The sequence below is a fragment of the Streptomyces sp. NPDC025784 genome (assembly GCF_055558435.1).
The window spans coordinates 455436-570778 of the sequence record NZ_JBVHMN010000002.1; the positions used below are offsets into that span (position 1 = coordinate 455436).

General features: G+C 71.7%; 91 protein-coding genes, 1 tRNA gene, 2 pseudogenes and 2 riboswitches (2 of these 96 cut by a window edge). Of the genes and pseudogenes, 39 read left to right on the top strand and 55 right to left on the bottom strand.

Annotation, left to right across the window (positions count from 1 at the left end):
* The 6 genes from ACZ4IF_RS08075 to ACZ4IF_RS08100 all read left to right on the top strand — a co-directional run.
* Nucleotides 1-1279, top strand: the 3' portion of a protein-coding gene (locus ACZ4IF_RS08075) for a LamG-like jellyroll fold domain-containing protein (protein ID WP_467561116.1). It extends 563 nt beyond the left edge of the window; only the last 1279 of its 1842 coding nucleotides appear in the window; its start codon lies off the left edge, out of view; it ends in the stop codon at nt 1277-1279.
* A 28-nt stretch (nt 1280-1307) separates the two neighbouring features.
* Nucleotides 1308-2975, top strand: a complete 1668-nt coding sequence (locus ACZ4IF_RS08080; protein WP_467560638.1) for a histidinol-phosphatase — start codon at nt 1308-1310, stop codon at nt 2973-2975.
* Nucleotides 2975-3820, top strand: coding sequence for a hypothetical protein (locus ACZ4IF_RS08085; protein WP_467560640.1), 846 nt, complete (start codon nt 2975-2977; stop codon nt 3818-3820). The genes ACZ4IF_RS08080 and ACZ4IF_RS08085 overlap by 1 nt, the downstream gene beginning before the upstream one ends.
* Nucleotides 3821-3832: 12 nt before the next feature.
* A complete protein-coding gene (locus tag ACZ4IF_RS08090) occupies nt 3833-4600 on the top strand; it encodes an IclR family transcriptional regulator (protein WP_467560642.1) in 768 nt (255 codons plus the stop codon).
* A gap of 106 nt (nt 4601-4706) precedes the next feature.
* Entirely contained in the window at nt 4707-5948 is a 1242-nt protein-coding gene (locus ACZ4IF_RS08095; protein WP_467560644.1) for a sensor histidine kinase, read from the top strand.
* Nucleotides 5945-6616, top strand: coding sequence for a response regulator transcription factor (locus ACZ4IF_RS08100; RefSeq protein ID WP_359488294.1), 672 nt, complete (start codon nt 5945-5947; stop codon nt 6614-6616). The genes ACZ4IF_RS08095 and ACZ4IF_RS08100 overlap by 4 nt, the downstream gene beginning before the upstream one ends.
* A 65-nt stretch (nt 6617-6681) precedes the next feature.
* Here ACZ4IF_RS08100 and ACZ4IF_RS08105 read toward each other — a convergent pair whose 3' ends face one another.
* The gene (locus ACZ4IF_RS08105) at nt 6682-7479 is read right to left on the bottom strand and encodes a nitrilase-related carbon-nitrogen hydrolase (RefSeq protein WP_467560647.1); all 798 of its coding nucleotides are present in this window, start codon (nt 7477-7479) and stop codon (nt 6682-6684) included.
* 315 nt (nt 7480-7794) lie between these two features.
* Between ACZ4IF_RS08105 and ACZ4IF_RS08110 the strand changes: the two genes are divergently transcribed.
* Both ACZ4IF_RS08110 and ACZ4IF_RS08115 read left to right on the top strand, forming a co-directional pair.
* Nucleotides 7795-9234 (top strand): multicopper oxidase family protein, encoded by a 1440-nt coding sequence (locus tag ACZ4IF_RS08110; protein ID WP_467560649.1) that lies wholly within the window; start codon nt 7795-7797, stop codon nt 9232-9234.
* 176 nt (nt 9235-9410) lie between these two features.
* Nucleotides 9411-11579 carry an MMPL family transporter gene (locus ACZ4IF_RS08115; protein ID WP_467561118.1) on the top strand — a complete coding sequence of 723 codons (2169 nt, stop codon included), beginning with the start codon at nt 9411-9413 and terminating at the stop codon, nt 11577-11579.
* A 56-nt stretch (nt 11580-11635) separates the two neighbouring features.
* On the opposite strand, the gene ACZ4IF_RS08120 is transcribed toward ACZ4IF_RS08115, so the two are convergent.
* Together ACZ4IF_RS08120 and ACZ4IF_RS08125 are read right to left on the bottom strand one after the other, a co-directional pair.
* Complete coding sequence (locus tag ACZ4IF_RS08120; RefSeq protein ID WP_467560651.1) at nt 11636-12676, bottom strand: hypothetical protein; 1041 nt, start codon at nt 12674-12676, stop codon at nt 11636-11638.
* Between the two features lie 105 nt (nt 12677-12781).
* Nucleotides 12782-15460, bottom strand: coding sequence for an FAD/NAD(P)-binding protein (locus tag ACZ4IF_RS08125; protein WP_467560653.1), 2679 nt, complete (start codon nt 15458-15460; stop codon nt 12782-12784).
* A 427-nt stretch (nt 15461-15887) separates the two neighbouring features.
* Here ACZ4IF_RS08125 and ACZ4IF_RS08130 point away from each other — a divergent pair, with 427 nt between their 5' ends.
* The gene (locus tag ACZ4IF_RS08130) at nt 15888-16115 is read left to right on the top strand and encodes a hypothetical protein (RefSeq protein ID WP_467560655.1); all 228 of its coding nucleotides are present in this window, start codon (nt 15888-15890) and stop codon (nt 16113-16115) included.
* 173 nt (nt 16116-16288) lie between these two features.
* Nucleotides 16289-17677: a glycoside hydrolase family 16 protein gene (locus ACZ4IF_RS08135; RefSeq protein ID WP_467560657.1), complete on the top strand. Its 1389-nt coding sequence runs from the start codon at nt 16289-16291 to the stop codon at nt 17675-17677.
* 118 nt (nt 17678-17795) lie between these two features.
* Here ACZ4IF_RS08135 and ACZ4IF_RS08140 read toward each other — a convergent pair whose 3' ends face one another.
* A complete protein-coding gene (locus ACZ4IF_RS08140) occupies nt 17796-18707 on the bottom strand; it encodes a helix-turn-helix domain-containing protein (RefSeq protein WP_467560658.1) in 912 nt (303 codons plus the stop codon).
* Nucleotides 18708-18863: 156 nt separating this feature from the next.
* On the opposite strand from ACZ4IF_RS08140, the gene tkt reads away from it, so the two are divergent.
* Genes tkt through ACZ4IF_RS08175 form a run of 7 tightly spaced genes read left to right on the top strand, consistent with a single transcriptional unit; the run spans nt 18864 to nt 27906 of the window.
* Nucleotides 18864-20963, top strand: a complete 2100-nt coding sequence (gene tkt / locus ACZ4IF_RS08145) for a transketolase (protein ID WP_467560660.1) — start codon at nt 18864-18866, stop codon at nt 20961-20963.
* 19 nt (nt 20964-20982) lie between these two features.
* Nucleotides 20983-22128, top strand: a complete 1146-nt coding sequence (gene tal / locus ACZ4IF_RS08150) for a transaldolase (protein ID WP_467560662.1) — start codon at nt 20983-20985, stop codon at nt 22126-22128.
* Nucleotides 22125-23828 carry a glucose-6-phosphate dehydrogenase gene (gene zwf, locus ACZ4IF_RS08155; protein WP_467560664.1) on the top strand — a complete coding sequence of 568 codons (1704 nt, stop codon included), beginning with the start codon at nt 22125-22127 and terminating at the stop codon, nt 23826-23828. Before tal ends, zwf begins: the two co-directional genes overlap by 4 nt.
* On the top strand, nt 23825-24760 hold the full coding sequence (gene opcA / locus ACZ4IF_RS08160) for a glucose-6-phosphate dehydrogenase assembly protein OpcA (protein WP_359488314.1): 936 nt from the start codon (nt 23825-23827) through the stop codon (nt 24758-24760). The genes zwf and opcA overlap by 4 nt, the downstream gene beginning before the upstream one ends.
* Nucleotides 24753-26402, top strand: coding sequence for a glucose-6-phosphate isomerase (gene pgi, locus ACZ4IF_RS08165; RefSeq protein WP_467560666.1), 1650 nt, complete (start codon nt 24753-24755; stop codon nt 26400-26402). The genes opcA and pgi overlap by 8 nt, the downstream gene beginning before the upstream one ends.
* 6 nt (nt 26403-26408) lie before the next feature.
* Nucleotides 26409-27287, top strand: coding sequence for a phosphogluconate dehydrogenase (NAD(+)-dependent, decarboxylating) (gene gnd / locus ACZ4IF_RS08170; protein ID WP_467560668.1), 879 nt, complete (start codon nt 26409-26411; stop codon nt 27285-27287).
* Between the two features lie 7 nt (nt 27288-27294).
* Nucleotides 27295-27906 carry a histidine phosphatase family protein gene (locus ACZ4IF_RS08175; RefSeq protein ID WP_467560670.1) on the top strand — a complete coding sequence of 204 codons (612 nt, stop codon included), beginning with the start codon at nt 27295-27297 and terminating at the stop codon, nt 27904-27906.
* Between the two features lie 97 nt (nt 27907-28003).
* Here the strand turns inward: ACZ4IF_RS08175 and ACZ4IF_RS08180 are convergent, their stop codons facing one another.
* A complete protein-coding gene (locus tag ACZ4IF_RS08180) occupies nt 28004-28966 on the bottom strand; it encodes a hypothetical protein (RefSeq protein ID WP_467560672.1) in 963 nt (320 codons plus the stop codon).
* 10 nt (nt 28967-28976) lie between these two features.
* Entirely contained in the window at nt 28977-30458 is a 1482-nt protein-coding gene (locus tag ACZ4IF_RS08185) for an APC family permease (protein ID WP_467560674.1), read from the bottom strand.
* 467 nt (nt 30459-30925) lie between these two features.
* Between ACZ4IF_RS08185 and ACZ4IF_RS08190 the strand changes: the two genes are divergently transcribed.
* A complete protein-coding gene (locus tag ACZ4IF_RS08190; protein WP_467560676.1) occupies nt 30926-33544 on the top strand; it encodes a glycoside hydrolase family 31 protein in 2619 nt (872 codons plus the stop codon).
* 50 nt (nt 33545-33594) lie between these two features.
* On the opposite strand, the gene ACZ4IF_RS08195 is transcribed toward ACZ4IF_RS08190, so the two are convergent.
* Both ACZ4IF_RS08195 and ACZ4IF_RS08200 read right to left on the bottom strand, forming a co-directional pair.
* Nucleotides 33595-35415: a bifunctional sugar phosphate isomerase/epimerase/4-hydroxyphenylpyruvate dioxygenase family protein gene (locus tag ACZ4IF_RS08195; RefSeq protein ID WP_467560678.1), complete on the bottom strand. Its 1821-nt coding sequence runs from the start codon at nt 35413-35415 to the stop codon at nt 33595-33597.
* Between the two features lie 113 nt (nt 35416-35528).
* Nucleotides 35529-36404 carry a shikimate dehydrogenase gene (locus tag ACZ4IF_RS08200; protein WP_467560680.1) on the bottom strand — a complete coding sequence of 292 codons (876 nt, stop codon included), beginning with the start codon at nt 36402-36404 and terminating at the stop codon, nt 35529-35531.
* 226 nt (nt 36405-36630) lie between these two features.
* Here ACZ4IF_RS08200 and ACZ4IF_RS08205 point away from each other — a divergent pair, with 226 nt between their 5' ends.
* Together ACZ4IF_RS08205 and ACZ4IF_RS08210 are read left to right on the top strand one after the other, a co-directional pair.
* Nucleotides 36631-37296 carry a TetR/AcrR family transcriptional regulator gene (locus ACZ4IF_RS08205; protein WP_095937744.1) on the top strand — a complete coding sequence of 222 codons (666 nt, stop codon included), beginning with the start codon at nt 36631-36633 and terminating at the stop codon, nt 37294-37296.
* A gap of 306 nt (nt 37297-37602) precedes the next feature.
* Nucleotides 37603-38898, top strand: coding sequence for an MFS transporter (locus ACZ4IF_RS08210; protein ID WP_467561120.1), 1296 nt, complete (start codon nt 37603-37605; stop codon nt 38896-38898).
* Nucleotides 38899-39306: 408 nt separating this feature from the next.
* Here the strand turns inward: ACZ4IF_RS08210 and ACZ4IF_RS08215 are convergent, their stop codons facing one another.
* Nucleotides 39307-39759 (bottom strand): PPOX class F420-dependent oxidoreductase, encoded by a 453-nt coding sequence (locus ACZ4IF_RS08215; RefSeq protein ID WP_467560683.1) that lies wholly within the window; start codon nt 39757-39759, stop codon nt 39307-39309.
* Nucleotides 39760-39927: 168 nt separating this feature from the next.
* Here ACZ4IF_RS08215 and ACZ4IF_RS08220 point away from each other — a divergent pair.
* From ACZ4IF_RS08220 to ACZ4IF_RS08230, 3 genes and pseudogenes are all read left to right on the top strand, one after another.
* Nucleotides 39928-40518: pseudogene (locus ACZ4IF_RS08220) on the top strand (TetR/AcrR family transcriptional regulator); the annotation flags it as partial.
* 113 nt (nt 40519-40631) lie between these two features.
* On the top strand, nt 40632-42050 hold the full coding sequence (locus tag ACZ4IF_RS08225) for an MFS transporter (RefSeq protein WP_467560685.1): 1419 nt from the start codon (nt 40632-40634) through the stop codon (nt 42048-42050).
* A gap of 30 nt (nt 42051-42080) precedes the next feature.
* Complete coding sequence (locus tag ACZ4IF_RS08230; RefSeq protein ID WP_467560687.1) at nt 42081-43307, top strand: serine hydrolase domain-containing protein; 1227 nt, start codon at nt 42081-42083, stop codon at nt 43305-43307.
* A gap of 45 nt (nt 43308-43352) precedes the next feature.
* Here ACZ4IF_RS08230 and ACZ4IF_RS08235 read toward each other — a convergent pair whose 3' ends face one another.
* Genes ACZ4IF_RS08235 through ribA form a run of 3 tightly spaced genes read right to left on the bottom strand, consistent with a single transcriptional unit; the run spans nt 43353 to nt 46203 of the window.
* On the bottom strand, nt 43353-44498 hold the full coding sequence (locus ACZ4IF_RS08235; protein WP_467560689.1) for an NAD(P)/FAD-dependent oxidoreductase: 1146 nt from the start codon (nt 44496-44498) through the stop codon (nt 43353-43355).
* Nucleotides 44495-45499, bottom strand: coding sequence for an ornithine cyclodeaminase family protein (locus ACZ4IF_RS08240; RefSeq protein ID WP_467560691.1), 1005 nt, complete (start codon nt 45497-45499; stop codon nt 44495-44497). Before ACZ4IF_RS08240 ends, ACZ4IF_RS08235 begins: the two co-directional genes overlap by 4 nt.
* On the bottom strand, nt 45496-46203 hold the full coding sequence (gene ribA, locus ACZ4IF_RS08245; RefSeq protein WP_359503475.1) for a GTP cyclohydrolase II: 708 nt from the start codon (nt 46201-46203) through the stop codon (nt 45496-45498). Before ribA ends, ACZ4IF_RS08240 begins: the two co-directional genes overlap by 4 nt.
* 39 nt (nt 46204-46242) lie before the next feature.
* Here ribA and ACZ4IF_RS08250 point away from each other — a divergent pair, with 39 nt between their 5' ends.
* Nucleotides 46243-47052, top strand: coding sequence for a creatininase family protein (locus ACZ4IF_RS08250; RefSeq protein ID WP_467560694.1), 810 nt, complete (start codon nt 46243-46245; stop codon nt 47050-47052).
* 164 nt (nt 47053-47216) lie between these two features.
* Here ACZ4IF_RS08250 and ACZ4IF_RS08255 read toward each other — a convergent pair.
* The 5 genes and pseudogenes from ACZ4IF_RS08255 to ACZ4IF_RS08275 form a co-directional block, all read right to left on the bottom strand.
* Nucleotides 47217-48275 (bottom strand): annotated as a pseudogene (locus tag ACZ4IF_RS08255) (lysylphosphatidylglycerol synthase transmembrane domain-containing protein); the annotation flags it as partial.
* Complete coding sequence (locus tag ACZ4IF_RS08260; RefSeq protein ID WP_467560696.1) at nt 48272-49213, bottom strand: methyltransferase domain-containing protein; 942 nt, start codon at nt 49211-49213, stop codon at nt 48272-48274. The pseudogene ACZ4IF_RS08255 and the gene ACZ4IF_RS08260, both read right to left, overlap by 4 nt.
* Nucleotides 49210-50433, bottom strand: coding sequence for a glycosyltransferase family 4 protein (locus ACZ4IF_RS08265; protein WP_467560698.1), 1224 nt, complete (start codon nt 50431-50433; stop codon nt 49210-49212). The genes ACZ4IF_RS08260 and ACZ4IF_RS08265 overlap by 4 nt, the downstream gene beginning before the upstream one ends.
* Entirely contained in the window at nt 50430-50828 is a 399-nt protein-coding gene (locus ACZ4IF_RS08270) for a 6-pyruvoyl trahydropterin synthase family protein (RefSeq protein WP_028805644.1), read from the bottom strand. The genes ACZ4IF_RS08265 and ACZ4IF_RS08270 overlap by 4 nt, the downstream gene beginning before the upstream one ends.
* Nucleotides 50829-50964: 136 nt before the next feature.
* On the bottom strand, nt 50965-51945 hold the full coding sequence (locus tag ACZ4IF_RS08275) for a zinc-dependent alcohol dehydrogenase (RefSeq protein WP_467560701.1): 981 nt from the start codon (nt 51943-51945) through the stop codon (nt 50965-50967).
* 106 nt (nt 51946-52051) lie between these two features.
* Here ACZ4IF_RS08275 and ACZ4IF_RS08280 point away from each other — a divergent pair, with 106 nt between their 5' ends.
* Entirely contained in the window at nt 52052-52903 is an 852-nt protein-coding gene (locus ACZ4IF_RS08280; protein ID WP_467560703.1) for a CDP-alcohol phosphatidyltransferase family protein, read from the top strand.
* Here ACZ4IF_RS08280 and ACZ4IF_RS08285 read toward each other — a convergent pair.
* The 9 genes from ACZ4IF_RS08285 to ACZ4IF_RS08325 all read right to left on the bottom strand — a co-directional run bounded on the left by ACZ4IF_RS08285 (nt 52860) and on the right by ACZ4IF_RS08325 (nt 60848).
* Nucleotides 52860-53315, bottom strand: coding sequence for a COG4315 family predicted lipoprotein (locus ACZ4IF_RS08285; RefSeq protein ID WP_359503484.1), 456 nt, complete (start codon nt 53313-53315; stop codon nt 52860-52862). The genes ACZ4IF_RS08280 and ACZ4IF_RS08285 overlap by 44 nt on opposite strands.
* 80 nt (nt 53316-53395) lie before the next feature.
* Nucleotides 53396-53887, bottom strand: coding sequence for a hypothetical protein (locus tag ACZ4IF_RS08290; RefSeq protein ID WP_467560705.1), 492 nt, complete (start codon nt 53885-53887; stop codon nt 53396-53398).
* A 165-nt stretch (nt 53888-54052) separates the two neighbouring features.
* On the bottom strand, nt 54053-54805 hold the full coding sequence (locus ACZ4IF_RS08295; RefSeq protein WP_467560707.1) for an alpha/beta hydrolase family protein: 753 nt from the start codon (nt 54803-54805) through the stop codon (nt 54053-54055).
* A 148-nt stretch (nt 54806-54953) separates the two neighbouring features.
* Entirely contained in the window at nt 54954-56330 is a 1377-nt protein-coding gene (locus ACZ4IF_RS08300) for an NtaA/DmoA family FMN-dependent monooxygenase (RefSeq protein WP_467560709.1), read from the bottom strand.
* A gap of 20 nt (nt 56331-56350) precedes the next feature.
* Nucleotides 56351-57547, bottom strand: a complete 1197-nt coding sequence (locus tag ACZ4IF_RS08305; protein WP_467561122.1) for an LLM class flavin-dependent oxidoreductase — start codon at nt 57545-57547, stop codon at nt 56351-56353.
* Between the two features lie 163 nt (nt 57548-57710).
* Entirely contained in the window at nt 57711-57878 is a 168-nt protein-coding gene (locus tag ACZ4IF_RS08310) for a putative leader peptide (protein WP_425589258.1), read from the bottom strand.
* A gap of 63 nt (nt 57879-57941) precedes the next feature.
* Nucleotides 57942-58961, bottom strand: a complete 1020-nt coding sequence (locus ACZ4IF_RS08315) for an ABC transporter substrate-binding protein (protein ID WP_467560711.1) — start codon at nt 58959-58961, stop codon at nt 57942-57944.
* 121 nt (nt 58962-59082) lie between these two features.
* The gene (locus tag ACZ4IF_RS08320; RefSeq protein WP_467560713.1) at nt 59083-59871 is read right to left on the bottom strand and encodes an amino acid ABC transporter ATP-binding protein; all 789 of its coding nucleotides are present in this window, start codon (nt 59869-59871) and stop codon (nt 59083-59085) included.
* Nucleotides 59868-60848 (bottom strand): amino acid ABC transporter permease, encoded by a 981-nt coding sequence (locus tag ACZ4IF_RS08325; protein WP_467560715.1) that lies wholly within the window; start codon nt 60846-60848, stop codon nt 59868-59870. The genes ACZ4IF_RS08320 and ACZ4IF_RS08325 overlap by 4 nt, the downstream gene beginning before the upstream one ends.
* 334 nt (nt 60849-61182) lie before the next feature.
* Nucleotides 61183-61291, bottom strand: a riboswitch (SAM riboswitch).
* A gap of 128 nt (nt 61292-61419) precedes the next feature.
* Nucleotides 61420-61565: riboswitch (SAM riboswitch) on the top strand.
* Nucleotides 61566-61601: 36 nt separating this feature from the next.
* On the opposite strand from ACZ4IF_RS08325, the gene ACZ4IF_RS08330 reads away from it, so the two are divergent.
* The 5 genes from ACZ4IF_RS08330 (at nt 61602) to ACZ4IF_RS08350 (ending at nt 65289) form a co-directional block, all read left to right on the top strand.
* A complete protein-coding gene (locus tag ACZ4IF_RS08330) occupies nt 61602-61667 on the top strand; it encodes a putative leader peptide (protein ID WP_323178258.1) in 66 nt (21 codons plus the stop codon).
* 276 nt (nt 61668-61943) lie between these two features.
* Nucleotides 61944-62642, top strand: a complete 699-nt coding sequence (locus ACZ4IF_RS08335) for a glutathione S-transferase C-terminal domain-containing protein (protein ID WP_467560717.1) — start codon at nt 61944-61946, stop codon at nt 62640-62642.
* Between the two features lie 132 nt (nt 62643-62774).
* Nucleotides 62775-63914 (top strand): ABC transporter ATP-binding protein, encoded by a 1140-nt coding sequence (locus tag ACZ4IF_RS08340; RefSeq protein WP_467560719.1) that lies wholly within the window; start codon nt 62775-62777, stop codon nt 63912-63914.
* Nucleotides 63911-64618 (top strand): ABC transporter permease, encoded by a 708-nt coding sequence (locus ACZ4IF_RS08345; RefSeq protein WP_028805648.1) that lies wholly within the window; start codon nt 63911-63913, stop codon nt 64616-64618. Before ACZ4IF_RS08340 ends, ACZ4IF_RS08345 begins: the two co-directional genes overlap by 4 nt.
* Nucleotides 64615-65289, top strand: a complete 675-nt coding sequence (locus ACZ4IF_RS08350; protein WP_467560722.1) for an ABC transporter permease — start codon at nt 64615-64617, stop codon at nt 65287-65289. The genes ACZ4IF_RS08345 and ACZ4IF_RS08350 overlap by 4 nt, the downstream gene beginning before the upstream one ends.
* Nucleotides 65290-65406: 117 nt before the next feature.
* Here ACZ4IF_RS08350 and ACZ4IF_RS08355 read toward each other — a convergent pair whose 3' ends face one another.
* The 4 genes from ACZ4IF_RS08355 to ACZ4IF_RS08370 are packed head-to-tail and all read right to left on the bottom strand — an operon-like array spanning nt 65407 to nt 69762.
* Nucleotides 65407-66018 (bottom strand): GTP-binding protein, encoded by a 612-nt coding sequence (locus ACZ4IF_RS08355; RefSeq protein ID WP_078629515.1) that lies wholly within the window; start codon nt 66016-66018, stop codon nt 65407-65409.
* On the bottom strand, nt 65969-66397 hold the full coding sequence (locus ACZ4IF_RS08360; RefSeq protein WP_345648853.1) for a DUF742 domain-containing protein: 429 nt from the start codon (nt 66395-66397) through the stop codon (nt 65969-65971). Before ACZ4IF_RS08360 ends, ACZ4IF_RS08355 begins: the two co-directional genes overlap by 50 nt.
* Before the next feature lie 60 nt (nt 66398-66457).
* Nucleotides 66458-66931 carry a roadblock/LC7 domain-containing protein gene (locus ACZ4IF_RS08365; protein ID WP_051371572.1) on the bottom strand — a complete coding sequence of 158 codons (474 nt, stop codon included), beginning with the start codon at nt 66929-66931 and terminating at the stop codon, nt 66458-66460.
* 2 nt (nt 66932-66933) lie between these two features.
* On the bottom strand, nt 66934-69762 hold the full coding sequence (locus tag ACZ4IF_RS08370; protein ID WP_467560725.1) for a sensor histidine kinase: 2829 nt from the start codon (nt 69760-69762) through the stop codon (nt 66934-66936).
* Nucleotides 69763-70105: 343 nt separating this feature from the next.
* Between ACZ4IF_RS08370 and ACZ4IF_RS08375 the strand changes: the two genes are divergently transcribed.
* Nucleotides 70106-71065, top strand: coding sequence for an ABC transporter substrate-binding protein (locus tag ACZ4IF_RS08375; RefSeq protein WP_359503809.1), 960 nt, complete (start codon nt 70106-70108; stop codon nt 71063-71065).
* Between the two features lie 156 nt (nt 71066-71221).
* Here ACZ4IF_RS08375 and ACZ4IF_RS08380 read toward each other — a convergent pair whose 3' ends face one another.
* Complete coding sequence (locus ACZ4IF_RS08380) at nt 71222-72673, bottom strand: MFS transporter (protein WP_467560727.1); 1452 nt, start codon at nt 72671-72673, stop codon at nt 71222-71224.
* A gap of 353 nt (nt 72674-73026) precedes the next feature.
* Here ACZ4IF_RS08380 and ACZ4IF_RS08385 point away from each other — a divergent pair, with 353 nt between their 5' ends.
* Nucleotides 73027-73605, top strand: coding sequence for a TetR/AcrR family transcriptional regulator (locus ACZ4IF_RS08385; RefSeq protein ID WP_467560729.1), 579 nt, complete (start codon nt 73027-73029; stop codon nt 73603-73605).
* A 3-nt stretch (nt 73606-73608) separates the two neighbouring features.
* Here ACZ4IF_RS08385 and ACZ4IF_RS08390 read toward each other — a convergent pair whose 3' ends face one another.
* Nucleotides 73609-74451, bottom strand: a complete 843-nt coding sequence (locus ACZ4IF_RS08390) for a DUF429 domain-containing protein (RefSeq protein ID WP_467560731.1) — start codon at nt 74449-74451, stop codon at nt 73609-73611.
* Between the two features lie 230 nt (nt 74452-74681).
* On the opposite strand from ACZ4IF_RS08390, the gene ACZ4IF_RS08395 reads away from it, so the two are divergent.
* The gene (locus tag ACZ4IF_RS08395; protein ID WP_467560733.1) at nt 74682-75896 is read left to right on the top strand and encodes a carbohydrate-binding protein; all 1215 of its coding nucleotides are present in this window, start codon (nt 74682-74684) and stop codon (nt 75894-75896) included.
* A gap of 160 nt (nt 75897-76056) precedes the next feature.
* On the opposite strand, the gene ACZ4IF_RS08400 is transcribed toward ACZ4IF_RS08395, so the two are convergent.
* Entirely contained in the window at nt 76057-77502 is a 1446-nt protein-coding gene (locus tag ACZ4IF_RS08400; protein ID WP_467560735.1) for a gamma-aminobutyraldehyde dehydrogenase, read from the bottom strand.
* A 363-nt stretch (nt 77503-77865) separates the two neighbouring features.
* On the opposite strand from ACZ4IF_RS08400, the gene ACZ4IF_RS08405 reads away from it, so the two are divergent.
* Nucleotides 77866-79071 carry a L,D-transpeptidase gene (locus ACZ4IF_RS08405; protein WP_467560737.1) on the top strand — a complete coding sequence of 402 codons (1206 nt, stop codon included), beginning with the start codon at nt 77866-77868 and terminating at the stop codon, nt 79069-79071.
* Between the two features lie 238 nt (nt 79072-79309).
* On the opposite strand, the gene ACZ4IF_RS08410 is transcribed toward ACZ4IF_RS08405, so the two are convergent.
* The 4 genes from ACZ4IF_RS08410 to sucC all read right to left on the bottom strand — a co-directional run bounded on the left by ACZ4IF_RS08410 (nt 79310) and on the right by sucC (nt 84096).
* Nucleotides 79310-79397: transfer RNA gene (locus ACZ4IF_RS08410), tRNA-Leu, on the bottom strand.
* A gap of 335 nt (nt 79398-79732) precedes the next feature.
* A complete protein-coding gene (locus ACZ4IF_RS08415; RefSeq protein WP_467560739.1) occupies nt 79733-81298 on the bottom strand; it encodes an aldehyde dehydrogenase family protein in 1566 nt (521 codons plus the stop codon).
* Nucleotides 81299-82012: 714 nt separating this feature from the next.
* Nucleotides 82013-82954, bottom strand: a complete 942-nt coding sequence (gene sucD, locus ACZ4IF_RS08420; RefSeq protein ID WP_467560741.1) for a succinate--CoA ligase subunit alpha — start codon at nt 82952-82954, stop codon at nt 82013-82015.
* A gap of 11 nt (nt 82955-82965) precedes the next feature.
* Nucleotides 82966-84096: an ADP-forming succinate--CoA ligase subunit beta gene (sucC, locus tag ACZ4IF_RS08425; protein WP_467560743.1), complete on the bottom strand. Its 1131-nt coding sequence runs from the start codon at nt 84094-84096 to the stop codon at nt 82966-82968.
* A 179-nt stretch (nt 84097-84275) separates the two neighbouring features.
* Between sucC and ACZ4IF_RS08430 the strand changes: the two genes are divergently transcribed.
* The 5 genes from ACZ4IF_RS08430 to ACZ4IF_RS08450 all read left to right on the top strand — a co-directional run bounded on the left by ACZ4IF_RS08430 (nt 84276) and on the right by ACZ4IF_RS08450 (nt 92278).
* The gene (locus tag ACZ4IF_RS08430; protein WP_467560745.1) at nt 84276-85970 is read left to right on the top strand and encodes a thiamine pyrophosphate-binding protein; all 1695 of its coding nucleotides are present in this window, start codon (nt 84276-84278) and stop codon (nt 85968-85970) included.
* A 12-nt stretch (nt 85971-85982) separates the two neighbouring features.
* The gene (gene frc / locus ACZ4IF_RS08435) at nt 85983-87212 is read left to right on the top strand and encodes a formyl-CoA transferase (RefSeq protein ID WP_345648900.1); all 1230 of its coding nucleotides are present in this window, start codon (nt 85983-85985) and stop codon (nt 87210-87212) included.
* A 3-nt stretch (nt 87213-87215) separates the two neighbouring features.
* Entirely contained in the window at nt 87216-89360 is a 2145-nt protein-coding gene (locus ACZ4IF_RS08440; RefSeq protein ID WP_467560747.1) for an acetate--CoA ligase family protein, read from the top strand.
* A gap of 124 nt (nt 89361-89484) precedes the next feature.
* Entirely contained in the window at nt 89485-90873 is a 1389-nt protein-coding gene (locus ACZ4IF_RS08445; RefSeq protein WP_467560749.1) for an OFA family MFS transporter, read from the top strand.
* A gap of 1 nt (nt 90874) precedes the next feature.
* The gene (locus tag ACZ4IF_RS08450; RefSeq protein ID WP_467560751.1) at nt 90875-92278 is read left to right on the top strand and encodes an OFA family MFS transporter; all 1404 of its coding nucleotides are present in this window, start codon (nt 90875-90877) and stop codon (nt 92276-92278) included.
* Nucleotides 92279-92432: 154 nt separating this feature from the next.
* Here the strand turns inward: ACZ4IF_RS08450 and ACZ4IF_RS08455 are convergent, their stop codons facing one another.
* The 18 genes from ACZ4IF_RS08455 to ACZ4IF_RS08540 form a co-directional block, all read right to left on the bottom strand.
* Complete coding sequence (locus ACZ4IF_RS08455; RefSeq protein WP_467560753.1) at nt 92433-93590, bottom strand: sugar phosphate isomerase/epimerase family protein; 1158 nt, start codon at nt 93588-93590, stop codon at nt 92433-92435.
* A gap of 193 nt (nt 93591-93783) precedes the next feature.
* Nucleotides 93784-95211, bottom strand: a complete 1428-nt coding sequence (locus ACZ4IF_RS08460) for a nucleotide pyrophosphatase/phosphodiesterase family protein (RefSeq protein ID WP_467560755.1) — start codon at nt 95209-95211, stop codon at nt 93784-93786.
* The gene (gene eboE, locus ACZ4IF_RS08465) at nt 95208-96377 is read right to left on the bottom strand and encodes a metabolite traffic protein EboE (protein ID WP_467560757.1); all 1170 of its coding nucleotides are present in this window, start codon (nt 96375-96377) and stop codon (nt 95208-95210) included. Before eboE ends, ACZ4IF_RS08460 begins: the two co-directional genes overlap by 4 nt.
* A gap of 3 nt (nt 96378-96380) precedes the next feature.
* Nucleotides 96381-97229, bottom strand: a complete 849-nt coding sequence (locus tag ACZ4IF_RS08470; protein WP_359503853.1) for a TatD family hydrolase — start codon at nt 97227-97229, stop codon at nt 96381-96383.
* On the bottom strand, nt 97229-97975 hold the full coding sequence (locus ACZ4IF_RS08475; protein WP_467560759.1) for an EboA domain-containing protein: 747 nt from the start codon (nt 97973-97975) through the stop codon (nt 97229-97231). The genes ACZ4IF_RS08470 and ACZ4IF_RS08475 overlap by 1 nt, the downstream gene beginning before the upstream one ends.
* Nucleotides 97972-98883, bottom strand: coding sequence for a sugar phosphate isomerase/epimerase family protein (locus ACZ4IF_RS08480; protein ID WP_467560761.1), 912 nt, complete (start codon nt 98881-98883; stop codon nt 97972-97974). The genes ACZ4IF_RS08475 and ACZ4IF_RS08480 overlap by 4 nt, the downstream gene beginning before the upstream one ends.
* The gene (locus tag ACZ4IF_RS08485; RefSeq protein ID WP_467560763.1) at nt 98880-100022 is read right to left on the bottom strand and encodes an SCO3242 family prenyltransferase; all 1143 of its coding nucleotides are present in this window, start codon (nt 100020-100022) and stop codon (nt 98880-98882) included. The genes ACZ4IF_RS08480 and ACZ4IF_RS08485 overlap by 4 nt, the downstream gene beginning before the upstream one ends.
* A gap of 668 nt (nt 100023-100690) precedes the next feature.
* Nucleotides 100691-101821, bottom strand: a complete 1131-nt coding sequence (locus ACZ4IF_RS08490) for an inositol-3-phosphate synthase (protein WP_467560765.1) — start codon at nt 101819-101821, stop codon at nt 100691-100693.
* Nucleotides 101822-101949: 128 nt separating this feature from the next.
* On the bottom strand, nt 101950-103308 hold the full coding sequence (locus ACZ4IF_RS08495; protein WP_467560767.1) for a ThuA domain-containing protein: 1359 nt from the start codon (nt 103306-103308) through the stop codon (nt 101950-101952).
* Between the two features lie 17 nt (nt 103309-103325).
* Nucleotides 103326-105833, bottom strand: coding sequence for a PQQ-dependent sugar dehydrogenase (locus ACZ4IF_RS08500; RefSeq protein WP_467560769.1), 2508 nt, complete (start codon nt 105831-105833; stop codon nt 103326-103328).
* Between the two features lie 403 nt (nt 105834-106236).
* Nucleotides 106237-107241, bottom strand: coding sequence for a sugar phosphate isomerase/epimerase family protein (locus tag ACZ4IF_RS08505; protein WP_467560771.1), 1005 nt, complete (start codon nt 107239-107241; stop codon nt 106237-106239).
* Between the two features lie 14 nt (nt 107242-107255).
* Complete coding sequence (locus tag ACZ4IF_RS08510; protein WP_467560773.1) at nt 107256-108473, bottom strand: Gfo/Idh/MocA family protein; 1218 nt, start codon at nt 108471-108473, stop codon at nt 107256-107258.
* 79 nt (nt 108474-108552) lie between these two features.
* Entirely contained in the window at nt 108553-109602 is a 1050-nt protein-coding gene (locus ACZ4IF_RS08515; RefSeq protein WP_467560775.1) for a substrate-binding domain-containing protein, read from the bottom strand.
* A gap of 20 nt (nt 109603-109622) precedes the next feature.
* Nucleotides 109623-110645, bottom strand: coding sequence for an ABC transporter permease (locus tag ACZ4IF_RS08520; protein ID WP_467560777.1), 1023 nt, complete (start codon nt 110643-110645; stop codon nt 109623-109625).
* Nucleotides 110642-112153: a sugar ABC transporter ATP-binding protein gene (locus ACZ4IF_RS08525; RefSeq protein WP_467560779.1), complete on the bottom strand. Its 1512-nt coding sequence runs from the start codon at nt 112151-112153 to the stop codon at nt 110642-110644. The genes ACZ4IF_RS08520 and ACZ4IF_RS08525 overlap by 4 nt, the downstream gene beginning before the upstream one ends.
* 146 nt (nt 112154-112299) lie before the next feature.
* A complete protein-coding gene (locus tag ACZ4IF_RS08530) occupies nt 112300-113481 on the bottom strand; it encodes an ROK family transcriptional regulator (protein ID WP_467560781.1) in 1182 nt (393 codons plus the stop codon).
* A 607-nt stretch (nt 113482-114088) separates the two neighbouring features.
* Nucleotides 114089-114763 (bottom strand): GntR family transcriptional regulator, encoded by a 675-nt coding sequence (locus ACZ4IF_RS08535; RefSeq protein ID WP_028801785.1) that lies wholly within the window; start codon nt 114761-114763, stop codon nt 114089-114091.
* 187 nt (nt 114764-114950) lie between these two features.
* On the bottom strand, nt 114951-115343 hold the final stretch of the coding sequence (locus ACZ4IF_RS08540) for a beta-ketoacyl-ACP synthase III (RefSeq protein ID WP_467560783.1). 546 nt of this gene lie beyond the right edge of the window; only the last 393 of its 939 coding nucleotides appear in the window; its start codon lies off the right edge, out of view; it ends in the stop codon at nt 114951-114953.

Here is a 115343-nt window from a genome sequence, read left to right on the forward strand (position 1 = left end):
CCGGCAGTGGCTGGTCCTCGCGCTGGACTGGCGGTTGTCGGCGAAGGGCTACACGTGGGCGAAGGACGTCATCACGGCGCACCCCAGGACGCCCGTCATCGTCACCACGCACGAGCTGGTCGTCGAGGACGACACCCTCTCCTCCTACGGGCAGCGCCTGTGGGACGAGCTGGTCAGTGATCACGACCAGATCTTCCTGACCCTCAACGGGCACTACTGGCCCGCCGCCCGCGCCACCCGCAAGAACGCGGCCGGCAACGACGTGCATCTACACCTGACGAACTATCAGAATCGCTACTACGGCGGCGCGGCGATGATCCGCCTCTACCGTTTCGACCTCGACCGGAACACCATCGACGTCGAGACGATCTCGCCGTGGATCCTGGGCCGGGCCGCCAAGGGCCTCAACGAGCTGGAGCGGCAGGAGATCGAACTCAGCGGCGACGCCGACCGGTTCTCCGTCGCCCTCGACTTCGAGGAACGCTTCTCGGGCTTCGCTCCGCTGCCCGCCCGGCCGTCGCGACCCGCCTCGCGGATGCTCGTCCGGGGCACGGTCGCCTACTGGCGCTTCGACGGACACGCCGACGGTACCGCGGCCGAGGGCACCGTCCGCGATCTGTCCGGGCAGGGAAACGACCTGACCGTGGTCAAGGTCGCCGATGGCGCACTCAGCTGGTCGTCGGCCCACCACCCGGACCAGCCGGGCCACGGCAGCCTCACCTTCCAGGGCGGCAAGCCTCCGCTGAAGGGGGCATATCTGCGGACGATCGACGGCGCCCCTCTCAACTCCGCGACATTCCCGCGCGGTTACACCATCGAGGCTTTCTATCAGCTGCCCGCCGGCTGGGACGCCTCACACAACGCCTGGGCCTCGCTGATCAGCCGCACCGGCACCGGCGGCGGCGCGGGCAGGACCGCGGACGACCCGGACGAGCCGCTCGCCACGCTCTCGCTGTCCGACGGGCCCGGCCCGCAGTGGGCGGTCCGGCCGCTCAACCAGCAGGGCATCATCACCAACTGGGGCGACGAGACGGCCCGGGAGCAGTGGTGGCACGTCGCCGTCGTCAACGACGGCTCCCACACCACGATGTACGTCCAGGGCTGCCCGGTCGCCCGCAATCCGCACGTCACCGCCATCGGGCTCACCTCCCTCGGGCTGCCGTGGCTGCTCGGCGGCTACGAATACGCGGGGAAGATCGACCAGATTCTGCACGGCCGGGTCGGCGACGTCAGGATCGTCGAGCGCGCCCTTCCCGTCACGTCGTTCATGAACCACTGAGCCGAGGACCCGAGGGACTCACACGATCATGACCGAGCAGCAACTGCCCGCCTGGGCCGATCCGTCCGTCTCCCCCTCCCGCCTGGACGCGCAGGGCGTGTCCCGGCGCGGCCTCCTGCGCCGTGCGGGCCTGTTCGGCGCCGCCTTCGCGGCCGGCCCGCTCGCGGCCCCCGCCGCGGCCGGCGCACAGCGGTACGGCGGCGACGACCCTCGTCTCGCCCACCTCGTCGGCGACCACCACGTGCACTCCGTCTACAGCCACGACGCGAAGTACACGTTCTCCCAGCTCGCCCGGGCCGGGGCGCGGTACGGCCTCGACTGGATGGTCTTCAACGAGCACTCCAACGTCGGCCACGCACAGTACGGGGCCCGGCTGGAGCACCGGGAGATCGTCGCGGCGCGCGCCGAGAACCCGCGCCAGCTGATCTTCCAGGGCCTGGAGTGGTACATCCCGGCCGCCGAGCACGCCACGGTGTTCTCGGCACCCGGCCCCCACGAGGTGGACCTGCTGACCCGGTTCGAGCTCGCCTACGACGGCAAGCTGCTCGGCTACACGGACGGGGCGGCCTCGCACCCGCAGACGGCGCGCAACGAGGCGCACGCCGTCGAGGCGGTCAAGTGGCTGGCCGAGCAGCGCCGCAGCGGTTACGTCGAGGACGTGCTCGTCCTCGCCAACCACCCGCTGCGCCTGGGCATCGACTCCCCGCACGAGATGCGCAACTGGCGCGACGCGGCCCCCGAGATCGTGATCGGCATGGAGGGAGCTCCCGGCGCCCAGGGCGGCGGCATACCGGGCTGGGTCGGCTCGGGACAGCAGCGCGGCGAGTACGTCAACAAGCCGTCCGTGAACTCTTTCCCCGGATACCCGGAGGACGCCTACGTCCTGTACGGCGGCTTCGACTGGATGACGGCGACCGTGGGCGGCATGTGGGACGCCATGCTCGCGGAGGGCAGGCTCTTCACCGTCACCAGCAACTCCGACGTGCACCGCGTCGTCTTCGACACCTGGAAGAACGGCGACTGGGCGCCGGGGCGCACCTTCGACAACACCGGGCGCCTGCCCGACCCGGTGAACACGGACACGCAGCAGCCGGGCGGTGACTTCTGGCCCGGCCAGTTCAGCCGTACGCACGTGGGCGTGACGCGGTACGGGTACCGCGCGGTGATGGCGGGGCTGCGGGCCGGCCGGGTCTGGGTCGACCACGGACACCTGCTGGACGGGCTCGACGTCCGGCTCAAGCGGGACTGCGACCACGGCCGGGGCGTCACGACGGGCGGGCGGCTGCGCGTGCGCAGGGGCGACAGGCTCACCCTGTCCGTCACGGTGACGTCGGCCTCGCGCCCCAACCCGCACGGGATCCTGCCCGAGTTGGCACACGTCGACGTGATCCGCGGTGCGGTGCGCGGACCCGCCGCCGACCGCGACGACTGGCGGGCGCCCGACACCCGGGTGGTGCGGACCCTCGACGTGACCGGCAGGAGGGGTACGTACACCCTGCGCGTCCCGCTGACCGCGGGCGAGGAGTCCTTCTACGTCCGGCTGCGCGGCAGCGACGGCAACCGCAACGGCGCCGGATACCTCGGTGCCTCGGTCGACCCGCACGGCCCGGTCCCGCACGTGCCCGGCGACGGTGACCCCTGGGCCGATACGTGGTTCTATGCCAACCCGGTGTTCGTCGATGTGGCAGGTGATTGATGAGACGTCAGCTTCTCGCACTGGCATCGCTGTCGGGCGTGGTGGCCGTCGTGGCGGGCACCACGCCCGCCGTGGCCGCCGAACCGCGCTGGACCGAGACCGGCACGGCGTACGTGGGGACGCTCGGCGCCGGGCAGGGGCCGGCGAGCCGCGCCGACGGCTCGCTGCTGCACCGCGGCCTCGCGTCGGTCCCGCTCACCCTGCGGATCAAGGGCTGGAACCATGTCGGCGACCCGGACATCGCCCAGGGCCATGTGTTCGACGCCTACCAGGGACCGGACACGGCGACGTCCAAGATGTTCGCCGTCACCACGCCGGCCGGGAAACGCTACGAGTACGTCCACCGGCTCGACCCGGGCGAGAAGCTCAACAACTCCTTCGCCACCGTGTCTCCCGACGGGCAGTGGCTGGTGTCGGGCGAGTGGGGCGACCAGAACCGCCTCCAGGTCTTCCCCGCGCCGCTGCTCAATCCGTCGACCCCGCGCACCGGCGGTGATCTGCCGCAAGTCCCGCAGATCACCCTCGACAAGCCGGTGCGCGACATCCAGGGCTGCGACTTCGTCAACTCCACACGGTTGCTGTGTGCTTCGGACGACGGCTCCCGCACGCTCTTCCCCGAGGACCGGCCGCTGCTCCAGGTGGATCTGGAGCACCCGCTGGACGGCGGGCCGGTCACCGGGCGGGTGCAGAGCCTGTTCGCCCTGCCGCAGCGCAGCCTGTGCACGGGGACGTTCGAGGCGGAGGGCGTCGACTACGACACCGCGCGCGGCACGCTGCGCGCCGAGGTCGTCCAGCCCGGCGCGTGCGTCGTCGCCACCACGGTCCACTCCTACGAGCTCAGGTAGCGGGCCCGCCTCATGTCCGCGCAGACCGCGCCCGGCCGTCTGCTCGCCGTGCTCGCCGCCTTCGACCACGAGCACACGGCACTGTCCCTCACGGCGATCGGCCGCCGGGCCGGACTGACCCTCACCACGGCCCACCGGCTGGTGGGCGCCCTCACGGACTGGGGCGCCCTGGAGCGTGACGAGCACGGCCTGTACCACGTGGGCCTGCGTCTGTGGGAGGTCGCCGCGCTCGCCCCGCGCGGCCTCGGCCTCCGGCAGACCGCGCTGCCGTACCTGGAGGACCTGTACGAAGCCACCCACGAGAACGTGCAGTTGGCGGTCCGCGACGGCTCCGAGGTCGTCTACATCGAGTGGATCTCGGGGCGCTCCGCGGTCGGGGTCCGCATCCAGGTCGGTGCGCGCTGGCCGCTGCACGCGACGGGCGTGGGGCTCGCCCTGCTCGCACATGGCGGGCCCGGTCTCCAGAAGGCGTACTGCGAGGGCCCGTTGGCCTCCTTCACCCCGTACACCGTGACGGATCCGGCGGTGCTCCGCCGTGAGCTGGCCGAAGTGCGCCGCACGGGCGTCGCGGTGAGCAGCCGGCAGGTCACGGACGACGCCCTGTCGGTGGCGGCCCCGGTGCGCGATGCGGGCGGCGCGGTCGTGGCGGCGGTGTCGGTCGTGGTGCCCGAAGCCGACGCGCAGGTGCCGGCGTTGGTCCCGGCGGTCCGGCTGGCCGCGCGCGGCATCTCCCGGGCGCTCGGCTGGCAGCCCGAGGCACGCCCGGACCCGAACCGCTGAGTGTGCCGCGTGGGTCGCCGGAGGCCCGGATATCCCTCTCGTCGGTGAGGACTTCGGCGTCGCGGGGTCGGAATACTGGGACGGTCCGTGCCCGGAGGAGCCGCGTATGCCCGCCCAGTCCTGGTTCGCCCCCGCCGTCTCCCGATGGCGGTCGGTCCGCTCGCGCCTGCGGACGACGCATCCGTACGTCGTCGACACCGCGCTCGCCGCGCTCGTGCTGTTCGCGGCCTCGCTCCAGTGGATGTTCCCCGACGAGGGCGACGACCGGCTCACCTGGCAGGGTTTCCTGCTGGCGGCCGGCACGGCGGCACCTCTGGTCTGGCGGCGCCGCGCTCCCTTCCTGTCCGCCTGCGCGGTGTCGGTGTGCACGCCCGCGATGGCGCTCTACCACGCGCCGCCGCCGAACGTCGCCTACGGCGGACTGGTGGTCCTCTACACGGTCGCCACGCTCTGCCCGCCCGCGCAGCGCCGCCTCACGCTGGTGACCTGGCTGGTCGGCGCCTCGCTCACGATGATGACCAAGGAGCACGCGCAGCCGTTCGAGTACGCGTTCCACCTCACGAGCTTCCTGAGCGCCTACGCGTTGGGCATCCTCACCCGCGTCCAACGCGCGTACACCGCCGAACTGGAGGACCGGGCCCGTCGTCTGGAACGGGAACGTGCCTCCGACACGGCGCGGGCGACGGCGCAGGAACGCGCCCGGATCGCCCGGGACATGCACGACATCCTGGCCCATGCGGTGAGCCTGATGGTCGTCCAGGCCGAGGCCGGTCCGGTGGTGGTGCGCAGCGATCCGGAGCGCGCCGAGGCCGCCTTCGACGCGATCGCGACAAGCGGACGGGACGCGATGACGCAGCTGCGGCGGATCCTCGGGGTCCTCAAGGAGGAACTGGTGGAGGGGACTTCGGCCCGGGTGCCGCAGCCCGGCACCGCGGCCCTCGCCGAACTGGTCCGTCAGGTCGCGGAGTCCACCGGGCTGCGTGTCGACCTGCGTACGACCGGCAGCCCCCGCCCACTGCATCCGGACACCGAGGTCGCCGCCTACCGCGTGGTGCAGGAGGCGCTCACGAACACCGTGAAGCATGCGTACGCTTCCACGGCGCGGGTCGAACTGGACTGGACGGAGGACGCGTTGACACTCACGGTGACGGACGACGGCCGGGGGCCGGTGCGTTCGCCGGGCGCACGAGGTCCGGCGGCCCCGGCCGGCGGTCACGGGCTGATCGGCATCAGGGAGCGGGCGGTGGCCTGCGGGGGCAGCGCCGACACCGGCGGCGGTCCCGACGGCGGCTTCCGTGTCGCCGTACGGCTGCCCGCCGCCGTCGACCGGCAGGCGGCCCTGGGGTGAGCATCCGCGTGGTGGTCGCCGACGACCAGGAACTGGTCCGCAGCGGCTTCAGCATGATCCTGGAGGCGCAGCGGGACATCGAGGTGGTGGCGGAGGCCGGGGACGGCGTCGAGGCGGTGGCCGCCGTGCGGCTGCACACGCCCGACGTGCTGCTCCTGGACATCCGTATGCCGCGCATGGACGGCCTGGAGGCGGCCCGGCTGGTGTGCGCCGAGTCCGGCTGCAAGGTCGTCATGCTGACCACCTTCGATCTCGACGAGTACGTGTACGAGGCCCTCTACGCGGGGGCGAGCGGCTTCCTGCTCAAGGACGTCCGGCGGGACGACCTCGTCCACGCGGTCCGTGTCGTGGCGGCGGGCGACTCGCTCCTCGCGCCCTCGGTGACGCGCCGTCTCGTCGCGGACATCATCCGGCGGCGCCGCGCCGAGGCCGCCCCCGAGCCGGCGCCGGCCCGGCTCGACGTGCTCACCGCCCGCGAGGAGGAGACCCTCCGGCTGCTGGCCCGCGGGCTGTCCAACGCGGAGATCGCGACGACGCTGTTCGTGAGCGAACACACCGTCAAGACCCATGTCAGCAACGTGCTGAGCAAGCTGGGGCTGCGGGACCGGGTACAGGCGGTGATCTGCGCGTACGAGACGGGCCTGGTGACGCCGGGCTCCGCCCCGTAGCGCCGCGCCGGCCCGGGCCGGGCCGGGCCCCGCACGGTGCCGTCGCGTGCGATGCCGGGCCCGGGTCACCGCTGTCGGGGTGCCTGGATCGCGAGGACGCGGTCGCGCAGGACGGGGAGTTCGGAGCGGATCCGGGCCACTTCGGCCATGTCGACGTCCACGGTCGCCGTCTCCTCCTCGGCGCGGGCCTCGCCGAGGACGGTCCCCCACGGGTCGACGACCACGCTGTGTCCGGCCTGCAGCATCCCGCCGTGGGTGCCGGCCGCGTCGCAGGCCAGCAGGAAGACCTGTTCCTCCAGGGCTCTCGTACGGGTGAGGAGCTGGAAGTGGTTCAGCCGCGCCGCGGGCCATGCGGCGGGCACCACGGCGAGTTCGGCGCCCGCGTCGAGCAGGCCCCGGAAGAGTTCGGGAAAGCGGAGGTCGTAACAGATGGCGAGGCCGACGACACCGAAGTCGGTGGGCACGGTGACGATGTCCCGGCCGCCGCCCATCAAGGTCGCCTCGCCGGTGTCGAAGCCGTACCGGTGGATCTTGCGGTAGCTGCCGCGCAGGTCGCCGGTCCGGTCGAAGAGGAGGGCGGTGTTGTACAGCGTGCCGTCCCGGTCCCGCTCGACGATCGTTCCGGCATGGAGCCAGCTCCCGGCCGCACGGGCGGCGGCGGACATGATCTCGGCGGTGGGGCCGTCGAGCCCCTCGGCGTCGCGCTGCCAGTCGTCGTAGGCCCAGGCTCCGGCGGTCCACAGTTCCGGCAGGACCACCAGGTCGTCGCCCGCCCGGCCGCGGACCAGGGAGGCCGCTCTGTGCCGGCGCTCGTCGGCCGTGTCGGACGCGTCCACGGACAGCTGGATCAGTGAGGCACGCATGACTGTCTCCTCCGGGACCGTTGTCGTACGGCCCGATGTCGCACGCCCCGAGAAACCTGTTCCCTTACGAGCCTAGGGAGCCCTGCACGCATCTGCGCCCCGTGCGCGGGTGCTCCCGGGCGGCCTCGTGTCGCCCCGGGCCCGAGGGAGGGCCGGGCGGGGCCTCGCTCATCAAGGTGACGCCCGCGCCACCTCTCGGGTCATGACCGTTTTCTCCCGGTTCGAGGGCATGATGGCAGCCCACGACCGCCCGCTTCCCGTAGCCGCAGCCCAGAGGGGTCCAGCTTGTCCGCACCCGCCCGTCGCCCCCGGACCGTGACCGGATCCGCACTTGTCGTGCTCGCCCTGGCGGCGGGCTGTACCGGGCACACCGGGACGAGCACCCACGGCCGTGCGAAGGCGTCGACCGTCCCGCTGGCGAGCCTGTCCCCGTCGCCGGCCCTGACCGCGCGGGCCACCGAGGACCTGCGCGACCCGCCCCAGATCGTGAGCAAGGACGGACTGCTCAGGACCAGCATCGTCGTCGAACGCAAGAAGGTCCGCCTGGCGGGCAACGATGTGTGGGCGCTGACGTACAACGGGCTGTACGCGCCGCCCACGCTGCGTCTGCGGCCCGGCGACCGCATGGAGGTGGCCTTCGAGAACAAGCTGGACCAGCAGACGAACCTGCACGTGCACGGGATGCACGTCTCGCCCGCCGGTCGCTCGGACAACGTCTTCCTCAAGATCGGGCCGGGGAAGAAGTTCACCTACGCGTACACCTTCCCCAAGAGCCTGGAACCGGGCACGTACTGGTACCACCCGCACCCGCACACGCTGTCCGCCGCGCAGACCGCCGGCGGCATGGCCGGCCTCGTCGTGGTCGACGGCCTCGACGACTACCTGCCCGCCGCGCTGCGCGGGATCACCGAACGCGTCGTCGCCCTCAAGGACTTCCAGCTGGTCGGCGACCGGATCAAGACCGCGCACCTGAAGATGGGCGCGCCCACCACCCGCACCGTCAACGGACAGCTGAACCCGCGGATCAGGATCAGGCCGGGCGAGACGCAGCTGTGGCGGCTCGCGAACGTCGGGGCCAACATCTTCTACAAGGTGGCGCTGCCCGGCACCAAGTTCCACGTCGTCGCCCAGGACGGCTACCCGGTGAACAAGGTGTACGCGGTCGATTCCCTGGTCATCCCCGCCGGTGCCCGCTACGACGTGCTCGTCCAGGGGCCGGCGGCCGGCACGTCGGAACTGCTGACCCTGCCCTACGACAGCGGAAAGGCCGGCAACCGGTTCCCCCGGGCGACGCTGGCCACGGTCCGCTCCGAGGGTGAACCGATGCGGCCCGCGGCCCTGCCCACGGACTTCGCCCCGGAGGACGACCTCGGCAAGGAGACCGTCGCGGCCCGTAAGACGATCACCTTCACGGAGAACAAGGCGGGCACGCTCTTCTACATCAACCACAAGCAGTTCGACCACAACCGCGTCGACTTCCGGGCCAAGCTCGGCACCGTCGAGGAGTGGACCGTCAAGAACGACAGCGACGAGGTCCACTCGTTCCACGTCCACACCAACGACTTCCAGGTGATGAGCATCGACGGCAAGCCGCAGATCAACTACGGCCTCCAGGACACCGTCGACGTCCCGCCCCGGGGAAACATGGTCGTCCGCATCCGGTTCCTCGACTATCCGGGCAAGACGGTCCTGCACTGTCACATCCTCAACCACGAGGACGCGGGGATGATGTCGGTGCTGCAGATCGAAAGGTGACCGCGCGCGGGCCGGCCGCCCCCTCCCGCGCTCCCTCCCCGGAGTGAGCCGGCGTCCCGTATCCGTCGTACGGGGGAGGCCCCGATACCGCTCCCCCCGGCGATCCGCCGACCCCTCCCCCGGCACGACGCTGAGTGGCGATGTCATTCACCGTACCGACCGCCGGGAGGCGTACCGTGCTCGCCACGATCTCCCGGGCGGCGACCCGCCGCCCACTCACCGTGATCCTCGTCTGGCTCCTCATGCTGCTGGTCGGCTTCGGCCTCGGCACGGGTGTCTTCGGCCGGCTCGTCGACTCGGTGCCCGATGTCCCGGGCACCGAGTCGGACCGGGCCGCCGCCTACCTCGACCGCGTCGACACCAGCGGTGAGTCGATCACCGCCGTCGTCTCCGGCACGGCGGTCTCCGACCCGGCGCTGCGCTCCCAGGTGGGCCGTGCCGTCGCCGACCTGCGCACGGTGACGGGGGTCGCCTCCGTGCCCGACCCCTACACCACCCGCGGTCTCACCGCCGGGGACGGCAGGGCCCTGGTCATCCCGGTGACGCTCAAGGGCGACATGGAGTTCAAGGACGAGAAGAAGGCCGTGGACACCGCGGCCGACCGCATCCGGCAGATCGACGCGCCCGAGGTCCACGTCAGCGGCGGCCCGCTGCTCGGGCAGCAGATGGGCGGGCGCGCCCAGGAGGACGTGCAGCGGGCCGAGTTGATCTCCCTGCCGGTCGTCCTGGCGCTGCTGCTCGTCGTCTTCGGCGGGCTGCGGGCCGCCGGGCTCCCCCTGCTGATCGCCGTCAGCGGGGTCGCGGGCGCGTTCCTGGCGCTGTTCCTCTTCAGCCAGGTCACCGACATCTCGGTGTACGCGATCCAGATCACCACCATGCTGGGTCTCGGACTCGCCGTGGACTACGCGCTGTTGATGGTGGTCCGGTTCCGCGAGGAACGACGGCACACCGACGACGTCATCGACGCGGTGCACCGCACGGTCGCGGGAGCGGGGCGGACCGTCCTGTTCTCCGGGCTCACGGTGGCCGTCAGCCTTTCCGGACTCCTGGTGTTCCCCAGCCCGTTCCTGCGCAGCATGGGGCTCGCCGTCGCCGCCGTGGTCGTCGTCGACATGCTCGCCGCGGTCACCCTGCTGCCCGCGCTCCTGGCGCGTTTCGGCGCACGCATCGCACCGGCCAGGAGCAAGGGCAGGGGCGAGGCAGCGGCCGGGAGCGGCGACGCGGCGGCCGCCCCGGAGGCTTCCCCGACGGGCGGCTCCGCCGAGGAGGGCCGCGTGTTCGCCCGCCTCGCCCGCTTCGCGTCCCGCCGCCCCCTCGCCGTACTGGCCGTCCTCGTCCCGGCCCTGCTCGTCGTGGCCCTTCCCGCGGCCGGGATGAGGATCGGTATCGGAGACGCCAGGCAACTGCCCGCCGACACCGAGGCGCGGCAGATGTACGACGCGCTGGAGGCGCACTTCCCGCCGGGCACCGGGGTCTCGCCGGTCACCGTCCTGGTGCGGCCCGGCGCGGGCCCGGACACGGTGCCCCGCATCCGCGCCCTGTCGGACACGAGCGACGCACGCGCCCTGCCGGACGGCTCCACCCTGGTGCACCTGCGGCCGGGCGGCAGCGTCGACGGCACGGCGGCGACCGACCTGGTCGAGCGCGTACGGGACGTGCGTGGGAACGAACCGGTCGAGGTCACGGGCGTCGCGGCCCGGCTCGTCGACTTCCGCTCGATGCTCGCGGAGCGGGCACCCTGGGCGGCGGCCACCGTGCTCCTCGGCATCTTCGCCCTGCTGTTCGCGTTCACCGGATCCGTGCTCATCCCGCTGCGGACGATCGTGACCACCCTGCTCAGCCTGGGTGCCGCACTCGGCGCGGTGGTCTGGGTCTTCCAGGACGGGCATCTGGCCGGGCTGCTGGGCGCCGACGGCCTGGGTTCGCTCAGTCTGACGGCCCCGCCGCTGATCATCGCGATCGCCTTCGGACTCGCCATGGACTACGAGCTGTTCATCCTGGCCCGGATGCGCGAGACCTGGCTGCGCACCGGCGACGAGCACGACGCCGTCGTGACCGGTCTGCGCCGCTCGGGCCGTGTGGTCAGCTGTGCCGCGCTGCTCCTGGCGATCGTCTTCGGAGCCTTCATGACCGGCGGTTTCTCGCCCATCCTGCAGATCGGTCTCGGGCTGACCCTGGCGGTCCTGATCGACGCGACCGTGGTCCGCATGCTCCTCGTACCGGCCACGATGGCGCTGCTCGGCAAGCGCGCCTGGTGGGCTCCGGCCGCGCTGCGGCGGGCGCACGACCGGTTCGGGGTGAGCGAGGAGGCACCGGCCCCGCGCCCCCAGTTGACGGGCGTCTGAGGACCATCCCCCGGGGGGCCCGTCCGGCCGTCTCCCCCCGAACGGCCGGACGGGCCCTAAGCGAAGCATTCCGTCCCCGCCGTCCTGCGGTGGGTGACGGAATGCTTCGTGAGATGTGCGCGGAACTCGTAGCAGCCGAGGGCCGTATGCATCGAATCCAGCGGCTTGACCGAGGCGTACACGATGACCTCGGCGGGCGAGCGCTCCACGCTGACGGGCACGGCGACCGGTGAGTCGTGCCAGAGCTCCTTCCCCTCGTCCGTCTGCTGCATCGCGAAGGCCCGTCTCAACTCGGCGTCCGGGAGCCTCCCGTCGGCGATCGCGTGGTCGAGCCGGCCGGCGATCGCGGCGGAGCTCGCGTCGAGCAGGGCCCGTTCTTCCTTCTCCGCCTGCTTCTCGCGTTCGCGCTCAAAGCGCCGGCAGTCGTCCATGGTCGACTGCTCGGAGGTCACGGTGTCCGCCTCCCGCCGCGCCCGGAACTCGTAGCAGACCTGTTCGTTCGCGCCCGCGTACAGCAGGACCAGGTCGGTCAGCTGACCGTCGGCCACCTTCTGATCCACGAGATGGACGCCGTACGTCTGCCAGACCTCCGCCGTCTGGACGGCCATGAAGCCGCCTCGGGCCAGGGCGGCGCGCAGTTCCACCACGACGTCCGCGGCGACCGCCGCGGGACTGCGCGGAGCCGGGGGCGACACCGGCTCCCGGCAGGCCGCGTACGGCAGTTCGTGCACGGAGACGGGCGGTGGCGCGGACGCCGGGACGACCTCGAAGCGGTAGCAGCCGCGCGTCGAGCCGGCGAACCAGCCGGACCCCTGCTGCGCGAACCTCGCGGTGACCGTCACCCGCCGGCCCCGCCGCCGGACCTCGGGCGCGTCCGCCCTGCCGTTGCCGGTGCCCAGCGTCCGGTCGATCTCGGTCCCGAGGAGGGCTCCGTCCCCCGCCGCCCGGGACAACCGGTCCCGGGACCGGTCCACGTTCTCCTCCATCGTGTGCCGGGCCCGGTCGTCGGCGCGTCCGGGCGCCGTACTGAGCCGCCACATCCCGAACAGCACCAGGACCAGCGCCGTCATCAGCACGGCCAGACAGCCTTTCAGCATGCATCCCCCGCGTTGCGCCATGCCCGCAGACTGCCCGGCCCGTGCTCGCCCGAGGGCCCTCGTGTCCGACACGTGATCGAACAGGGCCCGCCACGAGACGACCGCTCAGCCGGGCAGCGCGGCGAGCAGACGGCGATCGCGCGGCGCGGACCCGCGGTCGAGGCGGGCGTCCAGGAGCCGCCGGGCGGCGTCACAACGGCCCGCCGCGACAAGGGCGTACAGCAGGGTCTCCTCGACGACCTCGCGCTGCGCCGCGCTGCCGCCGACCTTGCGCAGCGCCGGCAGGAGCGCGTCGAGTCCGCGCACGGCCTCGGGGAACCGCTCCTCGACGAGGGCGGCGAAGGCCTCGCACAGCGGGACGACGACCTCGCGCTGCACCGGGTCGGCGCCTGCGGCGTGGTCGCGCAGCCGGTGCAGCGCGGCGAGGTCCCCGGCGGCTGCGAGGGCGACCGCCGCGTGCAGTGCGGTGAAGGCGGTCGCGGGCCGCTCCACGATCTCGCGGCCTACCGTGCCGAGGACGTCCTCGGCGGGCACCCGGCCCCGCCAGCTGTCGCTCAGCCGGGCCCGCCACAGCAGGGAACCCGAGTCGACCAGCGCCCGGATCCCGGTCACCCGGCCCGGCGCGAGCTGCGCGTACCAGCGTCTGCGGACGGCCGCGCCGTCGTCGAGGGCCAGTTCGTGCAGCGCGACGTGCCAGGAGAAGTGCGCCCGGTGGACGGCGCCCCGGCCCTGCCCGGACACCCAGGCGTCGAGCCAGTCACGGCCCGTCTCGTGGGCGCCGGACTCGTAGTGGACGTGGGCGAGCGCGTGCACGGCGTGCCCGGAGGCGGGTTCGGTGGCCAGCGCCCGGCGGGCCAGTTCGGCGGCCTCGTCGAAGCGGCCCTGTCCCTGGCGCAGGAAGGCGAGGAGGGAGGCGGGGAACCAGTGCCCGTCGTAGGCGGGCGCCGTCCGCTCGACCAGACGCAGCGCGTATCCGTCGTCGAGGTCGTGCAGGCCGGAGAAGGCGATGGTGGGCACGGCGGTGGACAGCGCGAGCGCGTCGGCGGGGTAGGCGTCGAGGTGTCCGAGCAGGGCGCCGGCGCCGTGGTCCGCGCCGTCGCCGTGGATGCGGCGTGTGACGACGTCGACGAAGGAGCGCTCGCGTTCGTCGGCCCGTTCGCCCGCGGACCGCTGGGCGTCGGCCAGTTCCCGCGGCACGTCGACGGCGGCACCGCACTCGTGGCCGAGCAGGGCGAGCGCCGCGTGCCCGAGCGCGAAGCCCGGGTCGAGGGCGACCGCGCGCTCGAAGGCGTCCTCGGCACCGGCCCTGACCCTGAGGACCCGGTCGAGTCCGGTGCGGTAGGCGGCTGCGGCTTCGGCGTGGGTGGACAGTGCGAGCCCGTGCGCGTCGACGGGCCGCCGGCGGGTGCCGCGGCGCGGCCCGGGGGCGGGGGCGAGGAGCTGCCCGGCCAGTGCGGCCGCCTGGGCGCGGATCTCCGGGACGGCGGTGGTCTCCCACAGCTCCCCGCGACGCGGGGCGCCGAGGGTGAACAGCGGTCGCGCGGCGTCGCCTTCGGCGTCGAGGAGACGGCCGTCGCGGGTCGCCACACCCATGCCGAGCGGGCCGGGGACCGCGGCGCCGGAGTCGAACAGCGAACGCCACAGGGGGTCTTCGGGGCGGGGGCCGGGTCCGGTGCAGTCGACGACCCAGCCGACCCGGATCCGCCGGCCGCCGGAGAGCGCGACCAGCACGTCGTCGTCCCGGACCACGGCGCCGGTGACCGCGCCGGAGTGGACGCGCAGCCGCCGCGCGGTACGGGCGCGGGCCACCGACTCGGCGGTCACGGGTGCCATCCGATGGCGGTGGGTGTTCCACAGCGCGCCCTCGCGTTCCAGGAACGCGGCACGCTCGTCGGGCGTCAGGCTGCGCCACAGCCGGGCGGTGTGCGGCCGCAGGCTGTCGAGGGCGGGACGCCAGTCGCCCCGGGTGCGCACGGCGCGGCCGATGTGGCGGTAGACGGTCCTGCGCAGCGCGGCCAGCGAGGGCGTGTCGAGGTCGTCCGGCGCGGGCATGGCCGCGGCGGGGCTGAGCGCGTGCGGCTGGGGCAGCAGGCCGTTGCGGGACGCGGCGTGCACGGTGCGGCCCGGCCGGTCCAGGCTCAGGGCGAGGTCGACGGCGGTGAGCCCGGTGCCGACGAGCAGGACGTCGGCGGAGTCGGCGAGCGGTCCGTCGAGGGCGCCCGGCGCCCAGGGCGACGCTACGAAGCGTGTGCTGCCGCGCAGTACGGGCGGGACCCGGTCGCCGCGCGCGGGCGCGGGCCCGGTGGCGAGCACGGCGCTGTCGGCCCGCAGCAGGCTCCCGTCGGCGAGGTGCAGGTCGACGGCGTCTCCGGGCGCGCCGGTGCAGGCGTCCGCCCGGGTCCGCAGCCGGCGCACGGCGACCGTGCCGTGGGCGCGGACGATCGCCCCGGCCAGGGTGTCGGCCAGGTAGGCGCCGTAGCGGTAGCGGGTGGCGAAGTCGGTTCCCCGGACGTCGGGTTCGCCGTGGCGGCACAGCCACCGGGTGAAGTGGCCGGGATCGTCGGGGTAGCAGCTCATGCCGCTCGCGGGCACGTTCAGGCGATGCCGCGGGTCGGGGGTCGCGTACGCGGTGCCCCTCCCCGCCTCCGGAGCCGGGTCGACCAGCACGAGGTCGACCGGCGACCGCCGACGGGCGGCCGTCTCGCACAGGTGCACGGCGGTCAGCGCGCCGGCGGCGCCCGCTCCGACGATGGCCACGGTGTGCCGCTTGCGGGCTGGGTTCACGGATACCTCCGGCGGGTTCTGCGGCGGGCTCGGTGTGCGGTTCTCCTTCTCCACCGTCCGGCCGGAAGGGTGTGGGGAGGGCTTCCGGGTCGGGGAACTCAGGGTGCCGGTCGGCTGCTCATACTGTGTTCACCTCCGGGGGTGGCTGGACAACCGGGGTTTCCGGCCGTCTGTTGCCGTGTCTTCACAGGAATCTCAGCCGGCGGCCCTCGGATTCAAAGAATCAACCCAGGTAAGGGGCGCAGGATGCACGCGTCGTGGCGGTGGTCGAAGAACCCTGGGAAGGCGTGGCGCGAGCGTCCCTCGGACATCGCACCGGCCCGGTCGGACGGCGTGGTCGCGGCGCGGGGTCCTGGCCGCGCCCGGTGCCGCCGAACGGGCCGCCGTCGAGCGGGCGATCACGGTCACGGCCGAGCCCGCGGTCGAGGTGGTCGGCCACTGGTTCGGCGACACCGGCCACGGATGCATCGGCCTGTACGACGCCAAGGACGCGGCCGACCGCTCCGTGCCGGGCCACGAGTTCCGCGCGAGTTCGATGCTCGGCGACGTGGTCGCGGTGCGGCACTCGGGCGAGCGGACGGTTGACCCGGCCAACGGCCTGAGCGGCTCGGATCTGTCGTGGACGGAGCGGAAGGCGGGCCGCGCCCTGGGCTGACGGGTCCGGCGAAGTGCCCCCTTCACCTCATGAACTCCCTTGCGCGGAAAGGAGTTTCTCGGCTTTACCTCTTGACGACCGGAGTGACAGAGAGCACATTGGCCGCGCACCTGATCTGAGAGCGCTCTCAAAAAACACTCGCACACCCCACTCCGTACCCGAAGAGGCCCCCCATGAGAGAAACGCCCGGCAGACCTCGCCCCCTCAGGCGCGTCCTCGTCGCCGTGTTCAGCACACTCGGTCTGGCGGCCGCCGCCGCCTCGGCCGCCACCCTCCCCGCGAACGCCTCCGCCCCCACTCCCCCCTCCGGCTGGTCCCAGGTCTTCCTCGACGACTTCAACGGCTCCGCCGGGACCGGCGTCAACACCGCTGCCTGGCAGTACGACACCGGCACCAGCTACCCGGGGGGCGCCGCCAACTGGGGCACCGGCGAGGTCGAGACCATGACCTCCAGCACCAGCAACGTCGCTCTCGACGGCAACGGCAATCTGCTGATCACGCCACGGCGCGACGCCTCCGGCAACTGGACCTCGGGCCGGATCGAGACCAACCGCACCGACTTCCAGCCGCCCGCCGGCGGCAAACTGCGCGTCGAGTCACGGATCCAGATGCCGAACGTGACCGGCGCGGCGGCCAAGGGCTACTGGCCCGCGTTCTGGATGCTGGGCGCGCCGTACCGCGGCAACTACCAGAACTGGCCGGGCGTCGGCGAGCTGGACATCATGGAGAACGTCCAGGGGCTCAACACCGAATGGGCGACGATGCACTGCGGCACCAACCCGGGCGGCCCGTGCAACGAGACGTCCGGGATCGGCGGCAACACCCCGTGCACCGGGACGACCTGCCAGGCGGGGTTCCACACCTACGCGATGGAGTGGGACAAGTCGACCAGCCCCGAGGAGATCAGGTTCTACCTCGACGGCGTCAACTTCCACACGGTGCGGGCGAACCAGGTCGACGCGACGACCTGGGCGAACGCCACCAACCACGGCTACTTCGTGATCCTGAACGTGGCCATGGGCGGCGGCTTCCCGGCGGCCTTCGGCGGCGGACCCGACAGCGGCACGGAGCCCGGCCACCCCATGGTCGTGGACTACGTCCAGGTGCTCCAGTCCAATGGGAGCGGTACCACACCTCCGCCGACCGGCAACCGTGACGCCTACGCGGCCATCCAGGCCGAGTCCTACGACAGCCAGTCGGGCACCATCACCGAGAGCACCACGGACACCGGGGGCGGGCAGAACATCGGCGCGCTGGCGAACGGCGACTGGGCCGTCTACAAGGGCGTCGACTTCGGCTCCTCCGCCGCGCACCAGTTCTACGGCCGGGTGTCGAGCGGCGCGGCCGGCGGGGTCAGCGGTCTGGTCGAGGTGCGCCTCGACAGCCGTACGAGCACACCGATCGGCAGCTTCGCGCTGGCCAACACGGGCGGCTGGCAGTCCTGGAGAACGGTGCCGGCGAACATCGGTGCCGTCACGGGCACCCACGACGTCTATCTGACCTTCACCAGCGGCCAGCCGGCCGACTTCGTGAACGTCAACTGGTTCGACTTCGGTCACTGACGCACGACGGTCGCCCGGTGACCGACGCACACGGGCATGGGCCGACCGACGCACCACGGGCATCCGTCACCGGCGGATGCCCGGCTCCGGGAGGGGCGGGCCGTGCGGCCCGCCCCTCTCAGCGCAGTTCGGCCCGGAAGGCCACCGGCGTCGTCCCGGTGTGCTGATGGAAGAACTTGGAGAAGTTGGCGGAGTCGGGGAAGCCCACGGCGACGCCGATGCGGCCGATGGGCATCTCCGTGTGCGCGAGGAGACGCTTGGCCTCCAGGATCACGCGCTTGTCGATGAACCCCTTGGGTGTCTCCCCGGTGGCGGCGCGCACCGCGCGGACGAGGGTGCGGCGCGAGTAACCGAGGGCGTCGGCGTACGCGCTGACGCTGTGCACGGTGGCGAACCTCTTCTCCACCGCGTCGCGGAAGCGGGTGAAGGTGGTGTCGGTCTGCTCGCGGGCCGCCTCGGCGGCGCTCGCGGCGAGATGGGCGAGACGCAGCAGGAACGCGGTGAGGGAGTGCCGGAGCACCGAGGTGTGCAGGCTGAGCGGCAGGGTGGTCGTGTCGACGTACTCGCGTTCCAGCTGGGCCAGCGCGTGCTCCAGGGCGGCCAACTGTGCGGCGTCGGGGTGCAGCAGCGGCGGCAGGTCGTAGCGGTAGAGGCCGGTGGCCTCGACGGTCGCCCGCGGCAGGAAGCCGGGCTGCATCGTCAGGACGGTGCCGCGGTAGCGGTCCGTCGAGGAGAAGCGGTGCACCTGGCCGGGCCGGATCCACAGGACGTCGCCCGCGGCGACCTCGTACTCGGCGAAGTCGACCATGTGCCGGACGGGGCCCGAGTCGAAGAGCATCACGACGTGGAAGTCGATGCGGTGCACGCGCTCCAGCGGCGCGTCCACGTGCCAGGTGCGCCCCGGCCCCATCGAGCCGATCTGCATCCCGACACCGGAAAGGCTCAGGTCGACCGGGAAGGGGAAGGTCTTGATCCCGTCCCGGGACCCGTCGGCGCCCCCGGCAGCGCCTTGGGTGGTTCTGTCTGGCATGTCCTTCTCGCGACTGCTCGGTGCGGCTCTGTGCGGCCCTGCGTGTCCCACTTTCACCGAAGGCTGACACACGGGCACCTTCCCCAGCAAAAGTCAGACTTTTAGGTTTGAACGCGTCCGAGCAGTTACGACGCTTCAATCGAGGACTTCTTGAAGATGAGCACGCAGCAGAGCACCCCGACACCTGACGGCTCCCCGGACGGTCCGGAGTGGACCGAGCTCGACCGGCGTGCCGTCGACACCGCACGTCTCCTGGCCGCCGACGCCGTCCAGCAGGTCGGGAACGGCCACCCGGGCACCGCCATGGCGCTCGCCCCGGCCGCGTACACGCTCTTTCAAAAGGTGATGCGACACGACCCCGCGGACCCCGAGTGGACCGGCCGTGACCGCTTCGTCCTCTCCCCTGGCCACACCTCGCTGACCCTGTACACCCAGCTCTTCCTCTCGGGCTACGAACTCGAACTGGACGACCTGAAGGCGTTCCGTACGCACGGTTCGAAGACCCCGGGGCACCCCGAGTACGGGCACACCGCCGGCGTGGAGACGACGACCGGACCGCTCGGCCAGGGTGTCGCGAACGCCGTGGGCATGGCGATGGCCGCCCGCTACGAGCGCGGCCTGTTCGACCCCGAGGCCCCCGCGGGCGAGTCCCCCTTCGACCACACCGTCTGGGCGATCGTCTCCGACGGCGACCTGGAGGAGGGCGTCTCCGCCGAGGCCTCCTCCCTCGCGGGCCACCAGAAGCTCGGCAACCTCGTCTTCGTCTACGACGACAACCACATCTCCATCGAGGGCGACACCGCGACCGCGTTCTCCGAGGACGTCCTGAAGCGGTACGAGGCCTACGGCTGGCACGTCCAGCGGATCGAGCCGTCCGCCGACGGCGACGTCGACGTACACGCGCTGTACACCGCGCTCAGGGCGGCGCAGGCCGAGACCGGGCGCCCCTCGATCATCGCGATGCGCACGATCATCGCCTGGCCCGCCCCGAACGCGCAGAACACCGAGGCCTCCCACGGCTCGGCACTCGGCGCCGAGGAGATCGCCGCCACCAAGCGGGTCCTGGGATTCGACCCGGAGCAGACCTTCCAGGTCGAGCCGGAGGTGCTGGCGCACGCCCGCACCGCGCTGGACCGGGGTGCCGAGGCGCACGCCGCCTGGGACAAGCGGATCGCCGAGTGGCGTACGGCCTCCCCGGAGCGCGCGAAGCTGTTCGACCGGATCGTGGCCGGCCAGCTCCCCGAGGGCTGGGAGGCACAGCTTCCCGTCTTCGAGGAGGGCACGTCCGTGGCGACCCGTGCCGCCTCCGGCAAGGTCCTCCAGGCGCTCGGCGCCGTCATCCCCGAGCTGTGGGGCGGCTCCGCCGACCTGGCCGGCTCGAACAACACGACCATCGACAGGACGTCGTCGTTCCTGCCGGCGGACAACCCGCTGCCGGAGGCCGACCCGTACGGCCGTACGGTCCACTTCGGCATCCGCGAGTTCTCCATGGCCGCGGAGATGAACGGCATCGCCCTGCACGGCAACACCCGCGTCTACGGCGGCACCTTCCTGGTCTTCTCCGACTACATGCGCAACGCCGTGCGCATGTCGGCCCTGATGCAGCTCCCGGTGACGTACGTGTGGACGCACGACTCCATCGGCCTCGGCGAGGACGGCCCCACCCACCAGCCGGTCGAACACCTCGCCTCGCTGCGCGCCATCCCGGGCCTGAACATCGTCCGTCCCGCGGACGCCAACGAGACCGCCGTGGCCTGGGCCGAGATCCTCAAGCGGCACTCCACGAACCCGGCGCCGCACGGCCTGGCGCTCACCCGTCAGGGTGTACCGACCTACCCCGTCAACCCGGACGCGGCACGGGGCGGTTACGTGCTCGCCGAGTCCTCCACCGGCACGCCCGACGTCGTCCTCGTCGCCACCGGCTCCGAGGTCGCGCCGGCCGTAGAGGCACGGAAGCTGCTGGAGGCCGAGGGGGTCGGCACCCGTGTCGTGTCGATGCCGTCGGTCGAGTGGTTCGAGGAGCAGCCCGCCGAGTACCGGGAGCAGGTCCTTCCGCCGTCGGTGAAGGCCCGCGTGGCGGTCGAGGCGGGCATCGGTCTGACCTGGTACCGGTACGTCGGTGACGCCGGACGCATCGTCTCGCTGGAGCACTTCGGTGCCTCCGCCGACGCCAGGACCCTGTTCACCGAGTTCGGCTTCACGGCCGAGAACGTCGCCGCCGCCGCGCGGGAATCCCTTGCCGCCCTCCGCGGTTGATCCGTTCGCACGAAGGAAGATGATCACTGTGACCGAAGCGACCGCGACCGCGGTAACCCTCGAGCGCCTCTCCGACGAAGGCGTCTCCATCTGGCTGGACGACCTCTCGCGCAAGCGCATCGCGTCCGGCAACCTCGCCGAACTCATCGCGTCCAGGCACGTGGTGGGCGTCACGACCAACCCGTCCATCTTCCAGGCCGCCATCGGCTCCGGAGAGGGATACGAGGAGCAGCTGGCCGACCTCGCCGAGCGCGGAGTCACGGTCGACGAGGCCGTCCGCATGATGACGACCGCCGACGTGCGCGCCGCGGCCGACATCCTGCGCCCGGTGTACGACGCGACCGGCGGCCGGGACGGCCGGGTCTCGATCGAGGTCGACCCCCGGCTGGCCCACCGCACCGCCGCGACGATCGCCGAGGCCAAGCAGCTCGCCTGGCTGGTCGACCGCCCGAACGTGATGATCAAGATCCCGGCGACGAAGGCGGGCCTCCCCGCCATCACCGAGGTCATCGGCCTCGGCATCAGCGTCAACGTCACGCTGATCTTCTCGCTGGAGCGCTACCGCGAGGTGACGGACGCCTACATCGCCGGCCTGGAGAAGGCCCGCGAGCGGGGTCTGGACCTGTCGGAGATCCACTCCGTCGCGTCCTTCTTCGTCTCCCGCGTCGACAGCGAGATCGACAAGCGGCTGGCGAAGGTCGGCACGGACGAGGCGCTCGCGCTCAAGGGCAGGGCGGCGCTCGCCAACGCGCGGCTCGCCTACGAGGCGTACGAGGAGGTCTTCGGCGGTGCCCGCTGGACCGCGCTCGCCCCGTCCGGCGCCCACAAGCAGCGCCCCCTGTGGGCCTCGACGGGCGTCAAGGACCCCGCGTACAAGGACACGCTGTACGTCGACGAGCTGGTGGCGCCGGGCACGGTCAACACCATGCCGGAGGCGACGCTGGACGCCACCGCCGCCCGCGGCGACATCCGCGGCGACACGGTGACCGGCGGCTACGCCCAGGCCCGGGCCGACCTCGCGGCCGTCGAGCGGCTCGGGATCTCGTACGACGAGGTCGTGGGGCAGCTGGAGGACGAGGGCGTCTCGAAGTTCGAGGCGGCCTGGGAGGACCTGCTCGAAGCGGTGACGGAGTCGCTGCGCGGCAAGGGAGTTGAAGGGGAATGACCAGGAGTCGACAGCGTGCCGAGGACACGACGGCGGCTGCGGCCGCCACGCCGGAGGGATCCGGTGACCAGACCGTGGAACCGGGCGACGTGACGACGGCACAGGGAGACCCGGCCGCCGCGGCCACGGACGACGCGACCCACCGGGACGTCGCCGAGGCGCTCGGTCTCGCGGGCTCCGACTGGGACAACCCGCTGCGCGACCCGCGCGACCGCCGTCTCCCGCGCATCGCGGGACCGTCCGGCCTGGTCATCTTCGGCGTCACCGGCGACCTGTCCCGCAAGAAGCTGATGCCGGCCGTCTACGACCTCGCCAACCGTGGGCTGCTGCCGCCGGGCTTCTCGCTCGTCGGCTTCGCCCGCCGCGAGTGGGCGGACCAGGACTTCGCCCAGGTCGTCCACGACTCGGTGCGCGAACACGCGCGCACCGAGTTCCGCGAGGAGGTCTGGCAGCAGCTCGCCGAGGGCATGCGGTTCATCCCGGGTGACTTCGACGACGACACCGCGTTCAAGCAACTGCGCGCGGCCGTGGACGAGTTGGACGCCTCGCGGGGCACCAGCGGCAACTACGCCTTCTACCTGTCCGTGCCGCCGAAGTTCTTCCCGAAGGTCGTCCAGCAGCTCAAGAAGCACGGGCTCGCGGACGCGCCGGAGGGCTCCTGGCGGCGCGCGGTCATCGAGAAGCCCTTCGGACACGACCTGGTGAGCGCGCGCGAGCTGAACAAGATCGTGCACGAGGTCTTCGACCCGGACCAGGTGTTCCGTATCGACCACTACCTCGGCAAGGAGACCGTCCAGAACATCCTGGCGCTCCGCTTCGCGAACCAGATGTACGAGCCGATCTGGAACCGGTCGTACGTCGACCACGTCCAGATCACGATGGCCGAGGACATCGGCATCGGCGGCCGGGCCGGCTACTACGACGGCATCGGCTCCGCCCGGGACGTCATCCAGAACCATCTGCTCCAGCTGATGGCGCTCACCGCCATGGAGGAGCCCGCCGCCTTCGACGCCGAGTCGCTGCTCACCGAGAAGCTCAAGGTCCTCAGGGCCGTGAAGCTGCCGGAGAACCTGGGCGAGCACACCGTGCGCGGCCAGTACGCGGCGAGCTGGCAGGGCGGCGAGAAGGTGCGCGGCTACCTCCAGGAGGACGGCATCGACTCCGCGTCGACGACCGACACCTATGCGGCCGTCAAGCTGGAGGTCGACAACCGCCGTTGGGCGGGCGTCCCCTTCTACCTGCGCACCGGCAAGCGTCTGGGCCGCCGGGTCACCGAGATCGCGGTCGTCTTCCAGCGCGCCCCGCACTCCCCCTTCGACTCCACCGCCACCGAGGAACTCGGCGCGAACGCGATCGTCATCCGGGTCCAGCCCGACGAGGGCATGACCGTGCGCTTCGGTTCCAAGGTGCCGGGTACGTCGATGGAGATCCGGGACGTCACCATGGACTTCGCGTACGGCGAGTCGTTCACCGAGTCCAGCCCGGAGGCGTACGAACGGCTGATCCTGGATGTCCTGCTCGGCGACGCCAATCTCTTCCCCCGTCACCAGGAGGTGGAAGAGTCCTGGAAGATCCTCGACCCGATCGAGGGGTACTGGGACGAGCACGGCAAGCCCGCGCAGTACCCCTCGGGAAGCTGGGGACCCGAGGAAGCCGACGAGATGCTCGCACGAGACGGACGGAGCTGGCGCAGGCCATGAAGATCGATCTGACCGACACCACGGCAAGCAAGATCAACAAGGCACTCGTGCAGGGACGCCGGGCCATCGGCACCCCCGCCGTGGGCATGGTCCTGACGATGGTCATCGTGACCGACGAAGAGAACGCCTACGACTCGATCAAGGCGGCCGAGGAGGCCTCGCGCGAGCACCCCTCGCGCACCCTGGTCGTCATCAAGCGCGTCGCCCGCACACCGCGCGACCGGACCAACTCCCGGCTGGACGCGGAGGTGCGCGTCGGCTCGGACGCGGGCACCGGGGAGACGGTCGTCCTGCGGACGTACGGCGAGGTGTCCGACCACGCCGACTCCGTGGTCCTGCCGCTGCTGCTGCCCGACGCGCCCGTCGTCGTCTGGTGGCCGGTGGACGCGCCCGAAGTCCCCGCCAAGGACCCGCTCGGCGCGCTCGCCCAGCGCCGGATCACCGACATGTACGCCGTCGAGACCCCGCTCCAGGCCCTGGAGGCCCGCGCCGCCTCGTACGCGCCCGGTGACACCGACCTCGCCTGGACCCGGCTGACGCCGTGGCGGTCCATGCTGGCCGCCGCGCTCGACCAGGCCCGTACCAAGGTGATCTCGGCGGCCGTCGAGAGCGAGGCGGAGAACCCGAGCGCCGAACTGCTGGCCCGCTGGCTGGAGGCGCGCCTCGACGTCCCCGTCGAACGCGTCGTCACCGCCGGGCCCGTGGTCACCGCCGTACGGCTGGGCACCGAGAACGGCGAGATCGTCATCGACCGCCCCGAGGGCCCGCTGGCCACGCTCACCCTGCCGGGACAGCCCTCGCGCACCCTCGCGCTGAAGGTCCGCTCCACCTCCCAGCTGATCGCGGAGGAGCTGCGCCGCCTCGACGCGGACGAGATGTACGCCGTCGCCCTGCGGGGCGAGGGCACCAAGGAGACCTCCCGTCATGTCTGACCACCCCAAGCTCACCCGGCGCCCCGAATGGGTGGCCCTGGAGGACCACCGCGCGGGCGCTCTGCTGCACCCGCGGCTGCGTGAGCTGTTCGCCGCCGACCCGGGTCGCGCGGAACGGTACGTCGTGCAGGTCGGCGATCTGCGCATCGACTACTCCAAGCACCTCATCACCGACGAGACCCTGGCCCTCCTCCAGGAACTCGCCACCGCGACGGACGTGTTCGGGCTGCGGGACGCCATGTTCCGGGGCGAGAAGATCAACGTCACGGAGGGGCGGGCGGTGCTGCACACCGCGCTGCGCGCCCCGCGGGACGCGGTCGTCGAGGTCGACGGTGAGAACGTGGTACCGGCCGTGCACGCGGTCCTGGACAAGATGGCCCACTTCGCCGACCGGGTCCGTTCGGGCGAATGGACCGGTCACACCGGCAAGCGCATCAAGAACGTGGTGAACATCGGCATCGGCGGCTCCGACCTGGGCCCCGCGATGGCCTACGAGGCGCTGCGCTCGTTCACCGACCGCGACCTCACCGTCCGTTTCGTGTCCAACGTCGACGGCGCCGACCTGCACGAGGCCACCCGCGACCTCGACCCGGCCGAGACGCTGTTCATCGTCGCCTCCAAGACCTTCACCACCATCGAGACCATCACCAACGCCACCTCGGCACGCTCGTGGCTGCTCGACGGACTCGGCGGCGACGAGAAGGCCGTCGCGAAGCACTTCGTGGCGTTGTCGACGAATGCGGGGAAGGTGTCGGAGTTCGGTATCGACACCGCCAACATGTTCGAGTTCTGGGACTGGGTCGGCGGACGGTACTCCTTCGACTCGGCGATCGGCCTGTCGCTGATGATCGCGATCGGCCCGGACCGGTTCCGCGAGATGCTCGACGGCTTCCACCTGGTCGACGAGCACTTCCGCACCGCTCCCGCCGAGGCCAACGCACCGCTGCTGCTGGGCCTGCTGGGCATCTGGTACGGCAACTTCCACGACGCCCAGTCGCACGCCGTGCTGCCGTACAGCCATTACCTGTCCAAGTTCACCGCGTATCTGCAGCAGCTGGACATGGAGTCCAACGGCAAGTCCGTGGACCGCGACGGCGATCCGGTGGAGTGGCAGACCGGCCCGGTCGTCTGGGGCACCCCCGGCACCAACGGCCAGCACGCCTACTACCAGCTCATCCACCAGGGCACCAAACTCATCCCCGCCGACTTCATCGGCTTCGCCGACCCCGTCGGCGAACTGGACGACGAACTCGCCGCCCAGCACGACCTGCTGATGGCGAACTTCTTCGCGCAGACCCAGGCGCTCGCCTTCGGCAAGACCCCCGACGAGGTCCGCGCCGAGGGCGTGCCCGAGGAACTGGTCCCGCACAAGACGTTCCGCGGCAACCACCCCACCACCACCATCCTCGCGCGCGAACTCACCCCCTCCGTCCTGGGCCAGCTGATCGCCCTCTACGAACACAAGGTGTTCGTCCAGGGCGCCGTCTGGAACATCGACTCCTTCGACCAGTGGGGCGTCGAACTCGGCAAGGTCCTCGCCAAGAAGATCGAACCCGCCCTGACCGAAGGCACCGACGTCCCCGGTCTCGACCCCTCCACCGCCGCCCTCGTGGCCGCGTACCGCACTCTCCGGAAGAAGTGAACTGACATGCAGCTCGGACTCATCGGCCTCGGCAAGATGGGCGGCAACATGCGCGAGCGGATACGCCGCGCGGGCCACACGGTCGTCGGATACGACCGCAACCCCGACCTGGCCGACGTGAGCAGCCTCGCGGAACTCGTCGGCAAGCTCGAAGGCCCGCGCGTGGTCTGGGTGATGGTGCCCGCCGGTGCGCCCACCCAGTCCGTCGTCGACGAACTCGGTGATCTCCTGGAGCCCGGCGACACCGTCGTCGACGGCGGCAACTCCCGCTGGACGGACGACGAGAAGCACGCCGAGCAGCTGGCCGCCAAGGGCATCGGCTTCGTCGACGCGGGTGTCTCCGGCGGTGTGTGGGGCCTGCAGAACGGCTACGCGCTGATGGTGGGCGGCGACGCCGAGCACATCGCGAAGGTGCAGCCGGTCTTCGACGCGCTCAAGCCCGAGGGCGACTTCGGCTTCGTGCACGCCGGCAAGGTCGGTGCGGGGCACTTCTCGAAGATGGTCCACAACGGCATCGAGTACGCCATGATGCAGGCCTACGCCGAGGGCTGGGAGCTGCTGGAGAAGGTCGACTCCGTCACGGACGTGCGCGAGGTCTTCCGCTCCTGGCAGGAGGGCACCGTCATCCGCTCCTGGCTGCTCGACCTCGCCGTCAACGCCCTGGACGACGACGAGCACCTGGACAAGCTGCGCGGCCACGCGGAGGACTCGGGCGAGGGCCGTTGGACGGTCGAGGCGGCCATCGACAACGCGGTGCCGCTGCCGGCGATCACCGCGTCGCTGTTCGCGCGCTTCGCGTCGCGGCAGGACGACTCCCCGCAGATGAAGATGATCGCGGCGCTGCGCAACCAGTTCGGCGGCCACGCCGTCGAGTCGGCGAAGTAGGACCGCCATGGGCGACCTCATACTGGTCCGCCATGGGGAGACCGAGTGGAGTCTGACGGGCCGGCACACCAGCTGGACCGATCTTCCGCTCACCCCGCACGGCGAGGAACAGGCCAAGTCCCTGGCACCGTTCTTCGCCGGGCGGTCCTTCGCCCATGTGCTGACCAGCCCCCTCGGCCGTGCCGTGCGCACGGCCGAACTCGCGGGCCTGACCGGGGCGGTGACCGACCCGGACCTGCACGAGTGGGACTACGGCGGCTACGAGGGCGTCACCACCCGTGAGATCCATGGGAGCCGGCCGGACTGGGTGCTGTGGACCGATGGGGTGACGCCGGGGCCGGACGGGCATCTTGGCGAGTCGCCGCGGGAGATCGCGGAGCGCGCCGACCGTGTGCTCACCCGGGTGGACGCGGCGCTCGCCGAGGGTCCGGGTGACGTGGTGCTGGTCGCGCACGCCCACTTCCTGCGGGTGCTGACGGCCCGTCGGCTGGGCCTGCCGGCGGAGTCCGGGCGGCTCTTCCAGCTCGCGACCGCGACCGTGAGCCGGCTCTCCACGGAGCACGGCACCCCGGTGATCGCCACCTGGAACCAGCCGGGGGCCTCGCCCGCCGCGCACTAGGTCCCGGACCGCCGTGGCTCCGACGGGGGCCGGCCCGCCCATCAGGGTGGGCCGGCCCCCGTCCGTGTGCCCGGTCCGTCCCGCGGTCCCCGGCCGGTCACGCCCGGCGCGACGGCCGCTCACGCCACCGCACGAACTCCCTCTCCGGGTCGCCGGTGCAGGACCACGGCGTACGGCTGGCGCGGCGCCCGATCAGCCCGAACAGCGCCTCCGCGATGTCCGCCTCACCGGCGTAACAGGCGGCATGCGTCAGATGGTTGAGGTCACGGACCTCCTCCGGGGCGACCGGTCCGTCCGGGCGTGCCGTGATCCAGCGCTCCCAGGTGCGGCGTACGTCGTTCACGGCGGCGTCGTGGTTCCAGTGCTGGCCGAGCCCCACGACGGCGTCGCGCTGCCCCTTCGCCCCGTCGAGGACGTAGCGGTACTCCTCGACGCGGGCGAACTGCACCAGGACGGGCAGGGCGCAGCCGGGCGGCGCCACACCGGCCGCGTCCCGCGCGAAGTCGTACATCAGGCCGTGGGTGCCGTGCCAGCGCGAGGAGTAGTAGTGGAGGATCTGCAGATGGCCCTCCATGCTGTACGGGTCGCGGGTGTGCAACTCGTCCCACCAGCGGCCCAGTTCACGGCGGCGCACACCGGCCGGGTAGAGGCGGGCGACCGAGATGAGGGAGATCCAGGGCGTGGGGTCGTCCGGGTACGCCTCGGCGGCCTGGAGGCAGGCGAGCACGGCCCGGTCGATGCGCTGCTGGTCGATGGGCACGCCGCGGCCCGCCGCGATGGCCACGTTGAAGGCCCTGGCCACGTCGGTCGCGGCCCGCAGCACCAGCGCGTCGGCGCTGCGTGGTTCCGCGGCAAGCCAGGACTCGACGGTCGAGTTGCCCGCGCAGGCCGGTGCGAGCAGCCGGACGCGGTGGCCGCGCACGGCCCAGTCGGGGCCGGTGGCCCGCAGGAGTTCCCGCAGTCCCTGCCACCGGCCGATCACGATGTCCTGGCGGGCGGAGGTGAGCGGGGCGTCCCCGGAATCGGGGTCGAAGTCGGGGGTGAAGCGGTCTCCCGCCATCGGGTCCCTCTCAGAAGTCGGTGGGGAGACCCTCGTGGACACGGGACCGTTCGTCCGCCGTGCCGGCGTAGCCGTCGGGGACGTACTCGGTCTCGACGACCTGGGTGGCGTCCAGCCTGGCGGGCCGGTAGTAGTCGCTGCCCTGCTTCCAGTACCAGAGCATGGGGACGAGTCCGACGGCGATGCCGCCGATGCCGATCGTGACGGACGCGCCGCTCAGCTCGCCGAGCGACTCGACGAAGATCCAGAACATGAAGAGGGCGCCGAGGAACGGCCACAGTCCGCCGAAGAGGAAGTTGGCCGGGGACTTCAGCAGCATCTTGCGGTAGGCGACGACGACCGCGATGCCGGCGAGTCCGTAGTAGACGGCGATCTGGAGGCCGATGGCGGCGATCGCGTCCGCGAGGATGTCGCCGACCGAGCCGAGGGCGTTGGAGGTCACGAACATCAGCAGGGCGACCGCGCCGACCACGACGATCGCGACCCACGGCGTGTTCCATGTGCGGTGGACGCGGCCCAGCGCGGTCGGCATGGTGCGGTCGCGGCCCATCGCGAACAGCGAGCGGGTGACCTGGATGAGCGTGGTCTCCAGGGTGGCGATGGTGGACAGCATGACGGCGACGATCAGGAGTTTCCCGCCCCAGCCGGGCCAGATCTCCTCACCGAGGGCTCCCAGTACGTTGGCGTCGTTCTCCTGGATCTGCCGGTCGGTGAGGATGACGTTCACCGCGATGGTGAACACCTCGAAGAGCAGGAAGACGACGCCGACGCCGATGAGACCGGCGAGCCCCGTCGTGCGGCGGCTGTCCCTGGTCTCCTCGCTGAGGTTGCTGGTGACGTCCCAGCCCCAGTAGTAGAAGGCGGCGATGAGCGCGCCGGAGGCGAAGCCGCCCAGCCCGTCGAAGTGGCCGAAGCCCAGCCAGGACCAGTCGAAGGAGCGGGCGGTGCCGCCGTGCAGCACCGCGCCGACGGCGAAGACGGCCAGGATCGCGAGCTCCACGCCGGACATGATCAGCTGGGCGCGGACGGTGAGGCGCGCGCCGCCGAGCACGACGAGCAGCATGATCAGGAACCATCCCGCGCCGACGGCGGTGGCCAGCGCCGTGTTGTCGGCGAGCCCCTCGTCGAACAGGGACAGGGTCATCGCGCCCGCGGGCAGCGAGCCCGCGACCATGAAGATGGTCGCCGAGATCACCAGGGCCCAGCCGCTGATGAAGCCGAGGAAGGGGTGGAGGGTGCGGCCGACCCAGGAGTAGCTGGCGCCCGCGTTGACGTCGATCCGGCCGAGATAGCTGAAGGCGAGCGCGATGCCCAGCATGGGTATCGCGCAGTACAGCAGCGCCGCGGGACTGGCCAGGCCGACCGCCCCGACGAGGACGGCGGTGGTGGCGGCCAGGGAGTACGCGGGGGCGCTGCCCGCCACCGCCATGACGACCGTGTCGAACGTGCCGAGGGCGTTGGCCTGGAGCCCTCTGCCCCTGTTGTTGCTCATGCTCGCGCTGCTTTCCGTCCTGCACGGCGCGCAGGCACGCCCGACAACGCCGTGTGAGAAGTGGGGGGTGTGAAGGTCGATGCCGTACAACCGCCGTCATCGGGCAGAGGGTCGCTCCGCGGGTGGTGTGATGATAGCGGTGGTCGTTCCGCTTTCCAGGTCAACTGGCCGGTAATTTAAGGGCGTCGGCGCCCTGACCTCGCGCCGCCCGGCGCCTTCGGCTCCCTCGTGCCCGGCGCGCGCGCTTTCGGATCACCCCTCGGACCACGAGACGATCCCGCACGGCACGCGAGGGAGGCCTCCGGGGCACACCCTCCCGCACGGGGCTCCTCACCGGCACTTCCCTCCGGATTCATTGACATGAACCTGACTGGACGGGCACCCTTCATGCTTGAACATGCACGATCCGACGCTGTTTCAAACACCTGCGAACACAACGCCGTTGGTTTTGAGTGGAGATGCGTACTGTGCGAAGACTCCGACACCGTTTCTGGGCCATGGCGGGGCTCGCCACCGCCCTGACCGTCACCCTGCTGGGCGCCCCGTCGGCGCCCGCACTCGCGGCGACCCCTGCGAACGCCGTCCTCGACGACACCCACCAGAGCGTCGACTGGCAGAGCCCCGTCTACGCCAAGGGCACCTCGGGCGGCACCGACAGCTGTCCGTCCGCCGCCGACGACCCGGACGGCACGGTGTGCGACCGGTTCGACCTGAAGGTCTCGGTGCCCGACGGGTACTGGGCCGACAACCCCGAGGGCGGCGTACCGGTCTCGATCGAATGGCAGCATCCCACCGACGACTTCGACCTGTACATCTACGACGACGCGGGCAAGCAGGTCGCCGACAGTGCCGGCACCGCCGACCCCGAGTCCACCGTGATCCCGGACGCGTCGGGCACCTACCACGTGCTCGTCGTGCCGTACGACGTGCACGACAACGTGTACACGGGGAAGGCGTACCTGCCGAGGACGACGGACGCCGGCGACCTCACGTCCTTCAGCGGCGGCGACGGAAGCTACACGGTCGAAGCCGGACAGCTGAAGGCACGCGCCGACTTCCTGTCCGGGGGCCGGCTGCGCCTGCAGGCCGACCCGTCCGGCACCCTCACCGACCCGGTGGGCACCGCGATCGTCCGCACCCCGCCCGCCCGGCAGCGGCACACCACGTCGTTCGACGCGGGCCCGTACTACGGCATCCGCTCCCCCGACGCGGTGCTGCGCGTCTACAAGAAGCCCTTGCGCTTCGGCCTCTACAAGGCCGACAACCGCACCCCGCTGTGGCAGGAGGACCGGCCTCTGCGCTGGTCCACCTCGGGCATGCGGCAGAGTCTGACGCGCGGCGCCGACGAGCAGTTCTTCGGCGGCGGCGAGCAGAACGGCAGTTTCTCGCACCGCGACCGCACGATGCACGTGGCGAACAGCTTCGACTGGAACGAGGGCGGTCACAACAACTCCCAGCCCTTCTACCTCTCCAGCGCCGGCTACGGCGTCTTCCGCAACACCTTCGCCCCGGGCGTCTACGACTTCGGCTCACCGGTGCGGACCGGACAGCAGGAACGCCGCCTGGACGCCTACTACTTCATCGGCGACGCCAAGCAGGTGATCGGCAAGTACACGGCGCTGGTGGGCAAGCCGTTCATGCCGCCGGTGTACGGCCTGGAACCGGGCGACTCCGACTGCTACCTGCACAACGCCAACCGCGGCGAGCGCCACACCCTCGACGCCCTGAAGATCGCCGACGGCTACACCTCCCACGACATGCCGCTCGGCTGGATGCTCGTCAACGACGGCTACGGCTGCGGCTACGAGAACCTCCAGGAGACGGCCGAGGGCCTCCAGAACCACCACGCCCAGCTCGGGCTGTGGACCCAGGACGGCATCGACAAGCTCGCCGACCAGGTGAAGGCCGGCCAGCGTGTCGCCAAACTGGACGTCGCCTGGGTCGGCAACGGCTACGGCTTCGCGCTCGACGCCTGCGACCGGGCCAAGGCAGGGATCGAGGAGAACAGCGACGCACGCGGCTTCGTGTGGCTGCCGGTGTCCTGGGCGGGTGCCCAGCGCTGCGGCGTCCTGTGGAGCGGCGACCAGAAGCTGTCCTGGGACTACATCCGCTGGCAGATCCCGACGTACGCCGGGGCCACCATGTCGGGCATCGCGTACAACACCGGCGACGTGGGCTCCATCTACCGCCACGACGCCAAGATGTACACCCGCGACCTCCAGTGGAAGGCGTTCCTGCCGGCCGTCATGACGATGGACGGCTGGGCCTCCGACATCACCACCGGCAAGCCCGCCGACCAGCAGCCCTGGCTGGACGGCGAGCCGTACACCTCCATCAACCGCAAGTACCTCCAGCTGAAGGAGCGCCTGCTCCCCTACATGTACACGCTGTCCGCCGAGGCCACGAAGACGGGTGTCGGAGCGGTGCGCCCGCTGTGGCTGGAGTACCCGGACGACCCCGCGGCCCTGGGTCCCGACGCCAAGTACGAGTTCCTCGTCGGCCGCGACTTCCTGGTCGCACCTGTCTACGAGGACTCCGAGACCCGTGACGGCATCCATCTGCCCGAAGGCACCTGGACCGACTACTGGACCGGCCGCACCTATCAGGGGCCGACGACGATCGACGGCTACCACGCTCCGCTCGACACCCTCCCGCTCTTCGTGCGCGGCGGCGCCGTCGTCCCCATGTGGCCCAAGGGAACGACGAGTTGGCAGACCCGTGACCGGCACGAGCTGGACTGGGACCTCTACCCGAAGGGCGACAGCAGCTACACGCTGTACGAGGACGACGGGGTGACGCGGCGCTTCGCCGAGGGCGCTTCGGCGACCCAGCACGTCACGGTCCACGCCACCGCCCGCACCACGGAGGTCGGCGTCGGTGCGGGCAAGGGGAGTTACGAGGGCAAGCCGTCCGCGCGCGCGTACCGCTTCACCGTGCACGGCGAGTCGGCGCCGCGGCAGGTCCTCCTCGACGGACGGCCGCTCGCGCGTGACGCCTGGTCGTACGACTCGGGCTCCGGGGTGACGACGATCCTCACCCCGGACCGGCCGCTGGACCGCGCGTTCTCACTGCGGCTCGTGCGGTGACGTCCCGCGGGTCGCGCACGCCCGGTACGGCGCGTGCGCGACCCGCGGGCTCAGCGTCCCGGGCGCATCGCATGCTGCGCGGCGAGGCGTACCGGGGCGTTCTGCGCTCCGTATCCCCGGTATCCGCCGTCGCGCTGGACCAGTTCGAAGAAGACGCGGCCGACGGTCTCGGTGTAGCAGTGCCGGAACTCGCCCGCCTCGTCACGGTCGTACAGGATGCCGAGCTCACGGTAGGTGTCCAGCTCACCGTCGCGGAATTCGAAGCGTGCGGCCAGGTCGTCGTAGTAGTTCGCCGGCACTGGCAGCAGCCGGCCGCCGGCCGCCCGGAAGCGGCGGGCGGCGCCGACCACGTCGCCCGTGGCGAGGGCGATGTGCTGGGTGCGGGCCGCGTCGCCCGAGGGGGCCGGACCGACACCCAGCGCGATGCGGACGCTGCCGTCGCCGCTGGTGACGGCCCTGCTGCGGTGCAGGCCGTAGGGGTCGGCGACGTCGACGCTCTCCTGAGCGCTCAGCCCGAGCACGCTGCGGTGGAAGAGGGCGGCCTCGTCGAACTGGTGCCAGGGCTGGGTGAGGGCGAGATGGTCGATCCGGGTCACGCGGCCGTCGCCGGGCATGTCGCCGACGGGCTCGAAGTCGCTCGTCCAGCCGAGCGGTTCGGGAGCGTCTCCCTCCTCCAGAGGCGCCCGCGACCCGGACGTGCCGCAGAAGAAGAGTTCGGTGCCGTCCGGTGCGGCCACCGCGTCGAGCGGCGCGTCCTGGAGCGCGCGGCGCCGCGGCAGGACGGGGGCGAGCAGGGACTCGGCGCGGCGGGCCGCGCCCGCCGGATCCGGCGACTCCAGGCCGACGGCGGCGAGCACCGTGCCGTCGCGCCTGGCCGCGGGGCCCGTGTTGACGAGGACACGGGCCTCGCCCTGCTGCCAGAGGTCCACCGGCTTGCTGCGGTGACGGGCCGTGCGGGCGAAGCCGAGGGCGCCGAGGATCCCCGTGACCGGCGCGGCGTCGGGGGTGACCAGTTCGGCGAAGGCCACCCCCGTGGGCACCACGGGGGCGGGCGGCCTGGCGAGCCCGGTCGCCTCCTGGAGGACGAGCAGGGAACGCCGGGCGTCCACGGCGGTCTCCCCCGCCTCGGCCTGGCGGAACACGTCGTTGAAGACTTCGAGGGAGAGCGGCCCCCGGTACCCGGTGGCGATCACGTGCCGCAGGAGACCGGCGAGGTCGAACCCGCCCTGGCCGGGGAAGCACCGGTAGTGGCGGCTCCACTGGAGGACGTCCATGGCCATCAGCGGGGCGTCGGCCAGTTGCAGGAAGAAGATCTTCTCGCCGGGGATGTCGGCGATGCCCTTGGGGTCGCCGCCGCGGGCGAGGATGTGGAAGCTGTCCAGGCAGGTGCCGAGCGCGGGGTGGCCGGCCGCCCGCACGATGCTCCAGGCGTGGTCGTACGTGTTCACATGACGTCCCCAGGCCAGTGCCTCGTACGCGACGCGGATACCGAAGTCCTGTGCCAGACCGGCGAGTTCGCCGAGCTGCTCGGCGGCGAGGTCGTCGTCGTCCACGGCGAGCGGTGAGACGCTGGAGCACACCAGGACCGTGTCGGCGCCGAGGCGGCGCATGAGCTCGAACTTGTGCCGCGCCCGGCGCAGATTGCGGGCGAACTCCTCGGGGGGCACGGCCTCGATGTCGCGCATCGGCTGGTACAGGTCGACGGAGAGTCCGAGGTCGGCGGTACGGGCCCGGATCTCCTCGGGTGAGAGAGGGCTCGCGAGCAGGTCGTTCTCGAAGATCTCGACACCGTCGAAGCCGGCCCGGGCCGCGGCCGTGAGTTTCTCCGTCAGGGGTCCGCTGAGCGAGACGGTGGCGATGGACGTGCGCACGGGATGCTCCTTCGACGCTGCTTCGGGACGGTGGGCGGGCCGGGGGCCGCGGCGGTGTGCCGGCCTCGCGACCCCGCCGGGGTGGCCACCTCGGCCGGACGGGGCGGCCGGTGTCAGTGCCGGGCGGGCTCCGCGCCCGCGAGTTCGGCGATGTCCGCGAGCATCCGGGCGCTGTCGGGTTCCCGCCCGGTGAAGAGCCGGAACGCGTCGGCTGCCTGGAAGGCGGCCATGCCCCCGCCGTCGAGGGTCGCGCAGCCGAGCGCACGGGCGGTACGCAGCAGCTCGGTCTCCAGGGGCCGGTAGACGACTTCGGCGACCCAGAGCCGGGGGTGCAGCAGCGCGGCCGGGAGCGGGAGTCCGGGGTGGGCCGCCATTCCGGTGGGGGTGGCGTGCACGATGCCGTCGGCGTCGGGAAGGAGGCCCGCGAGCGCGTCCGGCGACGCGGCGGCGGCCCGGCCCGCACCGAAGTGGGATTCGAGGGCGGCGGCGAGGACGGCGGCACGGTCGGCCATCGCGTCGACGACGGTGACCTGCCCGGCTCCCAGCGTGAGCACCGCGTGCGCGACGGCCGCGCCGGCGCCGCCCGCGCCCAGTTGCACGACCCGCTCCAGGGAGACCTCGGGCAGACCTCGGGCGAAGGAGGCGGCGAAACCCGTGACGTCGGTGTTGTGTCCGATCGCGCGGCCGTCCTCGAAGACGACGGTGTTGACCGCGCCGAGCGCTCGCGCCTGCAGGTCGAGTTCGTCGAGGTGGTCGATGACCAGCTGCTTGCAGGGATGGGTGATGTTGAGGCCGTCGAAGCCGACGTCGCGCGCGGCGCGGACGAGCTCGCCCACCGCCTCGGGGCCGACGCCGAGCTCGTCGATGTCGATCAGCCGGTACAGACAGCGCAGTCCCTGCCGGTCGCCCTCGCGTTCGTGCAGTGCCGGGCTGAGCGAGGGGCCGATGCCGGCTCCGACGAGGCCGACGAGATACGAGGTCTGGGACACGGCGGAGCCTCCGGGGGCGAGGACGGCGACCGGTCGGTGGGCGGTGTCGGCGGACGACCGGCCGGGCGACGGCAGCACTGGCTAATGTACGAACTGGTTCGTTAGTCATATCAAGCCTCCCGCCCGATGGGAAGGGGCCCACCTCCCGCACCCGTGACCGGGACGGCGGGCCGGCGGTACCTGCTTCTACAATCGCGGGCACCTGCCTCTCGCCCGAAGGAACCCGATGACCAGCGTCGAAGAACCGGCACGACCCAACGGGCGGATCCGCGACGCCGCCCGCACCAAGGCCGAGATCCTCGACGTGGCGACCAAGGAGTTCGCGCGCGCCGGCTACACCGGCGCCCGGGTCGACGAGATCGCGGCCCGCACCCGCACCACGAAGCGGATGATCTACTACTACTTCGGTGGCAAGGAGCAGCTCTTCACCGCGGTCCTGGAACGCGCGTACTCGGTGATCCGGGAGGCCGAACAGGAGCTGGACGTCGAGCACCTGGACCCGGTCGCGGCCATCCGCCGGCTCGCCGAGCTGACCTTCGACCACCACGAGGCGCACCCCGACTTCATCCGCCTGGTGAGCATCGAGAACATCCACGAGGCGGAGCACATCACCGCCTCCGAGGAACTGGGCAGGATCGGTTCGCCCGCGCTCGACGTGATCGGCCGCATCCTGGAGACGGGCCGCAGGTCGGGCCTGTTCACGGCCGATGTCGACGCGGTCGACCTGCACGCGATGATCAGCTCGTTCTGCTTCTTCCGTGTCGCGAACCGGCACACCTTCGGGGCACTGTTCGGCCGCGACCTGGTCGCCCCGGACCAGCGCGAGCACTACCGCACCATGCTCGGCGACATGGTCATCGCCTATCTCACCGCCGACCGCGCGGCGGACTGACGCCCCGCGGAGGGCAGCCTTCGGGACCCCCGGACCGCGGACTCCTCGCGCACACCCTCTTGACACCCGGGAAGCACGGGCGCACCATCCCTAGCCATCCGCTACTAACTATCCAGTGGGTTAATTAGCCGGGGTGCGTCATCATCGGAGAGCACCCACTCGGCACAGCCGACCCGTACACCCCCAGGGCCCCGGCACCTCTCCCCCGCCCGCACTCCCGTCCCCGGAGTTCCCTCGAAGGAGCACGCCGTGTCCGACCCCGCCGCCCCGCTCGACGCGCCTCCCGGCCAGCCCCGGAAGGCGGCCATGGCCGCCTGGATCGGCAGCGCCCTGGAGTACTACGACTTCTTCATCTACGGCAGTGCCGCCGCCCTGATCTTCCCGAAGGTCTTCTTCGACGAGTCCGACCCGGCGACCGCGACCCTGCTCTCGCTGGCCACGTTCGGTGTCGCGTACGCCGCACGTCCCGTCGGCGCCCTGTTCCTCGGGCACTTCGGCGACCGGCTCGGCCGCAAGAAGATCATGGTCTTCACGCTGATCCTGATGGGACTGTCGACGTTCCTCATCGGCTGTCTGCCCACCCGCGCCCAGGTCGGAGGCCTGGCCCCGGTGCTGCTGGTGCTGTGCCGAGTCCTCCAGGGCATCTCGGCGGCCGGTGAGCAGGCGAGCGCCAACTCGATGACACTGGAGCACGCTCCGCCGGACCGGCGCGGCTTCTTCACCAGCTTCACCCTCAGCGGCACCCAGGGCGGCCAGCTCCTCGCGACGCTCGTCTTCCTCCCCGTCGCCGCGCTGCCCGAGGACCAGTTGCTCTCCTGGGGCTGGCGCCTCCCGTTCTGGCTGAGTGTCGCGGTCGCCGTCGTCGGCTACGTCATCCGGCGCACTCTCCAGGAGACCCCGGCCTTCACCCGTCAGGCCGCGACCGAGGGCGTGGTCAAGCTGCCCCTCGCCGTACTGTTCCGAGACCACTGGGCGGACGTCCTGCGGGTGGTGGCGGGCGCCCTGATCGCGTCGGTGAGCAAGATCTTCACGGTGTGGGCCCTGGCCTACGGCACCAGCGACGCGGTCGGCCTGTCCCGTACGCAGATGCTGTGGGTGGGCGCGCTCGCCAACATCGTCGCCCTGGGCGCCATCCCCGCCTGGGCCACGCTCTCCGACCGCATCGGCCGGCGCCCGGTCTATCTGATCGGCGCGGCGGGCAGCGCCGTCCTGATGTTCGCCTACCTGTGGGCCATCTCGACGGGCTCGTACCCCTTGGTCCTGCTCTTCGGTGTCCTCGCCTTCGGTGTCGTCTACAGCGCCGCGAACGGTGTCTGGCCGGCTTTCTACGGCGAGATGTTCTCCACCCGCGTGCGGCTGTCCGGTGTGGCGATCGGCACCCAGATCGGCTTCGCCGTCGCCGGGTTCGCCGTCACGTTCGCCGCGCAGATCGCCGGGCCGGACGGTTCGGACTGGTCGTCCGTGGCCCTGTTCACCGCGGCGCTGTGCGTCCCGCCGGTGCTCGCGGCGCTCTCCGCGCGTGAGACGCACCGTGTACCGACGGAGCGGCTGGGAGAGTACCCGGCCGGGGAAGCCGCGCGGCACGAGACCGTGACGGTCTGACCCGCGGCCCCGGCGCGGGCCTTTCCACGCCACCGCCATGGGTGATCCCGGGTACGCGCACGTCCCCGTCCGCGCACAGCGGTTCGGGGACTCGCGCGTGCCCGCCCCGACAGGGGCACTGTTGACAGGTGACGTCTTCGGCAAGAACATCGGCCGCAACGAGCACCAAGTGCCGGTACGGCCGCGTGGCACCGTCGCGCGGCGAAGGGGGCGGGCAGGCGACACGGGCACGCCCACGGCGTGCCCGCACACGAGGGAATCGCTCAGCACACCCCGGCCGGATTCAGGGGCGGCCGGTGTGCGCGGAGCGCCCGTCGCGTGACGCCGCCCGACCACCCGCCCCGGGGCCTGTCCGACAATTCCCGGCGTCGCCGGGCAGGCGGGAATCGTCGGACGGGCCCCAGGGGTTCAGCGTCCCCGGGGAATGCCGTACGCCCGCTCGACCCGCAGCCGCAGCACGAGCCGGCGGTCGCGGACCATCGCGGCCCGGTAGTCGTCCCAGTCGGGGTGCTCGCCGAGGACGTCCCGGTAGACGCGGACGAGTTCCTCGACGGTCTCGTCGTGCGGGTCCGCCGCGACGGGCGTCAGGTCCGCCGTGCCCTCGGCGACCGTGTAGGCCCACCGGTCGTCGCTGGTCACGTGGTACGAGGCACGCGGATCCCGGCGCAGGTTGCGGGTCTTGGCGCGGTCGTCGGTGAGGGAGACCCGGATGACCCCCTCCTCGGGGTAGTAGGCGTGGCTGACGTTCGACAGCTGGGGCCGCCCGTCCTTCTTGAGGGTCACGAGCACCCCGCCCTTGTACTCGGAGAGCAGCTTGAGCAGTGCGTCCTGTGTCGCGTCCTGAGGCGCTTCCTGAGTCATGCCCTGATCAACGCCCCGCCCGCGCCCGGCATTCCGGTCCGGTGCCGCCCGCGTCCGCCGTGAACCCGGGCGACGGTCACTCGGCGCGCCCAGGTGACCGGCACTCGCGCTCCTTGCGGCCCCACCCTTGCGTAGACAGTGTCTACGCAAGGGTGGTAGACACTGTCTATGAGCGAGCACGAGAGCACCGGGCTGCGCGAGCGGCTGATCGAGGCCGGCGTCGACCTCGTCGCCGAGGAGGGGGCGCAGGCACTGTCCCTGCGCGAGATCGCCCGGCGGGCGGGTGTCTCGCACGGCGCTCCCCGCCGCTACTTCCCGACCCATCTGGAACTGCTGTCCGCCATCGCCCGCCGGGGCTTCGCCGATCTGCAGGCCCGCGCGACGGCGGCCGTGGGCTCCCCGGAGGCGGCGGTCGGCGCCGGCGCACACCCCCGGGCCCTGCTGACCACGCTCGCCGGGGTCTACCTCGACTTCGCACTGACCCGGCGCGGGATGTACGAGCTGATGTTCCGTCACGACCTGCTGGAGAGCGATCGACTGGGGCTCAGGGAGACGAGCCTGCCGATGTTCGCCACGCTCGTGGACCTGGTCGCGCGGACCCGCCCGGCAGCCGACGCCCCGGTCGTCGCGGGCGCACTGTGGGCGAACCTGCACGGCATCGCCCAGCTGTGGGGCTGGGGCAGCCTCCAACTCACCACCGGAACGGACGACTTCGCGCCCCTGCTGCGGGCGGCACTGGACGCCCACCTGGGGCCGGAGGATCCGGACGCCCCCGTGAGCTCGGGCGTTCCGGGCAGCCACCGGTGCCCGCAGGGGCGGGACACCCGCCTCGGCCCGGAGGATCCGGGCGGCCGCTTCGGGGAGGAGGGCGCGTGAACCCGTCCGTGTCACCGGCCCGTCGACGGCTCACGCTCGCCGCCAGTGTCGTCGGCGCCGTGATCGTCGCGCTGGACGGCACCGTGCTGACCGTCGCGCAGCCCGCGCTCCAGCGCGACCTGCACGCCTCGTTCGCCGAGGCCCAGTGGACCAGTACCGGCTACCTCATCGCGGTGGCCAGCCTGCTCGTGTTCGCGGGACGCGTCGGGGACCGCTACGGCCACCAACGGGTCTTCGCCGTCGGCGTCCTGGGCTTCGGCGCCGCGTCGGCGGGCATCGGTGCCGCACCCGGCATCGGCTGGGTGATCGCACTGCGGGTCGTTCAGGGCGTGTTCGGGGCCCTGCTCCAGCCGGCCACGCTCGGGATGCTGCGGGCCGCGTATCCCCCGGACCGGCTGGGCATGCCCATCGCGCTGCGGACGAGCGCCATCGGTCTGTCGGCGGCCGCCGGTCCCCTGGTCGGCGGGGCACTGGTCACCCAGTTCGGGTGGCGGGCGGTCTTCTTCGTGAACGTGCTGCCCGCGCTCGCGACGGTCGTCGCCGCGCTCGCCGTCCGCGCCCCGGCCCGGCGTGACGGCACCACGCCGGCCGGCGGTCTGGACGTGCCCGGTGCCTGCCTGCTGGCGGTGGCCCTGGTGGCGCTGGTGCACACGCTGACCGGGCTTCCGGGGACGGCCCGGCCGGCCACGACCGCGGTCGGCACCGTCGTGTGCGTGGCGGCGACCGTCGTGTTCGTACGCCATGAACGCCGCGCCACGCACCCGTTGCTGCCGCCCGGCGTCCTCGGCCCGTCGGCCGTCGGCCCGGCGCTCGGCCTGCTGGTCGCCGCGTCGGCGGCCATGCTCGGCTCGCTCTTCGTCGGCAGCTACTTCCTTCAACGCACCCTGGGACTGGACCCGTTGGAGACGAGCCTGCGGGCGCTGCCGGGCGCCGCGGCGATGGTGGCCGGCGCCCCCGTCGCCGCGGTGCTCGCGCGCCGCCTCGGTCCGCGCCGGACGGCCGTCGCCGGGACGGGCGCGCTCACCCTCGGAGTCCTGCTGCTGTCCCGGCTCGACGAGAGGTCGACGGCCCTGACCATCGGCGTCGGCTTCCTGCTGCTGGGCGTCGGCTTCGCCACCGTGATGGTCACCGCCACGGAGGTCGTCGTGCGGCACGCCCCGGCCGACGCGGCGGGCGTGGCGGGCGGGCTCCAGCAGACGGCGATGAACATAGGTCCCACCTTCGGGGTCGCGACGGCGGCCACGCTGATGACGCTCGGCACCGAGGTCGGAACGGGCCCACCACTGACCGTGCTCGGCGCGGTGTCCGCCGTCGGCGTGCCGCTGGCCCTGCGGTTTCCGGGGCACAAGAGGGACACGAACGCCGATCAGGGGCGGCGCGGGCACCACGCTCCACCGGTGCGTACGAGATCATGAACGCCAACAGCCGTGGCGCGGAGGGGAACGATGGGACACCTGCGACAGGAGGTCGAGCCGGGCGAGGCCGGACTCGACGGCAAGGCGCTGGACCGCCTCGACGGGCACTTCGCCGGGCTGGTCGACGAGGGCCGGCTGCCCGGTTGTCTCGTGGCACTGTCCCGGCACGGCCGCGTCGCTCACCTCACCACGTACGGCCTGCGCGACCGTGAGGCGGGGCTTCCGGTGGAGGACGACACCCTGTGGCGGATCTACTCCATGACCAAGCCGGTCACGACGGTGGCCGCGCTGATGCTGCTGGACGAAGGGCGCCTCCGTCTCGACGACCCGGTGGCGGACTTCGTCCCGTCCTTCGCCGACCTGCGGGTGTACGTCGACGGGTCCGGCTCCGGCACCCGGACCCGCCCGGCGCGACAACCGGTGCTGCTGCGCCATCTGCTGACCCACACCGCCGGGCTGACCTTCGGCTTCTACCACGCCCACCCTGTCGACGCGCTCTACCGGGACGCCGGACTGACTCCGTCGGCGCCGCCCGGCGCGGACCTGGCCGAGACCGTCGAGGTGTACGCCGGGCTGCCGCTCCAGTTCGAGCCGGGCACCCGGTGGAACTACTCGGTCGCCACCAATGTCGTCGGCCACGTCCTCGAGGTGGTGTCGGGTGTCGGCCTCGACACCTTCCTCGCCGAACGGATCTTCCGCCCGCTCGGGATGACCGACACGGGCTTCCAGGTCACCGACGAGCAGTCCGGCCGGCTCGCCCAGCTCTACGGGGAGGACGGCGACGGAGGGATCACGCCGGTCCCCGGCCTCCCGCTGCACGGCCGTCCCCGCTTCCTGTCCGGCAGCGGCGGCCTGGTCTCCACGGCGCACGACTACCACCGCTTCATGGAGATGCTGCGCCGCCGCGGCGAACTCGACGGAGCACGGCTGCTCACCCCCGGGACCGTGGACCTGATGGTCTCCAACCACCTGCCCGGCAACGCCGACCGACGCGCCTTCGGCAGCCCCGTCCATCAGGAACCCGGCAACGCGGGCCTCGGGTTCGGGCTCGGTGTCTCGGTCGTGGTGGACCCCGGGATCACCCGGTCCCCGTCCTCCGAAGGCGCGTTCGGCTGGAGCGGGGTGGCCACCACGACATTCTGGGTGGACCCGCGCCGCGACCTGACCGTGCAGTTCCTGAGCCAGGTCCGCCCGGCGGGCTCGAACCCGGTGTTCCCCGAGCTGAAGCGGCTCGTGCACGAAGCGGTCCTGGACTGACACGTGTTCCGCACGACCTTGCCGGGAGCCCGTACGGCGGCACGGTCAGACGATGTTGGCCTCGCGGCGCGGCGCGTCCGCGGCGAAGCGGTCGGCGCTCAGCGGACCGACGTCGACGAAGGGGGCACGGCCCAGGTAGAGGTCGCGGACGACCTCGCCGACGGCGGGCCCCTGAAGGAAACCGTGGCCCGAGAACCCGGTCGCGTACAGGAAGCGGGAGAGGGAACGCGCTTCGCCGATCAGCGCGTTGTGGTCCGGCGTGACCTCGTACAGGCCTGCCCAGCTGCCCGTCCTGCGCAGGTCGAGCAGGGCCGGAGCCCGGTACCGCATGGCCTCGTACAGGCGGGGGATCCAGCGGTCGTGCGTCCGGGTCGAGAAGCCCGGCGTCTCGTCCGGGTCGGACATGCCGAGGAGGAGGCCGGGGCCCTCCGCGTGGAAGTAGAGACTGCTGGTGAAGTCGATGGTCATGGGCAGGCCGGGGGGCAGGCCCGGGACGGGTTCGGTGACGGCGATCTGACGGCGCAGCGGCTCGACCGGGAGCTCCACGCCGGCCATCGCGCCGATGCCCCGTGACCAGGCGCCCGCGGCGCACACCACCGTGTCGGTGGCGATCCGTCCGAGGTCGGTGAGCACGCCGGTGACGGTGTCGCCGTGCGTCTCGATGCCGGTGACCTCGCAGTGCCGCAGCAGGGTCGCGCCGTGGCGGCGGGCCCCGGCCGCGTACCCGTGGACCACCGCCTCGGGTGTGCAGTGCCCGTCGTCCGGCGAGAAGGCCGCGGCCAGCAGCCCGTCGGTGCTGATCAGCGGGGACAGCCGGCGCGCCTCCGCCGGGTCGATCAGCCGGCTGGGCACGCCGAGCTCGTTCTGCAGCCGCACCCCGGCCCGGAACGCCTCCACCTCCTCGGGCTCGGAGAGGAGGAACAGATAGCCGACGCGGTGCAGGCCGATGTCGTGGCCCGGTTCCTCGGCGAAGCGGGCGAACGCCTCCAGACTGCGGGCGCCGAGCTGGATGTTGAGCTCGTCGGAGAACTGCGCCCGCACCCCGCCGGCCGCGCGCGAGGTCGACCCGGAGGCGAGTTCGTCGCGCTCCACGAGCACCACGTCCGGCACCCCGGCGCGGGCCAGATGGTAGGCGATGCTCGTGCCGATGACCCCGCCGCCGACGACGACCACACGCGCGGTTCGGTTCACGGCCGTGCCTCCTGGGCCCGGGCGGCCTCGATCACGGCCCAGGCCGCGGCGGCGTCCTGGACGCCGAGTCCGACGCTGTTGTAGAAGACGATGTCGTCGCGCCGGGTGCGTGCCGTCCGCCGGCCGGTGAGGACGGCGCCGAGCGGGATCAGGTCCTCACGGTCGAGCCACCCCTCCCGCAGGGCCCCGACCACCGGCCCGGCGTGTTCCGCCGCGGTGCCGGGATCGTCGACGACGACCGCGGCGGCCCGTCGCAACACGTCCGTGTCGACCTCGCTGCGCGTGGGTTCGAAGGACCCGACGCTGACGACCGTGCAGCCCGCCGCCAGCCGTGCGCCCCGCACGACGGGCGTGGCGCTGAGGGTGCAAGCCGCCACCATCGGCAACCCGGCCACGGCCTCGTCGGCCGAGTCGACGGCCTCGACGAGGATGCCCAGCTCGGCCGCGAGGCGCCGGGCGGCGGCCTCCCGCCGGCCCGGGTGCGGACTCCACAGCCGTACCGACCGCAGGTCCCTGACCTGTGCGACGGCCCGCGCGTGGGCGAGCGCCTGGGTGCCCGAACCGAGGATCCCGAGCTCCGTGGCGTCGCGGTGGGCCAGCACGTCGAAGGCGACGGCGGAGGCCGCGGCGGTGCGCAGCGTCGTCACCGCGGTGCCGTCCATGACGGCGACGAGCCGGCCGGTGACCGGGTCGAGCACGTTGATCACCGCGTGCACGGTGGGCCGTCCGGCCGCCGCGTTGCCCGGGTTGACGCTGCCGATCTTGGCGACCGCCCCGGTGCCGGCGGACAGCCGCGCCAGATACGCGAAGACGACGCTGTCGTCGAAGCGGCTGGGGTGCATGATCTTGCCGGGCAGCTCCGCGGTGCCGTCACCGAGCGCGGTGAACGCCGCCCGCTGCGAGGCGATCGCCGCGCCGGGGTCCAGCAGCCCGGTCACCCGCGCACGTGACAGATACAGCGGTCCCGCCTCGTCGACGTCGTCCTCGGCGTGTTCGGTCATTCCTCAGTGATAACCGTCTTCGCCGATCCGCAAAAGATCGCGTCCGCCCAGCCGTCCCCGTCCAGGTGGGGCAGGTAGTGGTCGAGGCGCTCCCGCTTGGTCAGCAGATAGGCGAGGTTCTCCTCGCACGGCGGGATCAGCAGGGGCACCTGCTCGGCGACCTTGATGCCGTGCCGCAGCAGGGCCTCCCGCTTGCGCGGGTTGTTCGACAGCAGGCGCACCGAGCGCGCTCCGAGGTCGTGCAGGATGTCCGCCGCCACGCGGTAGTCGCGGGCGTCCACGGGGAAACCGAGGGCGAGGTTCGCCTCGACGGTGTCCAGCCCCTCGGCCTGGAGCTTCATCGCACGGAGTTTGCCGATCAGGCCTATCCCGCGCCCCTCGTGGCCGCGCAGATAGACGAGGACGCCGCGGCCCTCGGCGACGATGGCGCGCAGCGCGGCGCCGAGTTGAGGGCCGCACTCGCAGTGCGTGGACCCGAAGGCGTCTCCGGTCAGGCACTCCGAGTGGAGCCGCGTCAGCACGTCCCCTTTCTTCAGGGAGGCCAAGTCCCCGTACACGAGGGCGACTTGTTCTTCACCGCGGTCGTGGTCGAAGTAGCCGACGGCATGGAAATCGCCGTACTTGGTGGGCAACGGGGCGATCACGGCTCGTTCGACACCTGAGAGAGGGGCATTCCCGTCGAGTACGCCAAAGTTGTCTGTCATGATCTGGTTCCTAAGCAGAGTCGAAAGGGCCGTGGAAATATGAGTGGTTCGGGAACGCGCTCGACGGTATCCGGTCTGTTGCCGCTGGACACCACCCAGGACGTGAAGGAACGGGGGGCCGGTGTCACCCGTCAGGTCGCCGTTCTTCCCGTCGGCAGCTTCGAACAGCACGGCCGGTTCCTGCCGTTGGCCACCGACACGCTCGTCGCCTGCGCCGTGGCACGGGAGGTTGCCGCCGCCTATCCGGTCCATCTCCTTCCTCCGGTGACGATCTCCTGCTCGCACGAGCACTCCGCCTGGCCGGGGACCGTCAGCATCTCCGCGGTCACCCTGCACGCGGTGGTCCGGGACATCGCCGACTCGCTGCGCCGTTCCGGCGTCGACACCCTGGTACTGGTCAACGGACACGGCGGGAACTACGTCCTCGGCAATGTCGTCCAGGAATCCGCCGGCACCGGTACCCGCATGGCGCTCTTCCCGGCCGTGGAGGACTGGGAGGCCGCGCGTGAACGGGCCGGTGTGCAGACCTCGTTGCTCAGCGACATGCACGCGGGAGAAATCGAGACCTCCATTCTTCTGCACGCCCATCCGGAATGCGTGGGGGACGGTTACGAATCCTCGGATTTCCTCGCGGACGACCGGCGTCATCTGCTCACCCTCGGGATGTCCGCCTATACCGATTCCGGTGTCATCGGCCGGCCTTCGCTGGCTTCCGCCGAGAAGGGGAAGGAAATACTGGCCGCGCTGACCGACGCCTTCGGAGCATATTTCTCGCTGCTGACCTCGCCGACGGCGTCCTTCGGCGAACAGGCTCCGGCGGACGGGACCTCGGCGGTCGACGGGCCGTGAGCGGTGGTTGATCGTCGGCATCGGTCGCGCCCTCCTGCGCTCTCCTCCCGGGGGCGCCGGAGGGCGGCGCCCCACCGGACGACCAGGACGACGAGGCCCGGCAGGCTCGCCGCGAAGCTGAGCACTCCGTAGACCACGGCGACGGTCAGGCCCATGCTCGCGCCGAGCCCGGCGGCGCCGAACGCCCACGCGGTGACGCCCTCCCTGGGGCCCCAGCCGCCGACGTTCAGCGGCAGCCCCATGGCGAGCAGGGCCAGCAGCGCCAGCGGCACCAGCCGGGCGGTGGACGCCCCGGATCCGGCGACCCGGGCGGCCACCACGAACATGGCCACGTGTCCGGCGAGCACGGCGAGGGACGAGAGCAGCACGCCGGGCCAGCTTCCCCGGGCGAGCAGGGCGCCCCGCGCCTCCGCCAGGGTCGCGCGGGCGGCTCGGAACCGCTCGGTGCGACCGGGCGCCCGGCGCCTGCGCGCGGCGCCGACGGCCACCGCACCGCACACGGAGACGATCGCCAGGAGCAGTGCCAGCCGCCGGGTCTGTGTGAGGACGGGTGACGGCTGCGTGGCCAGCACCGCCGCTCCCACGGCCACCAGCACCAGCTGTCCGGCGGTCCGTTCGAGGACGACCGCCCGCACGCCGCGGCCGATGTCCCCGGCGCTCTGCCCGTGCCGCACGGCGCGGTGCACGTCGCCGAGGACTCCGCCGGGCAGCGCCGCGTTCAGGAACAGGGCGCGGTAGTAGTCGGCGACGGCCGCGCCCAGCGGGAGCCGGATGCGCAGCGCGCGTGCCACCACGGACCAGCGCCAGGCGCTCAACACCGTCGTGAGCAGGCCGATTCCGAGCGCGACGAGCAGCGTCGTCGCGTCGATCCGCCGCAGTCCGTCCAGGAAGACGCCGGTCCCGAGCCGCCAGAGCAGCACGGCGAGGATGACGACTCCGGCCGCCGTGCCGAGGTGCGTGCGTACCCGGGGGGAGCCGAGGCGGGCGCGCACGGCGGCCGGAACTCCGCGCCGCCGGACGGCCTCACGGCCGCCGTCGCCCGCTGCCTCGTTCACCGCACCGCCCACCGGGACGTCGACACCCGCGCGGATCGGAACGACGTCGGCCCCCGTGTGCTCGCCGAGCGCGTCGCGACGGGCGCGGATCAGGTCCGCGCGGGCCTCCTTGACGCGGGTCCGGTCGGCTATCGCCTCGATCCCCACCGACTCCAGTCCGGCGCTCACCGCGCACCGCCCGGCAGCGCCAGGAGGTCGCTGTGGTGGACCACCACCCTCGACTCACCCGTGGTGCAGGCCTTCAGGCGAGACGTCAGATACGACTCCGCCCGGGCCGCCAGCTCGGGACGCTGCTCCACGGCCGCGCCGACCCAGCCGCGCAGCCACTCCTGGGCGAGCTCGGCGTCGTCGGGGCCGAGCCGCCAGGGGCTGGGGTGCACCCGTACCGTCGCGCCGTATCGTCCGAAGGCTTCGCAGGCCGTCGTGACGGCGTCCGGTCCGGTCAGTTCGCCACGGCGCTGGTGGGCGTTGAACGCCTCGGCGATCTCGGCGTCGAGCGGGTCGGCGGGTGTGAGTTCGACCCGTCCGACGACGGACAGCGTCAGCAGGGCCGGGACACCGGCGCCGGCGCAGGCCGCGGCGAGCCGGTCGATCTCGTCGGCGGTCAGCACATCCAGCAGGGCGGAGGCCGTCACCAGCGAGGCCCCTTCGAGCGCGTCCGCGGTGAGCCGGCCGATGTCGCCGCGCTGCGTGGTGACCGAGACATGGCTGCCGTCGGCCGCCGCGCGGGGCGCTCCGGCGGTGGCGAAGTGCAGCAGGTACGGGTCACGGTCGTGCAGCACCCAGTGCTGGGCGCCGTCGAGCCGGGGAGCGAGCCAGCGGCCCATGGAGCCGGTGCCGCAACCGAGGTCGTGCACCACCAGGTCGCCGCGCCCCGGCCGGTTCGCGAGCCGGATGCGCAGCGGGTCGAGCAGGTCGTGCGCCCGCGCCGAGGCGTCGGCCCCCTCCCGCAACCGGAGCCACTGCGGTGCGTATCGAGTCACGTCGTCGGCGTCGGCCGTACGCGCACGCTGACCGGGCACAGCGGTCCTCCCCGTCGTCTCCGGCACCCCGGGCACGGCCGTGCCCGGTTCGGGAACCCCCGCGGGGGTCGTCGCCGTGCTCATGCCGCCCTCCGGGGTTCCCTGGGCAGCCGGGACAGCACGCCGGCGAGACTGCGGGCCGTGGCGGCCCAGCCGTCGAGCGCGGCGCGCCGGCTGCGGGCGGCGGCCTTCAGGCGGCGGCGCACGTCGGCCTCGCCGAACCAGCCGCGCAGTTCCACGGCGAGCGCCGCCGGGTCCTCCGGCGGTACGAGGATTCCGGGCACCCCGCCGTCGGGTGCGCGTCCGACCGCTTCGGGAAGGCCGCCGACGTCGGTCGCCAGTACGGGGATCCCGCGGGCGAGCGCCTCGGTGACGGCCATGCCGTAGGTCTCCGCGTAGGAGGTGAGGACCATCAGGTCGGCGGCGGCGTAGCTCGCGTCGAGTTCCGCGCCGGCCTGCGGTCCCGCGAGGTGCAGTCGGTCGCCGAGGCCGTGCCTCTCGATCAGGGCGCGCAATCGGGCGACGTACGCCGGGTCCTGGGTGAGTCCCCCGACGCAGACGCAGCTCCAGGGCAGGTCGGTGACGGTCGCGAGGGCCTCGATCAGCCGGTGCTGTCCCTTGCGCGGGGTGACGGCGGCGACGCACAGCAGGCGGGAGACGCCGTCGGTGCCGGGGGCGAGCGGCGCGATGTCGGCGCCGGGCGCCGCGACGTGGACGCGGTCCGGGGCGAGGCCGTGGTGGGAGACGAGGCGGCGTACGGCCCAGTCGCTGGTGGCGACGACGGCCGGTACGGCCCGCAGCGTCGCGCGTTCGAAGGCGTCGAGCTCGGCGGCGACCGCGGGCGGCAGCCCGGTCTCGTCGCCGAGCGGCAGGTGCACCAGCACCGCGAGGCGCAGCCGTTCGGCCTCGGGCACGACGATCTCCGGGACCCCGCAGGCGACCAGGCCGTCCAGCAGGACGACGGTGCCGTCCGGGAACTCGGCCAGTGTCCGGGCGAGTTCGGTGCGGGCGGCTGCTTCGGGCCGGGGCCAGTCGCCCGGGACGGCGTGCCGGTGCACCTGCCAGCCGAAGCCGGGCAGGTCCAGGCAGAGCCGGCGGTCGTAGGCGTTGCCGCCGCTCGGCGCGGCCGGGTCGTCGACGCCGCCCGGCATGACGAAGTGCACGGAGCGCAGTGACATGGGGATGATCTCGGCGTTCTTGAGTGCCGTGTGCCGCACGGGCCGGTAGTTCAGGGACATCTGGTCCCTGGGCCCGGACGCCAGGCTCCGGTTCGGGATCGCCTGGTCGAGGGTCGTGTCGGTCACAGGGCACGCTCGTAACTCGCCCAGGCGATGTGCGACTCGTGCAGGGTGACGGTGATGCCGGACAGGCCGTGGGCGCCTTCGCCCAGGGCGCCGGCGTGCACGCGGTCGGCGAGCCGGTCGGCGATGACCTTGGCCAGGAACTCCGTCGAGGTGTTGGTGTCCTTGAAATCGGCTTCGTTGTCGAGGTTGCGGTAGTTCAGTTCGCTCACGACGGCGCCGAGTTCCTGCGTGGCCAGTCCGATGTCGACGACGATGTTGTCGTCGTCCAGCTCGGCGCGACGGAAGGTGGCGTCCACCAGGAACGTCGCCCCGTGCAGGCGCTGCGCGGGGCCGAAGACCTCGCCACGGAAGCTGTGGGCGATCATCAGGTGATCGCGGACGGTGATGCTGAACAACGGACGACCCTCCAGGTGCGGTGCGTCTGATCCCCTGCCGGGGCACGTCGTGTAGTACGGCTGCCTGGTTCTCCTTGTTCAGCCGCCCGTTCCCCTTTCTTCGGAGTCCTCGGAGGTCAGGCAGCTTGCCGCGGGCTCAAACGTCGTCGTAGACCACGCGGTGGCACAGGCCGGGTATGGATCCGGCGGCGAGCTTCCCCATGACGTCGGGCAGTTCACCGAAGGCGCACTCGCCGGTGACGAGCGCGTCGAACGCCGGCTCGGCGAGCAGTTCCAGGGCGAGCGCGAGCCGGTCGGCGTACGTCCTGCCGGAGCGGCGGGCCGGGGAGACGGAGCCGACCTGGCTGCTGCGGACGACCAGGCGGCGCGAGTGGAAGGCCTCGCCGAGCGGCAGGCTGACGCGCCGGTCGCCGTACCAGCTCAGCTCGAGCACGGTCCCCTCGTCGGTGAGGAGCTCCAGGGACCGGGTGAGCCCGGCCTCGGTGGCGCTGGCGTGCACGACGAGGTCGCATTCGCCGGCGGCGTCCCCGGGCAGCGCGAAGTCGACGCCGAGCGCCCGGGCGATGTCCGCCCGCGACGGGTCGGCGTCGACGAGCTGGACCCGTACGCCGGGGAAGCGGGCGAGCAGCGCGGCGACGGAACAGCCGACCATGCCGCCGCCCACCACGGCGATCCGGTCGCCGACCAGCGGAGCCGCGTCCCACAGCGCGTTCACCGCGGTCTCCACGGTCCCGGCGAGCACGGCGCGCGGGGCGGGCACGGTGTCCGGTACGACCGTCACCGCCTCGACCGGGACGACGTAGTGCGTCTGGTGCGGATACAGGCAGAAGACGGTGCGGCCGAGCAGCGACTCGGGTCCTTCCTCCACCTGGCCGACGCTCAGATAGCCGTACTTGACCGGCGCGGGGAAATTCCCCTCCTGGAACGGTGCACGCATCGAAGCATGCTGGCTTTCCGGAACGCCGCCGCGGAAGACCAGGGTCTCGGTGCCCCGGCTCACCCCGGAGTAGAGCGCGCGCACCCGCACCTGCCCCTCGCGGGGCGCGGGCACGGTGACTTCGCGGATCTCGCCGTGTCCGGGAGAACCGAGCCAGAAGGCCCGGGCTGTGAGTTCCATGAGCGTCCCCCTGAACGATTCAGCAGATCTTCACGTACGGAGCGGTGACAAGCCGCGCACTGTACGCGGCGTTGATCGACTCTGTCATACGGCCGGAGGATGTGCGGTGGCCCTGAACAACACGTACGACGCGAGGCTTCCCCAGCAGGAGACCATCGTGGGAGCCGGTGTGCAGCTCGTGCTGCTGGCTCTGCTGGGCACGGCGATCGGTATGGGGCCCGCGGGCTGGCTCACCGGTCTGGCCTTCGCGATCGCCACCTGGGCGGTGCTGACCCGGGCCCTGCGCCGTTCACAACCCCGCTCCTTCGGTCCGGCCAACCGGGTGACGCTGGGCCGCGCGATCCTGGTGGGCGGGGTCACCGCGCTGGTCGCCGACTCGTTCCAGAGCTCTCCTCCGGTCAGCCTCCTGGTCGGTCTGACGGCGGTCGCGCTGATCCTCGACGGCGTCGACGGCAAGGTCGCCCGGCGCACCGGTACGTCCTCCGCCCTGGGTGCCCGCTTCGACATGGAGGTCGACGCGTTCCTGATCCTGGTGCTGAGCGTGTACGTCGCGATGTCGCTCGGCCCGTGGGTGCTGCTGATCGGCACGATGCGCTACGCGTTCGTCGCGGCGGCCCGGGTGCTGCCCTGGCTGAACGCCGCGCTGCCGCCGAGCATGGCACGCAAGACGGTCGCCGCGATGCAGGGGATCGTGCTGCTCGTCGCGGGTGCCGGGATCCTGCCGCGCGCGGCGGCCGGGGCGGCGGTGCTGCTGGCCCTGGCGCTGCTCGTGTGGTCGTTCGGCCGGGACGTCGTGTGGCTGTGGCGCCGTGGCGGCCAAACGGTCGCGGCGGCGCACCACGGCGCCGGAGCGGATCGCGACGACCGGGACGCCGGCGCGTACCGGCCCGCCGCCAGGGTGCTCGCGCTGTCGGTCAGCTCCGCCTCCCGGCCGGTACCGGCGCGTTCCGAGGGTTGATGACGTGCCAGAACAGGTCGACCCCGTTGGTGTCGGCCGGCTGGACGTCGTCGGTGTACCAGTACAGCGGGAAGCCGTCGTACGTCACCTGGTTCCCTCCGTCGGGCCGGGGGACGGTGCCCAGCGTGCCGGCGATGCCGGGCGGGAGGCGGAGTTCGGCGCCGGGCGGGCTGAGCAGCGGCTTGCGGGTGTCCGTGCAGGGGCCCACGCAGGTGACGGTTCCGGAGCCCTCCGGGTCGAAGCGGTAGAGGGTACGGCCGTTCGGGTCCGTGAGCACGCGCCCCATCGTGTCGGTCTCGGCGACCATGACGGTCAGCCGGGGCGGCTCGGGTGCCGCCATCGCGGGGTAGGGCAGGCCGAAGCAGGACGCGAACGCCACCGCGGCCAGCAGGGGGGTGACCGGTCGACGCATGATGCTCTCCTCGCTCTGTCGCGGCCTCGGGACCTGTCGCGCGTGCCGCACGGGCCTCGGTGGTTGTCCCGGCCGGGACCTCAGTAGGTGATCTTGACTCCGCTGACCGTGTGGTTGTCCGTGCGGCCGCCGTCGGCGCCGCCGAACCGGGTCAGCACGTTCTGCGGCAGGTCGGTTCTCGATGGCCGCGACGACCGTGTTCCCGGCCACCAGCGGCTGGGCGTGGACCTGGCCGTCCACGGCGGTGGAGAACCGTCGGCCGAAGTCGGAGGCGGCCACGTCCGAAGGAGCCAGGCCGGGCTCGTCCGGTCCCAGCCGGTGCGCAGGTTGTCGACCGAGACCGTGGTCGCGTCGGCGGCGCGGGCGTGCGTGGTGGCGGCACGGGAGGGTGCGCCGGCGGCTGACGTCGTGGCGGCACGGGAGGGTGCGCCGACAGTGTGCGCGGGCGGGGTGGCGCTCCGAGCCGGCGCCGCGGCATGGGCCGGCGCGGACGCGCCCAGGCCCAGCAGGAGACCGCTCGTCAGCAGGGCGAGCAGCCGACGTCCGGCCCGTGGTCCGCGCCTGACGCGCATGTCTCCACCTCGGTGCGTGAGTGTCGAGGACGGAGACCGGCCCGTCCCGCCGGCGATCATCGTCAGCGGGACGGGCCGATGTTCATACGATTTCGCGGCGCAGCCCGGTGGTGTTCACCCCGACAGGCCAAGGCAGAGGCACGGGCGGGGGTCCGGGCGGCGGGGTCAGCCGTAGGTCTTGATGAAGGTCTTCACCTCGTCCCACACGGACGGCTGTTGCTGCAGGATGTCGCTGCCGTGGGCGGCGCCGGCGACCATCTCCAGCCTTTCGCCGTGCGACTTCTTCGCCAGCTTGTGCAGCGTGCGGGCGTCGTCGGCGAACCGTCCGTCGCCCGAGGCCGCGAGCAGACAGACGGGCATGGTCAGTTCCGGCACGGCCTTGGTGGCGTCCATGTCGCCGTACAGGCCCGGGCCCGACAGCGATACGACCGCTGCGACGGCCGGTCTGATCCTGGCGGCGGCGACGAGTGAGGCGGTGCCGCCCTTCGAGGCGCCCATCAGGACGACCTTCCGCACTCCGTCCTCGCGCAACCGGGCGGCGGCGCCCTCGATCTCCGGGACCTCGGAGGAGTTGCTGTTCACGGCGAGCACGCGGTAGCCCGCGGCGGCGAGTTCGTCGGCGGAGGGGATCCAGGAGCACACGTCGTTGTTCGACTGGTGGGACAGGACGATGCCCGTGGTGCCGGTGCCCGTCTCGTAGCCGTCGACCTCGTTGCCCTCGGTGTCCTCGAACGTCGTGGACCTCTTGAGCTGCTTGCCCGCCAGACAGCCGAAGTCGTTCGCCGCCGACTCCGAGGGGCTCGCCGTCGTCCCTCCGGCGTCGGCGTCCTCTCCCCCGTCCCCGCCCCCTCCGCAGGCGCTGAGCACCAGTACCCCCGCGCACGCCAGTGCACGGGCAGCCCGGACCGATCCGTTCATGCGTCGCTCCCCCGTCATCTCGGTGAGGACTTGCCTGGCCCGCATCATGGCAGCTGGTCCAGACAAATGGACCGGGGTGCGCGGAAGTCGATCCACGCACTCCGGTCCCTCGGGCGGGGGTTCCCCGTAAGGAACGGGGCCGGTGGTCTCAGGACGCGACGCGCCTACCCGGCGCCTGCGCGTCGGGATGGTCGAGACCGAGGTGGTCCCGCAGGGTGGTGCCCTCGTACTCGGTGCGGAAGACCCCGCGTTCCTGGAGCAGCGGGACCACGGTGTCGGCGAAGGCGTCGAGGCCGCCCGGCGTGATGTGCGGGACGAGGATGAAGCCGTCGGCGGCGTCGGCCTGGACGAAGGAGTCGATGGTCTCGGCGACGGTCGCCGGGGTGCCCACGAAGGACTGGCGGCTGCCGGTCTCGATGACCAGGTCGCGGATCGACCAGTTGTTGGCTGCCGCCTTCTCGCGCCATTCGCGGGCGGTGGCCAGCGGGTCGCGGTACATCCGTACCTGGGCGCGGCCCCGGGCGACGGTGTGCTCGCCGAGGTCGGGGTCGATGTCGGGCAGCGGGCCGTCCGGGTCGTAGGCGGACAGGTCCCGGTTCCAGACGAACTCCAGATGCTTGATCGCGGTGGCGCCGCTGACCTGGAGGCGCCGTACCTCCCGGGCCTTCTCCCGCGCCTCCTCGTCGGTGTCACCGAGGACGAAGGTGGCGGCGGGCAGGATCAGCAGCTGGTCGTGGCGGCGGCCGTAGCGGGCGAGCCGGTTCTTGACGTCCGTGTAGAACGCCTGGCCCTCCCGGAGCGTGCTGTAGCGGCTGAAGATGGCGTCGGCGTCGGCCGCGGCGAACTCTCGGCCCTCGTCGGAGTCCCCGGCCTGGAAGATCACCGGGCGGCCCTGGGGGCTGCGCGGGACGTTGAACTGCCCCTCGATGTCGAAGTGCTGTCCCCGGTGCACGAACGCTCCGGCCCGCGCGTCGCGCAGGAAGGTGCCGCTCGCCTTGTCGGTGACGATCTCGTCGCCGCGCCAGGAGTCGAAGAGCTCGTGCGCGGTGCTCAGGAACTCCCTCGCCCTGGAGTACCGCTCCTCCTGCGGCAGGAACCCGCCACGGCGGAAGTTCTCGCCGGTGAACGCGTCCCAGGAGGTGACGACGTTCCAGGCGGCCCGCCCCTCGGAGAGGTGGTCGAGGCTCGCGAACTGGCGGGCCACCTCGTAGGGCTCGTTGAAGGTCGAGTTGATGGTGCCGGTGAGGCCGAGGCGTTCGGTGACGGCGGCGAGCGCGCTGAGCACGGTGAAGGTGTCGGGCCGGCCCACGACGTCCAGGTCGTAGATCTCGCCGCCCTGTTCACGCAGCCGCAGCCCTTCGGCGAGGAACAGGAAGTCGAACTTGGCGCGTTCGGCGGTGCGCGCGAAGTGGGCGAAGGAGCTGAACTCGATGTGGCTGCCGGCGTCCGGGTCGCTCCATACGGTGGTGTTGTTGACGCCGGGGAAGTGGGCGGCCAGGTGGATCTGCTTCAGGGGCTTGCTCATGGTCGTACGGTCCCTCCGGCTCAGGCGGTGACGGCGTAGCGGTTGGCGGGGCGGGCGAGGCCCAGCAGCCCGCGCAGGGTGGCGGCCTCGTACTCCTTCCGGAATGCGCCGCGGCGCTGGAGTTCGGGGACCAGGCCCCGGGTGATCGCCGGGAGGTCGTGCCCGGCGACGGCGGGCCGCAGCCGGAACCCCGACAGACCCGCCTCCGCCAAGTCCTGGAGGAGATCCGCCAGCTGAGCGGGGGTACCGGTGAAGATGCGGGCGTCGCTCGTGTACGGCTGTCCCGCGAGCGAGTCGAGGCGCTCACGGCGGGCCACCGCGGTGGACTCGTCGTCGTCCAGGAACACCACCAGGTCGCCGAAGAGATGCAGCGGCTGAGCGGCGCGCCCGGCGGCGTCCTGTTCCGCCCGGACCGCGGCGACGACGGCGCGCGCCTGTCCGGCGTCGTGCGGGGTGACGTAGCCGAGATCGGCGGAGCGGCCCAGCAGCCGGAACGGCGCGCCCGTCCCGGTCTCGTGGGCCAGCGCGCTGACCAGGGGCTGACCCTGCGGCGGGCGGGGCGTGACAGACGGGCCCTTGACGCTGAAGTGCCTGCCCTCGAAGTCGATGTAGTGGAGTCTGGCGCGGTCGATGAAGCGGCCGGTGGCGGCGTCGCGGATCTCCGCGTCGTCCTCCCAGCTGTCCCACAGCCGGCGCACCACCTCGACGTGATCGGCGGCCTCGTCGAAGAGTTCGGTGCTCAGTTCTCCGACGGCCGGGCTCTCCAGGTCTTCGAAGCGGAACGCGGGGAAGGCACGGCGGCCGAAGTGTGCGGCCTCGTTCCTGCGCGCGGACACCTGCACCCGCAGGCCGGCGCGGCCGGTGCTCACATAGTCGAGCGTCGCGATCGCCTTGGAGATGTGGAACGGCTCCGTGTGTGTGGCCACCACGGTCGGCACCAGTCCTATGCGGCTGGTCAGGGGTGCGACGCGCGCCGCGATGAGCACGGCGTCGAGACGGCCGCGGACCTGGTCCGTGCGCGCGTCGGGTTCGGTGAAGCGCGAGGACTGAAGCCCGAGGGCGTCCTCGATGGTCACAAAGTCGAGCAGGCCGCGCTCGGCCTCGGTGACCAGGTCGGTCCAGTACGAGGCGGTGAGCAGGTCCCGCGGGCGGGCCACCGGTTCGCGCCAGGCGGCGGGGTGCCAGCCCGCGCCGTCGAGCGCGACGGCGAGGTGCAGCACCCGGGTGCCTTCGGAGGAGTCGGCGACGGCTGCGGAGGGAGCAGGGGAGACGGAGGAAGCGGGCAACGAAGACGCTGAGGACACGGAGGGGTGCCTTCCTGATCGACCGTACGAGATCACCGGGCCCGCGACGGCGCGGGCCCGGCGGCTGGGTGACAGGTCAGGGACGACAGAGCGCGGCGGCCACGCGCTGAAGGTCGATGTGGGGCCGCGAGTGGAGGCGCACGCGGCGGCGCGGGGCGATCACGGGCGTACGGAGACGGGACGTCCCTGGCATCTCCGTCGCCTCCGTCCTGCCGGTCCGGCGGGCCCGGGGCCGCGCCGGCATCGTGTCGTCGTGGTGCTCAACACCGGGATCGCGCCGTCTGTTCCGGAACACGTGCGCCCCTGCTCAGGAGTTGTCGAGGGGCAGTCCGGGCGGGTTGACCTCGGAGGTGGTGACGGCTTCTTCCGAGAGGTTCCAGGCGGACAGCCACTTCGCGTACTGACCGTTCTCGATCAGGTGGTTGACGGCGTCGGCGATCGGTTCGGCCAGACCGCTGTCCTTCTTCGTCGTCGCGGCGATCAGGCCCTGCAGCGATGCCCCGGCGCCGGAGAAGGTGCCGGCGCTGCGCGTCGGCGTGGGCGATTTGGCGGTCTGGGTCACGTGGTAGGCGACACCGGGGTTGGCCGCGAAGTAGGCGTCGATCTTCCCGCCGTCGAGCGCCAGATAGGTGCTGTTCTTGCTCGCGAAGTGCTTGACGGTGAGCCGCTTGCCCTCCTGCTCGAGCCTGGTCTGCCACTCCAGGAGGATCTTCTCCTGGTTGGTGCCGTTGTCGACGGCCACGGTCTTGCCGGCCAGGCTGCGGTAGTCGCCGCCGAAGTTCCACTTGCTCGACTTGAGCACCTCGAAGCCGACGTCGTCCTTGCGGTAGGAGGCGAAGTCGTACTTCTTCTTGCGCTCCTCGGTGTCGGTGATGTTGGCGAACGCGACGTCGACCTTGCCGCTGTCGATGCCGACGAACATGTTCTCCCAGGTGGAGTTCTTCAGTTCCGGCTCCAGCCCGAGCACCGCGGCGACCAGCCGGCCGAAGTCGGGTTCCGCGCCGGTGAGGGTCTTCTGGTCCGAGCCGACGTAGGCGAGCGGCGGGAAGCCGTCGGGCAGGGCTCCGACGCCGATCGTCAGCCTGCCGCTGCGGCGGACGGACGCGGGCAGCTCCTTGCTGATCGACTTCACCTCGGTGACCTTCAACTCCGCCGTTTGCGCGGCGCCGTTGGACAGCCGGCCCACGGTCACCGTGCCCGCGGCGTCGGTCGTGGTCGCGGCGTCGCTGTCGCCTCCGCAGGCGCTCAGGGAGGCGGCCAGGGAGACGAGCGCGGTGGCCGCGGTGACCCCGCGTAGGAGGCTGCGTCGGGAGAAGTGCGTAGGCATGGCTGTCCTTGTCGCTGGGTGAGGGTGGGCGTGATGTGACCGTGGGGGGCCTGACGCCGGGTGGTGCGTGGGAGCGGTGGGGCACGCCGGGAGGTGTCAGGGAGGGGTGCGGGGGTGCGGGTCAGAGCACCTTGCTGAGGAAGTCCCGGGTCCGCTCGTGGCGCGGGGCGTGCAGCACCTGGCCGGGCGGCCCCTGTTCGACGATGCGGCCGCCGTCGACGAAGACGACCCGGTCGGCGACCTCGCGGGCGAAGCCGATCTCGTGCGTGACGATCACGAGGGTGGTGCCGCTCGTCGCCAGGTCCTTGATGACGGCCAGGACCTCGCCGACGAGTTCGGGGTCGAGTGCCGAGGTCGGTTCGTCGAACAGGATGATTCCCGGGCGCAGCGCGAGGGCGCGGGCGATCGCCACGCGCTGCTGCTGGCCGCCGGACAACTGGCGCGGGTAGGCGCCCGCCTTGTCGCCGAGGCCCACCCGGCCGAGGAGTTCGCGTGCGAGTTCCTGGGCCGCGGGCCGGGTCAGCTTCCCGGTGGCGACGGGTGCGGCGGCCACGTTGTCGAGGACGGTCAGATGGGGGAACAGGTTGAAGTTCTGGAAGACGAAGCCGATCCGGCTGCGCTGGGCCAGGATCGCCCGTTCGCCGAGTTCCTTGAGCCGTCGGCCGTGCCGGCGTACGCCGATCGGTTCGCCGTTGACGCTGACGTGGCCGACCTCGGGCTTCTCCAGGTGGTTGATCACCCGCAGCAGCGTCGACTTGCCGGAGCCGGACGGGCCGAGGATCACGGTGACCTCGCCCGGACGAACCGTCAGGTCGATACCGTCGAGGACCCTTTGGGTGCCGTACCACTTGTGCACGTCGTGCACCTCCAGGCCGGCGGGGCTCGCTTCGAGGGTCGATGCGGTGGTCATACGGCGGCCTCCTTGCGCAGCCGGGCCCGCAGGTCACCGAGGCCGGCGCGCGCCTTCTGCAGGGGGGTCGGCGGCAGGGTGCGCGTGGCGCCCCGGGCGAAGTACCGCTCGACGTAGAACTGGACGACGGACACGGCGCTCGTGAGGATCAGGTACCAGACCGTGGCGACCAGCAGCAGCGGCACGATGTCGCCGGGGTAGGTGCTGCCCATCGTCTGCACCGAGCCGAACAGGTCGAGCAGCGAGACGTAGAAGACCAGGGACGTGCCCTTGATCAGGCCGATCAGCTGGTTGACGTAGTTCGGGGTGATGGATCGCAGCGCCTGCGGGAGCACGATGCGGGTGAACTGGTAGCTCTTCGGCAGGCCGAGCGCGGCGGACGCCTCGTGCTGCCCCTGGTCGACGGAGAGGATTCCGCCGCGGACGACCTCGGAGGCGTATGCGGCCTCGTTGAGGCTGAGGCCGACGACGGCGACCGCCATGTCGGTGGCGAGCCGCGACTCGTCGAAGCTGACGAAGGCAGGGCCGAACGGGACGCCGAGGCTCAACGTGCGGTACAGGGCACTGAAGTTGTAGAGGAAGATCAGCACGACGATCAGCGGCACGGAGCGGAACAGCCACGTGTACAGCCAGCTCACCGCGCGCAGCACCGGGCTGCCGGAGAGTCTGGCCAGGGCGAGCAGGACCCCGCCGAGCAGCCCCAGCACAGCGCTGAGCGCGGCCACTTCGAGGGTGATGACGAGGCCGTCGAGGATCGTGGGGCGCAGGAACCAGTAGCGGAAGCGGTCCCACTGGTAGAAGGGGTTGGTGGCCAGGCCGTGGACGATCTGGGCGAGAACGACCAGGACGACGGCCGTGCCGATCCAGCGGCCCGGCCTGCGCAGCGGCAGGACCCGCTGGGCCGTGAGCGGTTTCGGCGGGTGGTGGGCGGGCGGTGCCTCGGCGAGAGACACGGCTGCGCCGGAGGGTTCACTCATGAGTGCTCCAGCAAAGAGGGACACCCCGGGGCGGGCGTGCGGACGCGGCGTCGGCGCGGCGCCGTGGGACGGCCGCGGACGACGGACAGCGGGAGGACGCCGGTACCGGGGGCCGGACGGGCAGAGGGCACACCGCTCGGCGGTGCGCGTCAGGGATTCAGAACGCCGTCAGCCTCGACAGCGGGCACAGCCCGGGGCGCTACACAGTGCGCTGTTGACACGGAGCAGGTCGACGCAGCGGTCGGCGCACAGCAGGACGCAGCCGCGGGGCCGCCGTGCGGCCTTCCTCGAAGCTGTGTGCATCGCCGTCTCCATCGCTGTTCCCGCCCGTGGGCGCTCGCGCTTACCGAAGGTCTTCCGGTCCGGTCCTCACCTGGGGCACCCCACCGCGACAGGAGGGTTGCCGGACAGCGAGCCAGGGCTTGTCGCTGACACTCATGACCGATCTGCGGCGTAAGTTAGGCACTTCCGGAAACCGATGTCAACGCCGGGCGGCCAGGATGACCACCTGGTGAGACCGGGTCCACGCCTTCTTGACGGCTTCGGGGAGCCCGCCGACACTGACGGGGACGGTCACGATTGTCAGCGCCTCGTCACTCGGTTCTTCCGTGCGACGCGGTGATCGGCCCCGGCCCGCTGACAGGCAACCCTTCCACCGCGACGGGGTGCCCCGGGTGACGACCGGGTCCCGCCGACGCGGTGGGGCAAGCGTGGTCGCGCAGGAGCGCGGACCCTGGAGCGGGACCGGTGGGAATGCCCAGGAACGACCTGACGAGACGCCTGCACATCGATCTGCTGCGGGTCTCCAGCGCCTACTAGACCGGCCGCCTCGAACCGGTACGCAAGCGCAGTCACTCCGTTCCTCCACGGCCGCTGCCCATGGGCGGGGCCGGGACCTCGTCGTTCCCAGGGAGAGTCATGCCCAAGACATCGTCGCGCGCTTCGGATTCAGGGACCTCCAGCACATGCGGCGGCGGCACGGCCGACGCACGCACCTCCATCCCCGGTGCCCCGGCGGCCTGTTGCCCGCTCCCCGGCGATCCGGGCCCGGCCGTGTCCCTGCCCGGCCTCCGTCCCCGGGGCGGGGCACCGTCCGTGCCGGCCCGTGCGCCGCGCATCCGCAGCCGCATCGGAGTGGGGGCCGCCGGGGGCTTCTACCCGGCGCCCCACCGCTACGAGTTGTACCTGTCGCAGGGCTGCCCGCGCTCGCTGCGGCTGTCCGTGACCCTGCGGCTGCTGGGCCTGCAGGACTCGGTGGCGACCACGGTCCTGGCGGATCGAGCCGCGACACCCGAGGCGTTCACCGCGCTGCGCCGCGCCTACGAGGCCACCTGGCACCACTACGAGGGTCCGCTGACCGCCCCCACGCTGGGCGACCGCTGGAGCGGACGTGTCGTCAGCAATCACACCCCGGACATCCTGCGCGATCTCGCGGGCCTCCCGGGCGGGGGCGACGCCGCCCACGTCACCACGCTGCGCCCGGCCGCGCTGGCCGCGGACATCGACGCGCTGTCCCGGCTCCTCGACCGTGACGTCACGCCGGTCGCGTCGGCGGACGTCCTGTCCACGGCGCTGGAGCCGCTGGACCGCCAACTGGCCGCGCATCCTTATGTACTGGGCCGTCGTCTGACCGCCGCGGACGTGGATCTGTGGGCGGCGCTCACCCAGACCGGCGCGGCCGGCGTCCTGGCCCGGCACCCGCGACTCGACGCCTATGCGCGCCGTCTCGGCGAGCATCCCGCCTTCCGGGGTGCCCGGTGCCAGCTCACCCCGCGATCCCGGCGCGACGGGTGACCAGACCCGTCCCGTCCAGCGAATCCTTCACCTGCGGCAATCGCGATCGAACATCAACTGACTAGACTACGCACCCTCGTGCACGCGATCGCGCCACGTACGAGCAAAGCCGTTCCCGAAGGGTTCCGACTCTTGATAGCCATCGAAGATGTCAGCAAGCGGTACGCCGACGGCACGGTGGCCGTCGACCGCCTCTCCCTCCAGATACCGGACCACTCCATCACCGTTCTCGTCGGACCCTCGGGCTGCGGCAAGACCACCACGTTGCGCATGATCAACCGCATGGTCGAACCCAGCAGCGGAACGATCCGGGTCAACGGCGAGGACATCCGCAGCCGGCCCGTCAACGCGCTGCGCCGGTCCATGGGTTACGTCATCCAGAACGCCGGGCTCTTCCAGCACCGCACGATCCTGGACAACATCGCCACGGTGCCGCGGCTCCTCGGCTGGTCCAAGGAGCGCGCCCGCGCCCGCGCGGCCGAACTCATGGAGCGGGTCGGCCTCGACCCGGGCATGGCCCGCCGCTATCCCTATCAGCTCTCCGGCGGCCAGCAGCAGCGCGTCGGCGTCGCCCGCGCGCTGGCCTCCGACCCGCCGGTCCTGCTCATGGACGAGCCGTTCTCCGCGGTCGACCCGGTCGTCCGGCGCGGTCTCCAGGAGGAGTTGCTCCGCATCCAGGAGGAACTCGGCAAGGCCATCGTGTTCGTCACCCACGACATGGACGAGGCGATCACCGTCGGGGACCGCGTCGCCGTGATGCGCACCGGGGGCAGGCTCGCCCAGTTCGCCTCGCCCGACGAGCTGCTCTCGTCGCCCGCCGACGCGTTCGTGGAGGAGTTCCTCGGCGCGGACCGGGGCATCCGCGGCCTGTCCTTCCTGTCCACCCGCGAGCTCACCCTCGACCGCACGGCGGTCTTCCCGGTGGGCTCCGACTGGCAGGAGATCGCCGGGCGCGCGGACGCGCCCTCGCACGCACTGGTGACCGATGCCGGCGGCAGGCCGCTGGGCTGGGCCGACCCCACGGCGTGGGACGGCGAGGTCGAGGCGCTGGAACCGCACGGGCAGACCTTCGAGGTGGGCCGCGACTCGCTGCGGGTCGCGCTGGACCGGGCGGTGCTGTCGCCCACGGGCCGAGCGGTCGCGGTGGACGGCGCGGGACAGGTGCTCGGGGTCGCCGGGCAGGAGACCATCGCCGCCGCGATCCGTGCGGCGCGCCGGCAGCGGGCCACGGACTCCGAGCCGGGCCCGTCCCAGGTCGAGGCCGCGCGATGAACGGCTTCTTCGACATACCGAGCGACCTCCAGCACAGCTATCTCGGCCTGATCTCCTGGCACATGCAGGAGGCCCTGATCCCGGTGCTGGTCGGTCTGCTGCTGGCACTGCCGATCGGCCTGCTGTGCGTCCGCTTCAACTGGGTCTACGCGCCGGTGCTGTGGGTCACCACCGTGCTCTACGCGATCCCGTCGCTGGCCTTCTTCGTGGTGCTCATCGACTACACCGGACTGAGCCGGCTCACGGTGATGATCCCGCTGTCCCTGTACAGCCTGGTGATCCTCGTCCCGTCGGTCGTCGACGGCGTCCGGTCGGTCCCCGAGGAGACGAACGCGGCCGCGGCGGCGATGGGCATCGGCCTCGTACGCCGCTACTTCCAGGTCCAACTGCCCATCGCCGTACCGGCGATCACGGCGGGACTGCGCGTGGCGACCGCCTCCAGCATCAGCCTGGTCAGCGTCGGCGCGCTGATCGGCAACCAGGGGGCGCTCGGCAATCTGCTCACCACCGCGATGTTCTACCACCGGCCGGTCCTGGCGGTGAACTCGGTGGTCACCACCGCGGTCCTCGCCGTCGTGGCCGATTCCCTGCTGGTGCTGCTGCGAAGGGTGCTGACGCCCTGGCAGCCGCCGTCCGCGCGCAGGGCGGGCCGCGGCAGGGCCACGACCGCGGGCACCGCCCGCACCCCGGAGAGCGTGTCGTGAACGTACTCGAATTCATCCGCTCGTTCTTCAGCGACGGCTCCCACTGGCACGGCTACGACGGCATCCCGCAGCGCGTCTGGGAACACGTCCAGTACTCGGCGTCGGCCCTCGCCATCGCCACGGGCATCGGTCTGCCGATCGGCCTGGTCACCGGGCACACCGGCCGCGGCGGCAACGCGCTGGCCTTCGTGTCGTCCGCGGCCCGCGCGCTGCCGACCTTCGGCCTGCTGGTGCTGATGTTCGTCTGGCTCGGCATCGGCGTCACGCCGGTGATGATCCCGCTCGTGGTGCTGGCGATCCCGCCGGTGCTCATCACCACCTACGAGGCGGTCCGCAACGTGGATCCCTCCCCCGTCGACGCCGCCCGTGGCATGGGCATGCCGGAGGGGAAGATCCTGCTCCAGGTGGAGGTCCCGGCGGCGCTGCCGCTGATCCTCAGCGGTCTGCGCTCGGCGGCGATCCAGATCGTGTCGACGGCGACGATCGCGGCCTACGTGAGCCTCGGCGGGGTGGGCCGCTACATCGTGGACGGCCTGTACCAGCGCGACTACGAGAAGGTGGTCGGCGGCGCCACCCTCACGGCCGTCCTCGCCCTGCTCGTGCTGGTGCTGTTCTGGGCGGTGGCCCGGGTGGCGGTCTCCCCCGGCGTGCGCAGGCGTCGTACGGCCTGAGGCGACGCTCGGCCACTCGAAGGCGTCGGCAGGGGCGGACGGAGCGCGCACCCGTGGGGGCGGGCTGCGGCCCCACCCCCGGGTATCGGAGGGGACGGGTCGCGGCCCGTCCCCTCGTCACTGTTCCGCGGTGGCCAGCGCGTGTTCGAGGACGACGAGCAGCGCGTCGCGCACCGAGCCACGTTCCCGGGCGTCGAACACGGTGAGGGGCACGTGGTCGGCGACGTCGAGGGCCCACCGCACGTCGTCGAGATCGTGCTCGACCTTGCCGTCGAAGGCGTTGACGGCCACCGCGAAGGGGATCTCGCGGTGCTCGAAGTAGTCGACGGCCGCGTAGCAGTCGTCGAGCCGGCGGGTGTCCACGATGACGAGCCCGCCGAGCGCGCCCTCCACGAGGTCGTCCCACATGAACCCGAACCGCTCCTGGCCGGGCGTCCCGAAGAGGTAGAGCTTCAGGGTGGGGTCCAGGGTGACGCAGCCGAAGTCCATGGCGACGGTCGTCGTCATCTTCTCCGGGGTGTGGGTGAGGTCGTCGACCCCCGCCGCGACCGAGGTGATGGACGCCTCGGTGGTCAGCGGCTCTATCTCGGATATGGCGCCGACCGTGGTGGTCTTGCCGACACCGAAGCCGCCCGCGATCACCATCTTCACGGGCAGGGGCGGCTGGGGACGCTCGCCGTCAGCCCTCACGGATCGCGCCCCTGGAGTCGGGGACAGCTCGGAGACCATCGATAACCCTTCGCAGTACGGTGACATCGCGGTTGGAGTGGGCCGGTGCGTACAAGGCCAGTTGGCCGTCGGCGCGCAGATCGTCGGCGAGGACCCGGATCACGTTCAGGTGCATCCGGAGCTTCGCCGCGATCTCCGCGAGCGACTGCGGCTCCCGGCAGATCGCGATGATGTCGCGGTGCTGCTCGAAGACGAACGCGTCCAGTGCCGCCAGCCCCAGATCGGTCGCGACCACCTGGGTCTCGATCGGGATCGGCGGTACGAGACTGTCGCCTCCGGCGATCCGCCCCGCGGTCAGCAGGAACGGCCGGACGAACGACGCGGGCGGTTCCGCTTCCCACCCGGCGTCGTCGATGGCCGATGGCTCACCAGCCGTCATCACGTCGTCCCCCTTCACCTCTCGGGGCCGTCACCGGTCGACATGAGGCCCCGTCGGACGTCAGCCGGCCGGCGTGACGCCCACCGTGTTCTTCAGTTCCATGACCAGCTGCGGGCTCAGGACCGCGCCGGCCCGGTTGGCGAAGAGGGTCATCTCGTACGCGATGTTGCCGAGCTTCGCCTCCTTCGAGGCGACGACGCCGAGCACCGCCCCGGCGCCGAGCGCGGACACCAGCACATGGCCCTCCTCCAGGTCGATGATCACCTTGTTCAGTGCGCCGAGGCCGTAGTTGCCCGACGCGCCCATGGCCAGGCTGGTGATGCCGGAGACGATCGCCGCGAGCCGCTCGGAGTCGGCCTGGCCGCGTTGTTGGGACACCGCGATGAGGAGCCCGTCGGAGGAGACGCCGATCACGTCGACGACACCTGCCGTCTCCGTGGCGAAACGATTGAGCAGCCAGTTGAAGTCGGCAGCGGCGGCCTTCACGTCGGTCGCCGGTTCCGCGGTCCGGGGCTCCGGCTCGCCTGTCCACATGGTCACTTGCTCGTGCCTTCCGGGAATGAGGGTCTGCTGTTGTCCGTGCTGGGGTCGTTCGGGGCGCCGGGACGGTCCCCCGGCCCGGCGCCCGTGCCGAGGTCCTGGCCGGCGGTCTCGCGGTGGGCCCGCAGGACGGCGGCCTCGAACTCGTCGATCTCGGACCGTGCCGCCTCCGCGTCCGAGGGCTGCCAGGCGGGCGGGCGCGGGTTGGAGACGGGGGGCCGTTTGGGCAGCCGGCTGGACGCGGTGGTGGCCGACAGGGTCGCGCCGCGCACCCGGCGCCGCAGCGGGCCGGCCTGGCCGGGCCGCGACGAGGAGCCCGTCCCCGGCGCGGTGTCCGCGCCGGTTCCGGAGCGCGCCGCGAATCCGCCGTCCGCGCCCGGTGCCGTACCCCGGCCACCGGGTCGGGACGCCTCGGCGCCCCGGTGCGGTACGCCGCTTCCGGTCGCCCTGGCTCCCGCGTTGGGGACGGGGGCTCCGGGGGCCCTGCCGCGGACGTTCTGCGCGGGGGTTCCGGGGATGCCGGCTCCCCCCATGACCGGCCCGGTGGTTCCGAGCCGCCCGGCTCCCGCCCCCGGCGCGCCCGTCCCCCGACCGCCGGTGTCCGGCCGGGGCCGGGACGTGCCGGTGGCGCTCCCGGGGTGGGCCAGCGCGCCCTCGCCTCCCATGCCACCGGCGGGTTCCGCGTGGCGCGCGTGGCCGGGCGCCTCGCCGGGCCGGGGCCGCGCCGGAATCCTGCGCGGCAGCCCCGAGGAGCCGGACGGCGTCTCCATGCGCGCGGGGCGCGGCTCAGCCGCGCCGTAACGGCGGGCGGGCGGCAGGATGTGCGCCGCGCCCTGTGCCGGGCCGGCGAGCAGCAGGTGGGACGCGGGGACGGCGACGGTGGCCGTGACACCGCCGCCCGGAGTGCGGGACAGGGCGACTTCGATGCCCCAGCGGCGCGACAGTCCGCCCACCACGAACAGGCCGAGCACCTCCGTGGGTGCCAGGTCGAGCCGTTCACGGCGGATGAGGCGCGCGTTCTCCTCCACCAGCCGCTCGGGGCTCATGCCGAGGCCGTGGTCGGTGATCTCGACGAGGGCGCCGCCGGTCCCGTGCCGGGGACGGATGACCACTTCGACGCCGCTGGTCGCCGGGGAGAACATCACGGCGTTCTCCAGCAGTTCGGCGAGCATCAGTGTGAGGTCACCGACGATGTCGGGCACGACGGTGACATCGCCCTCCGCATGCGGAGTCACTCGCTGGTAGCCCTCGATCTGGCCGAGCGCGGCCCGGACGATGTTGCTGAGCCGCACCGGGTCGGTGTTCTGGCCCGTCTCGCTGATTCCGGCGAGCAGCATGAGGCTGTCCGCGTTGCGCTGGAGACGTACGGCGATGTGGTCGATGCGGTAGAGCCGGTCGAGGACCTCGGGGTCGGTCTCGCCGCGCTCCACGGAGTCGATCAGCGCGAGTTGACGCGCGGTCAGGTTGCTGACGCGGCGGCCGACGTTGCCGAACATCTCGGCGATGTTGCGGCGGCTGACGACCTGGCGCTCCAGCAGGGCGGACGCGGTGATCTGAACCTGGTTGAAGGCCTCGGCGAGTTCGCCGATCTCGTCCCGCACGGGCACCGGTACGGCCTCCAGCCGCGGCGGTCCCGCGTCGTCGGCGTCGTCGTCCGCGACCCGGGCGAGCTCGGTCTCGGCGGCGGTGGCCACGTGCTGGGCCGCACCGGTGAGGGTCCGCACCGTCCGCACCACGGAGCGGCGCACGAGCACGGAGAACAGGAGCCAGGCGCCGAAGGCGAACAGCGTGCCGGCGATCAGCCAGGCCACCTGCCACCAGGCCCTGTTCGAGGCGTCCTGGGTGTCGGCGGCGATCTCGTCGATGAGCCCCTGGACGACCTTCAGCCGGGCCTGCGCCTGGCGTTCGTACGTCGGGTCGGCGCGCAGGGCGTCGTCGAGTGCGGCGCGCAGCTGGGTCGCGTTCTCCGCGACCAGAGCGCTGGGGTCGACCTGGAGGGCGGCCCAGTGCTGCGTGATCACGCTCTGGTACGGGCTGTGCTCGATCTCGGCGAGGTCGTTGCTCTGTTCCTGGTCGGCGAACCGGGTGAACCGCTCGGCCTGGTAGGTGTACTGGTCGTAGTCGCCGACGGCGCCGGTGAACTCGATCAGTGCGTTGGGGTCCCGGGTGCGGGCGGCGAAGACGCTGGTCTCGAAGGAGGCGTGGGCGGTGTCGGCGCGCAGCAGCGCGTCGAGCAGATTGCCCGCGGACGAGGACGACTCGCTGCCGGACTGGCCGAGGCCGAGGCCGTTGATGAGGCCTTCGATGACGGACCCGTACGCGGGGTCGATGTTGTCCGCGGGGATGGGGCCCTGCTCCACGGTCTTGCGGAGGCTGTCGAGGCCCTCCAGTTCCTTGAGCGCCTGCGCCTCGGCCTCGGGCAGCCGGTCCCCGTAGGCCGACCGGACGGCCGCGATCTGCGCGGTGACCCTCTGCTGCGACTGGAGATAGGCGGCGGTGTCGGGCGCGCTGTCGCCCGTGCGGGCGGCCTCGTGACGCAGGGAGACGAGGAGCGCCTGGCGGTGCTCGGTCTGCACACCGTCGATGAGCTTGGTCACCTGCACGCTGTCGCGGGCGAGTCGGGCGGTGTCGGCGGCGGAGCGGGCGCGGTCGATCTGCCCGTAGACGACGTAGGACAGCATCGCGGAGACGACCGCGAGCGGGACGATCACCAGGACGTTGAGTTTCCGGCGGAAGGGCCAGCGGTCGAGGAGGGGCGGCGTCCTGTCCGTGCGGGGAGCCTTCGACGCCTGTGCCGGGGTGACGGCTCGTCTGTGCGCGGGCACCCAACCTCCTTGACTTCGTTCCCCGTGGAAGCCCGTTCGCCAGGGCAGTGTGGATCAACGGTCGCGACGGCATGGTCAGGCCGACAAGTGGAACAAGGCCCTCGACGCGGCCCACACTAGCCGCTGCCGCAAGAGTGCGGCCATGATCAACCAAAAACTGACATGCGAACGCGCCGGTTTCACACGCATATTGACCGCGTTGCGCCCACGGGGCGGAGCCGCTCGGTCCCCTTCGGTGATCTATTCGTGTCTTGACGGTCCGCGAGACGGCTCGATTGGATCGTCTGGACCGTCCACACCCCCGCGCTCCGGCCAAAACCGCCCCACCACATGCCAAGTCTGGATGACCAAAGTGACCATCGCCAGAAGCACCAGAAAATCCGCAACGTACGCTGTCTCCCTGCTGGTTGCGGCCTCGGCCGTACTGACGGGCTGCGGTTCCTCCGACGACTCCGGCAAGAGCGACCCGTTGAAGGGTGACACCGCCAAGGGCGGCACGGTCGTCGTCGGTTCGAACAACTTCCCCGAGAGCATCCTGCTCGCCGACATCTACGGCGAGGCTCTCAAGTCCAAGGGGATCAAGGTCAGTTACAAGCTGAACATCGGCAGCCGCGAGACCACCTACGGTCTGATCAAGAACGGCACCATCACGGTCCTGCCCGAGTACAACGGCGCCCTGCTCGCGTACCTCGACGCCAAGGCGACCCCGAAGACGGTCGACGAGACCACGACGGCGATCAACGCCAAGCTGGACTCGAAGCTCACCCTGCTGAAGCCGTCCACGGCCGAGGACAAGGACGCGGTCGCGGTCAACGAGGCGACGGCGAAGAAGTACAGCCTGACCGACAAGTCGACGATCGCCGACCTCGCCGACGTGGCGAAGGACATCGTGATAGGCGGCTCGCCCGAGTTCCAGACCAGGCAGCAGGGGCTGAAGGGTCTGAAGTCCGTGTACGGGCTGGACTTCAAGTCCTTCAAGGCGCTCGACGCGGGTGGCCCGCTGACCGTGGCGGCGCTCAAGGGCAACAACATCCAGGCCGCGGACATCTTCTCGACGGATCCCGGCATCGCCAAGAACAAGTTCGTGGTGCTCCAGGACCCGAAGAGCCTCTTCGGGTTCGAGAACGTGACGCCGCTCGCGTACAAGAGCGGTCTCTCCTCCGAGGGTGTCTCCGCCCTCAACGCCGTCTCGGCGAAGCTCGACACGGAGACCCTGGTCAAGCTCAACGGCCAGGTGCAGAACGACAACAAGGACCCGCTGGACGTGGCCAAGGAGTGGCTGTCCTCGGCCGGCCTGTCCTGACGTCCGCCTGACCGGACGTCCGCCGGACCAGATTCCGCCTGACCGGACATCCGCCGGACCTGCGGCCGGAGCGCGATTTCGCTCCGGCCGCAGGTCCGTTCGCCGGTTCCGCGCGCCGAGCCGGGACTCCGGCACGGCGCGCCGGCCGGTGCCGTCTCAGCTCCGCACGCCGGCCGGGGCGGTCTCCGCCTCGGCACCCGACGTGTCGCCGAAGGCGCGGGGCGCGCCGGCGAGACGGCGGGCACGCTGCGCGGGCACGAGGAGCGCGGCCAGCGCCGCGGCCAGGCACAGCAGCGCGAGCAGGCCGAACCCGTGGGTGTATCCGGCCTCGTAGGGCAGCCCGGACGGCTGGAGGCGGCTGGTCACCAGCACGCCGGTCAGCGCGGCTCCGATGGATCCGCCGATGGTCCGGATGTTGGCGTTCATCCCGGTCGCGGCACCGGTCTGCTCGGGCGGGACGCTGCCGACGATCAGATGGGCCATCGAGGCGAAGGCCAGTCCGATCCCGAGGCCGAACACGCCCGCCGCGAAGGCCACATGCCACTGCTCGTCGTGTTCGAGGGTCAGGAAGCCGCAGGCCACCGCGCCGAGCGCGGCCCCGGCGACGAGCAGCTTCTTCGCCCCCAGGACGGGTTCCAGACGGCCGCTCAGGACGCCCGAGCAGAACATCGCGATCAGCATCGGCAGCATGAGCAGTCCGGCGCCGGTGACACTCGTGCCGAAGCCGTACCCGGCGGTGCCGGGCGTCTGCACGAAGCCGGGCAGGAAGGACCAGATCGCGTACATGCCCGCGCCGAAGAGCAGTGCGGCGGCGTTCGTGGTCCACACCGCGGGCAGCCGCATGATGCGCAGGTCGATCAGCGGGCTCTGCGAACGGGCCTCGGCGAACAGCCACAGCGCGAACAGCAGCACGGCGGCCGCGAACAGTCCGATCACCCGGGCGGAGCCCCAGCCCCAGTGGGTCGCCTGGCTCAGCGGCAGCAGCAGGGCGACCAGCCAGCCGGACAGCAGGACGGCGCCCGGCCAGTTGACGCGGCCCTCCGCGCGGCGCGGCGACTCGGGCACGTAGCGCAGGGCGATCAGCGCGGTGAGGGCGACGACGGCGACGGGCAGCCAGAACAGCCAGCGGTAGTCGAGCGCGGTCACGATGGGACCGGCCGCGACGATGCCGACACCGCCTCCCGCGGCGATGACCGCCGACAGGTTGCTGATGCTGCCGCTCACCTCCGCCGGGGCGAATTCGTCACGGATGATGCCGAAGGACAGTGGGAACAGCGCGCCGCCGATGCCCTGGATCACGCGGGCGATGATGAGCACGCCGATCGTCGGTGCGAGCGCGGCCAGCAGACAGCCGGCGAGGACGGCGACGAGGACGGCCACGAGGGTGCGTTTCTTGCCGACGAGGTCGCCGACCCGGCCGAGGATCGGTGTGAAGACCGAGGCGGACAGCAGGTAGGCGGTCATCACCCAGGTCACGGTGGACTGGGAGGTGTGCATCGCGTTCTGGACGGTCGGCAGTGCCGGCGCGATCAGCGACTGCAGCATGGCGAACACGCCCGCACCGGTCGCGAGGACCGTGAAGGTGAGGCGAGTGGATTTTCCGGGCATGAAGAGCCTCTCCGAACAAGCGAACAGGTGCGGCCGAGGTCGTCGGGCCGCGAACGTGGGGACGGGGCGCTCCGCGGGGCGGCGCGCAGCACGCCGACGAGCACACGGAGCGGTCCCCTGAGGGACGTGGGGTGTGGGTGGTGCGGGCGGCGGACGACTCGGTCGTCGCGGGGCCCGCGCCGGCGGCCGACGTCTCGGCACCGGGCCGCGGTACGGGGATGCTGTCGCTCCTGCGCGGTGTGCGGCCGCACACCGCCGAGGCGAACGCACCCCGCACTGCTAAAGTGGAGGTACGCCTCCACTGTACCGGAGGCACACCTCCGCTTCAACCTGGTCCCTTCAGGGAGGCACCCGTGACGGCACAGCCGTTCCCCGTCAACGATCTCGTCGCGTCCCGGCGCCCGCACCGCAAGGACGCCGCGCGCAACTACGACGCGTTGCTCGCGGCCGCGCGCCAGGCGTTCGCGGAGAACGGCGCGGAGGCGTCGCTGGAGGACATCGCCCGCCGCGCGGGCGTCGGCATCGGCACGCTGTACCGGAACTTCCCCACCCGCCGCCATCTGTTCGAGAGCGTGTACGCGGACGAGGTGAACGACCTGTGCCGGGTGGCCCAGGAGGTCGCCGGGCAGGAACCGTGGGAGGCGCTGGCCTCGTGGCTGCGCCGCTTCGTGGACTACACGGTCACCAAGCGGGCCATCCGCGAGGCGCTCAACGACGAGTCGGAGATCTTCCTGGCCTGCCGCGAGTCCATGTACCAGGCCGGCGGGCCGCTCTTCACCCGCGCGCAGGAGGCCGGCGCGGCGCGCACGGACATCGGCTTCGACGACCTGCTCCGCATGGTGGCCGGCATCACCGCCACCAACTTCCTGGACGACGCCCAGCGCGACCGCGTGCTGGCGGTCGCCCTGGACGGCGTCCGCACGACGCGCTGACGCTCACCGGACCTCGTCCGACGGCCCCCTGCGCTGTTCGGGCCGGGCGGGCGCGATGATCGTGGCGGCCTTCCCCGGCGCGGCCGGACTCTCGTCACCGAGCACCTGGCAGCGCGCCCGCCCGTGGCGCACCCACAGGGCCGCCGTCCAGGCGCACACCAGCGCGTCGACCAGGTCCTCACGGTGCTTGTACGCGGCCGACGCCAGGGGCGAGGGCTCGTCCGCCAGTCGGCGGGAGACCGGGTGGGAGGAGATCCGCAGCGGCGGATCCGCCACGGCCAGACCCGCCAGGCGCCCGATCAGCCGGTCGCACTCGGCGGCGCGCACCGCCCGCCACTCGGCCGCGGGCACCCCCGCGGGTCTGCGTTTGTACGTGGGGCGCTGCTCGGCGTATCCCCATTCGGCCGCCCCGACGAGGGTCGTGTACGGATAGCACTCGGAGATGACCCGCCCGGTGCCCGGCGGCCCGCCCCGTCCGTCGTCGTAGACCCAGCCGGCCGCCCGGAGCCGTTTTCGCAGCACCACACCGGCGAGGCGGGGCGAGGCCAGATTCGTACTGTTCGCGCTCACCTTCCAGCGTCCGTACCGGCGCCCCACCTCGCGCTCGCACGGACGCTGTCCCGACGGGTTGTCCACGACCAGGGGCGCGTCGACGAACGCCAGCGCCGGGCCGCCCGCGGCCGCCTCGCCGAGCCAGGCCACGGTCTCCTCGATCCCCCGGGTCCAGCCGCAGTCGAGCACCTCGCCCGAGGCGTCGACGACGGCGACGCCCGTCTCGTTGGGCCCGGCCCGGGGGCCGCCCTCGGACCAGGCGAGGTCGATGCCGATGTACCGCTCGATGGCCATGGACGCTGTCCTACCAGAGGCGCGACGGCGTGCGGAGCGGGAGGGCGCAGGGGCGACGGTCCGCGCACGGGCCGCAAGCGGGGGTCGAGCCCGCACCCTCACCCGCGGGCGCCCGGGTAAAGAAATCGCATGGTCTAGTCCAAAGTGGCGTTTGGTCTAGTCCAACTCATTGACGTGATCGCGACAGCGCCCGGAAGCTGGGGCCCTTCCCCCACTCCCCTGGAGGCACAGTGAGACGTCTTCGCGCATGCCTGGGCGCCGCGGCCGCGGTGAGCCTGGCCGCCGTCGGCACGACCGCACTCGTCGCGGGCAACGCCTCGGGCGCGACCACCGCGCTCAGCAACCGCTGGTACGCGGCCGCCCCGTATCTGATGCCACTGGACAACGACCCGCCGGACGCGGGCGCCATCATGGACGCGACCGGTCTCAAGGCGTTCCAGCTGGCGTTCGTCCTGGCCCCCAACGGCGGTGGCTGTTCGCCGACTTGGGGCGGCACCGCGGCGGTCTCCTCGGACACCGCCGTGCAGTCGGTCGTCAACGCCATCCGCGCCAAGGGCGGCGACGTCTCCGTGTCCATCGGCGGATACGGCGGCACCAAGCTCGGACAGGCCTGTTCGGATCCGGCGTCCACCGCGGCGGCGTACCAGCAGGTCATCACCAAGTACGGCCTGCACGCCATCGACTTCGACCTGGAGGAGCCGGAGTACGAGAACACGGCGGCCATCAGGAACGAGATCGGCGCCGCCAAGATCCTCCAGCAGAACAACCCGGGCCTCTACGTCTCCGTCACCACGGCGGGGACGGCGGACGGCACCGGCTGGTTCGGCAAGCAGATGCTGCTGGAGGCGAAGTCCCAGGGGTTCACGCCGAACAACTTCTCCATCATGCCGTTCGACGGCGGCTTCAACGGCGCCGCCTCCCAGACCGGCGCGCTCACCAACTTCAACGCGATCCTCCAGTCCACCTTCGGCTGGGACCAGGCCACCGCCTACGCCCACGAGGGCTTCTCCGGCATGAACGGCCGCAGCGACACCGGCGAGTACTTCTCGCAGGCCGACTTCCAGACGGTGCTGGACTACGCCACCAGCCACAACATGGACCGCTTCACCTTCTGGTCCCTCAACCGCGACCGTCAGTGCACCCCCGCCGACAACGGCGGCCGCACATCGGGCACATGCTCCAGCGTGACGCAGAACGCGTGGGACTTCGCCAAGTACTCGGTGAAGTTCGCGGGCGTCACCCCGCCCACCGACACTCCCACGCCGACCCCGACGCCGACCCCGCCGAACACCGCGTGCAAGACCGCCTGGAGCTCGACGGCGGTCTACACGGCCGGCAACGAGGTCTCGTACAACAAGCACAACTGGAAGGCCAAGTGGTGGACCCAGAACGAGGCGCCGGGGGCCTCGGAATGGGGACCCTGGCAGGACGAGGGCGCCTGCTGACGGCGGTCGCAGGCGTCGGACCCGTGCGACGCGGAGCCGTGCGGCACGGAGCCGTGCAAGGTGGAACCGTCCGGCACGGAACCGTCTGTCGTGGGGCCGGGCACCCTGTCCTCCGGGTGTCCGGCCCCGTGCCGTGCCGGGCGACGCCCGCCTCAGCGCGTCACAGCGACGTCATCACGTGCTTGATGCGGGTGTAGTCCTCGAAGCCGTACGCCGACAGGTCCTTGCCGTAACCGGACTTCTTGAAGCCGCCGTGCGGCATCTCGGCGACCAGGATCATGTGGGTGTTGATCCACACGCAGCCGAAGTCGAGGCGCTTCGACATGCGCATCGCGCGGGCATGGTCCTTGGTCCACACGGACGAGGCGAGGGCGTAGTCGACGCCGTTCGCCCACTCGACGGCCTGGTCCTCGTCGGCGAACGACTGCACGGTGACGACCGGGCCGAAGACCTCGTTCTGGACGATCTCGTCGTCCTGCGCGAGGCCGGAGACGACGGTCGGGGCGTAGAAGTAGCCCTTCTCGCCGACCTGGTGGCCGCCCGTCTCCACCTTGGCGTGCGGGGGAAGCCGGTCGACGAATCCGCTCACCTGGGCCAGCTGGTTGGCGTTGTTGAGGGGGCCGAAGAGCACGCCCTCCTCGTCGACGCCACCGGTCCTGACGTCGGCGGCGGCCTTCGCGAGCGCGGCGACGAACTCGTCGTGGACGGACTCGTGCACCAGCACGCGGGTCGCGGCCGTGCAGTCCTGGCCGGCGTTGAAGAAGCCGGCGGTGGTGACGCCCTCGACGGCCTGGGCGAGGTCCGCGTCGTCGAACACGACGACCGGGGCCTTGCCGCCGAGCTCCAGGTGGACGCGCTTGAGGTCCTTGGCGGCGCTCTCGGCGACCTGCACGCCGGCACGCACCGAACCGGTGATGGCGGCCATGGCCGGTACCGGGTGCTCGACCATCAGCTGCCCGGAGGTGCGGTCGCCGCACACGACGTTGAGCACGCCCGCGGGCAGCCCCAGCTCCTCCAGCACACCGCCGACGATCCCGGCGAGCAGCACCGTGGAGGCCGGGGTGGTGTCCGAGGGCTTGAGAACCACGGTGTTGCCGGCGGCGATCGCCGGGGCGAACTTCCACACCGCCGTCATCATCGGGTAGTTCCACGGCGCGACCTGCGCGCACACCCCGATGGGTTCCCGGCGGATGATGGAGGTCAGACCCTCCGCGTACTCCCCTGCCGACCTGCCCTCCAGCAGCCGTGCCGCGCCCGCGAAGAAGCGCAGCTGGTCGACCATCGGAACGATCTCCTCGGTCCGGGTCACGGCGCGGGGCTTGCCGGTGTCGCGGCACTCCGCCTCGACGAGTTCCTCGGCACGCGCCTCGACGACGTCGGCGACCCTCAGCAGGAGGCGCTGCCGGGTGCTGGGCGTGGAGTCGCGCCACACCGCGAAGGCCGCCGCCGCGGCCGTCATCGCCGCGTCCACGTCCGCCGCCCCCGACAGCGGTGAACTGGCGTACACCTCGCCGGTGGCGGGGTCGACGACCGGAAGCGTGCGCCCGTCCTGGGCGTCGACGAACCGTCCGTCGATGTAGTTGCGCAGCGTGCGGATCTCGCTCACGACGTTCTGTACTCCTCGTGGCAGCTCGGGAATCGCGGAACCACGGGCAAGGCCGGTGACCAGGCCCGATCTCCCGCTCCAGGACACCGACGCTAATCAGCGCGCCACGGGGCATGAAGTGGCGGATTCGTCTACTGCGAGGACGCCCTGAGGATGATCTGCACACCTGGCCAGAGTGAGCAGGGCCTCGGCTACATGCTCGACGGCGCGTGGCTTTCACCACAGTTCGCTCATTTAGGTGCCGATAGACCCATATAAAGAGTTTTATAGCTAGCTGGACTGCCTCGGCATCCAGCTCCAGGGATTCAACGACCAGTGACACGGGAGAAGCGTTTGATCACGGCATGTAAAGGGCGCGCCCGAATGGTGGCTGCGGTCGGCATACTCGGCGGCGTGCTCTCACTCACGGCCCTCGGCGGTACCAGCAACGCTGCCACCAGCGGTGACGGCGCCGGGACTCACCCGAAACCGCAGGCGGATCAGGCAGCCACCCAGGAGGCTTCCGACGCCCGAATAAAGATCACGCCCAGGCAAGGGGCCTACGCCGTCGGGATCGATGACTCCGTCAAGGTCACCGTCAGCAACGGCACGCTCACCAAGGTGACCATGACCGCCGTCGCGACCGGTGCCGAGGTTCCGGGCGCCCTGTCCGCCGACGGCACGTCCTGGAAGCCGAAGGGCCACCTGGAGCGGGCCACCCGGTATCAGGTCGCCGCGGAGGCCAAGGACGCCAAGGGCCGCGCCGTCACCGCGAACGCCACGATCACCACGGTCTCCCCGGCGAACAACTTCATCGGGCACCTCTCCCCCGAGGCCGGCTCGACCGTCGGCGTGGGCATGCCGGTGACGGTCAACTTCGACCAGGCGATCGGCTACAAGGCCGCCGTGGAGTCGAAGATCCAGGTCAGCTCCAGCAGCGGCCAGCAGGTCGTCGGCCACTGGTTCAACGACTACCGCCTGGACTTCCGCCCCGAGACCTACTGGGAGCCCGGCTCCACCGTCACCGTCACGCTCGACCTCAACGGCATCCAGAAGACGGTCACGTTCAACATCGGCCGGAGCCAGGTCAGCACGGTCGACGCCAAGACGAAGCAGATGACCGTCGTACGGAACGGCAAGACGATCAAGACCATTCCGATCTCGTCCGGCAGCGCCGAGCACCCGACTTACAACGGTCAGATGGTCATCTCCGAGAAGTTCCGGCACATCCGCATGAACGGCGCGACCGTCGGGCTCACGAAGAAGGACGGCAAGCCCTCCTACGACATCGAGGCCGTACCGCACGCCATGCGCCTGACCGACTCGGGGACCTTCATCCACGGCAACTACTGGGCTGCCAACGGGATCTTCGGCAAGGTCAACACCAGCCACGGCTGCGTGGGCCTGAAGGACGTCAGGGGCGGCGGCAACGCCAAGCAGCCCGCCGCGTGGTTCTTCGACAACTCGATGATCGGTGACGTCGTGATCGTCAAGAACTCCGCGGACAAGACCAAGTTGGCCCCCGACAACGGCCTCAGCGACTGGAACATGCCGTGGGACGAGTGGGTCGCGGGCAGCGCGACCGGCTGACGCCACGTCGCTCCCCGAGCATCTGCACCTGAATCCCTCCCGCCAGGCGGCGGGCGACACCGCGTCGCCCGCCGCCTGCGGCGTCAGGACGTTCGAGCAGCCCTCGCCGCGTGCGGGACTGCGGTTGCGTCACGTCGCCCAAACGAAGCCGCGGGCATCGCCATCAGCTACGAACACGCAAAGAGGGCCGCGACTGTGACGTCGAGGCCCTCAACTGCGTACCGTCAATGGTTGTTGATGGTGTCCGAGGGGGGACTTGAACCCCCACGCCCGATAAAGGGCACTAGCACCTCAAGCTAGCGCGTCTGCCATTCCGCCACCCGGACCAGGTGTCTGCCGCCTGGCCGGGGGTGTTCCCCGCGGCGACACGGACAACAATACCAAGCTTTCGGAGTGCCTTTCACCTGCGTTTCCGTGCTGCCGGAGCCGGTGTGAGGGAGCCAGAAGGGAGCACCTCGAGGCCTCACCTTGGGTGGCCTGCCGACTACGGAGGCGTGCCGACGCGCCGGGCGGCGCGATCTCCGGAGATCATCGGGACCGCGGGTGAGCGGCGCCCCGGCACGGGCGCCGCTCACCCCCTCCCGGCACGTCGGGGCCTCGTCCCGTGAGGGGAGGCCCCGCACGAGCGGGCGGCACGGTCACGACGGGAGACGACAGGCCCTCACGGCATGAGGTGGTAGTCCGGGAAGTTGCCGGGCAGCCGCTCCCCCGCCGGTCCCTGCGTCACCGCGCGCACCAGCAGCTCGCCGCCCACGAACGCGCCGCGCCATGACGCCCCGAATCCGCCGAACAGCTCGTCCCGGTCACCCCGCGAGCGCGGCTTGCTCTGTCCGACCTTGAAGGCCCGGATCTGCGGGGCGAGCCGCGCGTACGTCGCCTCGTCGTCCGTCGACAGGGTGGCGACGAGCGCGCCGTTGGAGGCGTTCATGGCGGCGAGGAGTTCGGCCTCGGTGTCCACGAGGACGATGGTGTCGACCGGGCCGAAGGGCTCCGCGTGGTGCAGCGGCGAGGACGGCGGCGGGTTGAGGAGCGTGACCGGCTGGAGGTACGCCGAGGTGTCCTGGCCGGGCAGGAAGCGGGCGTCGGACAGGCTGCCGCGGTGCAGCGGGACGGCGCCCCGGTCGATGGCCTCGGCGACCTGGTCGTCGAGGTCCTTGGCCTTCGCCGCGTTGATGACGGGGCCGAAGTCCAGGCTGGGGTACGGGTCGTCGCGCTGCTCGACGGCGAGCGGGTGACCGACCCGCAGGGTACGGACGGCCGGCAGGTAGGCGGCGAGGAACTCGTCGAACAGGGCGCGCTGGACGACGAAGCGCGGATAGGCGGTGCAGCGCTGCTTGCCGTAGTCGAAGAGCTTGGGGACCACGGCCGCCAGCGCGTCCCAGTCGGTGTAGTTCCAGATTCCCCAGGTGTTGAGTCCTTCCTGTTCGAGCACGTGCCGCTTGCCGAGGTCGGCGACGGCGGTGGCCACGGCGGCGCCGGTGTCCCGGCCGCCGACGAAGGAGACGCAGCCGATCTCGGGCGCCCGCACCAGCGCCTCGGACAGCTCGCCTCCGCTGCCGCTGACGAGGGTGACGGGGATCCCTTCCCGTGCGGCGAGCGCGCAGGCCAGGGTGAGGCAGGCGACACCGCCGTCGGTCGGGGTCTTGGCGATGACTGCGTTGCCTGCCAGTGCCTGCACCAGCATGGCGTGGACGAGCACGCTCATCGGGTAGTTCCAGCTGGCGATGTTGGAGACGGGGCCTTCGAGCGGGGCGCGGCCGGCCACCATGGGCTCGATGCCGTCGACGTACCAGCGCACGCCGTCGATCGCCCGGTCCACGTCCGCCTGGGCGAGCCGCCAGGGCTTGCCGATCTCCCAGACGAGCAGGAGGGCGAGCAGTTCGCGGTGCTCGGTGAGTGCGTCGAGGGTCGCCGCCACGCGGGCGCTCCGCTCGGCGAGCGGCACATGGCGCCAGGCGCGGTGCTGGTCGAGGGCGGCGCGCACCGCTTGCCGGGCGGTGGCGCCGTCCAGGCGCGGCGGGCCCGCGATGGGGCTCTGGTCCACGGGGCTGGTGGCGGGCAGCGCGCGGCCGTCCGCCTGCCATGCGGCGTTCCAGAGGTTGAGCACGCGGTCGTCGCGGAAGGCCTCGGGGGCGACGGCGAGGCATCGCTGCCACGCGTCGGTCCAGGAGGTGCCGGACTTGAGGGTGAGGGTCTGGGGCGGTGAGGTGTCGTGGTGGATTGCCATGGGGTGTCTCCGCTCTCGGTGCACAGTCGGGGGCGGGGGGCGTGGCCGGCGTGGCGGGGCCGAGGAGGGTGGCTCGGACCGTGGGTCGTGCCGGCCGGCGTATCGGACGGGCGCGGCCGTCGGTTCCGGTTCGGACGGGTGTCGCGCGGGCCGGTGCCGTACGGGTGTGTGGTGACGCTCGTCGATGTCGTGCGGACGTGTGGTCGTGGACGTCGATGTCGTGCGGGCGGACGAGTGGGTGGGTGGGATGGGTGGGTGGGCGTTGACCCTCGTCGGTGGTGTCGTGCGGACGTGTGGTCGTGGTCGTCGGCGCCGTTCCGTTGTCGCCGTCGCGCGGGTCGGCGCCCTTCCGTTGTCGCCGTCGCGCGGGTCGGCGCCCTTCCGTTGTCGCCGTCGCGCGGGTCGGCGCCCTTCCGTTGTCGCCGTCGCGCACGTCGGCGCCGGACGGTCGTCGCCGTCGCGCGGGCCGGAGCACTGTGGGCCGGCGGTCGCGCACGGCGACGACGTGCCCGGCTTGTTGTCGCGCGGGGCGACGACGTATCCGGAAGTCGGTCACGCACGTGCGCCGTACCGACGGTGGTCGGCTGCGCCGAGCGGTACGGGACGGTGGTCCCGTGCTCCGGCTCCCTGCGGGGCGGTGGTCGCGTGGCTGTTCGAGAAGGCGTGGTCGCGTGCTCCTTCAGGACGGTAGTGAGACCGCCTCGTTTCCGACAGTCACCTCGCGTCGACTATGAGTGACGTCACGCGCTCCTCCAGGCGGGCCAGCACCAGACGGGCGGTCTCGGTGGGCGTGCCCCCCACGCGCACCCCGGCCGCCTCCAGCGCCTCCTTCTTCGCCTGCGCTGTGCCCGACGAGCCGGACACGATCGCTCCCGCATGGCCCATCGTCTTGCCCTCGGGCGCGGTGAATCCGGCGATGTAGCCGATGACGGGCTTGGTCACGTGGTCGCGGATGTACGCGGCGGCCCGTTCCTCGGCGTCGCCGCCGATCTCGCCGATGAGGATGACGAGTTCGGTGTCGGGATCGTCCTGGAAGGCGGCGAGGCAGTCGATGTGGGTGGTGCCGACGACGGGATCGCCGCCGATGCCGACGCAGGTCGAGAACCCGATGTCGCGGAGCTCGTACATGAGCTGGTAGGTGAGGGTGCCCGACTTGGAGACCAGGCCGATCCGGCCGGGCTTGGTGATGTCGGAGGGGATGATGCCCGCGTTCGCCTGCCCGGGGGTGATCAGGCCGGGGCAGTTGGGGCCGACGACGCGGGTGCCGCGTGCGGTGGCGTAGGCGTGGAAGGAGACCGAGTCGTGGACCGGGATGCCCTCGGTGATCACGACAGCGAGTCCGATGCCCGCGTCGGCCGCCTCCATGACGGCGGCCTTGGCGAAGGCGGGCGGCACGAAGACGACGCTGACATCGGCGCCGGTCGCCTCGATGCCCTCGGCCACCGAGCCGAACACCGGTACGGAGATGGGGGCACCTCCCAGGCCCTCAAGGCCCTGGGGGACGTCGAAGTCGACGGTCCGGCCCGCCTTGCGGGGGTTGACGCCGCCGACCACGTCCGTGCCGGCCGCGAGCATCCGCCGGGTGTGCTTCATGCCCTCGCCGCCGGTCATGCCCTGGACGAGGACCTTGGACTCCTTGGTGAGAAAGATGGCCATGTCCGGCTCCTTCAGCTGGCGGCGGCGAGTCGGGCGGCGCGGCGCGCGGCGCCGTCCATGGTGGTGGCCTGCTCGACCAGGGGGTGTGCGCGTTCGTCGAGGACGGCCCTGCCGCGTACGGCGTTGTTGCCGTCGAGCCGCACCACGAGCGGTTTGGTCAACCGCACGCTCTCCAGGGCCTGCACGATGCCGTCGGCGACGGCGTCGCAGGCGGTGATGCCGCCGAAGACGTTGACGAAGACGGATTTCACCGAGGGGTCGGAGAGGACGACGGACAGGCCGTCCGCCATGACCCGGGCGGAGGCTCCGCCGCCGATGTCGAGGAAGTTGGCGGGACGGGCTCCGCAGCCGGCGACGACGTCCAGGGTCGACATGACCAGTCCCGCGCCGTTGCCGATGATGCCGACCTCGCCGTCCAGTTTCACGTAGTTGAGGCCCTTGGCGGCGGCTGCCGCCTCCAGCGGGTCGTCGTGCGCGGTGTCCTGTTCGCCCCAACGCGACTGGCGGAAGCGGGCGTTGTCGTCCAGCGTGACCTTGCCGTCCAACGCGAGGATCTGTCCCTGGGCGGTCCGTACGAGCGGGTTGACCTCCACCAGGACGGCGTCCTCACGGGTCAGCACCTCCCAGAGCCGCACGAGGACGTCCACCGTCTGCGGCGGCAGACCGGCCGCCTCCGCGATGTGGGCGGCCTTGGCCGAGGTGACGCCCTCGGCGGGATCGATGGCGACGCGCGCCACGGCCTCGGGCCTGGTCGCGGCGACCTCCTCGATCTCCATGCCGCCCTCGGCGGAGGCGATCGCGAGGAAGCGCCCGGCGGCGCGGTCGAGGACGTAACCGACGTAGAACTCGGTCGCGATGTCGACGGGTTGGGCCAGCATCACCTTGCCGACGGTGTGCCCCTTGATGTCCATGCCCAGAATCTGGCGTGCCGTCAGTTCGGCGGCAGCGGGGTCGGCGGCGAGTTTGACGCCGCCCGCCTTGCCGCGCCCTCCGGTCTTCACCTGAGCCTTGACGACCACGCGGCCGCCGAGCCTGCGGGCGATCTCGCGCGCTTCCTTGGGCGAGTCCGTGACCTCGGCCCTCGGTACCAAGATGCCGTATTCCTCGAAGAGTTCCCTTGCCTGGTGCTCGTACAGGTCCATTCCCGGCTCCTGTCTGCTGAGTCATCTGGGGAGCGACCCCCAGGCCTTCGAAAAGTGCCGCACGCCCCCTGGACACCACCCACCGGATGCGGGATAACAAGCTTCATACAGTATTCGTCGACTGTATGCAATGTACCGCGAGAGCGTTCCAACCCCCTACGAAGGGACAGGACTTCGCCATGCCCGACGGCAGCAGCGACACCAACACGACCTTCATCTCCGGTGGGCACCTGGTCGCCAAGGCACTCAAAGCCGAGGGTGTGGAGGTCATCTACACCCTCTGCGGCGGCCACATCATCGACATCTACGACGGCTGCGTCGACGAGGGCATCGAGGTCGTCGACGTACGCCACGAGCAGGTCGCCGCCCACGCCGCCGACGGTTACGCACGCATCACCGGCAAGCCGGGATGCGCCGTGGTCACGGCGGGTCCCGGGACCACCGACGCGGTGACCGGCGTCGCCAACGCCTTCCGCGCCGAGTCCCCGATGCTCCTGATCGGCGGTCAGGGAGCGCACACCCAGCACAAGATGGGGTCCCTCCAGGACCTGCCGCACGTCGACATGATGACGCCGATCACCAAGTTCGCGGCGACGGTGCCGGACACCGCGCGCGCCGCCGACATGGTGTCGATGGCGTTCCGCGAGTGCTACCACGGGGCGCCCGGCCCCTCGTTCCTGGAGATCCCACGGGACGTCCTGGACGCGAAGGTGCCCCTGGAGAAGGCCCGCATCCCCGCGGCCGGCCGCTACCGCGCCTCGACCCGCTCGGCCGGCGAGCCCGAGGCGATCGAGAAGCTCGCCGACCTGCTCGTGCACGCCGAGAAGCCGGCCATCCTGCTGGGCAGCCAGGTCTGGACGACCCGCGGCACCGAGTCCGCGATCGACCTCGTGCGCACCCTGAACATCCCCGCCTACATGAACGGCGCCGGCCGCGGCACGCTGCCGCCCGGCGACCCGCACCACTTCCAGCTCTCCCGCCGCTACGCGTTCTCCAACGCCGACGTCATCGTCATCGTCGGCACGCCCTTCGACTTCCGCATGGGCTACGGCAAGCGGCTGTCGCCGGACGCGACCGTCGTGCAGATCGACCTCGACTACCGGACCGTCGGCAAGAACCGCGACGTCGACCTGGGCATCGTCGGCGACGCCGGACTGATCCTGAAGTCGGTGACCGAGGCGGCCTCCGGCCGCATCAACGGCGGGGCGTCCAAGCGCAAGGAGTGGCTGGACGAACTGCGGGCCGCCGAGCAGACCGCGATCGAGAAGCGGCTGCCCAGCCTGAAGTCCGACGCCTCACCCATCCATCCGTACCGGCTGGTGAGCGAGATCAACGACTTCCTCACCGAGGACTCGATCTACATCGGCGACGGCGGTGACATCGTCACCTTCTCCGGGCAGGTCGTACAGCCCAAGTCGCCGGGCCACTGGATGGACCCGGGACCGCTCGGCACGCTCGGCGTCGGCATCCCCTTCGTGCTCGCGGCCAAGAAGGCCCGGCCCGACAAGGAGGTCGTCGCCCTCTTCGGCGACGGCGCCTTCTCCCTGACCGGCTGGGACTTCGAGACCCTCGTCCGCTACGACCTCCCCTTCGTCGGCATCGTCGGCAACAACTCCTCGATGAACCAGATCCGCTACGGCCAGGCCCAGAAGTACGGCCTGGAGCGTGAACGCGTCGGCAACACCCTCGGCGACGTCCACTACGACAAGTTCGCCCAGATGCTGGGCGGTTACGGCGAGGAGGTCCGCGACCCCGCCGACATCGGCCCCGCCCTGCGGCGCGCCCGCGAGTCGGGCAAGCCGTCGCTGATCAACGTCTGGGTCGACCCGGACGCGTACGCCCCCGGAACCATGAACCAGACGATGTACAAGTGAGGTGACCCGGCCATGACCAAGGCTCTCGAAGGCATCCGAGTCCTCGACATGACGCACGTCCAGTCCGGGCCCTCCGCGACCCAGCTGCTGGCCTGGCTGGGCGCGGACGTCGTCAAGCTGGAGGCGCCGACCGGCGACATCACGCGCAAACAGCTGCGCGACCTCCCGGACGTCGACTCCCTCTACTTCACGATGCTCAACTGCAACAAGCGGAGCATCACCCTGAACACCAAGACCGAGCGCGGCAAGGAGATCCTCACCGAACTGATCCGGCGCTCCGACGTCATGGTCGAGAACTTCGGCCCCGGCGCGGTCGACCGCATGGGCTTCACCTGGGACCGCATCCAGGAGATCAATCCCCGTATCGTCTATGCCTCCATCAAGGGGTTCGGGGACGGCCCGTACACCAACTTCAAGGCGTACGAGGTCGTCGCGCAGGCCATGGGCGGGTCGATGTCGACCACCGGCTTCGAGGACGGACCGCCGCTGGCGACGGGGGCCCAGATCGGTGACTCGGGCACGGGCGTCCACGCCGTGGCGGGGATTCTCGCGGCGCTGTTCCAGCGGGAGAACACCGGGCGTGGGCAGCGGGTCAACGTCGCCATGCAGCATGCCGTGCTCAACCTCTGCCGGGTGAAGCTGCGCGATCAGCAGCGCCTGACACACGGCCCGCTCGCCGAATATCCCAACGAGGACTTCGGCGACGAGGTTCCCCGGTCCGGGAACGCGTCGGGCGGCGGGCAGCCGGGCTGGGCCGTCAAGTGCGCGCCGGGCGGGCCCAACGACTACGTGTACGTCATCGTGCAGCCCGTCGGCTGGAAGCCGATCAGCGAACTCATCGGACGCCCCGAGCTGGCGGACGACCCCGAGTGGGCCACTCCGGAGGCCCGGCTGCCCCAGCTCAACAAGATGTTCCAGCTCATCGAGGAGTGGTCGTCCACCCTCCCCAAGTGGGAGGTGCTGGAGAAGCTGAACGCCCACAACATCCCCTGCGGTCCGATCCTGTCGACCAGGGAGATCATCGAGGACGAGTCGCTGGTCGCCAACGAGATGGTCGTGACGGTGCCGCACCCGCAGCGCGGCGAGTTCACCACGGTGGGCAGCCCGCTGAAGCTCTCCGACTCCCCCGTGGACGTGACCAGTTCACCGCTGCTCGGTGAGCACAACGAAGAGGTCTACATCGGCGAGCTCGGCCTCGGCGACGAGGAACTGCGCCTGCTCAAGTCGAACGGAGTGATCTGATTGATGGCCGAAGACCGGGTGCTGAGGGTGCGGACGCTCCTCGACGCCGTGCGGGCCGAGGGCCGGACCGCGCTCACCGCGCCCGAGGGAAAGGTGATCGCCGACGCGTACGCGATCGCCGTCCCCGGCGAGGATCTCGCGACGGACGTCGACGAGGCGGTGGCCTGCGCGGCGCGCTTCGGCGGGCCCGTCGTGATGAAGATCGTCTCCCCCGACATCCTGCACAAGACCGACGCCGGCGGCGTGATCGTCGGCGTGCAGGGCGCCGCGGACGTACGGGCGGCCTTCCACAAGATCGTCGAGAACGCGCGGGCGTACGACCCACAGGCCCGTATCGACGGTGTCCAGGTGCAGGAACTGCTCCCCAAGGGCCAGGAGGTCATCGTCGGCGCGGTCACCGACCCGACGTTCGGGAAGGTCGTCGCCTTCGGGCTGGGCGGAGTGCTGGTCGAGGTCCTCAAGGACGTCACCTTCCGCCTCGCCCCCGTGGACGCCGACGAGGCGCTGTCGATGCTCGACTCCATCCGCTCGGCGGAGATCCTGCGCGGGGTACGCGGCGCCCCGGCGGTGGACCGGTGGGCGATAGCGGAGCAGATCCGCCGGGTCTCCGAACTCGTCGCGGACTTCCCGGAGATAGCCGAGGTCGACCTCAACCCGGTGATCGCCACCCCGGAGGGTGCCGTCGCCGCGGACATCCGCGTGATCCTCGCGGACGGGGCCCCCAAGGAGCGCCGCAAGTACGGCCGCGAGGAGATCCTCACCTCGATGCGCCGCCTGATGCAGCCGTCGTCGGTCGCCGTGATCGGCGCCTCCAACGAACAAGGCAAGATCGGCAATTCGGTCATGCGCAACCTCGTCGACGGCGGCTTCTCCGGGGAGATCCATCCGGTGAACCCCAAGGCCGATGACATTCTGGGCCGCAAGGCGTACAAGAGTGTCACGGACGTTCCCGGTGAGGTGGATGTGGCGGTCTTCGCGATCCCCGCCAAGTTCGTGGCCTCGGCCCTGGAGGAGGTGGGACGCAAGGGGATCCCCAACGCCGTACTGATCCCCTCGGGCTTCGCGGAGACCGGTGAGCAGGAGCTCCAGGACGAGATCGTGGCCATCGCCGAACGGCACGGCATCCGGCTCCTCGGCCCCAACATCTACGGCTACTACTCGACGTGGCAGGACCTGTGCGCCACGTTCTGCACCCCCTACGACGTGAAGGGCGGCGTCGCGCTCACCTCGCAGTCCGGCGGCATCGGCATGGCGATCCTCGGCTTCGCCCGCACGACGAAGACCGGCGTCTCCGCGATCGTCGGGCTCGGCAACAAGTCGGACCTGGACGAGGACGACCTGCTCACCTGGTTCGGCGAGGACCCGCACACCGAGTGCATCGCGATGCACCTGGAGGACCTCAAGGACGGACGTGCCTTCGTGGAGGCCGCCCGCGCGACGGTCCCGAAGAAGCCGGTCGTGGTGCTCAAGGCGGGCCGTACCGCGGCCGGGGCGAAGGCGGCCGGCTCGCACACCGGGGCGCTCGCCGGCGACGACGCCGTCTACGACGACATCCTGCGGCAGGCCGGCGTCATCCGGGCGCCCGGCCTGAACGACATGCTGGAGTACGCGCGCGCGTTGCCGGTGCTCCCCGCCCCCAAGGGCGACAACGTCGTGATCATCACCGGCGCGGGCGGCAGCGGTGTGCTCCTCTCGGACGCCGTCACCGACAACGGCCTGTCCCTGATGGAGATCCCGCCGGACCTCGACGCGGCGTTCCGGAAGTTCATCCCGCCGTTCGGCGCCGCGGGCAACCCCGTCGACATCACGGGCGGCGAGCCGCCGTCGACGTACGAGGCGACGATCCGCCTGGGCCTGGAGGACCCGCGCATCCACGCGCTCGTCCTCGGCTACTGGCACACCATCGTGACCCCGCCCATGGTGTTCGCCGAGCTCACCGCGCGCGTGGTGGCCGAATTCCGCGAGCGGGGCATCGAGAAGCCCGTCGTCGCGTCGCTCGCGGGCGACGTCGAGGTGGAGGAGGCCTGCCAGTACCTCTACGAGCGCGGGGTGGTGGCCTACCCGTACACGACCGAGAGGCCGGTGGCCGTCCTCGGCGCGAAGTACCGCTGGGCGCGCTCGGCGGGGCTGTTGGGGGGCGGTTCATGAGGTGACCGAGCGCGGGGGCGGTCGACGGTGCGCGTCGGCCGCCCCCAGGACCCGTGCGCACACGAAAGGCATTTGGACAGGGGGCGCTGGCCAGATCTTTCGACGCAAGGGGTGCTGATCCGACATGACTACCGCCGACCTATCTACGTCCGTCCCCTACAGGGAGGTGACGGATCCCAACGGCCGCCTTTACCGCATCGGTGAGACCGACCGCGACATCATGGGGCGACCACGCTGGACCATGGTGCTCTTCCCCTGGATGGGGATGCTGGGCATCAGTTCCTCGGAGTACGCGTTCACATCCGCCGAGGACACCCTGCACGACGCCCATCTGTGGAGCAGTGGGCACATCTTCTGGCTGATGGGCGTCTGGGTCTTCTTCCAGGCCGCCGTCGCCTTCCCCGCCGGGCAACTGCGCGAGAGCGGGCGGCTGCCCGCGCGCTACGCCATGTTCCTCGGCGCGCTCGGCACGATTCTGGGATATCTCTCGCTCGCGTTCGCACCGCATGTCACCGTCGCCTACCTCGGCTTCGGCATGTTCAGCGGCATCGGCGCCGGCTTCGTCTACGCGACCTGCGTGAACATGGTCGGCAAGTGGTACCCGGAGCGCAAGGGCGGCAAGACCGGCCTGGTCAACGGCGGTTTCGCCTACGGCTCGGTGCCGTTCGTCTTCCTGTTCACCTCCTACATGGACCTCAGCAACTACCAGGGCGTCCTCATCTCGGTCGGCCTGATCTGCTGCGCCGTGGTCGCCTTCGCGGGCTGGTTCTTCAAGGATCCGCCCAAGGGCTGGTGGCCGCCGCACGTGGACCCGCTCAAGGTGTCCGACGACCCCAAGATCCGGCGGGCACTGGAGAAGAACCCGCCGGCCGTCAAGCAGTACACCCCGAGGGAGGCCGCCCGTACCCCCGTTCTGTGGATGATGTGGTTCTGTCTGCTGTGCACCGCGGGGATCAACATCTTCGGCATCGCCTTCCAGGTGCCGTTCGGCAAGGACATGGGTTTCGCCGGAGGGATCGTCGCCACGGCGATGTCCCTGAAGGCCATCGTCAACGGAACCGGCCGCGGCGTGATCGGCTGGATCTCCGACCGCTTCGGGCGCCGCAACACACTGATCATCGTGTGTCTGGTCCTCGGCTCCGCACAGTTCGGTGTGCTCGTCTCCGGCCAGATGGGCAGCATGCCGTTCTTCCTGTTCTGCTCCATGGTCTCCGGCTTCGGCGGCGGGGCGATCTTCCCGCTGTTCGCGGCCATGACGGCGGACTACTTCGGCGAGAACAACAACGCCTCCAACTACGGCATGGTCTACAGCTCGAAGCTGATCTCGGGCCTCGTCGGCTCGGGCATGGGCGCGGTCGTCGTGGGCGCCTGGGACTACCACGGCGCGTTCGTGCTCGCGGGCTCCATCGGCCTGGCCTCCGCCGTGCTGGCGCTCTTCCTGAAGTCCCCGGGCCGCCCCAGGGCCCGCGGCATCGTCCCCAACCCGCAACCGCTCGGCGAGGAGATGGCGTGAAATGACGACGGAACGCATCGCCGCACAGGGCTCACCGGCCGGCGCCGGCGCCTCGAACCGCTCGTACCGTGAAGTCACCGACGCCCGGGGCCGCGTCTATCGGATCGGCGAGACGGACCGGGACATCCTCGGGCACTCCCGCACGTTCATGGTGTACCTCCCGTGGGTCGCCATGATGGCCATCAGTGTCTTCGAGTACGCGTACGGCTCCGCCGAGGACACCCTGTCCCACGCGCACGGCTGGACGCAGAGCAACACCTTCTGGATCCTCAGCGTCTGGGTCTTCTTCCAGGCGGGCGTCGCCTTCCCCGCGGGCTGGATGCGGGAGAAGGGGGTCCTCACCGCCCGCAAGGCGATGTACCTCGGCGCCGGCATGTGCGTGATCGGCTTCCTCGCCCTCTCGCACCTGAGCAACGTCCTCCTGGCGATCCTCGGCTTCGGTGTCATCGGTGGCATCGGTTCCGGCCTCGTCTACGCGACCTGCATCAACATGGTCGGCAAGTGGTTCCCGGAGCGCCGGGGCGCCAGGACAGGGTTCGTCAACGGCGGATTCGCGTACGGCTCCCTGCCGTTCATCTTCATCTTCAACTACGCGTTCGACACCGGGAACTACCACCGCGTCCTGGACCTCATCGGGTGCTACGTGATGATCGTCGTGCTGTCCTGCGCGTTCTTCTTCAAGGACCCGCCGAAGAACTGGTGGCCCGCCGACATCGACCCGCTGACGCATGGCGGCGACGCCAAGTCGGCCGCCAGCCTGGCCAAGAACCCTCCCGCGGTGAAGCAGTACACACCCAAGGAGGCCATCAGGTCGGGGGTGCTCCCCCTGATGTGGATCACCCTGGTCATGACCGCGGGCGTGTCGATCTTCGGGATCTCCTTCCAGGTCGACTTCGCCAAGGAGGTCGGCTTCGGTCCGCTGGTCGCGGCGTCCTCCATGGGCATCATGGCCGTCATCAACGGCGTCGGGCGGGCCGTCGTGGGCTGGCTGTCCGACACCTGGGGCCGCAAGATGACCCTGGTCTTCGTCATCGTGGTCCTGGGGCTCGCGCAGTTCGGAGTGATCTGGGCGGGCGACATCAAGAGTGAGTGGCTGTTCCTGTTCTTCGCCTTCCTCTCCGGCTTCGGCGGTGGCGCCTTCTACCCGATGTTCGCGGCGCTGACTCCGGACTACTTCGGCGAGAACTACAACGCCACCAACTACGGGCTGGTGTACAGCGGCAAGCTGATCAGCGGCCTGTTCGGCGGTGGGCTCGGCTCGATGGTGGTCGCCGCCTGGGGCTACAACGGCGCGTACGCGCTGGCCGGCGGCATCTCGATGGTGGCGGCGGCCATCGCGCTGCTGCTGCGGCAGCCCGGACGCGACGGCGACGTCCTGACGCCGTCGCCGCAGCCGGCGGGCTGACGGACCCTCGCCCGGCCGGCCTCGCCGGCGGGTGGGAGACGAGCACGGCAGCGAGAACCGATCAGGCGGCCCTCCCCACATGGTGCGTCGTGGGGAGGGCCGCCTGATGTGCTGCTCCTGGCTCAGGGGCGCCCGTCGCCGGGACGCCGGTGCGTCAGCGGCACTTGCGCAGGGCCGCGATGTTGTCGTACCCGATCTTCGCGTGGTTCAGCGACTGGGCCGGGTCGGTGCCGCTGGGGGCGTTGTCCTGCTCGACCATCGGGTTGTGGTAGTTGCGGGCCCCGACGCGCGAGAAGAACGTGGTGTAGTCGATGACGCCGGTGCCGAAGGGCACCATGTCGTAGCCCATGCCGTTCGTGGTGTTGACCGTGCCGTCCTTCGCGTGGAAGAGCGGGTAGCGCTTGTTGTTGCGCACGACCAGTCCCGCCGGGTCGAAGACCTTCTCCCGGGTTGAGCCGTCGTGGGCGGTGTAGGTGTGGAACTTGTACTGGGCCACGTGTGCCCAGAAGATGTCCATCTCCAGCCAGACCACCTTCGGGTCGGTGACCTTCAGGAAGTACTCCAGCTTGCGGATGCCGGAACTGCGGGTCGGGCGGCCCTGGTCATCCAGCGGGCCCCCGTCGAGCAGGAAGCCGTAGGCCGCGTCGTGGTTGTGGGTGTACAGCTTGATGCCGGCGCGGCGGGCGATCTCGCCGAGCGCGTTCCACTTGTCCGCGGCCACGTCCCAGTCGGCGCGGTAGGCGCTGCCGGTGGGGTCGCCGCCGGTGCCCATGTGGTCCATGCCGAGGATGTTGGCGATCTCCAGATGCTTCTTGAAGGTGTCCAGGTCGGGCGTGGTGAAGGGCCAGGACGACGGTATGAAGCCGTGGTTGCCCTGGGCCCGCAGTCCGTACTCGTCGAGCCAGGAGCGCAGCAGCTTCGCGCCCTCCACGGACTCGAGGTTGGCTCCGCCGGGGGCGTTGGCGTGCTGGCCGTATCCGGCGAACTCCACCTGCCGGTAGCCGAAGCGCGAGAGCTGCGCGAAGACCTCGCGGAAGCCCGAGGGCAGGTCGGTGGAGAGCGGGTCACGGCCCGTCGCGTCACGGACGGTGTAGAGGATGATGCCCCGCTTGTCCGCGGGCACGAGGACGTCGCCGCCGTGGTCCCCGCCTCTGCCCCGCTCCTGGGCGAGGGCGGGCGAGGCGCCGATGACGGGGGCGGCGATCGCCGCGGTCGCGGCGGCGGTGCAGGTGCTGAGGAAGCGGCGGCGGCTGACGCCGAGGGTGCGGCGCAGGGCCTCGCCGGTTCCGGATTCGTCGTTGAACGCGGTCACGGTGTCTCTCTTTCGGGTCGGTGTTCAGCTGGGTCGGGTGCCGGAGGTCTGCTGCTCGTGCGCGTGATCGCCGTGTTCCGCGGGCAGGGCGTCCCTGACGCACGGCGGTCGTGCGTCAGGGGTGCGCGGGACGCGTTGTCAGTGGCGCGTGTTTCACTTTCTGTAGTTGCTCGTCACGGCTCGTGAGGCCTCGTCAGGTGAGGCCGGCCAGGTCGAGCAGCAGGGATTTCACTTCGGTGGCCGCGACGCGGCCGGTGACTGCGCGGGGGGTGGAGCAGAGGATGAGCGGACCTTCGTCGTCGCTCAGGGGGAGGCGGCCGTGGCTGCCGCGAATAGGTGAGGGATCCAGCGGCACGACCGCCATGCGGTAGCGCATGCCGAGCTTCTTGCGTGCCAGCGCCGTGGCCGCCTTCACCTTGACGTAGGGGTCGAGGGGATCCATGAAGAGCTCGACCGGGTCGTAACCGGGTTTGCGGTGGATCTCGACGAGCTGCGCGAAGTCGGGCGCGCGGGCGTCGTCGAGCCAGTAGTAGTACGTGAACCAGGCGTCCGGCTCCGCGACGGCGACGAGTTCCCCGGAGCGCGGATGGTCGAGGTGGTGGGCCTTCTTGCCCTCGTCGTCGAGGAGTCGCTCGATGCCGGGCAGACCGTCCAGTGCCGCCTTCGTGGCCTCCAGGTCCTCGGGGCGCCGCACGTAGACATGGGCGATCTGGTGGTCGGCGACCGCGAAGGCACGGGACGCCATCGGGTCGAGGTACTCCATGCCGTCCTGGGTGTGCACTTCGAGGAGCCCTGCCCGGCGCAGGGCGCGGTTGATGTCGACGGGGCGGTCCGCGCGCGTGATCCCGTACTCGGAGAGCGCGACGACGGTGCGGCCCTCGGCCCTCGCGTCGTCGAGCAGGGGTGCCACGGCCGTGTCGAGGTCGGCGGCGGCCTTCAGGGAGCGCGGGTCGTCGGGTCCGAAGCGTTGCAGGTCGTAGTCGAGATGAGGGAGGTAGCACAGGGTCAGGTCCGGCCGCCGGGTGCGGTTGATGTGACGGGTCGCGTCGATGATCCAGCGACTGGAGACGAGGTCGGCGCCGGGTCCCCAGAAGTGGAAGAGGGGGAAGGTGCCCAGTCGCTCGGTGAGTTCGTCGTGCAGGGCGGGCGGCCGGGTGTAGCAGTCGGGTTCCTTGCGGCCGTCGGCGTAGTAGACGGGACGGGGGGTGACGGTGATGTCGGTGTCGGCGCCCATGGCGTACCACCAGCAGATGTTGGCGACGGTGTAGCCGGGGTGTGCGCGCCGGGCGGCGTCCCACAGCTTGTCCCCGGACACCAGGCCGTTGTGCTGGCGCCACAGGAGTACGTCGCCGAGCTCGCGGAAGTACCAGCCGTTGCCGACGATGCCGTGCTCGCTGGGATGGGCGCCGGTGAGGAAGGTGGACTGGGCCGCGCAGGTCACGGCGGGCAGCACGGTGCCGAGGTGGGCGCGGGAGCCGGACTGGCCGAGGGCCTTGAGGTGCGGCATGTGGTCGAGGAGACGGGGGGTGAGGCCCACGACGTCGAGGACGAGCAGCGGGGTGGGACGGGGCTGCTCGGCCACGTGCTCGGGCCGCGGTGTCGGTACCGGCGGCTGGGTCACGGCAGCTCCTTGAGGCCGAGGTCCGTCAACAGGTCGCGGGCGAGGGTGAGTTCGGCGGCGATGCCGTCGGCGAGCTGGGCGCGGGCACGGGGCCGCAGCTCGGGCGGGAGGGCCTGCCAGGTGTAGGTCTCGACCTCCAGGTGGTGGGTGAGCGGGTGCGGGCCGCCGACGAGGCGGGTCAGCGCGGCCCGGAGCACGGGAAGGGTGGAGGTGAGGGGTGCGGCGGGGGCCGCGTGCAGCGGGACGTGGAAGTGCGCGCGCCAGGGGGCGGCGTCGGGCAGGGCCTCGCCCGTCAGGGCTTCTCCGAGGTCGTCGGTGCCGCGCAGGCCGGCCGCGGTCCGGGTGCGGGTCTGGTGCAGGAAGCGGGGTTCGTCGAAGGCGGCGAGGGCCTGGCGGACTTCGGGGAGGTGGGGATGTTCGGCGTGCAGGGCGGCCGAGAGCTGGGACTTGACGACGCGGACGCCGGCTCGGGCGAGCGTGTCCAGGGCGGTGTCCGGGTCTTCGAAGGAGGTGGCGAGGTGGCAGGTGTCGACGCAGATGCCGATGCGGTCGTGGCCGATCGCGGTGAGCGGGGCCACGGCGTCGGCGGTGGTCTCGACGGTGCAGCCCGGTTCGGGCTCCAGGCCGACGCGGATGGAGCGGCCGGTGAGTTCGTGCAGCGCGTCGAGGCGTTCGGCGAGCGTGGTGAGCGCGGTGCGGGCGGCCTGCGCACGGTCGTCGTCGTACACGGTGCGCCAGGCGAGGGGCAGGGTGGAGACGCTGCCCTCGGTGACGTCGTCGGGCAGCAGCTGGGCGAGGACGCGGGCCAGGTCGGTGGTGTGGACGAGGCGCTCGGGGTCGGCCCAGTCCGGCCGGTAGACGCGGTACTTGACCTCCTCGGCGCCGAAGCCCTCGTACGGGAAGCCGTTGAGGGTGACGACCTCGAGGCCTCGGCGGTCGAGTTCGGTGCGCAGGCCGCGCAGTGCGGACGGGTCGGTGACCAGGGTGCGGGCGGCGTCCCTGGCCAGCCACAGGCCGATGCCGAGGCGGTCCCGGCCCAGGCGGCGGCGCACCGGTTCGCAGTGGTCGCGCAGCTGTGTGAGGACGCCGTCCAAGGTTTCGGCGGGGTGGACATTGGTGCAGTAGGCGAGGTGGACGGTGGAGCCGTCCGGGTGGCGGAAGCGCATCGGTCACTCCCCGCCGCGAAGGATCGAGTTGCCTTCGTGGGTGGCTTCCGCGGCGGTCACGTCGAGGGACAGCCGCCCGCTGAGCCCGTAGAAGGCGACCGGGTTGCGCCACAGCACCCGGTCCACGTCGTCGTCGTCGAATCCGGCCCGCAGCAGGGCCTCGCCGACCCGGCGGGTCTTGAGGGGATCGCTTCTCCCCCAGTCCGCGGCCGAGTTGACGAGCACCTTCTCCGGGCCGTAGGCGCGCAGGACGGCGACCATCCGTTCCTCGTCCATCTTGGTGTCGGGATAGACGGAGAAGCCCAGCCAGCAGCCGCTGTCCTTGGCCTCCTTGACGGTGGTCTCGTTGAGGTGGTCGACGAGGACCCGGTCCACCGGCAGGGCGGACTCGCGGACGGCGTCCAGGGTGCGGCGCAGGCCGGCCAGCTTGTCGCGGTGCGGGGTGTGGACGAGGGCGGGCAGCTCGTGGTCGGCGGCGAGCTGGAGCTGTGCCGCGAGCGCGGTGTCCTCCGCCGGGGTCATCGAGTCGTAGCCGATCTCGCCCACGGCCACGACCTGGTCCTTGACGAGATAGCGGGGCAGTTCGTCGAGGACGGGGACGCAGCGGGGATCGTTCGCCTCCTTGGGGTTGAGGGCGATGGTGCAGTGGTGGGCGATGCCGTACTGCGCCGCGCGGAAGGGCTCCCAGCCGAGGAGCGAGTCGAAATAGTCGAGGAAGGAGGCCGGTGAGGTGCGGGGCTGGCCGAGCCAGAAGGCGGGCTCGACCACGGCGCGGACACCGGCCGCGTGCATCGCCTCGTAGTCGTCGGTGGTCCGTGACGTCATGTGGATGTGGGGGTCGAAGATGCGCATCAGGACTCCTTGCCGGACGTGTCGGCCGCACCGGAGGCACCGGGGCCTGCGGACGTGCCGGTGGGGGTTGCCGTGGGCTCGGTCAGGGCCAGGACGCGGTACAGGTCTTCGGGCACGGGACGGCCCGCGGCGGTGCGTTCGTCGGCGTAGTCGCCGAGCATGCGGGCCAGTTCGGCGTCGGCGCGGGCACGCCCGGCCAGGTCCGCGACCTCGTCGACGGGCACGCCGGTGAACAGGCACTTGAGGACGGCGTGGCGCCAGTGGTGTGCGGGCAGGTGCCGTGCGGCGTACGGGCCGACGGCCGCCGCGAGCAGCCGGGTGTCGTTGGTGCGCAGGGCGTCCTCGACGAGGGGCAGCGCGTCGGGGCCGTCCACCAGATGGGGCAGCACGTGCAGGACGGCTAGGCGTTCGGCGGCGGTGCCCTGCCGGTAGACGCGTGTGAGGGCGTCCGGGTCGGCGCCGGCCGCGTACAGCAGGAGCACGCGGGCGTCGTCCGAGTGCTCGGGCCCGCACCGGCGGCCGGCCTCCGCTATCCGCAGCTCCCAGGTGGAGATGGGGCCGTGGGTGCCGGGGTGGTCCGCGGCTTCGCCGAGGGCACGGTCGAACCAGGCGCGGGCGTCCGGGCGCAGGCGGCTGTCGAGGCGGGCGTGCAGAGCGGTCAGGGCGGCGGGGGCGCCGCGCCCCGGGCGGGTGTCCTGGGCGTGCGGGCCGGGCCGGCCGTGCTGGGGGCGGTTCGGGTGGTTCACGGGGTTCTCCCTTCGGGGCCCTCGGGGATCGCCCGGGCCACGCGGTGGAGGAACGGGAGGGACTGTGCGGCGAAGTGCGGGCCCGCGTGGGAGTGGCGGGGCAGTTCGACGACGGTCAGGCCTTGGTAGCCGGTGGCGGCCAGTGCTTCGAGCACGGGCGGGAAGTCGATCTCCCCGTCGCCGAAGGGGAGGTGTTCATGGATGCCGCGGCGCATGTCCTCGATCTGGACGTGGCGCAGCCACGGGGCTGCGGCGCGCACGCAGTCGGCGGGTGGGAGGGGTTCGAGGCACTGGCAGTGGCCGATGTCGAGGGTGAGTCCGAGGGCGGCCGGGTCGTCGAGCGCGTCGCGCAGCCGGTGGAAGTCGGTGAGGGAGGAGAGCAGATGACCGGGTTCGGGTTCGACGGCGAGCGGCACACCCTCGCGGTCGGCCGTCTCGACGACGGGTGCGAGTGCCTCGGCGAGGCGCTTCCAGGCGGTGTCCTCGTCCGTGCCGGACGGGGTGATGCCGCTGAAGCAGTGCACGGCGTGGGCGCCGAGGTCGGCCGCGACGCGCACCGCCCGCAGGAGCAGGTCGACCCGGCGTGCGCGGTCGTCCGGGTCCGGGTCGAGGAGCGAGGGTCCGTGTTTGCGCCGCGGGTCGAGGACGTAGCGCGCGCCGGTCTCCACGGTGACGGAGAGGCCGCGCGCCGCGAGGGTGCGGGCCACGCGGGCGGTGCGGGCGGCCAGGTCCGGGGCGAGCGGGTCGAGGTGCATGTGGTCGAGGGTCAGGCCCACGCCGTCGTAGCCCAGGTCGGCGAGGAGTGCGAGGGCGTCGTCGAGACGAAGGTCGGCGAGACCGTTGGTGCCGTAGCCGAAGCGGAGGGCGGGGCCGGCGGGGGTGCCGGCCGTGCCGGGGCTCGGTGTCATGTGACGCTCACCTTCCTCGCGAATCTGCGGGCCGCCGGTGCGAGGGCGGCGGTCAGCAGAGCGGTGACGGGCGCGCCCGCGCGGGCGGCGAGGGTGGCCTGGAGCGGGATCATGGCGCGGATGCCCCCGCCGACCGCTCGTTGGACGAGCGGGGGTGAGGGGTTCAGGGCGGCGTGGAAGAGAGGACGGGCCGACGTGGCGGCGTAGGCGAGGGTGAGGGCCGTGCGCAGGGTGTCCGTCGGGGCGGACACGGCTGCGGGGGCCGAAGGCGTCGGCCCCGCCGGGCCCTGGCCACCGCCTGCCCGTCCCGCTCCGGGAGCCGGGCGGCTCGTCAGGCTCCAGGCCAGCGCGCCCGTCGTGGCCAGCGCGGCCAGCGGTGCCACCGGCGAACCGCCTTGTGTCTCCCCGCGGGACACCGTCGTCACGGCGAGCGTGTGGGTGGCCAGGGCGAGGGCGGAGGGGACGGCGCGACGGACCGCGGTGACGTGGCGGTCGCCGGCGCGGTGCGTGACGCGGGCCGTCCGGCCGGGCCGTTGGCCTCCGCGGGGCCCGCGGGCCCCGCGGCCGGCTGGGCCGACGGGACCGGATGGTCCGGTGCTTCCGGCTGGTCCGGCCGGTGTCCCCGGTCCGGCCGGTCCGGTTCGTCCGGCGGGTCCGGCCGGTCCGGCGGTCGCCGACGCCCCGAGGAGAACGTCCAGTCCGCGGGCGGCGGCCATCGCGGCGGGCCCGGCCGGGGTGCGCTTGAGGAAGAGGTCGTAGGCCCAGACGGTGGCCGCGAGCGGAGCGGCGACCGCGAGGGAGGGACGGCCCGCGCGGGACGCCAGGGCGAGGCCCGCGGCCGTCAGGGCTCCCGCCGCCGCGAGTGCCGCGGCCGGGCGTACCCGGCCGGAGGGCAGCGGGCGGTGCGGGCGTTCCACGGCGTCCTCGGCACGGTCGGCCCAGTCGTTGAGGGCCATGCCGGCCTCGTACAGACAGACGGAGGAGCCGATGGCGAGCAGGGTGCGGGAGTTGGGGCGGGCGCCGATGGCGGCGGCGCCCGCGAGGGCGTCACCGGGGACGGTGAACAAGGCGGGCAGACGCAGCAGTTCGGCCCAGGCACGCGCCCGCGCGCGCCCGCTCGGCCGCGCCTCGCGGGGCACCTTCGACCGGGCTCCGCCGGGCCACCTGCCCGTCCCTGCCCCTCGGCCGTCGCCGGCCACTCCGCCCTCCCCTGCCGCCGGTCCATCCCCTGTCGAGCGGCTCCGCCCGGCAGACCGGGACTCGCCCCCCGACCGGGGCGCCTCTCCCGACCGGGACGCGTCTCCCGACCGGGACTCACCTGCCGACGGCGACCCGCCTGCCGACCGGGGCTCCGGTTCCGGTGGACCGTCGCCTGCCGACCGGAGCTCCCCTTCCGATCGACCGTCGCCTGCCGACCGGAACTCCCCTTCCGATCGACCGTCGCCTGCCGACCGGAACTCCCCTTCCGATCGACCGTCGCCTGCCGACCGGAGCTCCCCTTCCGGTCGACCGTCGCCTGCCGACCGGCCGTACCCGGCCGGCCGGGACCCGTCACCCCGCTGAGCCGTCTCGCCCGACCGAGGACCCTCGCCCTCGACCGACCGGTTCTTCCCGGCGGACCTAGGACCCTCAGCAGGCCGGCTCTCCCCGGCCGACCGGCTCTCCCGGGCAGACGGAAGGCACTCGTCCGACCGGCTCTCCCGGGCGGACGGAAGCCCCTCGCCCGACCCGCTCTCCCCGGTCGGCCTGGGCCCCTCGGCCGCCCCATGCCGTCGGAGCGAGCGTCGTGTTCCGAGTGCGCGGAGGTTCACCGGGTCTCCTCGGGGAGCGGGCGGAGGCGGGTGGCGAGGTCGGCCAGGGCCGCGTACTGCTCACCCAGGGACGAAGGGCCGTCGCCGACCGGGTCCTTGAAGTAGAAGCCGAGTTCGCTCAGCGGGCCGGAGAGGCCGGCCTCGTGCGCGCGGGCCGTGATGCGGGCCAGGTCGAGGACCAGGGGCGCCGCGAGCGCCGAGTCGCAGCCCTGCCAGGTGGTCTGGAGGACCATCCGGGTGCCGAGGAAGCCGTCGAAGGCGATGTGGTCCCAGGCGGTCTTCCAGTCACCGAGGACCGGGACGTCGTCGATGTGGGTCTCGCCGTCGGGGGCCGCGCCGAGGGTGTCCGCGAGCACCCGCTCCTTGCCGGCGTTCTTGGCCGCGGCGGCGTCCGGGTCGGCGAGGGCCGCTCCGTCGCCTCCGCCCAGGAGGTTCGTGCCGGACCAGGCGCGGACCGACAGTGCGCGCTGGGCGAACATCGGGCCGAGCACCGAGCGCAGCAGCGTCTGGCCGGTCTTGCCGTCACGGCCCGCGTACGGCAGTCCGCTGGAATGGGCCGACGCCGTCAGCTCCGGGTGGTGCAGGCCGGTGGAAGGAGTGAAGTTCACATACGGGCAGCCGGCCCGCAGGGCTGCCGCCGCGTACAGCGAGCTCGGAGGCATGGCACCCGGCCGTACGGGCTCCGTGGAGGCCACGTTCACCACCACCGCCCGGTCCAGGCCGCGCCGGCGTATGAAGTCCCGCAGGTCCGCGGCGAAGGCGTCGATGAGCTCGTCCGGTGCGCGGGTGTCGCCGGGGGTGGGGCCGCCCGGGCGGATCTCCCCGTCGGCCGCCTCCAGTTCGGCGGCGATCGCCGAGGGCAGGCCGTGCGGGAGCACACCTGCGGCGGCGAGGGCCTCCGCCCGCTTCGGGAGCGGACAGTCCATCGTGTCGTGGCCGCCGAAGACGAGGGACGACAGGGCGGGCAGGCCGCTGCCGACGAAGACGTCGGTCTCGGTGACCATGCCCGTGGGGGCGTGCAGGCCGGCGGTCACGGCGGCGCAGCCCGCGATGACGGTGGTGGCGACGGAGCCGCGAGCTCCGACCAGCCACACCCCCACCCGTGGGGCGGAAAGGGACGCGGACATGGGCAGCCTCCTTGTCGTACGTCAGCCGGAAGAAGCCGGAGATCCCGGGAACGGACAGGGCCGGGAGGACCGGTAGAAGCCGATGGGGGACGGCGGGCGGGAGTACGGCGTCTCCCGCCCGCCGCCGCTCAGTCGCCCGGCGAAGCCCCTTGTGCGGCGGACTTCGTGGGCAGTTCCTTGATCCGTACGTCACGGAAGGACACCTGGTCGTCGGCTCCGTGGTTCTGGATGCCGACGTGCCCGTCGCGCAGGCTCCGTACCGGATCGGTGTTGGTGAAATCGTTGATCTTGACGCCGTTGAGCCAGACCCGGAGCCGTTCGCCCTCGACGCGGATCTCGTACGTGTTCCACTCCCCCGGCGGGTTCAGCGCGCGGTCGCGCCTGCCGAGATCGGCGGACTGGAAGCTGTACACGGCCCCGGTGGTGCGGTCGGGGGCGTCGGTCGCGTCGATCTGGACCTCGTAGCCGTTGTCGACGGCGGACCACGGGTCGTCGGAGGCCGGGAAGCCCACGAAGACACCGGAGTTGTCGTCCCCGGCCACCTTCCAGTCCAGCTTCAGCGAGTAGGACCGGAACGCGGACCCGGCGTACCAGAGCATCCCCAGCCCGCCGGACGACGTGAGCGTGCCGTCGTCCGAGAGGGAGAAGGAGCCCGGTCCCGCCTGTTTCCACGCCGACAGGGAGTCGGCCGTACCGTCGAAGAGCGGCCGGTAGCCGTTCTCCGGGCGGCAGTCGGCCTGTGCGGCCCCGATGGCGTAGCGGATTCCTCCCAGCAGGTGGTGACGGAAGGCGGGTTCGGCGTACGACTCCTTGGTGTGACCGCCGCCCGTGTAGAAGGCGCGGCCGCCCTGGTACTCCTGGCACCAGGCGATCGGATGGTCGCCGTTCATCGTGCCGCCGGTGTACGACGACTCGTCGAGCGAGGCCAGGACGTGCGCCCGATCGCGCGGATCGGAGCGGTAGTTGTACCACTCGTCGGTGCGGTCCCAGGCCTGCGGCAGCTCCGAGGTGGCCGGGTGTGCCCGGTCCTCGACGTTCACCGTCGCCGGCTGGATCGCCGGGTGCGACTGGAAGTAGGCGCCCGCGAGGCCGCCGTAGAAGGCCCAGTCGTACTCGGTGTCGGCGGCCGCGTGGACGCCCACGTAACCGCCGCCCTTCTTGATGTACTTCTCGAAGGCACTCTGCTGAGGGCCGTCGAGGACGTCCCCCGTGGTGGACAGGAACACCACCGCGTCGTACCGGGCGAGGTTGCGGGCGGTGAAGGCTCCCGCGTCCTCGGTGGCGTCGACGGCGAAGCCGCCCTCCGTGCCCAGTTCGCGTACGGCCGCGATCCCCTCGGGGATCGAGTCGTGCCGGAAGCCCGCCGTCTTGGAGAAGACGAGGACTCGTCTCCCCTCCGCGCCCTTGGACGCGGCGGGTCCCGACACGCAGCCGAGCAGCAGGGCGGCAGCTGCGCCCGCGGTCAGCATCCGTGCGGATGCGCGCATGACCGTCACCCCTTCCGTCAGCTCGTCGTGAAGGTGAAGTCGTCCACGTCGTAGAGCGCGCCGGTGCCGCTCCCCTTGAAGACGAGGTACAGCGTGGTGGTGCCGCGTGGTGCGCCCGCGAGGTTCGCGGTGACGTCCTGGAAGGTGTCCCAGCTGCCGGTCACGGGCACGGTCGCGCTGCCCAGGAGCCGGCCGGTCGGGGAGCCCGCGCGGACCTGCAGGGTGCCGCCGGATCCGGCGGACGAGACCCGTGCCGTGATCTTGGTGGCCTTGTCGAGGACGTACGGGGTGAAGGAGATCCAGTCGCCGTTGTTGATGTCGCCGACGGTGCGGCCGCCGTGGGCGCTGGTCTTCGACTGGAGGGTGACACCGGAGAAGTCGTTGTAGTGCTCGGCCTGACGGTGCCTGGGCTGGAGCACGTTGCGGTCGTGGGTGGTCAGCGGGGCCTGGCCACCGCCTCCGCCGTCGGTGTACTCGGCGTCGAGGACTCCGAAGATGTTGGCGTCCTCGTCATGGCCGCCGTCGGCGCTGGTCTGGAGGGTGCCGGAGCAGCCGTTCGCCGAGGTGAGCGGGTGACCGTGGCTGTCGTGGCCGAGGATGAAGGTGACCTTCACCTTCGAGCAGTCGATCGTGGTGCCGTCCTCGGGGTCGGTGACCTTCACCTTGAACGGCACGGGGTCGCCGAAGCTGAACAGCTCGCCGTCGCGGGGCAGTTCCACCGTCACCTTGGGCGCGGTGTTGCCGACGACGATCTGCACGCTCGCGCTTCCGGTGCGTCCGCCCGGGTCCTTGGCGGTCACGGTCGCCGTGTAGGTGCCGTTCTTCGCGTACTTGTGCGTCGGGTTCGCGGCGGTGGACTTGCCGCCGTCGCCGAAGTCCCAGCTGTAGGTGAGGGCGTCGCCGTCGGCGTCCGTCGAACCGGCCGAGGAGAAGCTCACCTTGAGTTTGGCCTGGCCGGAGGTGCGGTCGGCCGCGGCCTGCGCCACGGGCGAGTGTCCGTCGGTGGCGTTCTCTATGCGGTACAGGCCCGAGTTCTCGTCGCCGCCGAACCAGGCGGTGCCGTAGTCCAGGACGTACAGGGCGCCGTCGGGTCCGAACGCCATGTCCATCACCTGGGTGCCGGTCCACGGTACGGAGTTGATGGACTGCACGGTGCCATTGCCGTCCTCGACGATCCGCTTGATCCAGCGGCGGCCGAACTCACCGGCGAAGAAGTTGCCGTCGTAGGCCTCGGGGAACTTCACGGGCGAGTCGAGCGAGGCGTCGTAGTGGTAGACCGGGCCGCCCATCGGGGACTCCGAGCCGCTGCCGAACTCCGGGACGGACGCGCCGTCGTACGGGATCCAGGCGGGTTGCGCCGGGGGCAGGTCGGTCAGGCCGGTGTTGTGGGGCGAGTTGTTCTTCGGTGCGGCGCAGTCGAACGTCGCGCCGGAGGCCTTGGTCCCGAAGTCGTAGTCGACGTAGGCGTCGTTCTTGCCGGTGCAATAGGGCCAGCCGAAGTTGCCGGCCTCGGTGACCCGTGCGAACTCGACCTGTCCGCCGGGGCCGCGTGCCGGGTCGGCGGCGCCCGCGTCGGGACCGTAGTCACCGACGTAGACGATGCCCGTCTTCTTGTCGACGCTGAAGCGGAACGGGTTGCGGAAGCCCATCGCGTAGATCTCGGGGCGCGTCCTGTCCGTGCCCGGGGCGAAGAGATTGCCCTCGGGGATGGAGTAGGAGCCGTCGGCGTTCACCTTGATGCGCAGGATCTTGCCGCGCAGGTCGTTGGTGTTGCCGGCCGAGCGCTGGGCGTCGAACGCGGGGTTGCGGTCGGCACGCTCGTCGATGGGCGTGAAGCCGTCCGACTGGAAGGGGTTGGAGTCGTCGCCGGTCGACAGGTAGAGGTTGCCGGCCGCGTCGAAGTCGATGTCGCCGCCGACGTGGCAGCAGATGCCGCGGGAGGTCTGGACGTCGAGGACCTTCTTCTCGCTGGCCGCGTCGAGGGTTCCGTCGGCCTTGAGGACGAAGCGCGAGAGGCGGTTGACGCCGTCGAAGGGGGCGAAGTCCGCGGCCGTGCCGGTCTCCGGCGCGTCGCCCGCGGGAGTGTCCAGAGGCGGGGCGTAGTAGAGGTAGATGAAGCGGTTGTCGCTGAAGCCGGGGTCGACGCCGACGCCCTGGAGGCCTTCCTCGTCGTGGGTGTACACGTCGAGCTTGCCCGCGATCTTCGTGTTGCCTGCCGCGTCGGTGAGGCGGAGTTCGCCGTCGCGCGAGGTGTGCAGGACGGAGCGGTCCGGGAGGACGGCGAGGGACATCGGTTCGCCGACCTCGGGCTCGCCCTTGGCGAGGGTGACTTGCTGGAAGTCCTCGGCGGCGGTCCCCGCGTCGGCGACGGCTGCGCCGGCCGGGGGTGTCGTGAGCGTGAGGGAGGCGGCGGCGAGGAGCGCGCCGCTCAGCAGGGCGAGCGTCCCGCGCAGTCTGGGACGCCTTGAGTGGCTCTTGTTCGCTCTGGTGCGTGTGTTCTTCCTGCTTCGGACGTTCGGGTGCACGAAATGCCTCCATGAAGGGGCCGGTCGTACGGGTGTGTGCGGGACGCCGGGGTGCGCCGTCACCCCGGAACTCTCTGGGCGGCCCCGTGCGGGGCCGGTCGGCCTGCCACGGCCCGTGCGGGGCCGGATCGGGCCTGGCACTCCGGTCCCTCACGGGGCCGGAACGGCCTGCCCGTCTCCGGTCCGCGCGGGGGCCGGTGCGGCCGTTCGTTCCGGCCCGTGCGGGCCGGAAGGCCTGGTCGTTCCCGGCCGGTCCGGGCCCGGGACGAGCCGGCTCTTCCCGGCCCGCGCGGGGCCGGTGCGATGCGGCCCGGCCGCCCCGTGGTGGGCCGGCGGCCTGGTCACACCTTCCGCAGTGGGCCGGTGCGGCCTGGTCGTACCGGCCCCGCGCGGGCCGGCGCGGCTAGTCGTTGCCGCCGAACGCCGCGTCGAACGAGGCCGACGGCGGCTCGAAGTCGTACGCCTTCAGGCGCGCCAGGGCTTCGGGGGCTCCCTGGAGCCGGTCCATTCCGGCGTCCTCCCACTCGACCGAGACGGGGCCGGTGTAGTCGATGGAGCGCAGCATCCGGAAGACGTCCTCCCAGGGGACGTCCCCGTGCCCGGCGGAGACGAAGTCCCAGCCGCGCCGCGGGTCTCCCCAGGGAAGGTGCGAGCCGAGACGGCCGTTGCGTCCGTCGAGCCGTTTGCGGGCCTCCTTGCAGTCGACGTGGTAGATCCGGTCGCGGAAGTCGTAGAGGAAGCCGACCGGGTCGAGGTCCTGCCACACGAAGTGGGAGGGGTCGAAGTTCAGGCCGAAGGCCGGCCGGTTGCCGACGGCGGCCAAGGCCTTGTGGGTGGTCCAGTAGTCGTAGGCGATCTCGCTGGGGTGGACCTCGTGCGCGAAGCGCACGCCCTGTGCGTCGAACACGTCGAGGATGGGGTTCCAGCGGGTCGCGAAGTCCTCGTAGCCGCGCTCGATCATCGACTCGGGTGCGGGCGGGAACATGGCGACGAGATGCCAGATCGCGGAACCGGTGAAGCCGATCACGGTGTCGACGCCGAAGGCGGAGGCCGCCCGGGCGGTGTCGGCCATCTCGGCCGCGGCCCGCTGCCGCACGCCTTCGGGTTCACCGTCGCCCCAGATCCGGGCGGGCAGGATGGCCCGGTGGCGTTCGTCGATGATGGCGTCGCAGACGGCCTGGCCGACCAGGTGGTTGGAGATCGCCCAGCACTTCAGGCCGTACTTGTCGAGGAGCGCGTGCCGGGAGTCGATGTACGCCGGGTCCGCGAGGGCCTTGTCGACCTCGAAGTGGTCCCCCCAGCAGGCGAGTTCGAGCCCGTCGTAGCCGAACTCGCGGGCGAGGCGGCAGACCTCCTCGAGGGGCAGGTCCGCCCACTGGCCGGTGAAGAGCGTGAACGTGCGGGGCATGACCGGGGGCCTCCTCAGACCGCAATGGGTGTGTAGACGGAGTTCTTCTCGGCGCTCTCCTCCACCGCCGCGAGCACGCGCTGCACCTGCAGCCCGTCGGCGAAGGACGGGGCCGGGGGGCGGCCCGCGGCGATGGCGTGCACGAGGTCGCGGGCCTGGTGCACGAACGTGTGCTCGTAGCCGAGGCCGTGACCGGGCGGCCACCAGGCGTCCAGGTAGGGGTGTTCGGGTTCGGTGACGAGGATGCGGCGGAAGCCCGCGTGGGTGCCGGGTTCGGTGTGGTCGTGGTACGAGAGTTCGTTGAGCCGTTCCAGGTCGAAGGCCAGCGAGCCGTGTTCGCCGTTGAGTTCGATGCGCAGGGAGTTCTTGCGCCCGGTGGCGAAGCGGGAGGCCTCGAAGGAGGCGAGGGCACCGGAGGCGAAGCGTGCGGTGAACAGGGCGGCGTCGTCGACGGTGACGGTGCCGACGCCGCCCGTCTCCGTCACGGCGGCCAGCCCGCTCGACGCCGCGGCCGGCAGCGGGCGCCGGCGTACGAAGGTCTCGGTGAGCGCGGAGACCCCGATGAGCGGCTCTCCCGCGAGGTACTGGGCGAGGTCCACGATGTGCGCGCCCAGGTCGCCGAGCGCCCCCGAACCGGCGTACTCCTTGCGCAGGCGCCAGGTGAGCGGGAACTCCGGGTCCACGAGCCAGTCCTGGAGGTACGTCACCCGGACGTGCCGCAGGGTGCCGAGCCGCCCCTCGGCCACCATGGAACGGGCCAGCGAAGTGGCGGGCACCCGGCGGTAGTTGAAGCCGACCATGGACATCTGGCCGCGCTCGTGGGCCTCGGCCGCGGCGGCGGCCATCGTCTCGGCCTCCTCGACGGTGTTGGCGAGGGGCTTCTCGCAGAGCACGTGCTTGCCGGCGGCGAGTGCGGCGACGGCGATCTCGGCGTGGCTGTCGCCGGGGGTGCAGATGTCGACGAGGTCGACGTCGTCCCGGGCGATCAGGGCGCGCCAGTCGGTCTCGGCCGCCGCCCAGCCGTGCCGGTCCGCCATGGCCCGCACGGCCTGCCCGTCACGGCCGCAGACGGCGGCGAGGACCGGGCGGCGCGGCAGGTCGAAGACACGGCCCACGGTGCGCCAGCCCTGTGAGTGGGCTGCGCCCATGAACGCGTATCCGACCATGCCGACGCCCAGGGTCGGTTTTCCGGACCCGGTCCCTGCCTCGTCGGGCTCGTGCGGCTGTCCCATGCGGATGTCCTCCTCGTCGTCGTGGCGCGGTGGGGGGTGGGGGCCCGGCCCGGGGGCCGGGCCCGTGGTGCGGGGCGCCTCACTTGAAGCCGGTGGCCATGTACTGCTTGACGTTGTCCTTGTCGACGACGGCCGAGTAGAGCGTGAGCGAGGCGGGGATCTCGAACTCGGCCAGTCCGCCGATGCCCTTGCTCTGGCCGAGCGCGCGGGCGAGGTCGATCGCGGAGGCGGCCATGGTCGGCGGGTACAGGACGGTGGCCTTCAGCACGCTGTTGTCGGCGTCGATGGCCTGGAAGGCGGAGAGCGCCCCGGCTCCGCCGACCATGAGGAAGTCGTCGCGTCCGGCCTGCTTGATGGCGCGCAGCGCACCCACGCCCTGGTCGTCGTCGTGGTTCCACAGGGCGTCGAACTTGGACTGGGCCTGGAGGAGTTGAGCCATCTTGGCCTGCCCGGACTCGACGGTGAACTCGGCGGCCTGCCGGGCGACCTTCTTGATGTTCGGGTAGTTCTTGAGGGCGGCGTCGAAGCCCTGGGTGCGCTGCTTGGTCAGTTCCAGGTTGTCGAGCCCGGCGAGCTCGATGACGCGGGCGTCCTTCTTGTCCTTGAGCTTCTCGCCGATGTAGTGGCCGGCGTTGAGGCCCATGCCGTAGTTGTCGCCGCCGATCCAGCAGCGGTACGCCTGCGGGGAGTTGAAGATCCGGTCGAGGTTGATGACGGGGATGCCGGCCCGCATCGCCTTGAGGCCGACCTGGGTGAGGGCCTTGCCGTCGGCGGGCAGGACGACCAGGACGTCGACCTTCTTGTTGATCAGTGTCTCGATCTGGCCGATCTGCGCGGCGGTGTCGTTGGAGCCCTCGGTGATCTCCAGGGTGACGTCCGAGTACTTCTTCGCCCGGCTCTTGGCGTTGTCGTTGATGGCGTTGAGCCAGCCGTGGTCGGCCTGCGGGCCGGCGAAGCCGATGGTGACGTGCTTGCCGGGCTTGTCGTCGGCGGCCGGCTGGCTGTTCGCTGCGGGCTTCTCGTCCTTGGTGTCGTTGCTGGTGCAACCGACGAGGAGGGCACCGGCCGAGGCGGCGGCGGTCCCGAAGAGAAGTCCTCTGCGGCTGGTGTGCCGGGTGGGTTCTGGCATGGCGGTGGACCCTTCTCGTGTCAGGTCGTGCTGGCTGTGCGCCGCTGGACCAGGACCGCGGCGACGATGATCGCGCCCTTGGCGATCTGCTGGACGTCGCTCTGGAGGTTGTTCAGCGCGAAGATGTTGGTGATCGTGGTGAAGATCAGCACGCCGAGCACGGAGCCGGTGATGGTGCCGCGGCCTCCGCTGAGCAGCGTGCCGCCGATGATCGCGGCCGCGATGGCGTCGAGTTCGTAGAGGTTGCCGTTGGTGTTCTGGCCGGACCCGGACAGGATGATCAGCAGGAACGCGGCGATGCCGCAGCACAGTCCGGACAGCAGGTAGAGGTACAGGCGCTGGCGTCGTACGTCGATGCCGGCGAGCCGTGCGGCCTCCGCGTTGCCGCCGACGGCGACCGTGCGCCGCCCGAAGGTGGTGCGGTTGAGGATCAGCCAGCCGATGACGGTGACCACGGCGAAGACCAGCACCAGCGGCGGTATGCCGAGCACGTACGCGTCGCGCTCGCCGAGTTTCAGGATCCCGTCGATGGTGACGATCTGCGTCTTGCCGTCCGTGATCTGGAGGGCCAGGCCGCGTGCCGAGGCGAGCATGGCGAGCGTCGCGATGAAGGGGACCATCGCGCCGTAGGCGATGAGCAGTCCGTTGACCAGACCGCAGCCGACGCCGACGAGCACCGCGGTGAACAGGACGCCGGCGAAGCCGTACTCCTGGGTGGCGACGGTCGTCGCCCAGACCGAGGAGAGCGCGACGATCGCGCCGACCGACAGGTCGATGCCGCCGGAGGTGATCACGAAGGTCATGCCGACGGTGACGACACCGATCACGGAGGCCTGGGTGAGGACGAGTTGGAGATTGCGGGTGTCGAGGAACTCGTCGGGCTTCGTGATGCCGCCGATGACGACCAGGGCGGCCAGCACGCCGAGGAGCGAGAGGGTGCGGACGTCGGCGCGGGCCGCGAGGGTCCGCCATGATGCGATGCCGTCCGGCGGTGATGTCTTCAGGGTTTCACCGGGCCGGGGCGGTGACGCGGGCTGCGTCATGATGTCCCTTCCATGACGAGGTCGAGTACGCGGTGTTCGTCGAGCTCCTGGGCGGGCGCCGTGTGCACGACGCGTCCCTCGCGGAGCACCAGCACACGGTCGGCGAGTCCCAGCACCTCGGGGACTTCGCTGGAGACCAGCAGGACGGCGAGGCCCTCGTCGGCGAGCCGGCGGATGACCGCGTACAGCTCGGCGCGGGCTCCGACGTCGACTCCCCGGGTGGGTTCGTCCAGCAGCAGCACCCGGCAGCCGCGCAGCAGCCAGCGCGCCAGGACCGCCTTCTGCTGGTTGCCGCCCGAGAGGGTCCGTACCGGCACCGAGGGGTTGTCGGGGCGCAGCGACAGTTCGCGGGTCGCCGCCCGGGCCGCGCCGCGCTCGGCACGCCGGTCGATCCAGCCGCCGTGTGCGAAGCGGGACATGGAGGAGACCGAGACGTTGCGGGTGACGGACTCCAGCATCAGCAGGGCCTGTGCCTTGCGCTCCTCGGGGGCGAGACCGAGTCCGGCCCGGACGGCCGCGCGCACGCTGCCGGGGCGCAGGGGTCGTCCGTCGACGCTGATCCGGCCGGCCGTCGGCTTGCGGGCTCCATAGATCGTCTCCAGGATCTCGGAGCGTCCGGAGCCGACGAGTCCGGCCAGGCCGACGATCTCGCCGGGGCGCAGATCGAGGTCGAGCGACTCGAACTCCCCCTCTCGGGCCAGTCCTTGGACCGCGAGGACGGGGTCACCGGGGGGCCGTGTGGAGGGCCGGTCGGGGAAGACGTACTCGACGTTGCGGCCCGTCATCAGGGCCACGACCTCGCTGGTCGGGGTCGACTTGGCGGGCAGTCCGCCGGCCACGGCACGCCCGTCCTTCAGGACGGTCACGCGGTCGCCGATACGACGGATCTCCTCCAGGCGGTGCGAGATGTAGACGACGGCGACGCCTTCCGCAGTCAGGTCGCCGACGATGCGGAAGAGGTTGTCGACCTCGTCGGGGTCGAGCGCGGCGGACGGTTCGTCCATGACGATGAGCCGTACGTCGTGGGACAGGGCCCGCGCCATGGAGACGATCTGCTGCTGTGCCGCCGACAAGTCGCCGACCAGCCGGGCCGGGTCGATCTCCGGGTGGCCGAGTCGTTTGAGCAGTGCGGCCGTCGACGCCCGTGCCGCCTTTCCCCGTACGACGAAACCGGCGCTGGTGGGTTCGTGTCCGAGGTGGACGTTCTCGGCCACCGACAGGCCTTCCACCAGGTCGAGTTCCTGGTAGATGGTGGCGATGCCGAGGCGCATGGCCGCGATCGGGGACTTGAGGGTGACGGGTGTGCCGCGCCAGCCGATGGTGCCGTCGTCGGGCTGGTGGGCGCCCGCCAGCACCTTGATGAGGGTGGACTTCCCGGCACCGTTCTGGCCGAGCAGGCAGTGCACTTCGCCGGCCTGGACGTCGAGGTCGACTCCGTCGAGGGCCCGGACTCCGGGGAACGACTTGGTGATGCCGGACATGGTGAGCAGCGGTGGTTCTGGTGCCATGACGGTTCCCCTTGGCGGGCGTGCGGACCGGTTTCAGGGCGTGACGTGCGCGGGCAAGCGCTTTCAGACAGGGCAGGGCGAAGTAGGGCGCTGTACTGGTGACACGTGCCGATGGTGCGGCCGGTGATGCGTGCTGGTGCGGTGGGCTACGCGGGTGAGAACAGGTGGTCGCTGATGAGCCGGGCCGCGCCGATGACTCCGGCGGTGGGCCCCAACTCCCCGAGAACGATGGGGAGGTTGCCGGTCGCGAGGGGCAGCGACTGGCGGTAGACCTGGGTGCGGATCGCGGCGAGCAGGGTGTGGCCGAGGCCCGTCACCCCGCCGCCGATCACCACCAGGCCCGGGTTGAAGAAGCTGACCAGGCCGGCGATGACCTGACCGGTGCGGTTGCCGCCCTCGCGGATCAGGTCGAGCGCGGTGGCGTCGCCCGCGGCGGCCGCGGCGGCGACGTCGACGGCGCTCAGGGCGCCGTTCGCCTCCAGTCGTGCGGCGAGCTCCGCCGAGAGACCCTGTTGGGCCGCCTCGACGGCATCGCGGGCCAGCGCGGCGCCGCTGAAGTGTGCCTCCAGGCAGCCCCGGTTGCCGCAGGCGCACGGACGGCCGTCGGGTACGGCCTGGATGTGGCCGATGTCGCCGGCGCTGCCCGTCGCACCGCGGTGGACCTCGCCGCCGACGACGATGCCGCAGCCGATGCCGGTACCGATCTTGACGCAGAGGAAGTCCCCCACGGAGCGTGCGACGCCCGCGTGCTGCTCCCCCATGGCCATCAGGTTCACGTCGTTGTCGACCATGACCGGGCAGCCGAGTTCCTGGCTGAGTGCCTCGCGGACCGGGAAGCCGTCCCAGCCGGGCATGATCGGCGGGGCGACCGGGACACCCTCGGGGAAGCGGACCGGTCCGGGGACGCCGATGCCGGCGCCGTCGAACCCTTCCGCGAGCCCCGAGGCGCGCAACTTGGCCGCCATGGCGAGGACTTGTTCGAAGACCGCGACCGGACCCTCGCGGACGTCCATGGGCTGGTTGATGTGGCCCAGGACCTCCAGCTCGGCGTTGGTGACGGCCACGTCGATCGAGGTGGCGCCGATGTCGACGCCGAGGAAGCGCAGTGCCGGTGCGAGCCTGATGTTGTGGGAGCGGCGGCCACCGCGGGATGCGGCGAGTCCGTCGGCGACCACGAGCCCGGTCTCCAGGAGCCGTTCCACCTCGACGGCCAGTTTCGACCGGGAGAGGTCGATCTGATCCCCGAGCTGGGCACGGGAGTTGGGCCCTCCGTCACGCAGCAGGCGCAACAGGCGGGCCTGGTGCGCATTGGCAGGTCGTGCCGTCATACGTCTCACGAGCCCCTCCCCGCCTCAATCGGCCTGCGTCCGTAGCGTTCCGGCCAACTTCGCCGGTCTCGCTTTCGAGGGGAACGTAGCAGTGGCTGCCGGGAGTGGGAAGAAGTCGCGCACGAATTGCTCTCAACTTTTTCCACTGACAGGACAAAGCAGGGGCCGCCGGCAGCACAAGGGCGCGCCTCCTGGCCGGCACCGCGGGGTGCCCGACAGGGGGCGTTCAGGGGAACTTCGCCTGGTGGGAGGGGTGTTGGGGGCTGCCTGGGCGTGACGGCCCGGACGGGGGCGACGCGGCGCGGAACGCCCCCGGGGCGGCGCGGGGCCGCCAGGGCGGAAGCCGGGGGTGCACCGGCAGTTTTCAGCAGGGCGGCGGAGCGGGGCCGTTGGGGCGGCCGGGCCGCCGCCGGACGCCGCGCGAACCTCGGCTCGGCGGCCGGGCCCGGCTGTCGGAGCCGGACGCGCCGGAGGCACGGCCGGGCGGCGCGACCGGGCGGCGCGACCGTCCAGAGGGCGCGGACCTCGGCCCGGCGGCGCCGAGCGGATCCGGGCGGCTTCCGAGCGGATGGCGGGCGGGTTCCGAGCGGCCTCCGGGCGGACGGAGCTACTTCTCCCGCTCGTGGTACGTCTTGCGCGTGTGCTCCGTGTGCGCGCGCATGACCTGAGTGGCGCGCGGCTCGTCCCGGTCCGCGATCGCCGCGATGAGGTCACGGTGCTCGATCCAGGACTGCCGGCCGCGCTGCCGGGCGACCGGCGTGTAGTACCAGCGGACACGCCGGTCGACCTGCGCGGCCAGCTCGGCGAGGACGGTGTTGCCGGCGAGCTCCATCACCTTCGCGTGGAAACGGGCGTTCATCGCGACCGCGCCGTCCACGTCGTCCGCGGAGACCGCGCGCTCGCCCTCGGCGCACAGCTCCTCCAGGGCGGCGATCCCGGCGCTCCCGGCGTTGGCGGCGGCGAGGCGGGCCGCCTCGGCCTCCAGCAGCGTACGCACGGTGAGGAGTTGGTCGGCCTCCTCCTCCGTCGGCTCGTGCACGAACGCGCCCTGGGCGGGGCGCAGATCGACCCACCCCTCGGTGTTCAGCCGCTGCAACGCCTCGCGCACCGGCTGGCGGGAGACCCCGAGGTGCCCGGCGAGTTCGCTCTCGACCAGGTGCTGGCCCGGCTGGAGGGCACGGGTGGTGATGAGTTCGAGCAGCGCCTCGTAGACGCGGTCGCGCAACGGGCCGGGGCGTTCCAGCTTGGGCACGGACCCTTGCGGCAGTCCGGTCGACAACATCACGGTCCCCCTCCTGAGGCAGCGGCGGGTGCGGCAGCCGAAAGCCGGTGCCACCGGTCGGCCGGAGCCGCTCGGGAGCCGACGCCACCGGAAAGCCAGTATGAATTGTCTTTCGTCTACAGTCTACGGCGCACAATGGCCAGGGAGAACGGGAGTTGGACTCGTCACACCGGGATGTACGTGCACGTCAGGGGCAGCGCACGACCTGCCCGGCGTACGACAGGTTTCCGCCGAACCCGAAGAGCAGAACCGGATCGCCGCTGCGGATCTCGCCGCGTTCGACGAGCTTGGAGAAGGCGAGCGGAATGCTCGCGGCGGAGGTGTTGCCGGAGTCGGTGACGTCGCGCGCGACGACCGCGTTCACGGCGCCGATCTTCTCGGCGAGGGGCTCGATGATGCGCAGGTTCGCCTGGTGCAGGACGACTCCGGCGAGGTCCTGCGGGGCGAGACCGGCCCGCTCGCACGCCTTCCGGGCGATCGGCGGCAGCTGGGTGGTGGCCCAGCGGTAGACGCTCTGTCCCTCCTGGGCGAACCGGGCGGGCGTGCCCTCGATGCGTACCGCGTGCCCCATCTCGGGCAC

Coding starts and splice junctions, on each gene's coding strand:
- ACZ4IF_RS08080 (WP_467560638.1), top strand. CDS start 1,308: ATGACCGAGCAGCAACTGCCCGCCTGGGCCGATCCGTCCGTCTCCCCC.
- ACZ4IF_RS08085 (WP_467560640.1), top strand. CDS start 2,975: ATGAGACGTCAGCTTCTCGCACTGGCATCGCTGTCGGGCGTGGTGGCC.
- ACZ4IF_RS08090 (WP_467560642.1), top strand. CDS start 3,833: ATGTCCGCGCAGACCGCGCCCGGCCGTCTGCTCGCCGTGCTCGCCGCC.
- ACZ4IF_RS08095 (WP_467560644.1), top strand. CDS start 4,707: ATGCCCGCCCAGTCCTGGTTCGCCCCCGCCGTCTCCCGATGGCGGTCG.
- ACZ4IF_RS08105 (WP_467560647.1), bottom strand. CDS start 7,479: ATGCGTGCCTCACTGATCCAGCTGTCCGTGGACGCGTCCGACACGGCC.
- ACZ4IF_RS08120 (WP_467560651.1), bottom strand. CDS start 12,676: ATGCTGAAAGGCTGTCTGGCCGTGCTGATGACGGCGCTGGTCCTGGTG.
- ACZ4IF_RS08135 (WP_467560657.1), top strand. CDS start 16,289: ATGAGAGAAACGCCCGGCAGACCTCGCCCCCTCAGGCGCGTCCTCGTC.
- ACZ4IF_RS08140 (WP_467560658.1), bottom strand. CDS start 18,707: ATGCCAGACAGAACCACCCAAGGCGCTGCCGGGGGCGCCGACGGGTCC.
- tkt (WP_467560660.1), top strand. CDS start 18,864: ATGAGCACGCAGCAGAGCACCCCGACACCTGACGGCTCCCCGGACGGT.
- tal (WP_467560662.1), top strand. CDS start 20,983: ATGATCACTGTGACCGAAGCGACCGCGACCGCGGTAACCCTCGAGCGC.
- zwf (WP_467560664.1), top strand. CDS start 22,125: ATGACCAGGAGTCGACAGCGTGCCGAGGACACGACGGCGGCTGCGGCC.
- opcA (WP_359488314.1), top strand. CDS start 23,825: ATGAAGATCGATCTGACCGACACCACGGCAAGCAAGATCAACAAGGCA.
- pgi (WP_467560666.1), top strand. CDS start 24,753: ATGTCTGACCACCCCAAGCTCACCCGGCGCCCCGAATGGGTGGCCCTG.
- gnd (WP_467560668.1), top strand. CDS start 26,409: ATGCAGCTCGGACTCATCGGCCTCGGCAAGATGGGCGGCAACATGCGC.
- ACZ4IF_RS08175 (WP_467560670.1), top strand. CDS start 27,295: ATGGGCGACCTCATACTGGTCCGCCATGGGGAGACCGAGTGGAGTCTG.
- ACZ4IF_RS08180 (WP_467560672.1), bottom strand. CDS start 28,966: ATGGCGGGAGACCGCTTCACCCCCGACTTCGACCCCGATTCCGGGGAC.
- ACZ4IF_RS08185 (WP_467560674.1), bottom strand. CDS start 30,458: ATGAGCAACAACAGGGGCAGAGGGCTCCAGGCCAACGCCCTCGGCACG.
- ACZ4IF_RS08205 (WP_095937744.1), top strand. CDS start 36,631: ATGACCAGCGTCGAAGAACCGGCACGACCCAACGGGCGGATCCGCGAC.
- ACZ4IF_RS08210 (WP_467561120.1), top strand. CDS start 37,603: ATGGCCGCCTGGATCGGCAGCGCCCTGGAGTACTACGACTTCTTCATC.
- ACZ4IF_RS08215 (WP_467560683.1), bottom strand. CDS start 39,759: ATGACTCAGGAAGCGCCTCAGGACGCGACACAGGACGCACTGCTCAAG.
- ACZ4IF_RS08230 (WP_467560687.1), top strand. CDS start 42,081: ATGGGACACCTGCGACAGGAGGTCGAGCCGGGCGAGGCCGGACTCGAC.
- ACZ4IF_RS08240 (WP_467560691.1), bottom strand. CDS start 45,499: ATGACCGAACACGCCGAGGACGACGTCGACGAGGCGGGACCGCTGTAT.
- ribA (WP_359503475.1), bottom strand. CDS start 46,203: ATGACAGACAACTTTGGCGTACTCGACGGGAATGCCCCTCTCTCAGGT.
- ACZ4IF_RS08250 (WP_467560694.1), top strand. CDS start 46,243: ATGAGTGGTTCGGGAACGCGCTCGACGGTATCCGGTCTGTTGCCGCTG.
- ACZ4IF_RS08260 (WP_467560696.1), bottom strand. CDS start 49,213: ATGAGCACGGCGACGACCCCCGCGGGGGTTCCCGAACCGGGCACGGCC.
- ACZ4IF_RS08275 (WP_467560701.1), bottom strand. CDS start 51,945: ATGGAACTCACAGCCCGGGCCTTCTGGCTCGGTTCTCCCGGACACGGC.
- ACZ4IF_RS08285 (WP_359503484.1), bottom strand. CDS start 53,315: ATGCGTCGACCGGTCACCCCCCTGCTGGCCGCGGTGGCGTTCGCGTCC.
- ACZ4IF_RS08290 (WP_467560705.1), bottom strand. CDS start 53,887: ATGCGCGTCAGGCGCGGACCACGGGCCGGACGTCGGCTGCTCGCCCTG.
- ACZ4IF_RS08295 (WP_467560707.1), bottom strand. CDS start 54,805: ATGAACGGATCGGTCCGGGCTGCCCGTGCACTGGCGTGCGCGGGGGTA.
- ACZ4IF_RS08300 (WP_467560709.1), bottom strand. CDS start 56,330: ATGAGCAAGCCCCTGAAGCAGATCCACCTGGCCGCCCACTTCCCCGGC.
- ACZ4IF_RS08310 (WP_425589258.1), bottom strand. CDS start 57,878: ATGCCGGCGCGGCCCCGGGCCCGCCGGACCGGCAGGACGGAGGCGACG.
- ACZ4IF_RS08315 (WP_467560711.1), bottom strand. CDS start 58,961: ATGCCTACGCACTTCTCCCGACGCAGCCTCCTACGCGGGGTCACCGCG.
- ACZ4IF_RS08320 (WP_467560713.1), bottom strand. CDS start 59,871: ATGACCACCGCATCGACCCTCGAAGCGAGCCCCGCCGGCCTGGAGGTG.
- ACZ4IF_RS08325 (WP_467560715.1), bottom strand. CDS start 60,848: ATGAGTGAACCCTCCGGCGCAGCCGTGTCTCTCGCCGAGGCACCGCCC.
- ACZ4IF_RS08345 (WP_028805648.1), top strand. CDS start 63,911: ATGAACGGCTTCTTCGACATACCGAGCGACCTCCAGCACAGCTATCTC.
- ACZ4IF_RS08355 (WP_078629515.1), bottom strand. CDS start 66,018: ATGGTCTCCGAGCTGTCCCCGACTCCAGGGGCGCGATCCGTGAGGGCT.
- ACZ4IF_RS08360 (WP_345648853.1), bottom strand. CDS start 66,397: ATGACGGCTGGTGAGCCATCGGCCATCGACGACGCCGGGTGGGAAGCG.
- ACZ4IF_RS08365 (WP_051371572.1), bottom strand. CDS start 66,931: ATGTGGACAGGCGAGCCGGAGCCCCGGACCGCGGAACCGGCGACCGAC.
- ACZ4IF_RS08375 (WP_359503809.1), top strand. CDS start 70,106: ATGACCAAAGTGACCATCGCCAGAAGCACCAGAAAATCCGCAACGTAC.
- ACZ4IF_RS08380 (WP_467560727.1), bottom strand. CDS start 72,673: ATGCCCGGAAAATCCACTCGCCTCACCTTCACGGTCCTCGCGACCGGT.
- ACZ4IF_RS08390 (WP_467560731.1), bottom strand. CDS start 74,451: ATGGCCATCGAGCGGTACATCGGCATCGACCTCGCCTGGTCCGAGGGC.
- ACZ4IF_RS08405 (WP_467560737.1), top strand. CDS start 77,866: ATGGTGGCTGCGGTCGGCATACTCGGCGGCGTGCTCTCACTCACGGCC.
- ACZ4IF_RS08415 (WP_467560739.1), bottom strand. CDS start 81,298: ATGGCAATCCACCACGACACCTCACCGCCCCAGACCCTCACCCTCAAG.
- sucD (WP_467560741.1), bottom strand. CDS start 82,954: ATGGCCATCTTTCTCACCAAGGAGTCCAAGGTCCTCGTCCAGGGCATG.
- sucC (WP_467560743.1), bottom strand. CDS start 84,096: ATGGACCTGTACGAGCACCAGGCAAGGGAACTCTTCGAGGAATACGGC.
- ACZ4IF_RS08430 (WP_467560745.1), top strand. CDS start 84,276: ATGCCCGACGGCAGCAGCGACACCAACACGACCTTCATCTCCGGTGGG.
- frc (WP_345648900.1), top strand. CDS start 85,983: ATGACCAAGGCTCTCGAAGGCATCCGAGTCCTCGACATGACGCACGTC.
- ACZ4IF_RS08440 (WP_467560747.1), top strand. CDS start 87,216: ATGGCCGAAGACCGGGTGCTGAGGGTGCGGACGCTCCTCGACGCCGTG.
- ACZ4IF_RS08445 (WP_467560749.1), top strand. CDS start 89,485: ATGACTACCGCCGACCTATCTACGTCCGTCCCCTACAGGGAGGTGACG.
- ACZ4IF_RS08450 (WP_467560751.1), top strand. CDS start 90,875: ATGACGACGGAACGCATCGCCGCACAGGGCTCACCGGCCGGCGCCGGC.
- eboE (WP_467560757.1), bottom strand. CDS start 96,377: ATGCGCTTCCGCCACCCGGACGGCTCCACCGTCCACCTCGCCTACTGC.
- ACZ4IF_RS08470 (WP_359503853.1), bottom strand. CDS start 97,229: ATGCGCATCTTCGACCCCCACATCCACATGACGTCACGGACCACCGAC.
- ACZ4IF_RS08480 (WP_467560761.1), bottom strand. CDS start 98,883: ATGACACCGAGCCCCGGCACGGCCGGCACCCCCGCCGGCCCCGCCCTC.
- ACZ4IF_RS08490 (WP_467560765.1), bottom strand. CDS start 101,821: ATGTCCGCGTCCCTTTCCGCCCCACGGGTGGGGGTGTGGCTGGTCGGA.
- ACZ4IF_RS08495 (WP_467560767.1), bottom strand. CDS start 103,308: ATGCGCGCATCCGCACGGATGCTGACCGCGGGCGCAGCTGCCGCCCTG.
- ACZ4IF_RS08505 (WP_467560771.1), bottom strand. CDS start 107,241: ATGCCCCGCACGTTCACGCTCTTCACCGGCCAGTGGGCGGACCTGCCC.
- ACZ4IF_RS08510 (WP_467560773.1), bottom strand. CDS start 108,473: ATGGGACAGCCGCACGAGCCCGACGAGGCAGGGACCGGGTCCGGAAAA.
- ACZ4IF_RS08515 (WP_467560775.1), bottom strand. CDS start 109,602: ATGCCAGAACCCACCCGGCACACCAGCCGCAGAGGACTTCTCTTCGGG.
- ACZ4IF_RS08520 (WP_467560777.1), bottom strand. CDS start 110,645: ATGACGCAGCCCGCGTCACCGCCCCGGCCCGGTGAAACCCTGAAGACA.
- ACZ4IF_RS08525 (WP_467560779.1), bottom strand. CDS start 112,153: ATGGCACCAGAACCACCGCTGCTCACCATGTCCGGCATCACCAAGTCG.
- ACZ4IF_RS08530 (WP_467560781.1), bottom strand. CDS start 113,481: ATGACGGCACGACCTGCCAATGCGCACCAGGCCCGCCTGTTGCGCCTG.
- ACZ4IF_RS08535 (WP_028801785.1), bottom strand. CDS start 114,763: ATGTTGTCGACCGGACTGCCGCAAGGGTCCGTGCCCAAGCTGGAACGC.